At 62.6% G+C, this 114,003-nt stretch carries 103 protein-coding genes and 2 tRNA genes (1 of these 105 running past the window's edge); 45 read left to right on the top strand and 60 right to left on the bottom strand.

From position 1 onward, the window contains the following. The 4 genes in view from Q8R81_RS14240 to recN are tightly spaced (at most 38 nt apart) and all read right to left on the bottom strand, a layout consistent with a single transcriptional unit that may run on beyond the window. Positions 1-444 carry the 5' portion of a LysE family translocator gene (locus tag Q8R81_RS14240; protein ID WP_305618903.1) on the bottom strand. Its footprint begins 183 nt before the window's first position, so only the first 444 of its 627 coding nucleotides appear in the window; its start codon is at positions 442-444; its stop codon lies off the left edge, out of view. A 4-nt stretch (positions 445-448) separates the two neighbouring features. Continuing rightward, positions 449-2,578 carry an NAD-dependent DNA ligase LigA gene (ligA, locus tag Q8R81_RS14245; protein WP_371135387.1) on the bottom strand — a complete coding sequence of 710 codons (2,130 nt, stop codon included), beginning with the start codon at positions 2,576-2,578 and terminating at the stop codon, positions 449-451. 38 nt (positions 2,579-2,616) lie between these two features. After that, the gene (locus Q8R81_RS14250) at positions 2,617-2,997 is read right to left on the bottom strand and encodes a putative quinol monooxygenase (RefSeq protein WP_305618907.1); all 381 of its coding nucleotides are present in this window, start codon (positions 2,995-2,997) and stop codon (positions 2,617-2,619) included. Then, positions 2,997-4,661, bottom strand: a complete 1,665-nt coding sequence (gene recN, locus Q8R81_RS14255; protein WP_305618909.1) for a DNA repair protein RecN — start codon at positions 4,659-4,661, stop codon at positions 2,997-2,999. Before recN ends, Q8R81_RS14250 begins: the two co-directional genes overlap by 1 nt. A gap of 145 nt (positions 4,662-4,806) precedes the next feature. On the opposite strand from recN, the gene Q8R81_RS14260 reads away from it, so the two are divergent. After that, positions 4,807-5,718: a UDP-2,3-diacylglucosamine diphosphatase gene (locus tag Q8R81_RS14260; protein WP_305618911.1), complete on the top strand. Its 912-nt coding sequence runs from the start codon at positions 4,807-4,809 to the stop codon at positions 5,716-5,718. Next, positions 5,715-6,779, top strand: a complete 1,065-nt coding sequence (locus Q8R81_RS14265; protein ID WP_305618912.1) for a glycosyltransferase family 1 protein — start codon at positions 5,715-5,717, stop codon at positions 6,777-6,779. Before Q8R81_RS14260 ends, Q8R81_RS14265 begins: the two co-directional genes overlap by 4 nt. Before the next feature lie 125 nt (positions 6,780-6,904). On the opposite strand, the gene trxA is transcribed toward Q8R81_RS14265, so the two are convergent. The 8 genes from trxA to ahcY form a co-directional block, all read right to left on the bottom strand. Beyond that, positions 6,905-7,225, bottom strand: coding sequence for a thioredoxin (gene trxA, locus Q8R81_RS14270; RefSeq protein WP_305618914.1), 321 nt, complete (start codon positions 7,223-7,225; stop codon positions 6,905-6,907). Between the two features lie 60 nt (positions 7,226-7,285). Then, positions 7,286-10,765, bottom strand: a complete 3,480-nt coding sequence (gene addA, locus Q8R81_RS14275; RefSeq protein ID WP_305618916.1) for a double-strand break repair helicase AddA — start codon at positions 10,763-10,765, stop codon at positions 7,286-7,288. After that, complete coding sequence (locus Q8R81_RS14280; RefSeq protein ID WP_305618919.1) at positions 10,762-13,740, bottom strand: PD-(D/E)XK nuclease family protein; 2,979 nt, start codon at positions 13,738-13,740, stop codon at positions 10,762-10,764. Before Q8R81_RS14280 ends, addA begins: the two co-directional genes overlap by 4 nt. Next, positions 13,740-14,462, bottom strand: coding sequence for a nucleotidyltransferase family protein (locus tag Q8R81_RS14285; protein WP_305618921.1), 723 nt, complete (start codon positions 14,460-14,462; stop codon positions 13,740-13,742). The genes Q8R81_RS14280 and Q8R81_RS14285 overlap by 1 nt, the downstream gene beginning before the upstream one ends. Continuing rightward, complete coding sequence (locus Q8R81_RS14290; RefSeq protein WP_305618923.1) at positions 14,459-15,442, bottom strand: aminoglycoside phosphotransferase family protein; 984 nt, start codon at positions 15,440-15,442, stop codon at positions 14,459-14,461. The genes Q8R81_RS14285 and Q8R81_RS14290 overlap by 4 nt, the downstream gene beginning before the upstream one ends. Continuing rightward, on the bottom strand, positions 15,433-15,882 hold the full coding sequence (gene tsaE, locus Q8R81_RS14295) for a tRNA (adenosine(37)-N6)-threonylcarbamoyltransferase complex ATPase subunit type 1 TsaE (protein ID WP_305618925.1): 450 nt from the start codon (positions 15,880-15,882) through the stop codon (positions 15,433-15,435). The genes Q8R81_RS14290 and tsaE overlap by 10 nt, the downstream gene beginning before the upstream one ends. Next, positions 15,879-18,227: a PAS domain-containing sensor histidine kinase gene (locus Q8R81_RS14300; protein WP_305618926.1), complete on the bottom strand. Its 2,349-nt coding sequence runs from the start codon at positions 18,225-18,227 to the stop codon at positions 15,879-15,881. The genes tsaE and Q8R81_RS14300 overlap by 4 nt, the downstream gene beginning before the upstream one ends. Positions 18,228-18,474: 247 nt before the next feature. Continuing rightward, the gene (gene ahcY / locus Q8R81_RS14305; protein WP_371135376.1) at positions 18,475-19,920 is read right to left on the bottom strand and encodes an adenosylhomocysteinase; all 1,446 of its coding nucleotides are present in this window, start codon (positions 19,918-19,920) and stop codon (positions 18,475-18,477) included. A 187-nt stretch (positions 19,921-20,107) separates the two neighbouring features. Here ahcY and Q8R81_RS14310 point away from each other — a divergent pair, with 187 nt between their 5' ends. Then, entirely contained in the window at positions 20,108-20,587 is a 480-nt protein-coding gene (locus tag Q8R81_RS14310; protein WP_305618930.1) for a peroxiredoxin, read from the top strand. Between the two features lie 81 nt (positions 20,588-20,668). On the opposite strand, the gene Q8R81_RS14315 is transcribed toward Q8R81_RS14310, so the two are convergent. The 5 genes from Q8R81_RS14315 to Q8R81_RS14335 form a co-directional block, all read right to left on the bottom strand. Continuing rightward, positions 20,669-21,418 (bottom strand): TorF family putative porin, encoded by a 750-nt coding sequence (locus Q8R81_RS14315; RefSeq protein ID WP_305618932.1) that lies wholly within the window; start codon positions 21,416-21,418, stop codon positions 20,669-20,671. Between the two features lie 14 nt (positions 21,419-21,432). After that, entirely contained in the window at positions 21,433-21,882 is a 450-nt protein-coding gene (locus Q8R81_RS14320) for a hypothetical protein (RefSeq protein ID WP_305618934.1), read from the bottom strand. Between the two features lie 112 nt (positions 21,883-21,994). Further along, positions 21,995-22,609 (bottom strand): GTP cyclohydrolase I FolE, encoded by a 615-nt coding sequence (folE, locus tag Q8R81_RS14325; RefSeq protein ID WP_305618936.1) that lies wholly within the window; start codon positions 22,607-22,609, stop codon positions 21,995-21,997. Beyond that, positions 22,606-24,186, bottom strand: a complete 1,581-nt coding sequence (locus Q8R81_RS14330) for a phospholipase D-like domain-containing protein (RefSeq protein ID WP_305618938.1) — start codon at positions 24,184-24,186, stop codon at positions 22,606-22,608. Before Q8R81_RS14330 ends, folE begins: the two co-directional genes overlap by 4 nt. Before the next feature lie 127 nt (positions 24,187-24,313). Then, the gene (locus Q8R81_RS14335; RefSeq protein WP_305618940.1) at positions 24,314-24,625 is read right to left on the bottom strand and encodes a septum formation initiator family protein; all 312 of its coding nucleotides are present in this window, start codon (positions 24,623-24,625) and stop codon (positions 24,314-24,316) included. Between the two features lie 140 nt (positions 24,626-24,765). Between Q8R81_RS14335 and Q8R81_RS14340 the strand changes: the two genes are divergently transcribed. Next, complete coding sequence (locus Q8R81_RS14340) at positions 24,766-26,634, top strand: acyltransferase family protein (protein ID WP_305618942.1); 1,869 nt, start codon at positions 24,766-24,768, stop codon at positions 26,632-26,634. Positions 26,635-26,646: 12 nt separating this feature from the next. On the opposite strand, the gene Q8R81_RS14345 is transcribed toward Q8R81_RS14340, so the two are convergent. The 4 genes from Q8R81_RS14345 to grxC form a co-directional block, all read right to left on the bottom strand. Continuing rightward, positions 26,647-26,723, bottom strand: a tRNA-Arg gene (locus Q8R81_RS14345). A 53-nt stretch (positions 26,724-26,776) separates the two neighbouring features. Beyond that, on the bottom strand, positions 26,777-27,253 hold the full coding sequence (locus Q8R81_RS14350) for a DUF1178 family protein (protein ID WP_305618944.1): 477 nt from the start codon (positions 27,251-27,253) through the stop codon (positions 26,777-26,779). Continuing rightward, positions 27,250-28,047: a carbon-nitrogen hydrolase family protein gene (locus tag Q8R81_RS14355; protein ID WP_305619408.1), complete on the bottom strand. Its 798-nt coding sequence runs from the start codon at positions 28,045-28,047 to the stop codon at positions 27,250-27,252. The genes Q8R81_RS14350 and Q8R81_RS14355 overlap by 4 nt, the downstream gene beginning before the upstream one ends. 44 nt (positions 28,048-28,091) lie before the next feature. Beyond that, entirely contained in the window at positions 28,092-28,349 is a 258-nt protein-coding gene (gene grxC, locus Q8R81_RS14360) for a glutaredoxin 3 (RefSeq protein WP_305618945.1), read from the bottom strand. A 170-nt stretch (positions 28,350-28,519) separates the two neighbouring features. On the opposite strand from grxC, the gene Q8R81_RS14365 reads away from it, so the two are divergent. Beyond that, positions 28,520-28,981 (top strand): Hsp20 family protein, encoded by a 462-nt coding sequence (locus Q8R81_RS14365; RefSeq protein ID WP_305618947.1) that lies wholly within the window; start codon positions 28,520-28,522, stop codon positions 28,979-28,981. Between the two features lie 51 nt (positions 28,982-29,032). Here the strand turns inward: Q8R81_RS14365 and Q8R81_RS14370 are convergent, their stop codons facing one another. The 4 genes from Q8R81_RS14370 to tpiA form a co-directional block, all read right to left on the bottom strand. Beyond that, positions 29,033-29,722: a Crp/Fnr family transcriptional regulator gene (locus tag Q8R81_RS14370; protein WP_305618949.1), complete on the bottom strand. Its 690-nt coding sequence runs from the start codon at positions 29,720-29,722 to the stop codon at positions 29,033-29,035. Positions 29,723-29,809: 87 nt separating this feature from the next. Continuing rightward, complete coding sequence (locus Q8R81_RS14375; RefSeq protein WP_305618950.1) at positions 29,810-31,438, bottom strand: CTP synthase; 1,629 nt, start codon at positions 31,436-31,438, stop codon at positions 29,810-29,812. A gap of 166 nt (positions 31,439-31,604) precedes the next feature. After that, positions 31,605-32,006 carry a preprotein translocase subunit SecG gene (gene secG / locus Q8R81_RS14380; protein WP_305619410.1) on the bottom strand — a complete coding sequence of 134 codons (402 nt, stop codon included), beginning with the start codon at positions 32,004-32,006 and terminating at the stop codon, positions 31,605-31,607. Between the two features lie 100 nt (positions 32,007-32,106). After that, on the bottom strand, positions 32,107-32,877 hold the full coding sequence (gene tpiA / locus Q8R81_RS14385) for a triose-phosphate isomerase (RefSeq protein WP_305618952.1): 771 nt from the start codon (positions 32,875-32,877) through the stop codon (positions 32,107-32,109). Between the two features lie 278 nt (positions 32,878-33,155). Here tpiA and Q8R81_RS14390 point away from each other — a divergent pair, with 278 nt between their 5' ends. The 6 genes from Q8R81_RS14390 to trpC all read left to right on the top strand — a co-directional run bounded on the left by Q8R81_RS14390 (position 33,156) and on the right by trpC (position 40,038). Next, positions 33,156-35,096 (top strand): peptidylprolyl isomerase, encoded by a 1,941-nt coding sequence (locus Q8R81_RS14390; protein ID WP_305618954.1) that lies wholly within the window; start codon positions 33,156-33,158, stop codon positions 35,094-35,096. A 4-nt stretch (positions 35,097-35,100) separates the two neighbouring features. Further along, positions 35,101-36,639, top strand: coding sequence for an anthranilate synthase component I family protein (locus Q8R81_RS14395; RefSeq protein WP_305618956.1), 1,539 nt, complete (start codon positions 35,101-35,103; stop codon positions 36,637-36,639). Between the two features lie 59 nt (positions 36,640-36,698). Then, positions 36,699-37,493, top strand: a complete 795-nt coding sequence (locus Q8R81_RS14400; RefSeq protein ID WP_305618958.1) for a GIY-YIG nuclease family protein — start codon at positions 36,699-36,701, stop codon at positions 37,491-37,493. Beyond that, positions 37,493-38,080 (top strand): aminodeoxychorismate/anthranilate synthase component II, encoded by a 588-nt coding sequence (locus Q8R81_RS14405; RefSeq protein WP_305618960.1) that lies wholly within the window; start codon positions 37,493-37,495, stop codon positions 38,078-38,080. The genes Q8R81_RS14400 and Q8R81_RS14405 overlap by 1 nt, the downstream gene beginning before the upstream one ends. Then, positions 38,077-39,066, top strand: coding sequence for an anthranilate phosphoribosyltransferase (gene trpD / locus Q8R81_RS14410; protein ID WP_305618962.1), 990 nt, complete (start codon positions 38,077-38,079; stop codon positions 39,064-39,066). The genes Q8R81_RS14405 and trpD overlap by 4 nt, the downstream gene beginning before the upstream one ends. A 183-nt stretch (positions 39,067-39,249) precedes the next feature. Next, the gene (gene trpC / locus Q8R81_RS14415) at positions 39,250-40,038 is read left to right on the top strand and encodes an indole-3-glycerol phosphate synthase TrpC (RefSeq protein WP_305618964.1); all 789 of its coding nucleotides are present in this window, start codon (positions 39,250-39,252) and stop codon (positions 40,036-40,038) included. Here trpC and Q8R81_RS14420 read toward each other — a convergent pair. Continuing rightward, positions 40,035-42,572, bottom strand: coding sequence for an ABC transporter permease (locus Q8R81_RS14420; RefSeq protein ID WP_305618965.1), 2,538 nt, complete (start codon positions 42,570-42,572; stop codon positions 40,035-40,037). The genes trpC and Q8R81_RS14420 overlap by 4 nt on opposite strands. Further along, the gene (locus Q8R81_RS14425) at positions 42,569-43,273 is read right to left on the bottom strand and encodes an ABC transporter ATP-binding protein (RefSeq protein ID WP_305618966.1); all 705 of its coding nucleotides are present in this window, start codon (positions 43,271-43,273) and stop codon (positions 42,569-42,571) included. The genes Q8R81_RS14420 and Q8R81_RS14425 overlap by 4 nt, the downstream gene beginning before the upstream one ends. A gap of 181 nt (positions 43,274-43,454) precedes the next feature. Here Q8R81_RS14425 and Q8R81_RS14430 point away from each other — a divergent pair, with 181 nt between their 5' ends. From Q8R81_RS14430 to lexA, 4 genes are all read left to right on the top strand, one after another. Then, the gene (locus Q8R81_RS14430) at positions 43,455-44,153 is read left to right on the top strand and encodes an arylesterase (protein WP_305618967.1); all 699 of its coding nucleotides are present in this window, start codon (positions 43,455-43,457) and stop codon (positions 44,151-44,153) included. A gap of 170 nt (positions 44,154-44,323) precedes the next feature. Then, on the top strand, positions 44,324-44,800 hold the full coding sequence (gene moaC, locus Q8R81_RS14435; RefSeq protein ID WP_305618968.1) for a cyclic pyranopterin monophosphate synthase MoaC: 477 nt from the start codon (positions 44,324-44,326) through the stop codon (positions 44,798-44,800). After that, entirely contained in the window at positions 44,797-46,002 is a 1,206-nt protein-coding gene (locus tag Q8R81_RS14440; RefSeq protein WP_305618970.1) for a molybdopterin molybdotransferase MoeA, read from the top strand. Before moaC ends, Q8R81_RS14440 begins: the two co-directional genes overlap by 4 nt. A gap of 58 nt (positions 46,003-46,060) precedes the next feature. Continuing rightward, entirely contained in the window at positions 46,061-46,762 is a 702-nt protein-coding gene (gene lexA, locus Q8R81_RS14445) for a transcriptional repressor LexA (RefSeq protein ID WP_305618971.1), read from the top strand. A gap of 9 nt (positions 46,763-46,771) precedes the next feature. Here lexA and Q8R81_RS14450 read toward each other — a convergent pair whose 3' ends face one another. Further along, positions 46,772-49,051 (bottom strand): ComEC/Rec2 family competence protein, encoded by a 2,280-nt coding sequence (locus Q8R81_RS14450; RefSeq protein WP_305618972.1) that lies wholly within the window; start codon positions 49,049-49,051, stop codon positions 46,772-46,774. A gap of 29 nt (positions 49,052-49,080) precedes the next feature. Here Q8R81_RS14450 and gltX point away from each other — a divergent pair, with 29 nt between their 5' ends. The 3 genes from gltX to Q8R81_RS14465 are packed head-to-tail and all read left to right on the top strand — an operon-like array spanning position 49,081 to position 52,102. Then, positions 49,081-50,544, top strand: a complete 1,464-nt coding sequence (gltX, locus tag Q8R81_RS14455; RefSeq protein WP_305618974.1) for a glutamate--tRNA ligase — start codon at positions 49,081-49,083, stop codon at positions 50,542-50,544. 46 nt (positions 50,545-50,590) lie between these two features. After that, complete coding sequence (locus Q8R81_RS14460) at positions 50,591-51,877, top strand: citrate synthase (protein WP_305618976.1); 1,287 nt, start codon at positions 50,591-50,593, stop codon at positions 51,875-51,877. Between the two features lie 33 nt (positions 51,878-51,910). Beyond that, a complete protein-coding gene (locus tag Q8R81_RS14465) occupies positions 51,911-52,102 on the top strand; it encodes a hypothetical protein (protein WP_305618977.1) in 192 nt (63 codons plus the stop codon). On the opposite strand, the gene Q8R81_RS14470 is transcribed toward Q8R81_RS14465, so the two are convergent. The 4 genes from Q8R81_RS14470 to Q8R81_RS14485 all read right to left on the bottom strand — a co-directional run bounded on the left by Q8R81_RS14470 (position 52,099) and on the right by Q8R81_RS14485 (position 56,133). Continuing rightward, positions 52,099-53,478 carry a HAMP domain-containing sensor histidine kinase gene (locus Q8R81_RS14470; protein ID WP_305618978.1) on the bottom strand — a complete coding sequence of 460 codons (1,380 nt, stop codon included), beginning with the start codon at positions 53,476-53,478 and terminating at the stop codon, positions 52,099-52,101. The genes Q8R81_RS14465 and Q8R81_RS14470 overlap by 4 nt on opposite strands. 1 nt (position 53,479) lies before the next feature. Next, the gene (locus Q8R81_RS14475) at positions 53,480-54,469 is read right to left on the bottom strand and encodes a hypothetical protein (RefSeq protein WP_305618980.1); all 990 of its coding nucleotides are present in this window, start codon (positions 54,467-54,469) and stop codon (positions 53,480-53,482) included. Positions 54,470-54,485: 16 nt separating this feature from the next. Next, positions 54,486-55,760: a hypothetical protein gene (locus tag Q8R81_RS14480; protein WP_305618981.1), complete on the bottom strand. Its 1,275-nt coding sequence runs from the start codon at positions 55,758-55,760 to the stop codon at positions 54,486-54,488. A gap of 67 nt (positions 55,761-55,827) precedes the next feature. Further along, on the bottom strand, positions 55,828-56,133 hold the full coding sequence (locus tag Q8R81_RS14485; RefSeq protein WP_305618983.1) for an Hpt domain-containing protein: 306 nt from the start codon (positions 56,131-56,133) through the stop codon (positions 55,828-55,830). 72 nt (positions 56,134-56,205) lie between these two features. Between Q8R81_RS14485 and Q8R81_RS14490 the strand changes: the two genes are divergently transcribed. Next, positions 56,206-58,800, top strand: a complete 2,595-nt coding sequence (locus tag Q8R81_RS14490) for a hypothetical protein (protein WP_305618985.1) — start codon at positions 56,206-56,208, stop codon at positions 58,798-58,800. A 50-nt stretch (positions 58,801-58,850) separates the two neighbouring features. Here Q8R81_RS14490 and Q8R81_RS14495 read toward each other — a convergent pair whose 3' ends face one another. Both Q8R81_RS14495 and Q8R81_RS14500 read right to left on the bottom strand, forming a co-directional pair. Continuing rightward, positions 58,851-60,278, bottom strand: a complete 1,428-nt coding sequence (locus Q8R81_RS14495) for a UdgX family uracil-DNA binding protein (RefSeq protein ID WP_305618986.1) — start codon at positions 60,276-60,278, stop codon at positions 58,851-58,853. Beyond that, positions 60,275-61,522 (bottom strand): putative DNA modification/repair radical SAM protein, encoded by a 1,248-nt coding sequence (locus Q8R81_RS14500; protein WP_305618987.1) that lies wholly within the window; start codon positions 61,520-61,522, stop codon positions 60,275-60,277. The genes Q8R81_RS14495 and Q8R81_RS14500 overlap by 4 nt, the downstream gene beginning before the upstream one ends. A gap of 125 nt (positions 61,523-61,647) precedes the next feature. On the opposite strand from Q8R81_RS14500, the gene Q8R81_RS14505 reads away from it, so the two are divergent. Both Q8R81_RS14505 and Q8R81_RS14510 read left to right on the top strand, forming a co-directional pair. Beyond that, positions 61,648-62,544: an alpha/beta fold hydrolase gene (locus Q8R81_RS14505; protein ID WP_305618988.1), complete on the top strand. Its 897-nt coding sequence runs from the start codon at positions 61,648-61,650 to the stop codon at positions 62,542-62,544. Between the two features lie 232 nt (positions 62,545-62,776). Beyond that, entirely contained in the window at positions 62,777-63,259 is a 483-nt protein-coding gene (locus Q8R81_RS14510; protein ID WP_305618990.1) for a pyridoxamine 5'-phosphate oxidase family protein, read from the top strand. 110 nt (positions 63,260-63,369) lie between these two features. Here the strand turns inward: Q8R81_RS14510 and Q8R81_RS14515 are convergent, their stop codons facing one another. Beyond that, a complete protein-coding gene (locus Q8R81_RS14515; RefSeq protein ID WP_305618992.1) occupies positions 63,370-64,890 on the bottom strand; it encodes an amino acid permease in 1,521 nt (506 codons plus the stop codon). 204 nt (positions 64,891-65,094) lie between these two features. Here Q8R81_RS14515 and panB point away from each other — a divergent pair, with 204 nt between their 5' ends. Both panB and Q8R81_RS14525 read left to right on the top strand, forming a co-directional pair. Beyond that, complete coding sequence (panB, locus tag Q8R81_RS14520) at positions 65,095-65,964, top strand: 3-methyl-2-oxobutanoate hydroxymethyltransferase (RefSeq protein ID WP_305618994.1); 870 nt, start codon at positions 65,095-65,097, stop codon at positions 65,962-65,964. Positions 65,965-65,994: 30 nt separating this feature from the next. Then, a complete protein-coding gene (locus Q8R81_RS14525; protein ID WP_305619413.1) occupies positions 65,995-67,062 on the top strand; it encodes a DUF475 domain-containing protein in 1,068 nt (355 codons plus the stop codon). Positions 67,063-67,065: 3 nt separating this feature from the next. Here Q8R81_RS14525 and Q8R81_RS14530 read toward each other — a convergent pair whose 3' ends face one another. From Q8R81_RS14530 to Q8R81_RS14550, 5 genes are all read right to left on the bottom strand, one after another. Further along, positions 67,066-68,133: a CaiB/BaiF CoA-transferase family protein gene (locus Q8R81_RS14530; protein WP_305618996.1), complete on the bottom strand. Its 1,068-nt coding sequence runs from the start codon at positions 68,131-68,133 to the stop codon at positions 67,066-67,068. Positions 68,134-68,222: 89 nt separating this feature from the next. Further along, positions 68,223-69,818, bottom strand: a complete 1,596-nt coding sequence (locus Q8R81_RS14535; RefSeq protein ID WP_305618998.1) for a tetratricopeptide repeat protein — start codon at positions 69,816-69,818, stop codon at positions 68,223-68,225. Then, positions 69,784-71,160: a PEP-CTERM-box response regulator transcription factor gene (gene prsR / locus Q8R81_RS14540; protein WP_305619000.1), complete on the bottom strand. Its 1,377-nt coding sequence runs from the start codon at positions 71,158-71,160 to the stop codon at positions 69,784-69,786. The genes Q8R81_RS14535 and prsR overlap by 35 nt, the downstream gene beginning before the upstream one ends. After that, the gene (gene prsK / locus Q8R81_RS14545; RefSeq protein WP_305619002.1) at positions 71,160-73,307 is read right to left on the bottom strand and encodes an XrtA/PEP-CTERM system histidine kinase PrsK; all 2,148 of its coding nucleotides are present in this window, start codon (positions 73,305-73,307) and stop codon (positions 71,160-71,162) included. The genes prsR and prsK overlap by 1 nt, the downstream gene beginning before the upstream one ends. 7 nt (positions 73,308-73,314) lie before the next feature. Next, complete coding sequence (locus Q8R81_RS14550; protein WP_305619415.1) at positions 73,315-74,700, bottom strand: TIGR03013 family XrtA/PEP-CTERM system glycosyltransferase; 1,386 nt, start codon at positions 74,698-74,700, stop codon at positions 73,315-73,317. Between the two features lie 239 nt (positions 74,701-74,939). Here Q8R81_RS14550 and Q8R81_RS14555 point away from each other — a divergent pair, with 239 nt between their 5' ends. Next, positions 74,940-77,249, top strand: coding sequence for a patatin-like protein (locus tag Q8R81_RS14555; protein ID WP_305619004.1), 2,310 nt, complete (start codon positions 74,940-74,942; stop codon positions 77,247-77,249). Between the two features lie 120 nt (positions 77,250-77,369). Here Q8R81_RS14555 and dnaJ read toward each other — a convergent pair whose 3' ends face one another. Then, positions 77,370-78,506, bottom strand: a complete 1,137-nt coding sequence (gene dnaJ / locus Q8R81_RS14560; protein ID WP_305619006.1) for a molecular chaperone DnaJ — start codon at positions 78,504-78,506, stop codon at positions 77,370-77,372. A 70-nt stretch (positions 78,507-78,576) separates the two neighbouring features. Continuing rightward, the gene (gene dnaK, locus Q8R81_RS14565) at positions 78,577-80,484 is read right to left on the bottom strand and encodes a molecular chaperone DnaK (protein WP_305619007.1); all 1,908 of its coding nucleotides are present in this window, start codon (positions 80,482-80,484) and stop codon (positions 78,577-78,579) included. Between the two features lie 167 nt (positions 80,485-80,651). Here dnaK and Q8R81_RS14570 point away from each other — a divergent pair, with 167 nt between their 5' ends. After that, positions 80,652-81,191: a copper chaperone PCu(A)C gene (locus tag Q8R81_RS14570; RefSeq protein WP_305619009.1), complete on the top strand. Its 540-nt coding sequence runs from the start codon at positions 80,652-80,654 to the stop codon at positions 81,189-81,191. Then, positions 81,188-81,682: a vgr related protein gene (locus Q8R81_RS14575; protein ID WP_305619011.1), complete on the top strand. Its 495-nt coding sequence runs from the start codon at positions 81,188-81,190 to the stop codon at positions 81,680-81,682. Before Q8R81_RS14570 ends, Q8R81_RS14575 begins: the two co-directional genes overlap by 4 nt. On the opposite strand, the gene Q8R81_RS14580 is transcribed toward Q8R81_RS14575, so the two are convergent. From Q8R81_RS14580 to hrcA, 3 genes are all read right to left on the bottom strand, one after another. Continuing rightward, positions 81,683-81,943, bottom strand: a complete 261-nt coding sequence (locus Q8R81_RS14580) for a YMGG-like glycine zipper-containing protein (RefSeq protein ID WP_292626974.1) — start codon at positions 81,941-81,943, stop codon at positions 81,683-81,685. It lies immediately after the preceding gene. Positions 81,944-82,150: 207 nt separating this feature from the next. Continuing rightward, positions 82,151-82,711, bottom strand: coding sequence for a nucleotide exchange factor GrpE (locus Q8R81_RS14585; RefSeq protein ID WP_305619044.1), 561 nt, complete (start codon positions 82,709-82,711; stop codon positions 82,151-82,153). Next, complete coding sequence (gene hrcA, locus Q8R81_RS14590) at positions 82,708-83,772, bottom strand: heat-inducible transcriptional repressor HrcA (RefSeq protein WP_305619046.1); 1,065 nt, start codon at positions 83,770-83,772, stop codon at positions 82,708-82,710. Before hrcA ends, Q8R81_RS14585 begins: the two co-directional genes overlap by 4 nt. Before the next feature lie 78 nt (positions 83,773-83,850). Here hrcA and rph point away from each other — a divergent pair, with 78 nt between their 5' ends. The 4 genes from rph (at position 83,851) to Q8R81_RS14610 (ending at position 87,531) form a co-directional block, all read left to right on the top strand. After that, positions 83,851-84,567, top strand: a complete 717-nt coding sequence (rph, locus tag Q8R81_RS14595) for a ribonuclease PH (RefSeq protein WP_292626618.1) — start codon at positions 83,851-83,853, stop codon at positions 84,565-84,567. A gap of 169 nt (positions 84,568-84,736) precedes the next feature. Next, positions 84,737-85,360 carry an RdgB/HAM1 family non-canonical purine NTP pyrophosphatase gene (rdgB, locus tag Q8R81_RS14600; RefSeq protein WP_305619059.1) on the top strand — a complete coding sequence of 208 codons (624 nt, stop codon included), beginning with the start codon at positions 84,737-84,739 and terminating at the stop codon, positions 85,358-85,360. Positions 85,361-85,486: 126 nt separating this feature from the next. Further along, positions 85,487-86,641, top strand: a complete 1,155-nt coding sequence (gene hemW, locus Q8R81_RS14605; RefSeq protein WP_305619061.1) for a radical SAM family heme chaperone HemW — start codon at positions 85,487-85,489, stop codon at positions 86,639-86,641. Beyond that, the gene (locus Q8R81_RS14610; RefSeq protein ID WP_305619063.1) at positions 86,638-87,531 is read left to right on the top strand and encodes a tyrosine recombinase XerC; all 894 of its coding nucleotides are present in this window, start codon (positions 86,638-86,640) and stop codon (positions 87,529-87,531) included. Before hemW ends, Q8R81_RS14610 begins: the two co-directional genes overlap by 4 nt. Before the next feature lie 2 nt (positions 87,532-87,533). Here the strand turns inward: Q8R81_RS14610 and Q8R81_RS14615 are convergent, their stop codons facing one another. Beyond that, positions 87,534-88,862 carry a sensor histidine kinase KdpD gene (locus Q8R81_RS14615; RefSeq protein ID WP_305619416.1) on the bottom strand — a complete coding sequence of 443 codons (1,329 nt, stop codon included), beginning with the start codon at positions 88,860-88,862 and terminating at the stop codon, positions 87,534-87,536. Positions 88,863-89,113: 251 nt separating this feature from the next. Beyond that, complete coding sequence (locus tag Q8R81_RS14620; protein ID WP_305619065.1) at positions 89,114-89,791, bottom strand: response regulator transcription factor; 678 nt, start codon at positions 89,789-89,791, stop codon at positions 89,114-89,116. Between the two features lie 246 nt (positions 89,792-90,037). Between Q8R81_RS14620 and Q8R81_RS14625 the strand changes: the two genes are divergently transcribed. The 3 genes from Q8R81_RS14625 to Q8R81_RS14635 all read left to right on the top strand — a co-directional run bounded on the left by Q8R81_RS14625 (position 90,038) and on the right by Q8R81_RS14635 (position 92,100). Continuing rightward, positions 90,038-90,583 (top strand): hypothetical protein, encoded by a 546-nt coding sequence (locus Q8R81_RS14625; protein WP_305619066.1) that lies wholly within the window; start codon positions 90,038-90,040, stop codon positions 90,581-90,583. A gap of 187 nt (positions 90,584-90,770) precedes the next feature. Further along, a complete protein-coding gene (locus tag Q8R81_RS14630; RefSeq protein WP_305619068.1) occupies positions 90,771-91,088 on the top strand; it encodes a hypothetical protein in 318 nt (105 codons plus the stop codon). Positions 91,089-91,272: 184 nt separating this feature from the next. Then, entirely contained in the window at positions 91,273-92,100 is an 828-nt protein-coding gene (locus tag Q8R81_RS14635) for a 23S rRNA (adenine(2030)-N(6))-methyltransferase RlmJ (RefSeq protein WP_305619070.1), read from the top strand. Between the two features lie 160 nt (positions 92,101-92,260). Here the strand turns inward: Q8R81_RS14635 and Q8R81_RS14640 are convergent, their stop codons facing one another. Continuing rightward, the gene (locus Q8R81_RS14640) at positions 92,261-92,560 is read right to left on the bottom strand and encodes a PepSY domain-containing protein (protein ID WP_305619072.1); all 300 of its coding nucleotides are present in this window, start codon (positions 92,558-92,560) and stop codon (positions 92,261-92,263) included. Between the two features lie 121 nt (positions 92,561-92,681). Here Q8R81_RS14640 and Q8R81_RS14645 point away from each other — a divergent pair, with 121 nt between their 5' ends. Further along, on the top strand, positions 92,682-94,475 hold the full coding sequence (locus Q8R81_RS14645; RefSeq protein WP_305619074.1) for an ABC-F family ATP-binding cassette domain-containing protein: 1,794 nt from the start codon (positions 92,682-92,684) through the stop codon (positions 94,473-94,475). Positions 94,476-94,609: 134 nt separating this feature from the next. Here the strand turns inward: Q8R81_RS14645 and Q8R81_RS14650 are convergent, their stop codons facing one another. Together Q8R81_RS14650 and Q8R81_RS14655 are read right to left on the bottom strand one after the other, a co-directional pair. Next, a complete protein-coding gene (locus tag Q8R81_RS14650; RefSeq protein ID WP_305619076.1) occupies positions 94,610-96,433 on the bottom strand; it encodes a DUF885 family protein in 1,824 nt (607 codons plus the stop codon). Between the two features lie 84 nt (positions 96,434-96,517). Further along, entirely contained in the window at positions 96,518-96,991 is a 474-nt protein-coding gene (locus Q8R81_RS14655; RefSeq protein ID WP_371135377.1) for a DUF6456 domain-containing protein, read from the bottom strand. A gap of 118 nt (positions 96,992-97,109) precedes the next feature. On the opposite strand from Q8R81_RS14655, the gene Q8R81_RS14660 reads away from it, so the two are divergent. Beyond that, positions 97,110-97,682 carry a helix-turn-helix domain-containing protein gene (locus tag Q8R81_RS14660; protein ID WP_305619078.1) on the top strand — a complete coding sequence of 191 codons (573 nt, stop codon included), beginning with the start codon at positions 97,110-97,112 and terminating at the stop codon, positions 97,680-97,682. 2 nt (positions 97,683-97,684) lie between these two features. Then, positions 97,685-98,872, top strand: coding sequence for a glycosyltransferase (locus Q8R81_RS14665; RefSeq protein WP_305619080.1), 1,188 nt, complete (start codon positions 97,685-97,687; stop codon positions 98,870-98,872). 36 nt (positions 98,873-98,908) lie between these two features. Here Q8R81_RS14665 and secF read toward each other — a convergent pair whose 3' ends face one another. The 3 genes from secF to yajC are packed head-to-tail and all read right to left on the bottom strand — an operon-like array spanning position 98,909 to position 101,866. Beyond that, entirely contained in the window at positions 98,909-99,886 is a 978-nt protein-coding gene (gene secF, locus Q8R81_RS14670) for a protein translocase subunit SecF (protein WP_305619082.1), read from the bottom strand. 15 nt (positions 99,887-99,901) lie between these two features. Beyond that, entirely contained in the window at positions 99,902-101,509 is a 1,608-nt protein-coding gene (secD, locus tag Q8R81_RS14675) for a protein translocase subunit SecD (RefSeq protein WP_305619084.1), read from the bottom strand. A gap of 27 nt (positions 101,510-101,536) precedes the next feature. Then, positions 101,537-101,866, bottom strand: a complete 330-nt coding sequence (gene yajC / locus Q8R81_RS14680) for a preprotein translocase subunit YajC (protein ID WP_305619086.1) — start codon at positions 101,864-101,866, stop codon at positions 101,537-101,539. Between the two features lie 216 nt (positions 101,867-102,082). Between yajC and Q8R81_RS14685 the strand changes: the two genes are divergently transcribed. From Q8R81_RS14685 to accC, 6 genes are all read left to right on the top strand, one after another. Continuing rightward, positions 102,083-102,159: transfer RNA gene (locus Q8R81_RS14685), tRNA-Pro, on the top strand. A gap of 136 nt (positions 102,160-102,295) precedes the next feature. Continuing rightward, complete coding sequence (locus Q8R81_RS14690) at positions 102,296-102,709, top strand: holin family protein (protein ID WP_305619088.1); 414 nt, start codon at positions 102,296-102,298, stop codon at positions 102,707-102,709. A 113-nt stretch (positions 102,710-102,822) separates the two neighbouring features. Continuing rightward, positions 102,823-103,125: a hypothetical protein gene (locus Q8R81_RS14695; protein WP_305619090.1), complete on the top strand. Its 303-nt coding sequence runs from the start codon at positions 102,823-102,825 to the stop codon at positions 103,123-103,125. A 75-nt stretch (positions 103,126-103,200) separates the two neighbouring features. Then, a complete protein-coding gene (gene aroQ, locus Q8R81_RS14700; protein ID WP_305619091.1) occupies positions 103,201-103,653 on the top strand; it encodes a type II 3-dehydroquinate dehydratase in 453 nt (150 codons plus the stop codon). Between the two features lie 100 nt (positions 103,654-103,753). Continuing rightward, positions 103,754-104,233 carry an acetyl-CoA carboxylase biotin carboxyl carrier protein gene (gene accB / locus Q8R81_RS14705; protein ID WP_305619092.1) on the top strand — a complete coding sequence of 160 codons (480 nt, stop codon included), beginning with the start codon at positions 103,754-103,756 and terminating at the stop codon, positions 104,231-104,233. Positions 104,234-104,243: 10 nt separating this feature from the next. Beyond that, entirely contained in the window at positions 104,244-105,590 is a 1,347-nt protein-coding gene (gene accC / locus Q8R81_RS14710; protein WP_305619094.1) for an acetyl-CoA carboxylase biotin carboxylase subunit, read from the top strand. A gap of 60 nt (positions 105,591-105,650) precedes the next feature. Here accC and Q8R81_RS14715 read toward each other — a convergent pair whose 3' ends face one another. The 3 genes from Q8R81_RS14715 to gshB form a co-directional block, all read right to left on the bottom strand. Beyond that, complete coding sequence (locus Q8R81_RS14715) at positions 105,651-105,884, bottom strand: hypothetical protein (RefSeq protein WP_292625637.1); 234 nt, start codon at positions 105,882-105,884, stop codon at positions 105,651-105,653. Positions 105,885-105,975: 91 nt separating this feature from the next. Beyond that, complete coding sequence (locus tag Q8R81_RS14720) at positions 105,976-106,578, bottom strand: DedA family protein (protein ID WP_305619097.1); 603 nt, start codon at positions 106,576-106,578, stop codon at positions 105,976-105,978. Between the two features lie 132 nt (positions 106,579-106,710). Beyond that, positions 106,711-107,658, bottom strand: coding sequence for a glutathione synthase (gshB, locus tag Q8R81_RS14725; protein ID WP_305619098.1), 948 nt, complete (start codon positions 107,656-107,658; stop codon positions 106,711-106,713). A 116-nt stretch (positions 107,659-107,774) separates the two neighbouring features. On the opposite strand from gshB, the gene Q8R81_RS14730 reads away from it, so the two are divergent. Further along, entirely contained in the window at positions 107,775-107,963 is a 189-nt protein-coding gene (locus tag Q8R81_RS14730) for a hypothetical protein (RefSeq protein WP_305619099.1), read from the top strand. Positions 107,964-107,983: 20 nt separating this feature from the next. On the opposite strand, the gene Q8R81_RS14735 is transcribed toward Q8R81_RS14730, so the two are convergent. Both Q8R81_RS14735 and rsmI read right to left on the bottom strand, forming a co-directional pair. Next, positions 107,984-108,340 carry a YraN family protein gene (locus Q8R81_RS14735; protein WP_305619100.1) on the bottom strand — a complete coding sequence of 119 codons (357 nt, stop codon included), beginning with the start codon at positions 108,338-108,340 and terminating at the stop codon, positions 107,984-107,986. Then, positions 108,337-109,173: a 16S rRNA (cytidine(1402)-2'-O)-methyltransferase gene (gene rsmI / locus Q8R81_RS14740; RefSeq protein WP_305619102.1), complete on the bottom strand. Its 837-nt coding sequence runs from the start codon at positions 109,171-109,173 to the stop codon at positions 108,337-108,339. Before rsmI ends, Q8R81_RS14735 begins: the two co-directional genes overlap by 4 nt. 51 nt (positions 109,174-109,224) lie before the next feature. On the opposite strand from rsmI, the gene Q8R81_RS14745 reads away from it, so the two are divergent. Together Q8R81_RS14745 and parE are read left to right on the top strand one after the other, a co-directional pair. Further along, the gene (locus Q8R81_RS14745) at positions 109,225-110,391 is read left to right on the top strand and encodes a penicillin-binding protein activator (protein ID WP_305619104.1); all 1,167 of its coding nucleotides are present in this window, start codon (positions 109,225-109,227) and stop codon (positions 110,389-110,391) included. Positions 110,392-110,474: 83 nt separating this feature from the next. Then, positions 110,475-112,487 carry a DNA topoisomerase IV subunit B gene (gene parE / locus Q8R81_RS14750; protein ID WP_305619106.1) on the top strand — a complete coding sequence of 671 codons (2,013 nt, stop codon included), beginning with the start codon at positions 110,475-110,477 and terminating at the stop codon, positions 112,485-112,487. Between the two features lie 27 nt (positions 112,488-112,514). Here the strand turns inward: parE and Q8R81_RS14755 are convergent, their stop codons facing one another. Together Q8R81_RS14755 and Q8R81_RS14760 are read right to left on the bottom strand one after the other, a co-directional pair. After that, positions 112,515-113,000, bottom strand: a complete 486-nt coding sequence (locus Q8R81_RS14755; protein ID WP_305619108.1) for a cupin domain-containing protein — start codon at positions 112,998-113,000, stop codon at positions 112,515-112,517. Between the two features lie 79 nt (positions 113,001-113,079). Further along, complete coding sequence (locus Q8R81_RS14760) at positions 113,080-113,862, bottom strand: hypothetical protein (RefSeq protein WP_305619110.1); 783 nt, start codon at positions 113,860-113,862, stop codon at positions 113,080-113,082. Positions 113,863-114,003: the final 141 nt, after the last annotated feature.

Consider the following 114,003-nt stretch of genomic DNA (forward strand, 5'->3'; position numbering starts at 1 on the left):
CGGCAGTTCCGGGCGGCTCGCGTCAATGAACTGGGGAAGAAACGCAGCGGCGAACAGCAGCGCCTTGGGGTTGGAGATACCAACGCCAAAAGCGGTGCGGAATATCTGCACGTTGGAAATTGCCGGAGCAGCCCGCCCAACGCCGGGTTCGACCACTTCAGGGCGGGCGGTCCACGCCTTGTACCCCAACCACAGCAGATAGCCCGCGCCTAGCACACGCAACACCGTGAAAGCCCCCGGCAAAGCACTGAGCAAAGCCGTAAGGCCGAGCGCCGATGCTGTCAGCAGGCTGACGACGGCCAGGAAGCAGCCCGCCATTGCATAAAGTGTCCGCCGCAGGCCAAGCTGCACGCTGCGGCTCATCACATGGAGCATGTTGGGACCGGGCGAGCCGGAAATGAAGAATACGGTGACGACGAAGAGCCACCATGTGTGAAAGGCCACGCCCCTACCCCGCTTGCCGGACGATTTCGGCCCATGCCGCTTCGTCGATTACATCTATGCCCAACGCTGCAGCCTGCTTCAGCTTCGATCCTGCACCGGGGCCTGCAACCACCAGGTCTGTCTTGGCCGATACCGAACCGGCAGCGCGCGCGCCCAGTGCTTCGGCTTGGGCCTTGGCCTCGTCGCGGCTCATGGTTTCGAGCTTGCCGGTGAAGACGATGGTCTTTCCGGCCACGGCGCTGTCCTTCGTCTCCACCACATAGGGCGGCGGGGCAACTTCGGAGAGCAGGTCTTCCCAGACGGCGATGTTGTGGGGTTCATGGAAGAAGTCGCCAAGCGCCTCGACGACGACGGGGCCGACGCCGTCGATGGAGAGCAATTCCTCCCCGGCACGGGGAGGGGGACCATCCGCAGGATGGTGGAGGGGCACGTGCGGTGAGGGGGTTTCGTCCTTTGGGTGCCCCTCCACCAGCTTCGCTGGTCCCCCTCCCCCGTGGGGGGAGGAATGCGTTGCTTCAGCCGCTTCACGCAGCGCTGGCAGCGTTACGAAGCGCTTCAGCAGATCGCGCGCCGTCACTGCGCCGACGTGGCGGATGCCGAGGCCGAAGAGCAGCCGAGCGGCGTCGGGTTCGCGTTTGGTTTCGATGGCTGCCAACAGGTTGTCCACAGACTTGTCCTTCCAGCCTTCGCGCCCGACGATATCGCTGCGCCGCTGACGCAGCCGGAAGATGTCGGCGGGGCTTTCCAGCCAGCCAAGCTGGAAGAATTCGACGATAGTTTTCTCGCCCAGCCCCTCGATATCGAGCGCGGCGCGGCTGACGAAGTGCTTGAGCCGTTCGACGCGCTGGGCCGGGCAGATCAACCCGCCGGTGCAGCGCACATCGACTTCGCCCTCTTCGGCCACGGCTTCGGAGCCGCATTCGGGACAATGGTCGGGGAAATGGTAAGGCTCGCGGGGCTCGTCGCGCGTCAGGTTCTCGACCACTTGCGGGATCACGTCGCCCGCGCGCTGGAGCACGATGCGGTCCCCCACGCGCACCCCAAGGCGGCCGATCTCGTCACGGTTGTGCAAGGTGACGTTGGTGACGGTGACTCCGCCGACCAGTACCGGCTTGAGGCGTCCCACCGGCGTCAACTTGCCGGTGCGTCCCACCTGAATGTCGATGGCTTCAAGCGTGGTTTCGGCGCGTTCGGCGGGAAACTTGTGCGCGATGCCCCATCGTGGCGCCTTGGCGACGAAACCGAGGCGATCCTGCCAATCGAGCCGGTCGACCTTGTAGACCACGCCATCGATGTCATAGGGCAGATCCGCGCGCTGCGCGCCGATGCTGCGGTAGTGCGCGACCATCTCTGCGGCTGACGAGCAGCGGACCAGCAGCGGCGAGACGGGCACGCCCCAGTCCGCGATCTTGCGCATCATCTCATACTGGGCGCTGGCAGGAACCTCGCTCGCCGCGCCCCATCCGTGGGCGAGGAACCGCAAGGGGCGGCTGGCGGTGACACTGGCGTCCTTCTGGCGCAGCGATCCGGCGGCGGCATTGCGCGGGTTGGCGAAGATCTTGTCTCCGCTCTCGGCCTGGCGGGCGTTGAGCGCGAGGAAGTCGGCCTTGGCCATATAGACCTCGCCGCGGATTTCGAAGATGGCGGGGATATCGAACAGGCCAGCGCCTTTCAATTCCTGCGGAATGTCGGCGATGTGCGCGACATTGGCTGTCACATCCTCGCCCACCTGCCCGTCACCGCGCGTGGCAGCACGAACCAACCTTCCGTTTTCATAGCGCAGCGAGCAGGAAAGACCGTCGATCTTGTCTTCAGCCGTCATCACCACTTCAGCATCGTCGGGCAGCGCAAGGAAGCGCCGGACGCGCGCGACGAATTCCTCGACTTCCTCGTCGGTAAAGGCGTTGTCGAGGCTCATCATCCGAACCTCGTGCGCCACCTTGCCCAAGGGCGAGGCAGCGACCTCATGGCCGACTTGGGCGCTGGGGCTGTCGGGCCGGATCAGGTGCGGATAGGCGGCTTCAAGCTCTGCATTGCGCCGGACGAGCGCATCATACTCCGCGTCCGAAATCTCGGGCGAATCCTCGGCATGGTAGAGCCGGTTGTGCTTGGCGATCTGCCGGGCCAGCCGCATGAGTTCGTTGGCGGCATCGGCTTCGGTAATCTCAACGCTCAACGCTGGTCCCCAACCCGCTCCACCTCAGCCCTCGCCCCGAAGCCCGCGATGATCGGGCGGGCCTTGCGGATGGCCTCCTGCACTTGCGGCAAACCGAGGCTCGCTTTGTGCGAGGCTTCGTCGCGCCAGACTTCGGTGATCCAGATGCTGTTCTCGTCGCCCTTGTCGCGCCAGATTTGGTAGGCGAGGTTGCCCGGCATGCCCTGTGAACCTTCGCCCAGATAGCCGATCAGTTCCTCGCGGTTGCCGGGGGCAGCCATCATCTGGCCGATGATGGCATAAACGTTTTCGGGCTCGATCTCTTCCATCGCCAGACCTTTCCTTGCAACCAGAAGTGCTGCGGCAGCGCCCGCCAGCACCGTTCGCCGCGCGAACATCACGCCTTTTCCAGCAGGCGATCGGCCTGTGCGCGGGCCTCTGCGGTGACTTCCGCGCCGGAGAGCATCCGCGCGATTTCCTCCTTGCGTGCCGCTGCATCAAGCAGGCCGACCGAGGTGCGCGTGACGGTGCCTTCGGAGGATTTGGCGATCATGTAGTGCCGGTCGCCGCGCGCGGCGACTTGCGGGCTGTGCGTAACAGCAAGCAGTTGCCCACCGCTGGCAAGGCGGGCCAACCGGTCACCGATAGCGCTGGCCACCGCACCGCCTACGCCCCGGTCGATTTCGTCGAAGACGATCGTGGCCGCCCCGCCCTCTTCCGCCAGCGCAACCTTGAGCGCGAGGATGAAGCGCGAGAGTTCGCCGCCCGAGGCGATCTTGCCCAAGGGCGCGAAATCGGCGCCGGGGTTGGTGGAGATCAGGAATTCAACCGCATCAATTCCGCCCGCGCCCCAGCGATCTTCGGGCAGGCGCAGGACGGCGGTGTGGAACTTGGCGGCATCAAGCTTGAGCGGCGCAAGTTCGGCAGCGACGGCCTTGTCGAGCCTGCGCGCAGCCTCGGCGCGCAAGACGGAGAGCGTTTCGGCCTTGGCCTGATAGTCCAGCGCAGCCTCGCGCGCGGTGCGTTCAAGGCCCGCAATCTGCGCCTCACCGCCTTCGATGGCATCGAGCGCGGCGCGCATTTCGTGCATCTTGTGCGGCAGTTCATCGACCGTGCAGTTGTGCTTGCGGGCTGCGGCGCGAAGATCGAACAGGCGCGTTTCGATCCGGTCGAGCATGGCCGGATCGTGCGAGAGCAGTTCGGCAGCGCGGGCGAGCTTGTCTTCGGCCTCCCCCGCTTCGATCACGGCACGGTCCAGCGCTTCCAACGCTTCGGCCAGCATCGGATGTTCGGCGGCAATCCGGTCAAGCCGCCGCGCTGCGCTGCGCAGGGTGGCGAGCGCGGAGTCCGAGCCTTCCCAGAGGCGTTGCAGTTCGACGAGATCGCCCGAAAGCCGCTCACCCTTTTGCATATCGGCGCGCTGGCCTGCCAGTTCCTCTTCCTCGCCAGGCTCTGGGGCGAGTGTTGTGAGTTCGGCGAGGTGAGCAAGCAGCAGGTCTTGTTCTTCTGCAGCCTTCGTTACGCGGGCCTGCGCTGCGTGGAGTGCGTCTTCAGCCTTGCGCCACTTGATCCATGCAGTTTCGACGCCCGCCGAATCCGCGCCGGCATAGCGATCGAGCAGCGCGCGATGCCCGCGCGCGTTGACGAGGCCGCGATCATCGTGCTGGCCGTGGAGTTCGACAAGACTGCGCGCGATCTCGCGCAACAGGGCCACACCCACGGGCTGATCGTTGATGAAGGCCTTTGATCCGCCGTCGGCCTTGAGCCTGCGTTTGACGATCAGGGGCTCGCCCGGCTCAAGGTCCACTTCCGCTTCGCCCAGTGCGTGGCGGATCGTTTCGGGCAGGCGATCGAACTCGAACGTGGCGGTAACGCTGGCCTGAGCTTCACCCCCGCGCACAAGGCCACTGTCCGCGCGGTCACCCAGCACGAGGCCCAGCGCATCGAGCAGGATCGACTTGCCCGCGCCGGTTTCACCCGTCAGCACGCCCAGCCCGCCGGAGAACGACAGGTCTAACGCTTCGATGAGCACGACATTGCGGATCGAAAGGCTGGTGAGCATCGCGCGATTCTCTAGCGCGTCAATGCGCCCGCGTCACGCTCCCATGTCATGTTTCGTTCTCCATGTGTTTCATCGAGGTTACACAGTGCCACACGCGCGCAATGCGAATCCGCCAAAGCGGCCTGACATCGAAAGAGGTGCGCTTATGGCTACCCGTGCCAAGCATGACGGCAAGACCCTGTTCAAGACCGCCGCTGAACTCAGCTCCTCCATCCCCGCGTGGCTTGATCTGCCCGAACCCCGCGGTTTCCGACCCAAGCGGAAGTACCGCACCGTGTGGATTTCTGACGTCCACCTTGGCACGCGGGGCTGCAATGCGGCGCTGCTGCTGGATTTTCTGGCGGCGATTGAGTGCGAAACGCTCTATCTGGTGGGCGACATCGTCGATGGCTGGCGGCTGAGCAAGGGCTGGTACTGGCCCGATGCGCACAACGAAGTGATCCGCCGCATCCTCAAGATGGCGCATCGCGGGACGCGGGTGATCCTGATTGCGGGCAACCATGACGAGATGCTGCGCCCTTATGCCGGGATGAGCTTTGGCGGCGTGGAACTGGCGCTCGACATGATTCACGAGACTGCCGACGGCCGCCGCTTGCTGGTCACGCATGGCGACGGGTTCGACGGTGTGGTGCTCTATGCCCGCTGGCTCGCGTTTCTGGGCGACAAGGCTTATTCGGTGCTGCTGCGGGCGAACGTGTGGGTCAACATGATCCGTCGCCAGTTCAAGATGCCATACTGGTCGCTGTCGTCTTATCTGAAGATGCGCGTGAAGAACGCGGTCCAGTTCGTGTGCGATTTCGAGGAAGCGGTGGCGCACGCTGCACGCGACATGGGCGTGGATGGCGTGGTCTGCGGCCACATCCACTGCGCCGAGATCCGCCAGATCGGCGACATCACCTATTATAACGACGGTGATTGGGTCGAAAGCTGCACCGCGCTGGCCGAAGACCAGTTCGGCGAAATCACCATCATTGATTGGGCCGAGGAAACGCGCAGGGCGGCAGCGGTAAAGGCCGTGCTGAAGCCCATTCCGGCGCTTGAGGAGGAACCAGCATGAGAATCGCGATCTGCACTGATGCCTGGCACCCGCAAGTCAACGGCGTGGTCCGCACGCTTTCAGCAACGGTCGACCGGCTCGCTGCGCGCGGGCACGAGATCGAGCTGATCACGCCCGGCCAGTTCCTCACCATGCCCCTGCCCGGTTACAGCGAGATCCGTCTTGCTATGGCACCGCGTTTTGGCACGCGCCGCACGCTGGCCGATTTCGCGCCCGATGTGGTGCATATTGCCACCGAAGGCCCCATTGGCTGGAGCGCGCGGAGCTGGTGCAAGGCTAATCGAGTGCCGTTTACCAGCGCTTTCCACACGCGCTTTCCGGAATATGCAGCGGTGCGCACGGGGCTTTCCGCCGATCACTTCTGGCCCCTGATGCGCCGGTTTCACGGATCGAGCCGGGCCGTGCTGGTTTCCACGCCTACACTGGGCGCTGAACTTGCCGTGCAGGGTATTCACCACACGCGCCTGTGGACGCGCGGGATTGACCGGCAGCTGTTTCGCCCGGGACACGAGCCGCTGGCAGCGCTGGCTGACCTGCCGCGCCCGATCATGCTGAACGTTGGCCGGGTCGCGATTGAAAAGAACCTCACGGCGTTTTTAGATGCCGATGTGGCGGGAACCAAGGTGGTCGTCGGCAACGGGCCGGATATGGCGCGCCTGAAAGTGGCCTATCCCGATGCCGTGTTTCTTGGCGCATTGCATGGCGAAGACCTTGCCAGCGCCTATGCCTCCGCCGATGTCTTCGTATTCCCAAGCAAGACAGACACATTTGGATTGGTGATGATCGAGGCGCTGGCCTGCGGGTTGCCGGTGGCGGGCTTCCCCGTTCCCGGCCCGCTGGATGTCATTGGAACGCGCGGATACGGCCCGGCTGACGATCTGCCAATGCAGATTGGCGCGTTGGACAATGATCTGGCGCTGGCGATCAACAAAGCGCTGCGCTGCGACCGCATCGGAGCCGCAGTACAGGGCGCGCGCTACAATTGGGATCGCGCGACCGATGAGTTTCTGGCAGCGGTCAGCGAAGCGCTGGAGCCGGTGCGCGAACGCGAAGTCGCCTGATATAAAACACCCCGCGCTGCCGGTTGGCGAGAGCGGGGTGTTGATTCGTCGTAAGGCAAAGTTTCGTTACACGCCTGAGGCCCCCGCCTTCGCGGGGGCGCACGACGTGTGTTGCGGTGTTGGGCTTAGAGGACGCTTTCCAGCCAACCCTTGAGCTGGCTCTTCGGTGCAGCGCCAAGCTTCTGGGCAACCGGCTTGCCATCCTTGAACAGGATCATCAGCGGGATCGACTGCACGCCAAACTGGCTGGCGGTGTCGGTGTTTTCCATGATGTCGACCTTTACGATCTCGACCTGGTCAGAAAGCTCTTCCGAGATTTCTTCAAGCGCGGGTGCGATCATCTTGCACGGGCCGCACCAGTCCGCCCAGAAATCGACAAGCACCGGCTTGCTGCTGCCCAGCACTTCGGTGGCAAAAGTGGCGTCGGTTACGGCCTTGGTCGACATTGTGATGAACTCCTGAATGGTTAAAGGCAATCTAGGCACTGCGTGGCGCGGTGCAAGCGATCAGCCCGCAAAGGATTCCTGAACCCCGGCAAGGCGCAGCTTTTGCGCCGCGATCAGATCATCGGGCAGAACGAACAGTTCAGGCGTGTGGGTATAGAGCAACGCCGCCTCAACCTGCAGGCCGGGATGGATCACCTCTAACGCCGCAACATAGGCCGCCATCTGGCGGATATAGGCCATCGGAACCGCCGCGATTGACGCCGGGGGACGCCGCGCAGTCTTGAAATCCACGATGCGGATGCGGTCTTTGCCGATCACCAGCCGGTCCACCGTGCCACTGACCACACGCCCGCCGACAACGGCAGCAAGTGGCACTTCGGCCAGCGAATCCGGGCCGAACACATCAGTCCAGCCGGGATGCGAAAGCACGGCAAGCGCGGAATCGACCATCGCGGCCTGCTCGGACGCATCGAACGCATCATCGGTTCGCGCCAACCATGTCACACCAGCAGCGCGGCGGTCTTCAACGGCAAGCTCCGGCAAGCGCTCGATCAGGCGGTGCATCAACGTGCCACGCCGCGCCGCCAGCATCGCGTGCGGTCCCGGCGATGCTGGAGGATCGGACGCATCGTCCTCACCCAGCGAAGACGGCGCAAGCGGACGTGGCGGGCGCGGTTCAGGGCCGATGGGGGTCAGCAGAACGTCTGGAAGGATCGAGCGTGACGCTGCGGCAACATCAGCCTTGGTCGCGGCAAGCGGCGGCGGGCCACCGATCTGGCGGATGCCGCCCCACAGCGCGTCTTCACGCCAATCATCGGCGAACAGTTGTTCCAACTGCGCGTACCAACTGTCCTCGGGCAGTTCACCGCCGCTCTTCTTGCGCTTCTTGCCCTTGGCTCCGGCGATGAACAGCGCTTCTTCGGCACGAGTCATCGCCACATAGAGCAAGCGCCAGTGCTCCTCACGCTCTGCCCGCGCTGCTTCAGCCTCGGCTTCAAGGACAGCCGGAGCTTTCTCCTCCTTGCGCAGCGAAGGCAGCGGAACCTTGCGGCAATGGCCAAGAACATCTTCGATCAATTCAAGCTCGCGCGGACGCGAGGCATCGGGATCATCCGCCGCATCGGCCAGAATCACGATAGGTGCCTGCAGGCCCTTCGATCCGTGCACAGTCATTACGCGGACCAGACCTTCCGCCCTGCCCGCCTCACGCTTCAATTCACCTTCGCCCGCGTCAAACCATTGCAGGAACCCGACGAGACTGGGGACATTGGCGCTGGCATACGCCATCGCTGCGTTTAGCAATTCGTCGATGGGATCGTTTGCCTCACGCCCCAACCGCGCGACCAGCTTTGACCGGCCGCCCCACGGGCCGACCAGCAACCAGTGCAGCAAGACTTGTGGCGGATCGTAGTCTGCACGGTTCAGCAGACCGAGCAGTTTTTCGGTGGTTTGCGCGGCGAAGGGCTGGTGATCGTGGCGCAGCTTGTCCCACAGGCGCACGCCGCGCTTGCGATAGCCATGTTCAAGCAAGTCTTCCTGCGACCAGCCGATCAGCGGGGAAACCAGCAATGACGCAAGGTTCAGGTCATCTAGCGGCTGCGCGGCAAAGCGCAGCGCGGCCACCAGATCCTTGACGGCCAGAGGCGCACCTAAACGTAACCTGTCAACACCTGCGACGGGCACACCGCGCGCATGGAGCCGCGCGACGATCAGTCCGGCCAGTTCCTTGCGCTTGCGCACAAGGATCATCACGTCACCGGGACCAGCAACTTTGGGTCCGCCCTTGCTGAGCGGGAAGCCACTTGTGATCCAGCCTTTGACTTGCAGCGCGATCTGATCCGCCAGCTTGCGGTCTGGCCGCGAAAGCCAACTTTCCGCACCCTCGTCGCCCGCACCCTCGCCCGTCTCTTCCTCTTCGGGCGCATCATCGCCCACCACGCGCCACATGCCGACCGTGCCGGGGATGTCGAGGCCGACGTGGCGTTCGGGCTTGTTTTCCAGACCGAGCCGGTCCCAGCCGATGTGATCGATGGCGGCATCGACGAAATCGAGGATCGGGCGCGCGGTGCGGAAGGATTGGCCGAGGCCGAGTTCGAGCAGCTTGCGGTCAGGATCGCGCAGGATTTCAGCCACATCGGCCAGTTGGGCGCGGACCTTGTGGCTGGCGCGGGCGAAGTTTTCGGGGCTGGTGCCCTGAAAACCGAAGATCGCCTGCTTGTAATCGCCCACTACGAACAGCGTGCGAATGGCCGGGCCGCGCTGGCCTTCGCCGGTGAAGAAGTCCGACACCAACCCTTCGAGCACGATGTCCCACTGCGAGGCGTTGGTATCCTGCGCCTCGTCCACAAGGATATGGTCGAAGCGACGGTCGAGCTTGAACCGAATCCATTCGGCACTGGTGCGTTTGGTCAGCAATTCCGCGGCGGTGCGTATCTGGTCATCGAAATCGATGAAGCCCTCGCGCGCCTTGGCGGCATCCCATGCGAGGGCGAAACGCCGGCCAACGGTGAGCGCGATGTCGAGCAGGTCTGCCAGATCTAGCTGAGATTTGCGTGCTTTGACCGCTTCAATGCAGGCAATCACCCGTGCCGCATAGCCCGGGTAGTCGGGCTGCTTCTTCTCAATGTTGGCGGTCGAGCGCGGCTCGTCCTTCGCGGTTAGAAACGCAGATTTCAGGCTGGCGAAATCGGCAAGGCGTTGGTCAGAGGTTGCGGCGATCCAGTCACCCAGCAGATTTGCGGTTTCGATACCGCCCTTGGTGCCCCACGCAGCATTCATTTCCATGCAGCGACGCACTGATTGCACGTCGAACGCATCGTCAGAACACATCGCAGCGAGGCTTTCAGGGCCGTCGCCTTCGTCCAGCCCGATCACGCGGTTGATGCGTGGGCGCAGTGGCGGTTGCCATGCGCCAGTGCCCTGCCACAGTTCAAGTGCGCCAGCGCAGCGGAGCAGGAATGTTTCCACCTGATCCTCGCCCATCCGGCGTGAGAGGGTGGCGAGGTTGTCTATCAGAGATTCGTCGCCATGCTGCTCGGCGCTGACCAGCAGTTCGGCCAGCACCTGACGGACCAGCAACGCGCGGTCGCGGTCTTCCATTGCGCGGGTGCCGGGGCGCAGGCCCGCTTCGACCGGGAAAGAGGCAAGCAACCACTGGCAGAAGGCGTGGATCGTCTCGATGCGAAGGCCTCCACCGGGGCAATCAAGCACGGCGGCAAAGCGGCTGCGCGCGCGGGCGACAGTTTCGGGGCCGAACGGCGCGCCGATGGCAATGAGATCCTTGGCGAGGCGCGTGTCGTCCATCCGCACCCATCCCGCCAGCACTTCGTTGACGCGCGTGGCCATTTCCGCCGCACCCGCCTTGGTGAAGGTAAGGCAAAGAATCTGTTCCGGTTCCACACCATCCTGCAACAGCAGGCGCAGCACGCGGGCGGACAACACCTGAGTCTTGCCCGTGCCTGCCGAAGCCGAAAGCCAGACCGTGCGCTGCGGGTGGACGGCGTGTGCCTGATTGTCCTTGAGCGGGTAGACCTTGCTCATGGCTCGCCTTCCCCTTCGCGGCCTTGCCATTCGTCGAGGCGCATCAACTGGTCGTAATCGGCGTAGCCCGGCAAATCAGGATTGAGGCGCGCTGTGAAGGGTTCGCTACCGAGCAGCCAGCGGGCAATAGCCTCGCGCAGGAAGCGTTCGGTTTCGGGCAGGAACTGGTCGAGCGGGAGGCCAGACTTCTTGCGGCCTTCGAGGACCGGGCTATCCATGTAGCCGAAGCCGCGCTGTTTGTTGCGGCCCAGTGACCAGTATTCGAACCGCGCAGGTTCACCCTTCACACCATCGATGCCGCCTCGCGCCGCAATCATGCCAATCAGGCCGAGTTGCAAGGCGTACCCTTCCTGCACCATGCGGCCCGATGGGGGCATTCCCGTCTTGTAATCCACAATAGCGATTGTGCCGTCCGCCAGCTTGTCGATGCGGTCCGCCTGACCGTGGATACGGATGCCATCGATGCGCATTCCGCCCTTCCTTTCGATGGCCAGCACTTCGCGGTTCTCGCCTGCAAGGCGGTCCGTCTCTTCCTCGATCCAGTGCAGCGCATCGATCAGACGGGGTTTCCACATGGCGCGCATGAACGGGTGCGCGCTCATTTCATCGAACTTGCGTTCAGCCAGCGGGATCAGCTCTCCGGGAACGCCGCCCGCCTCGTGCCAATCCTGCAGGATTTTGTGAACGGCGGTGCCTTTCCATGCGGGCGTGGGATCAGCGTCGACTGGATCGAGGCTGCGTAAGGACAGGATGGCCGAAGCATAGAACTGGTAGGGATCGCCGCGCAGACGATCCAGCGCGGTGACGGCGATGTCGACCTTGCGCTGTTCGGCGGTGGGCATGGGATGCGGGCGCGGGTGTGCAGGCGCTGGGGCCGGGTTGGCTAGTGCCTGTGCGAGTTCCACCGCGCGAGTTTCATAGCGCAGTTGCTCGCCCAACATGGCGTGGATGCGCAGCAGAAAGCGTGAGGGGATGACCGGGCCGGTAGCATCGCGCTGCGCATGGCTCAGCACCACTTCGGGCGCGCCCAATGCAGCGGCAAGATCGTGCGCAGACAGGCCGATGCGGAAATCGGCGCCGGGAATGCCGAGCGCGCGCAGCACCGGCGGCGCAAGCAGCGGATCGGGCGCTGGACGGCCCGGCCATGTGCCTTCGGTCAAGCCACCGCAGATCACCAGATCGGCGCGACTCATCCGCGCTTCGAGCAGGCCGTAGATGGCAAGGCGCGGGTGGCCGCCGTAGGGCGGACGGACAGAGACGTCCTCCATCGCATCGCGCAGCAGCGCAGGCAGTTCCTCAGCCGCCAGCAGCGTGGGGGCGGCTGTTGTCGCCTCACGCCAGCGCTCAATGAACTGCGCGAGGCAGCGGCCATCGGCCTGCGCCCACAGGCCCGTGCCGCACAGTGCCTCGCCAGCTTCGGACAGCGCGATGAGCGCAGCGTCGAGCGTGATCTCGCCTTCGAGCGCGACGAGCGGGAACAGCAGATCCTCGACGCCAGACCACCATTCGGTGAGGCCGGGATGGCGGCGTTCATATTCCTCAACACGCTGCCGGATGGCGGGAAGCCCCGGCCCCGGCCTTGGCCCGCGCAAGATCAGATCAAGCTGGCGGACGCGTTCAAGCCAGATTACACGCCCCTCACCTGGCTGGACCAGCGGATGGCTGAGCAGGGCGAGCAGCGGCACCGGCGCGGCGCGTTCGGCCACAAGTTCGGCAAGTTGCAGCAGCACGCGCCCAGCGGCGGTCTGCGGCAGGGGGCGACCAGCGGTGTCATCGGCCACCACGTTCCAGCGCGCAAGATGCGCGACGACGCGGGCGGCGAGGCTTCGGTCAGGCGTTATGACCGCAACGCGGCGTTCCGGTTCTGCCAGCGCCTCACGCACCAGAATGGCGATGGCTTGCGCTTCCTCCTCAGGGTTTGCGCTGTCCATCACGCGCACGCCCGCAAGGCGGCGATCCTTGGCTTCGAGCGAAACCCACGCGGCGCTCGCTTCGGGCGGGAGGAACAAGTTGGAAATCGCGCGGCTGCGCTCTGGCGGTGCGGGCGAAAGGCCGGAGCGATGCCACGGCTCTACCTCGTCGCGCGCGATGCCCATGCGGTTGAGCAGCAGCTTCAGGTGATACTGCGGATGGGTCACCACATCGCCGCGTTCAAACACTGCGCCATCGGGGCCACCTGCCGAGCCGAGCGCGTCCCACACCTCAGCGTCCAGCGCGAGGTCGAGATCGGGAAGTATCACACCTCCATCCGGCATATCGGCCACCACGCGCAGCAGCTTTGCCACGGCGGGAGAGGCCGAGGTCACGCCTGCGGCAATGACGGGATGTTTGGGCGGGCAGCCCTTCCAGCTTTGCGCAGCATGATCGAGCAGGCGGTTGCGGCGTTCGGGCGCATCGACCCGCCCCAGTTCCTGAAGTTCGAACTGCCACTTGGCAAAGACCGTGGCGAAGAGGCGCGTGGCATCCTGCCAGTGTTCTGACAGTTCTGTTGCGATGCCGACGACGGTTTCGTCCAGCATGTCTTCAACGCGAACGCCTTCGACAAGCAGGCGGTCTATGCCTTGCGCGATACCTTTGGCCTGCCGGATCAGCGCGGCCTCGCCCGGTGCCTCATCGCCCAGTTCTGCGCTCAACAGCGCGGCGAGACGCAGAAGCCGGAAGGTGGGATCGACGGCGGCGGGAATGTCCGCCCCTGCCCCGATGGGATCAAGCAGCGGGCCTAACGTCTCATCCAGATCAAGGTCGCCGACCACGGCCATACGGGGCAGAAGCAGCCCTGCGCCGCTGGCGCGGACGAATGCTTCGGTAATCGTGCGCACCGCACGCTGGCTGGGCAGCAGCAGCGTGAGCCTTGCCAAACCGAAGCGATCTTCGCGGTAGCGTGGGATCAGGCCCGCCACCAGCGCATCGGCAAAGCCACGGTGCGCAGCAATTGACCATACACGCGGACGCTTGGGAAGGGGCTCGTCGCCCATCAATCGGACCTGAGTGCCGCCTCGGTGGGCGCGATCATCTGCGGTTCGCCCACTTCATACCACAGGCCCTGATGCGACACGCCATAGAGCCGCCCCTCCTCAATCGCGCGCTGCCACAGGGTCATCGTGCCGAACGCCCCTTCGGGCGCATCGCGCAGCAGGCGGTGCGAGACGATCTGGATGCCGCTGTAGATGAACGGTGCGACGCGCCCCGTGCGCCGACGCGAGATGCGGCCAACCGCGTCCATGTGGAAATCACCCTTGCCGCGATAGTTGAATGCGCGGGCGTGCGGCACCAGCAGTAGCAGCGCGTCCATCGTCTCGGCGTCCCAGTGGTCTGAAAGGTGCGCGAAAACATCACGTGGGCCATCAAGCCAGATATTGTCCGAGTTTAGGCAGAAAAACGGATCAGTGCCGATCAGCGGCAACGCGTTGACCATGCCACCGCCGGTTTCCAGCAGTGTGACACGCTCGTCAGAAATACTGATGGCCGGAACCTGTCGCTGGGCAAGATAGGCCTCCATCGCATCGGCGAGATAGTGGACGTTGACCACCGCGCGGGCGACGCCAGCTTCCTCCAGCTTGTCCAGCGCATGATCGATCAGCGGCTTTCCAGCCACTTGCACCAGGGGCTTGGGGCGTGAAGCGGTGAGCGGGCGCATCCGCTTGCCAAGCCCGGCTGAAAGCACCATTGCCACATCGCTTGCCAGCGGCTTGGTCATGGCTCGAACCGGCCACCGCCAGCGGCGCGAAGCTCTGCCGGGACATGCGTTGCGAACCATTCTGCCACCGGTGCAAGCGCCGGGTGGGCCAGATCACGCTCCAGCAGCGCCCATACGCGCGGGATGTAATCAAGATAGCGCGGCTTGCCGTCGCGCTTCCACAGCCGCACGAAAATGCCGACGATCTTGGCATTACGCTGCGCACCAAGGCGCGCGTAATCAGCAAGAAACTCCTCACCCTCACCCGATTTCTGCATGTAATAGTCCAGCATGCGCGCTTCGAGTTCGGGCGAAACATCGCGCCGGGCATCTTGCAGCAACGACACGAGATCGTACGCCGGATGGCCCACCAGGGCGTCCTGAAAATCGAGCAGGCCCTGCTTTTCCAACCCACCGAGCAGCATCACGTTTTCCGCGTGATAATCACGCAGCACGGTCACGCCGGGACGCTGGCGTGGCAGGAGTTGCGAGATCACCGCTCCCCATGCGTTCGCCCAGCTGCGGCTGTCGACATAAAGCCCCCGCGCAGGCACATACCAATCGACAAACAGGCTCGCCTCGCGCTGATACTCGGCAAGGCTGTAGGCAGTGAAAGGCCCCGGCGGCAGCTTTCGCAGTTGCAGCAGGGCATCGACGGCGTTGCGATAGACTTCCTCTTCGTCCTGCGGCCAGGCATCGAGGTACTCGCGCATCCGAACGTCGCCGAAATCTTCAAGCAGAACAAAGCCCTGCTCGGCATCTTCGGCAAGGATAAGCGGCGCACGCAGGGCATTGGCATCGAGCCATTTGGCCGCGCGCAGGAACGGCTCGGGATCTTCGTTGGGTGGTGGCGCATGCATCAGCATGGCGTTGCCGGTTGAACGGCGGATGCGGAAATAGCGGCGGAACGAAGCGTCCCCCGGCAAAGGCTCAATCACGGCACCGCCCCAGCCTGCCTGCGTGAGGAAGGCTTCAGCGCCCGGGGGAATGGTCAGGTCCATGTGCCTCGCTCTAGCCAATTGGGACCGGCAGTTACAATGGCCCGTCTGCCGTTTTCCGTGGATTCCAGCAGGATCGAAAGACAAGCAGGTTCATGCGCGAAGCCACCGGCATGTTCTGGCCACTCCGCCAGCATCGCCGCACCTTGGCGATAGTCGTCGAGACCGATCTCCTCGGCCTCGGCAGGGTCTTTCAGTCGGTAAAAGTCGGCATGGACCAGTGGCAGGCGAACGGCGGGGGGATCGTAAAGTTCGATGATCGCAAAACTGGGGCTTGGCACTTCGCCCTGATACCCCAGCGCTGCGATGATGCCGCGTGCGAGCGTGGTCTTGCCAGCGCCAAGACCGCCTGAAAGCGCCACCACGTCGCCGGTTTTCAGTTCCGCCGCGATGCGCTGGGCAAGCGCCTCGGACGCTGCGAGATCGGGAAGTTCGATGATCATGGCAGGACAACGATGGCGCTTGTGCCAAGGCCGGGTTCGGACATGAGTTCAAGCGTGCCGCCGTGCGCTTCGACCAACTGGCGCACCAGGGGCAGGCCAAGGCCTTGCCTGCGTTCGACAGTCTTGCCATCGGCGCTGACTTTCAACCCTTCCAGCGCGCGGGCCAGCACGGCAGCTTCCATGCCGCTGCCATTGTCTGAAACGACCACCTGCACCGCCCCGCCCTTCTTGCGCCCCGCTTCGACAAGAATGCGCCCGCCCTTGGGCGTTGCGGCGATAGCATTGTCGACCAACTGGCCAAAAGCGCGGCGCAGTCGGCGGGCATCCCCGGTGATGGTGCCAGCGGATTTGTCGCCGCGCAGATCGAGCGTTAGCCCGGCGGCGGACAGACGCTCGCCCCGTTCGGTAACGACTTCAGTCAAGAGCGGAAACACTTCAACCGACTCTTGCGCCAGCGGCAGGGTGCCCGCTTCGCTTTGCGACAGGTCTAAGACGTTCTCTATCTGCTCGCCCAGCCTTTCAACCGAGGACAGAATTGCATCGACGTATTCATCCTGCTGCTCGGTCAATTCACCCGCGATGCCGCTTTGCAGCAGTTCGGCAAAGCCACCGATTGAGGTAAGCGGCGTGCGGAATTCGTAACTCATGTTGGCGATAAAACGGGTCTTCACCGCGTCAGCTTCCACCAGCGCAGCATTGCGTTCGCGCAGCGCAGCTTCAGCCTTCTGGCTGTCGGTGATGTCCAGAACGGTGAGCATACCGTTTCCGTCAGGCAGCGGCACTCCTGCCAGCGCAAGGTGCCGCCCATCGGCTAGCGTAAGCCGCCCGGTGCGCTGCTTGCGCTCCAACGTAGCGGCCTGAATAACTTGGGCGATGGTGCCGATCTGTGCGGGACGCTTGAGCAGTGGAGCCAGCTTGTTGAGCAGGACGTCGGCGCGCGGGTGGGTGGTAAGGAAGTCCTCCTCCAGCGCCCAATCGGCAGCAAAGCGCCGGTTCCACAGCTGCAGCTTGCCATCGGGCGCAAACACGGCGAGCGATTCAAACAAGTTGTCGAACGTGGCGGTGCGGGTGCGCAGCAGTGTGTCGCGGGTGGCGGAAAGCTGGAGCTGTTCGGTGCGATCCTCGAAGATCATCAGCAACCCGCCATCGGGCATCGGCTGGCCCACCACGCGCAAATGCGTGCCGCCCGAAAGGTGCCACGATTCCTCCACCGGAACGCGCGAAAGGAACCATGCCTGCCGTTCACGCCGCCATTCGGGAAAATCGCGCACTTCCGGCAGGCGTCCTGCATCGCGCATCCGGTCAAGCACGCGGTCGAACGGCGGTGTATCCACCACCCACGCCTGCGGCACGCCAAAAATGCGCAGGAACGGCTGGTTGGCGAAAACGAGGTTCCGCTTTTCGTCAAACTGCGCGATGCCAGCTGAGAGCGTATCGAGCATCTCACGTTGCGCTTCGCGGAAGCGGCGGAACTGCCGGATGAGTTCCTCCATTTCCTCAATGTCCACCGCGTACCCGGCAACACCTTCCTCGCCCAGCGGCAGGTCGATCACGCGCACAGCGCGGCGCTGACCTTTTACCGTCGCAAGGAGCGAACGCTCCACCGGCACGCGGCGTGATTGCGCCTGCCGTGCCACTTGTGCTGCGCTGAGGCCATCGATCGGCTCGATCAGTTCCACCGCTTGCGCAATCACCGCTTCGGCGCTGGCGGCGCCCACGGCTTTTACATAAGCGCTGTTGACCAGACGCAGCTTTAGATCTGGCCCCCGGAACCACATCGGCAAGGGTGCGGCTTCGATAAGGCCGGAAAGCCCCGCAAAGTCAGACTTGGCGCTTTGCGTTTCCTCGCGCAGGCGGACGAGTTCCTCCTGACTTTCAGAAAAATCGAAAAACCAGACGAGCGCCGAACCACCGGGCGATACTTGTGGATCGGCAAGGTGGCCATGCGCGGCAAGGCTGCGGGTGCCGCCTTTGGGCGTGAGCGCCATGCGGAACGGTGCACCCGTCTTCTGTGCCTTGCGCACGGCATCGCTGAGCCGCGAGAGTTGCACTTCATCGAAGCCCCGGCCATCGGCGTCGAGTTCGGACAGGTAACCCGGCATCGCATCGAAGCCGAGCCATCCGGCCAGCCGCGCAGGCCCTTCGATCCGGCCATCGGCGCGCACCAGCAGCGGCAGCGCTGGCGATTCATCAACCATCCGCCCCAGCTTGCGCGCCTGACGCAGCACCGCTTCGCCCTTGCGCGCACGGCGGCGGGCATCAAGCACGAACCATCCCGCCCCCGCCGTCCACGCGGCAAGCAGCACTCCGATCAGCACCAGTGCAGTCTGGGTAAGCAACGGCATCGCGTATTCGCTACGGCGTGCGCCGCACAATTACAATGCGGCGTGTTGAAGTTGACGCTGCAACTTGCATCAATTGCCACACAACTTGTTAAGCGCGCCCCCGCGAAGGCGGGGGCCTCAGGCGTTTGAAAGTGCCTTCAAATGCACAAAAGCCCCCGCACGGTAGCGGGGGCTTCTGCGTGTTCCGGCTCCATCAGCTCAGAGCGATGGAGGCCCCCGCCTTCGCGGGGGAGCGGATCAATCCCGCTTAGTAGCGGTAGTGATCCGGCTTGAACGGGCCAACTTCAGGCACGCCGATGTAATCAGCCTGCTTCTTGCTCAGCTTGGTCAGCTGCACGCCCAGCTTTTCGAGGTGAAGCGCTGCAACCTTTTCGTCGAGGTGCTTGGGCAGCACATAGACGTCGTTCTTGTAGTTCTCGCTCTTGGTCCACAGTTCGATCTGCGCGAGCGTCTGGTTGGTGAAGCTGGCGCTCATCACGAAGCTGGGGTGGCCGGTGGCGCAGCCCAGGTTCACCAGACGGCCCTTGGCGAGAATGATGATCTGCTTGCCATCCGGGAATTCGACGAGGTCGGTGCCCGGCTTCACTTCGGTCCAGTTGTAGTTGTCGAGAGCGGCGATCTGGATTTCGCTGTCGAAGTGGCCGATGTTGCACACGATGGTCATGGGCTTCATCGCCATCATGTGCTCGGCGGTGATGACGTCTTCGTTGCCGGTGGCGGTCACGAAGATGTCGCAGCGCTTGATGGCTTCTTCCATCGTGACGACTTCATAGCCTTCCATCGCGGCCTGCAGCGCGCAGATCGGATCGATTTCGGTGACCATCACGCGTGCGCCGCCCTGACGCAGCGAAGCGGCCGAACCCTTGCCAACGTCGCCGAAGCCGGCAACGCAGGCAACCTTGCCGGCCAGCATCACGTCAGTGGCGCGACGGATCGCGTCAACCAGCGATTCCTTGCAGCCATAGAGGTTGTCGAACTTCGACTTGGTGACCGAATCGTTCACGTTGATCGCGGGGAAAGGCAGCTTGCCGTCCTTGGCGATCTGGTAAAGGCGGTGAACGCCCGTGGTGGTTTCTTCCGAAACGCCCTTGATCGCCTTGACCGAGGCGGTCAGGTAGCCGGGCTTCTTCTTCAGGAAGGCATTGAGCGCACGGACGAATTCGATTTCTTCGGCGTTCGAAGGTTCGAACAGCTTTTCGCCTGCTTCAACGCGTGCGCCCCAGAGCGCGAACATGGTGGCATCGCCGCCATCGTCGAGGATCATGTTAGCGGTGATATCATCACCCCAATCGAAGATCGAACCGACATAGTCCCAATATTCGGCAAGGCTTTCACCCTTGATCGCGAAGACCGGGATACCGGCTGCGGCGATGGCAGCAGCGGCGTGGTCCTGCGTCGAATAGATATTGCAGGTGGCCCAGCGCACGTCGGCGCCCAGCGCGGTCAGCGTCTCGATCAGCACGGCGGTCTGGATCGTCATGTGCAGCGAACCGGTGATGCGCGCGCCCTTGAGCGGCTGCGATGCACCGAATTCTTCGCGCAGGGCCATGAGGCCTGGCATTTCGGTTTCGGCGATCTTGATTTCGGCGCGGCCAAAGTCGGCAAGGCCGATGTCGGCGATCACGTAATCGTTCTTGGCGTCAAGCACGCTGGCCACGAAGCAGTCTCCTGATAGAAAATATGTGCGCGGCATGCGCGCCTCTGGAGTGCCCATAGCGCGCGACAGACGCTTGCGCAAACTTAATATAAAGTTTTCTTTATATCGCTCTCTTTTGACCGAAGCCCTTCCCCCGGTTGCAGACCGCAATGCCGCCCCTATATCCATGCAGCCATACCGGAAAGGGGCACCGCCGCCCCGCCCAAACGAAAGGAAATTGGGGATGACTATCGCTGTTGGAGACAAGCTGCCCGACGTGAAGATCGTCAAGGCAACCGCAGACGGCCCTGAAGCCGTTCAGTCCGCCGACTATTTCAAGGGCAAGAAGGTTGCCCTCTTCTCCGTCCCCGGCGCGTTCACCCCGACCTGCTCGGCCAAGCACCTGCCGGGCTATGTGGAAAAGGCCGCCGAACTGAAGGCCAAGGGTATCGACGAGATCGCCTGCACCGCCGTCAACGATCCCTTCGTGATGAAGGCTTGGGGCGCTGCTTCCGGATCGGCTGATGTGACCATGCTGGCTGACGGCAACGGCGACCTTGCCGAAGCACTTGGCCTGACGATGGACGGCTCGGGCTTTGGCCTTGGCAAGCGTGGCCAGCGCTTCTCGATGGTTGTGAATGACGGCGTGGTCGAACAGCTCTTCGTCGAAGCACCGGGCGACTTCAAGGTCAGCGCCGCTGAGTACATGATCGACAACATCTGACTCGATGCAGGCTCGCCACGGCGAGAATGTTATTCAGATACGGAAAGCCCCCGCACCTGCGGGGGCTTTCTTGTATCCGGGTCAGAAGGACATACGCACCCGCGCCAGCACGCGGTCACCTGCGTGCTTCAGGTCTGCAAAGGGCGAGATTGAGACGGTTTGTGCAACATCGATGTCAGTGCCAACGTAGTCCACGCCGAAAGTGAACGGAAACTGGTTGAACTCTGCGCCAACCTTCCAGTCAGTATAGTCCCCGGCAGGGCGCAACCGTGCAGAGCGTGAATCCTGCGTGTCGCCAGTGGTATAGCCAAGCGCGGCAAACACCGAGACCGGAAAGCCCGGCAACCCGGCATCCGCGGTTGCGCGCAAATGCAGATTATCACCGCCGATGTTATCCTGCTTGGGCGCATACCACGCCATGCCGCCCACTTGCAGCGGCCCGATTGAATAGCGCGCGCCCAGGCCCAATTCGCCGTAGTTCATGTTGCTGTCGGCATTTGTGAAAACGTGGCCGATGGCTTCGGTCCGCAGGGTAAAGGCCCCCGCCTCCCAGTCCTTGCCCAAAGCCAGATCCGCCACCGCATCTGCGTTTGCATGACGGTCCGATTTGCGCAGCATGGCCAAGCGAAGCGAAGCGTCAAGTCCGCCGAAACCCACGCGGGCATCGGCAGAGCCAGACACTTCACCATCGCTCCAGCTAAGGCCGCGCCGCACTTCGTCGGTCGTCGCCTCCACGCCAGCATCCACCGACTGCGCTTGAACTTGTGGCGCAAGGCTGACAGCAATTGCGCCAATAAGAGCCGCGCCAAGGCTGCGGTGGATGCCGGTCATGTGTTCAATGCTCCTTATCCCACGCGCTGTTTTGCGTGGGCGCTATCTGCTTCAACGAGGATCACGTCACGATCCTGCGCCACCATCGCCATCATCGCGTTGCGCAATTCATCGCGGCGCGCTTCAACGATCTGGTCGATGCCACTGCCCCGTTCAGAGCACCATCCCGGTGACGTTCCCTTGATCACGTCATCGCGCGTCATTGAACGCTTTGCCTGCAAACTTGCGCCGACTTGTGCATGGCGCTCGACCGAAAGGGAAACGGACCACTGACAGCGCAATGACGAAGGGCGACCGCCGACCCCGGCAGTGCCGATCTGCTGCATTTCCACGCGGGTCGCTCCGGTATAGTCAGCTGCGATCGGGCCAACGGGATGTTCGATCACCGCCTTATGCTCCATCGCCTGTGCGGGTGCGCTCAACACCAGTCCCGCCGCAATTCCTGCGAATGCGAAAGTCTTCATGTTCCTGTCTCCTGCTGCGTCCCGGTTTTTTCCCGGTGACGCTTCGAAGATAGGCTTTCGGTGTCGAGCCGCCAAGCAATCGGCCTGTAATGTTTCTTTGCTGTGCAGCAGATCAATAGCCCATCAGGCTTAGCACTTCCTTGCGGCTGCGTTCGTCGTCCAGGAAAGTGCCCATGAGCCTGCTGGTGACCATGCCAACGCCGGGTGTGCGCACGCCGCGGGCGGTCATGCAGGCATGGCTCGCCTCGATCACCACAGCAACGCCATGAGGCTTGAGGTTCTGCCAGATGCAATCTGCAACCTCGGCGGTGAGGCGTTCCTGAATCTGCAAGCGGCGCGCAAATCCATGCAGCACGCGGGCCAGCTTGGAAATGCCCACCACCTTGTCACGCGGCAGATAGGCAATAGCTGCCTTGCCGATGATCGGGGCCATGTGATGTTCGCAATGGCTTTGGAACGGGATGTCTTTCAGCAGAACGATCTCGTCGTATCCGCCCACTTCCTCAAACTGACGCGCAAGGTGGATCGCCGGGTCTTCGCCATAGCCCTGACAATACTCCTTCCACGCCCGCGCAACGCGCTTGGGCGTATCCAGCAAGCCTTCACGCGCCGGATCATCGCCTGCCCAGCGCAGCAACGTGCGGATAGCGTCCTGCACGTCGGCAGGCACCGGAGCCTTGCCACGTGCCAGATCGTCGTCTTCGTCCGTCCCCACCAAACTGCTCATCGCGCGTCCTTATGCTTTCCCGGCCGCCGCAAGAAGCGGCTTCTGAACAACCCCTTGCGGTAGAAGGAGAGCATCTCCTCCGGCCGTTCAGGATCGAGCACCTCGTTGTCAGCAAGCGCCTGCTCCGCCTCGCTCAACTCGTGCGGAACGAAGGCCCCAAGCCTTTTCCCGTCCTGCGGCGCAGCTACGATCATTGCGGCCATTGTGTCATGCTGTTCGAGCAGTTCCGCTACCTGTTTGGGCGAAATACCGCAATGCTCTGCCAGCAGCGAAATGCGCAAGCGCCGGATGGCATCGCCGCAGTGATCGTTGCCGGGCCGCGCACAATCGATGAACACGTCGCACTCGCTGTCCAGCCCCATCGAGCGGTTGTTGAGATTGGCTGAACCGATGCGCAGGATTTCGTCATCGACGATGGTAAGTTTTGAATGGACGTAGATTGGCTGCCCACCCACCGTAAACGGATGCCACACCGAAAAGCGCTGCTTGTGATCAGCTTGCTGGATCGCACGCACCAACTGGACACGCGCACCGTCCATCGCAGCCTGCTCAAGCCATCCGTCCGAGCTTTGCGGATTGATCAGCACAACCTCGGGCGGGTCCGGCTCCATCATGCGTTGCGCAATCGCCTCGGCCACAGAGCGTGAGGAGAAATACTGGTTTTCAAAGTAGATGAAACGCTTTGCGCGCGCGATGTGTTCGATGAACAAAGCTTCGATTTCACGCACTTCGCGCGCTTCGGCATAGTGTGAGCGCGTGCGTGCAATCCCGATCTCGACATCTCGGAATTCTGCCTCGATATGCCCGGGCCACGGCGAGGACTTCTGCGGCTTGCATGGCCCAAACGGCTTTCCGCCCGCCTGCTCCCACCGCTTGCGTCCGAAATCGCCCAACACGCGCGCGGCCTCGCCTTCCAGCAGCATCGTGCAATCATGCCACGGCCCATATGTGCCGCCTCCCGGCCGTTTCCGGCGCGGGTCATTATCCAGATGATCGCGGGTGTCCCAACGATCACCAGCCATGTCGATGCCCCCGCAAACAGCAAAACGATCATCGATAACGGCAATTTTCTGGTGGTGGCTGCAGCCTAGCGGATGCGCACTATCAAGCTTGAATACGATGCGCGGATGACGCCACCAGCGCAGCAGATCAAGCATCATTGAGCCGCGAAAGAACGCCTTGAGCGCGCCGAAATTCCACTTCAAAACCCGCACATCGATGTTTTTTCGGCGATTGGCCAGCCACAGGATGAACGGGCCAAGCCGTGCCGGCGAAACGCTGCGGCGCGGAAGGTTCCACCAACGGCGCCCTCCGCCAATCATGATGCGCGTGTCAAAGTCCCAACCGATCAGGAAAATTCGCTGCTGCGCCCGCATCATCGCATCACGGATCAACGCAAAGTAATCCGCTGCATCAATTACCGCGTGCGCACGGCTGGCATGGACATAGCGCCAGACTGAAGAGGAGTGAGGCTGCATCTGATCAGCGCCTGCATCGCTGCCAACCACGGATTCCTGCAACGCATCGGCCTGCAATATGCCGGCCGGGTCTTCGCCACCACGGCGCTTCTGCGTCAAACCAGATCCCCTTTAACCACAGCCGTCATGCGCCCTTCACCAAACACCATCAAGCCGCAAATGGCCAAAGCGTTCCCCGCCGGGCCTTCGCAAATTCCGGATGCACTGGCTGGACAAGAATGCCAGCTCAATTTTTTACGGGAATGACCAGCTCGTCAGGATGGGCAACATTAAGATTGCTGCGAAGCAATTCGCCGACAAGATCAGGGTCGGCGTGACGCGGGTCGAGCAGCGCGACGCGGTTCTTCACACGATCACGCTCAGCCGTGAGCCGGGCGATTTCCTGCTGGCGCTGCTCAAGCAGGCGCGCATTTTCGCCCCAGGCGAGCAAACCGCTTGGTCCTGCAACGCCTGCAGCGCCGAGCAGCAGCAGCGCGATAAGCGCCAGCGACTGTGTCAGACTGTCTTTCGGGAGCAACGGAGACCTGCGGGTGTTCATGATTTTTGTTGAATCACAAAAGCATCTGCGGATCAAGCACCAAAGTCCCCTACCGCAAAACTCTGTAGGCGTCAGCAGAACGCCCGAAGACGCCGCACCGATACGCAGGATTAACCTTGTGCGGATAGAATGTATGCCGAATGAGTTCTGCTACCGCCTATCGCCGTGACATCGACGGACTTCGCGCTTTTGCGATCCTGCCGGTGCTTGCCTTCCACGCAAAGCTGCCGGGCTTTTCCGGCGGCTTTGTCGGCGTGGACGTGTTCTTCGTCATTTCCGGCTTTCTGATCACGGCCATCATCGCACGCGAGATTGATGCTGGGCAGTTTTCGTTGCTGAGGTTCTACGAACGCCGCGCACGCCGCATCCTGCCGGCCCTGCTGGTGATGATCGCTGCCGTGCTGGTGCTGGCTGCATGGCTGTACTTGCCCGCCGATTTTGCTGCCGTGCCACGCTCGGCGCTGATGACGCTGGGGTTTCTCGCCAACGTCTGGTTCTTCACCCAAACAGGATATTTCGGCGGCCCGGCCGATGCAATGCCGTTGCTCCACTGCTGGTCATTGGCGGTGGAAGAGCAGTTTTACGTGGCTTTTCCCGCTGTGCTCTGGCTTTGCGCAAAATTCGCGCCGCGCCAGCGATTAACCATCATTGCAGTGCTTGCGCTCGCCAGTTTTGCGCTCGCTGTGTCGAAGCAAGCCGATACCGATGGCTTTGCGTTCTACCTGCTTCCTGCCCGCGCATGGGAACTTCTGGCAGGATCGATGCTGGCGCTCTTGGCCCAACCACAGCCTGACAGCCGCCCCCTGCCGCAATCGCTTGCACTGGTTGGGCTGGCCCTGATCGTGTGGCCGGTGTTTGCCTACGGCCGCACTACGGTGTTTCCCGGCGTCACTGCACTGGCCCCGGTACTGGGCACGGTTATGCTGATCCGCTTCGCCCCGGGCACTGTGGTGGGGCGCATGCTGTCGCTGCCGTTGCTGGTTGGCGTCGGACTCATCTCCTACTCGCTGTACTTGTGGCACTGGCCACTGATCGTATTTGCCGAATATGTTTCCAACGCTCCCCTTGTCGGCGCAAGGCAGGCCGTCGTTATTGCCGCCAGCTTCGTTTTGGCATGGGCGAGCTGGCGCTATATCGAGCGCCCCTTCCGCAATGCGCAGCGTTTCAGCCGTCGCCGTATTTTTACACTCAGCGCTGTCGGCATGGGCGTGATTGCGGCCACCGCTGTGGCGGTCTTGCCGCTGGGCGGTTGGCCCGCGCGCTTCCCGGCACAAGTCACGCGCATGGCCGAGGCCGTCAACGACATCAGCCCAAAGCGCGGTGCCTGCATCCTTGACAGCGCCGGAGGCGACCGCCCCGACTGCGTTCTCGGCGCTGCCACCTCGCCAACCGCCGCGCTATGGGGCGATAGCCACGGCGTCGAACTGGCATTTGCGCTGGGCGAAAAGCTGGAGCGCAGCGGTGGCGCTATTGTCCAGCGGACCCGTGCGAGCTGTCCGCCCGTCGTTGGCTACACTGTGGCGTCAGATCCCGGCTGCGGGCAAAGCAATGCCAACACACTCCAGCACTTGCTGGCGTCTCACAACATCAAGCGGGTCTATCTTGTCGCGTTCTGGGCTAGCCCAGCCTATCGCCAACCCGGCATGATCCGCATGATCGACGATACAATCAGCCGATTGCAGGCGGCGGGCAAGCAGGTGGTCCTCATCGGCCCGGTGCCACGCCAGCCCTTCGACGTCCCCCGCCATCTGGCCCACGCCACCGCACGCGGCACACTTGCATCAGCGCGTGGAACAACCCTTGCGAAGTATCGCGACGAAACATCGTGGCTAACGTCACAATATCCCCGCTGGACAAGCAGAAACGTGGCCATCATCGACCCGCTGGCCGCACTGGGCAACGGTGATCATTCGCGCCTCAGCATTGGCGGAAAGCCTGCCTATTTCGATTCCCACCACCTCAGCCTGACAGGCGCGCGAGCAGTAATAGCGAGCGCACGCATCGATTGAAACTGCGGAAAATGGTGCGCCCGACGGGATTCGAACCCATGGCCCCCAGATTAGGAATCTGGTGCTCTATCCTGCTGAGCTACGGGCGCCCGCGTTGTCTTTAGGCAGGCAGGCGAGTGCTGGCAACGCTGTTTGGGCGAATTCAGTTGGCTTCCTCAGGCGGGATCACCGGCACGAGCAGTGGCGCCACTTGAATGCCCTCCTCGATCAGTTCACGCGCTTCATCCAGCGTCGCCTTACCGTGGATGGCCGCCGCATCCTTTTCGCCATAATGCATGGCGCGGGCATCATCGGCGAACTTTTCGCCCACCCATGTGGACGACTTGATGGCTTCGGCCTGCATTGCTGCCACAGCCTTGAACATGGCAACAGCTTCGGGCGGCAGCGGAAGGTTGGTGGCGGCTTGCGGCGGGACTGCCGGCCGTGCCGTGGCGACCGGCAACTGATTGCCCTTGCGGCCAAGATTCGGCGCCATCACGGCCTTGGTCACATCGGCCGATCCGCATGTGGGACAGGACACCAAGCCCCGCGCGCACTGGTCCTCATAGTCCGTCGACGAGCCGAACCACCCCTCGAAGCGATGACCCATCGGCTCGCATTGCAGATCGAAGACAATCATTCTCTCGATCTAGGGATTTCGCGCTTGTTGGCAAGGCTTGGCAACTGGGCGCGGACCTCAACCGTTCGGGCAGGGTCGATCGTCGCAAAGCCGAGCGACGTGCCCTCACCCCCATCGTAGAGCACTTCGCCCCAAGGATCGACGACCAGCGAATGGCCATAGGTCTCACGCCCATCCTCATGCAGTCCGCCTTGCGCCGCCGAAATGACCCACGCACTTGCCTCCACCGCGCGGGCGCGCTGCATCAGGTGCCAGTGCGCCTTGCCGGTAGGCACCGTAAACGCGGCCGGAATACGGATCACATCGCATCGCTGCTGCCCAAGTTCTTCAAACAAAGCCGGAAATCGCACATCATAACAGATCGCAAGGCCAAGCTTGCCGACCGGCGTATCGACCGTCACCACTTGCTCTCCCGGCGTGTAGGCCGCAGATTCCCGCCAGGTTTCGCCGGTTGCCAGATCGACGTCAAACATATGGATCTTGTCGTACCGGGCAGCAATCGCGCCGTCAGCATCAACCACGAAGCCCCGATTCGCCCACTTGCCATCATCGCGTAGTACGGCGAGCGATCCCAAGTCGATCCATAGACCCAGCTCCCGCGCCACATCGCAAGCCGCAGCCAGCACCGGGCTGTCGCGCTCGGGCACGATATTGGGCGTGGCCCGCGCACGGTTGCGATCAAGCAATCCGCACATCTCGGGCGTGAACAGCATCGCCGCCCCCGCGTCCGCAGCGTTGCGCGCGGCATTCACGATGGCAGTTGCATTGGCCTGCGGATCGATGCCGCTGGTCATCTGGAACAGCGCGACCTTGACCGGGCCGCGCGCCACCGCCCCCGTCACAGGCCGAGCATCATATCCAGCTTGCCCTGCGCATTCAGTGCCGAGAGTTGGTCAGACCCGCCCACGTGAATGCCATCAATGAAGATTGAAGGCACTGTCAGGTGGCCGGGCGCACGATCCAGCATCTCCGCCTTCTTCGGCCCGCCCATCGTGACGTCAAATTCTTCATAAGCCACGCCCTTGCCGTCGAGCAGCTGCTTGGCGCGCGAGCAATAGGGGCAGCCCCACTTGGTATAGATTTCGACCTTTGGCATATTCGACATGAGCACCTCGAAAAGGGGTCTTGAAATGCGAAATTGGCTAACACACATGGGTTCACGTGTCATGCGCCGCAAGTCGGGCATGGCCACCAAACCGCCAAGGCGGGCGCCGGGTTCCGGGCACGCCAAGGCAAGTGCAGATTGCTCATGTTGAGGATATTGCCATGAACCGTTTTGATTTTACGCCCTATCGCCGCACCACCGTGGGTTTTGATCGCCTGTTCGACCTGCTCGAACGCCAGGCCCGCGCCAATGCTGGTGACAACTATCCCCCCTTCAATATCGAGCGCAGCGGCGATGAATCCTATCGGATCACGCTGGCAGTTGCCGGATTCAAGGCCGAGGATATTGACATCACCGCGCAGCAGAACCTGCTGGTGGTCAAGGGCCAGCGGCCCGAACCGAGCGAACGCGAGTACCTGCATGTCGGCATTGCCAACCGTGGGTTCGAACGCCGCTTTGAACTGGCCGATTTCGTCCGCGTCGAAGCCGCCGACCTTGCCGACGGCCTGCTGGCGATTGATCTTGTCCGTGAAGTGCCCGAGGCGATGAAGCCGAAAAAGGTGATCATCGGGGGGCACACCCAGCTCAAGGTGATCGAGGGCGACAACTCTGCCGCCGCCTGATCTGGTGTAATATAAACCAAAGGGCGGGCCTCAGCGTCCGCCCTTTGTACGTCACCAGGCCTCGGCCACATCGATCAGCGCGTCGCGGTCAAGGATCGTCACTCGCCCGCCCTTCAACCCGACCATGCCGTTTTCCGCCCATGCGGAGAGCTGACGATTGATCTGTTCGCGGGACATACCCGCAAAGTTTCCAAGTTCGCCTTGGCTCAATGCGATCTTCAATTGGTTCTCGTTGCCTGCACCCTCGGCCATCATCAGCCGCAGCAGGAACCGCGCCAGCCTTGGCCCTGACGTGTAGGCGCGGTCCGCCTCGATCACCGCATTGTTCTGACGCAACCTTCGCGCCATCGCTTTGAGCAGGCGCAGCGCCAGCCCCTTGTGCTTTTCGATGATGTCGGAAAAAGCGCCGCGCGTCAGCACCAGTGCCTCGACAGGGTCGATCACCTCGACCGTTGCCGTGCGCTCACCCCCGTCAAGAAAGGCAATCTCGCCCAGAACGTGCCCCGGTTCGGCATAATCCAGAATGATCTCACGGCCGTTGGCCGCAACCATGCTTACGCGGGCCAGCCCTTTGAGGACGATGAACAGGGTCGATCCTTGCTCACCCTGCCCCATCAGGACTTGTCCGGGTTTGAACGCCCGCACTTGCCCGCGCGCGATGATGTCGGAAAGTTCAGCCTCCTCGCAATCAGCAAAGAGACTCTGCGCCGTCAGCGCCTCGGCCAACCGTGCCGCATCCATTACGCCATCCCCTGAATACTTGCCCCAAGTGCGTTCAGGGGCAACTAATCAGGGAATACCGCTAAATACCAGTGATTTTGCGCACCATCAAACCAGACGCGCCTGCTTCACCGCCGCAGCAATGAATCCCGCAAAAAGCGGGTGCGGTTCAAAAGGCCTGCTTTTCAGTTCCGGGTGGAACTGCACGCCGATAAACCAAGGATGGTCGGGCCGCTCAACGATTTCCGGCAGTAGTCCGTCGGGCGACATGCCAGAGAACACAAGGCCGCCCTTTTCAAGGCGCTCCTTGTAAGCGACGTTCACTTCGTAACGATGGCGGTGCCGTTCGCTGATGTCGGTCGCGCCATAGACGTTGGCGATATGGCTATTGCCTGCCAACTTCGCCGGGTATGCGCCCAGCCGCATAGTGCCGCCCAGATCGCCGCCTTCAGAACGCTTTTCCAGCCCTTCAGACGTCATCCATTCGGTGATGATTCCCACAACCGGTTCATCGGTCGGACCGAACTCGGTTGACGACGCGTTGGCTATGCCCGCTGTGTTGCGTGCACCTTCGATGCAGGCCATTTGCATGCCAAGGCAGATGCCAAAGAACGGCACCTTGCGTTCCCGTGCAAAGCGCACCGATGCAATCTTGCCTTCGGTCCCGCGCTCGCCAAAGCCGCCGGGCACCAGAATGCCGTGCATCGGCTCCAGCGCTGCAGCGATCTCGTCGTCGTCCTGTTCGAACAGCTCGGCGTCGAGCCACTTGATCCGCACTTTCACCCGGTTGGCCATGCCACCGTGCACCAGCGCTTCGTTCAACGACTTGTAGGCGTCTTGCAGGCCGACATACTTGCCGACCACACCGATGGTCACTTCGCCTTCAGGGTTCGAATGCCGATCGACAATGTCATCCCAGCGCGCCAGATCCGGTTCAGGCGCAGTCATGCCGAAGTGGCGCAGCACTTCGCCGTCAAGGCCCTCGGCGTGATACTGCAGCGGGACCGAATAGATGCTTGATGCGTCAAGCGCTGGGATCACCGCCGATTTGCGTACATTGCAGAACTGCGCGATCTTCGCGCGTTCACCTTCGGGCAGCGGCTTTTCGCAGCGGCACAGCAGGATGTCAGGCTGGATGCCAAGCCCGGTCAATTCGCGCACCGAATGCTGCGTCGGCTTGGTCTTCAACTCACCGGCCGCCGCGATATAGGGCACCAGCGTAACGTGGACGAAACAGGTCTCGTCCCTCATTTCATTGTGCAGTTGGCGCAACGCTTCAATGAAGGGCAGCCCCTCGATGTCGCCCACCGTGCCGCCAATCTCGCACAACACAAAATCCAGATCTTCGGTTTCCGCCTGAGCAAATTCCTTGATCGCATCAGTCACATGCGGGATCACCTGCACCGTCGCCCCAAGGTAATCCCCGCGCCGTTCCTTGGCGATGATGTCGCGATAGATGCGGCCCGACGTAATGTTGTCAGCCTGCCGCGCCGAGACGCCGGTAAAGCGCTCGTAGTGGCCAAGATCAAGGTCGGTCTCGGCACCGTCGTCAGTCACATAGACTTCGCCGTGCTGATACGGACTCATCGTGCCCGGATCGACGTTCAAATAAGGGTCAAACTTGCGGATCCGGACGCGAAATCCGCGCGCCTGCAGCAGCGCTGCAAGGCTTGCCGCCATAAGACCTTTGCCGAGCGAGGAAACCACGCCGCCGGTGATAAAAATGTACCGCGTCATGGGAGTCGGGCCTTAGCGTCAGAGGTTGCAGTTGCGCAAGCGGTTGCGGCTGTAATCTCTGCCGCAATCCACAGGCGTGGTCGAATTCGCATTGATCGAACGCAACAAGAGAGCCGCCCCGCGACCGTTGGGAAGCGGGTCGGCGGTCTGTCTTGCTCAAAAAACCTTATTGAGGGGCAGCGCCACCCAGTGGATCAGCAGCCGGAGCTTGCGCTGCTGCCGGAGCCGCACCCGAAGGAGCAGCGACAGGCTGGCCACCTTGTGCCGGTGCCAGCGGATCGGCGGCGGGCGCATTTTGCACCGGCGCAACACGCTCAAGCGACGTGTCGATCTCGCGGCTTGATGTCGTGCCCACGGCCAGCGCTGCCAGCGTGATGCTCAACACCACGAACGCCGTTGCCAGAATCGTCGTCATGCGCGTCATGAAATCGGCCGCGCCACGTGCCGACATGAACCCGGCCGGGCTTCCACCCACGCCAAGGCCACCGCCTTCAGACTTTTGCATCAGGATCACGACGACAAGCAGCGCCGCAACGATTGCCTGAACCACGGTGAGGAAAATGAACAGCGACATGAATCTCTACCCTTCGCGCCGATGAGCGCAGGAATTTCCGGCCATGTAGGCGCGAGAACGCCTCGGCGCAACCCGCGCGATGTGCTTAAGGCTATCAGGCCTCGCCAATACCCGCCGCTGCCACGATCGGAAGAAACGCCTCAGCCGTCAGGCTCGCGCCGCCAACCAGCGCGCCGCTCACCCCGTCAGCCGCCAGCAGTTCCGCCGCATTCCCTGCGTTAACCGACCCGCCATAGAGGATGCGCACTTTCGCGCCGCTCTCTCCATAAAGCGCCAGCAAACGCTCACGAATGGCGGCATGCATCGCAACCACATCGGATACAGCGGCAACACGCCCCGTCCCGATGGCCCAGACCGGTTCATAAGCTACGGCAACCTTGCTTGCGGCAACGGCCTCACCAAATGCATCTGCATCGGGCAACGAGCCATCAACCTGACCGGAAACGACCGCCTCAGCCTTGCCCGCGTCCCGCTCTTCCAGCGTTTCACCGACACAAACGATGATACCAAGGCCTGCGGAAAGCGCCGCTTCCGCCTTGGCTTTCACCACAGCGTCGCTCTCACCATGATCCTTGCGCCGTTCGCTGTGCCCCACGATCACCACGTCCGCGCCGGTATCGACCAGCATCGCAGCAGAAACATCGCCGGTATGCGCGCCCTTGGCCTGTGCGTGGCAGTCCTGCCCGCCCACGCCCATTGCCGTCACAGCCTCACGCAACGCGCCGATCAGCGTGAACGGAGGAGCCAGCGCCACTTGCACATCGGGATAGCGGGCTGCCGCACGGTCGATAGCGCGAGCTTCGGCCAGCATGGCGCGGCTCCCGTTCATCTTCCAGTTGCCAACAATATATGGACGATGCGACATGATCAGCCCGTTCCCCTGTTATACCCTGCCGAGACACAAAGTCTCGAAACATTCAAATTGGGCCGATTTGGCCCTGAGTCGCCGGGCGGCTATCAAACCCTGAGTGATTCTGCAAAACCCCTGATCGCATAAGTGCTTAATCAGCACGGTGCGCAGACGCACATTGCCGCACTCAAGGCGCTGCGCACCATTGCGGGAATTGCGTTTGGCTCCTAAGGCATCGGCAAATTGTCATTCGGTGCCCTTGGGTGCCCTGAAAAAGAGACGAACACCCGCAAATGCTCGGCTTCTTCCGCTCGTTCCTGAAATCCCGCATCGGCGTCGTCGTTGCGCTTCTCTTCCTCGGCCTCATCGCGCTTGCCTTTGCCAGCGCGGATGTCACCGGCAGCGGCTTTGGCGGCATCGCCGGGGGTGATCGCGCGGCAAAGGTCGGCTCCAGCCGTGTCGGCACTGCCGAACTGGCCAAGGCGCTGACCAACGCCTTCGAACAGGAACGCCAGCGCCAACCCGGCCTGACGATGAAGCAGTTCCTCGATGCAGGCGGCATGGAAACCGTGCTCACCGGGCTGACCGACCGCCTCGCTATGGCCGAATGGGGCAAGCGCCACGGCATGGTGGCGAGTGATCGTCTGGTCGACAGTGAGATCGTGAAAATTCAGGCGTTTCAGGGTGTTGACGGCAAGTTCAGCCAAACAACCTATGAACAACTGCTCGCCCAGCGCGGCTTGACCGACAAGGAAGTGCGCAAGGATCTGGGGCAAGGCCTGCTCGCTCGCCAACTCCTGTTGCCTGCCGCATTTGGCGCGCAGATGGCCGATGAATCCGTGCAGCGCTACGCCGCGCTCCTCACCGAAAAGCGCATCGGCACCATCGCCACGATCCCGTCGCTGGCCTTCGCCCCCGCCTCACCGCCGGACGCGAACACGCTGAGCGCGTTCTACAACGCCAACAAGGGCCGCTACATGCAGCCCGAACGGCGCACGATCCGCTACCTCGTGGTCGATGAAGCCACCCTCAAGACGGTGCCAGCCCCTACCGAGGCCGAAGTGGCCAACCGCTACAAGCTCAACACCGCCGTCTATTCCCCGTCGGAACAGCGCTCGGTCACGCAGGTGATCGTCCCCACCGAAGCCGCCGCCAAAGCGCTCGCCGCCGAAGTGGGCAGCGATGGCTCGCTGGAAAACGCCGCCCGTGCAAAGGGCCTCGTCCCCAGCAAGCTGGAAAGCCAGACGCGCGATACGCTGGCCAGCCAGACCGCCAAGCCTGTCGCCGACGCAGCATTCTCCGCCGCGCAAGGCACGCTTGCCGCACCCGCCAAGTCCGGTCTCGGGTGGCATGTGGTCAAAGTTGACGCGGTGAAGCGCAACGAGGGCAAAACGCTCGATCAGGCCCGCCCTGAGCTTGTCGCCGCACTAACACTCGAAAAGCGCCGCGCCGCCCTGTCCGATCTTGCCGCTCAGGCAGAGCAGGAAATCGACGGCGGCACCGGCCTTGCCGATATCGCCAAGACGTTGAATCTCACCGTCGCCACCACGCCGCCGCTCACCGCCAATGGCAGCGTTTATGGCAAGCAGGGCGAAAAGGTCGCCGAAGACCTCGCCCCGCTGGTGCAGGCTGCGTTCGCAATGGAGCGTGAAGGCGAAGCACAACTGGCTGAACTGAAGCCGGGCGAAAAATTTGCAATCTTCGATGTCGGCCAACTCACTGCCGCCACCCCTGCCCCGCTCGATCTGATCAAGGGCAATGTCGCTCGCGATTGGGCCGTCGATCAAGGCTCGGCCAAGGCCAAGGCAGCGGCTGACAAGATCCTCGCCGCGCTGAACAAGGGCACGCCGATGGCCGAAGCGCTCAAGCTGGCAGGCGTTGCCCTGCCCGCGCCGCAGCCGATCGATCTGCCGCGCGCCGCGCTGACCCAGATGCAGGGCCAAGTCCCCGCCCCGCTTGCACTGCTCTTCGCGATGGCAAAGGGCAGCAACAAGCGGCTCGAAGGCGCGGACAAGGCTGGCTGGTATCTCGTCGCCCTCAAAGACATCGTGATCGGCGATGTAAAGCGCGGCGATCAGGTCTTCGCACAGGCCGCACGCTCGTTCGCAGCCGACAGCGGCGATGAATTCGCCCAGCAACTGCGCAGCGCCATCCGCAAGGACATTGGCGTCGAGCGCAACGAAGCCGGTATCAAGGCCGTCCGCGATCAGCTGACCGGCGCAAACACGCAGTAAATCAATGATCACAGCCATCGCAGACCCTATCACCGCACTGCCTGAAAACCACGGCCCAGCGCTCACCCAGCTCACCGCCGGAAAGCCCGCGCTGGTTTGGCGCAAGCTGATCGTGGATACCGAAACCCCGGTCGGCGCAGCGCTGAAACTGATGGAATCAGGGCGCGGCGATTTCCTGCTCGAATCCGTGCAGGGCGGCGAAGTGCGCGGGCGCTACAGCCTGCTCGGGATTGACCCGGATCTGGTCTTCCGCGCCACCGGCACCAGCGCCGAAATCAACCGCGTCTGGCGGCACGACAAGGCCGCTTTCACCTCGCTGCCCGATAACGCGCTGACAGAACTGCGCGCGCTCGTCTCCGCCTGCCGGATCGATGTGCCCGCCGCCCTGCCCCCGGCACTCGCCTGCCTCGTCGGCTATTTCGGCTACGAGACAATCGGCCTCGTCGAGAAACTTCCGCGGCCTGCGCAAAGCGACCTCGTCCTGCCCGACATGCTGTTCACCCGCCCCACCGTGGTGCTGGTGTTCGATCGCCTGTCCGACGAACTCTTCGCCATCGCGCCGGTCTGGGCCGAAGGCGGCGCACCTGCCCAACTGCTCGAAACCGCCGCCGAGCGCATCGACAGCGCTCTGCGCAAACTGGCCGACCCGGTCCCCGCCGACACGCGCCTCGCCGAAAGCGTCGACGTGACCCCGCAACCGGTCATGCCGTCGGCAAACTATGCGCAGATGGTCATGCGCGCAAAAGACTACATCGAGGCGGGCGACATCTTCCAGGTGGTCCTCGCCCAGCGCTTCACCGCGCCCTTCCCGCTGCCGCCCATCGCGCTTTACCGCGCCTTGCGCCGCATCAACCCCTCGCCCTTCCTCTACTTCCTCGACATGCCAGGCTTCGCGCTCACCGGCTCAAGCCCGGAAATCCTCGTCCGCATTCGTGACGGGCAAGTCACCATCCGCCCCATCGCCGGAACCCGCCCCCGCGGAAAGACGCCCGAAGAAGACCGCGCCAACGAACTCAGCCTGCTCGACGATCCCAAGGAACGCGCCGAACACCTGATGCTGCTCGACCTCGGCCGTAACGATGTGGGCCGCGTGGCCAAGGCCGGCACGGTCAAAGTCACCGAAAGCTACACGGTCGAACGCTACAGCCACGTCATGCACATCGTCTCGAACGTGGTCGGCCAACTCGACACCAACCGCGCCGACAGCGTGGACGCCCTCTTCGCCGGTTTCCCCGCAGGCACCGTGAGCGGCGCGCCCAAGGTCCGCGCCTGCGAAATCATCGCCGAACTCGAACCCGAAACCCGCGGTGCCTACGCCGGCGGCGTCGGCTACTTCGCCCCCGACGGCTCAGTCGACAGCTGCATCGTCCTGCGCACCGGCGTGGTCAAAGACGGCGTCCTCCACGCCCAGGCAGGCGCAGGCATCGTGGCGGACAGCAACCCCGAATACGAACAGCGCGAGTGCGAGTTGAAGAGCGGCGCGCTGTTTGCGGCGGCGCGCGAGGCTGTGCGGGTGGCGAGTGAACCTCGTTTCGGACAGTGAGCTGTTTTCGTTTTAACTCTTTGCTCCAATTGGCTGGAATAAGCCCAGCTGAGACGGTCTTGCTGCGGCATCAGAAGGTAATTTCTGGCCGCCCTACTCCGTATGGACTCTGGCGCACTAACCTTGCGGAGTTCGATCGTTTTCAAAGCTATCAAAGCCCGAAAGACAGAAGTTTCTTCTCACGCCCCAATTGGGCCAGCTTCGTAGTGACACCAAGTGGCGAAACGCTTTTCGTCGGCTTGTACGAGGTTAAGTTGATAGGATCAGCGCCTTCGGATGTTATAGATCCAGTCACAGGCGTCGCCCCCGGAGCCGACAAGACCAAAGAACCAATTACCCCCCCTTACGATCTATATTCACTCATCCGTTCCAACGCATTGGCGGATTACGCCGGACGCATTGTTATAGATTGGGGTAAAGGCCATCGTAGTTGGAGGCAGGTTGCTAGCAAGCAGGATAAGCAAGTCATCGAACTCCGAAGGGGGGTTATCGAACCGCCCTTCCCCGGCTTTCTTCGCTTCATTGGCTCATTGAGTGAAATTGCTTCTCTCCCAGTCGCTTGGCAGGAGGCGCTATCTTCGGTTCGTGGCATCTATCTTTTGACGTGCCCGAAAACCCGTGAACAGTATGTCGGGATGGCCAGTTCAAGTGGTGGCTTCCTACAGCGATGGATGGAATATGTGGTCACGGGTCACGGAGGCAATCTTGGTCTCAAACTTCGTGATCCCAGCGATTACCAAGTGAGCATCCTGGAGGTATGTGGATCGTCAGCGACTCTCGACGACATCGCTGGTTGTGAGGGACTTTGGAAACGGAAACTTCAAAGCCGCGAAATGGGATTGAACAAAAACTAATGATCCTCGTCATCGACAACTACGACAGCTTCACCTGGAACCTCGTCCACTACCTGATGGAGATGGGCGCCGAGGTTGAAGTCGTGCGCAATGATGCACTTACCGCTGAACAGGCGATCAAGACTGGCGCGCAAGGGTTTCTGCTCTCGCCCGGTCCCTGCACACCGAACGAGGCGGGCGTCAGCCTCGACCTTGTCGGCGCGGCGGCGGATGCGAATTTGCCGCTGCTTGGCGTGTGCCTCGGCCACCAGTCTATCGGGCAGTATTTCGGCGGGAAGGTCGTGCGCGGCGGGCTGATGCATGGCAAGACCAGCCCCGTCACCCACGATGGAACCGGCGTATTCGCAGGCCTGCCCTCGCCCTTCATCGCCACGCGCTATCACTCGCTGATCGTGACCGACATTCCCGATTGCCTCGAAGTCAACGCGCAGTCCGATGACACGCACGTCATGGGCTTCCGCCACACCTCGCTGCCCATCCACGGCGTGCAGTTCCACCCGGAAAGCATCGCCACCGAGCACGGCCATGCGATGATCGGAAACTTCCTCAAGCTCTGCGGCATCAACACGCGTCCCGTCCCGGCATGAGCCTTCCAGACGTCACTCACCCGCTGGACGAGGCCGAAGCGGAACACGCCTTCGCCGCTGTGCTGGACGGCACCGTGTCGGACGAAGCAATAGCGCAGTTCCTCACCGCCCTGTCGGACCGGGGCGAGACCGCGTCTGAAATCGCCGGAGCCGCCCGTGCGATGCGCGCACGCATGATCCCCGTCAAAGCGCCTGCCAACGCCATAGACGTCTGCGGCACCGGCGGAGACGGGCACCACACGCTCAACGTTTCCACCGCCGTCAGCCTCGTCGTCGCGGCCTGCGGCGTGCCCGTGGCCAAGCACGGAAACCGCGCCGCAAGTTCAAAGGCAGGCGCGGCAGACACTCTCGAAGCCCTCGGCCTCAACCTTGATCGCGCCGCCGAAACCGCCGAGGAAACGCTGAACGACCTCGGCATCTGCTTCCTGTTCGCTGGAAAGCATCATCCGGCGATGGGCCGCATCATGCCCATCCGCAAGGCGCTGGGCCGCCGCACCATCTTCAACCTGATGGGGCCGCTCGCCAATCCCGCAGGCGTCCGCCGCCAACTCGTCGGCATCGCGCGCCCAGCCTATGTGCCGATCTACGCCGACGCCATGAGCCGCCTCGGCACCGACCACAGCATGGTCATCTCGGGCGACGAAGGCCTCGATGAATTGAGCCTAGCAGGGGGCAACGAACTGGCCGAAGTGCGTGGGCACGAAGTCCTGATGCGCCGCCTCACGCCACAAGACGCAGGCCTGCCCACCGCGCCCGTCGAAGCCCTGCGCGGTGGCGACGCACAATTCAACGCTGCCGCCCTGCGCGCCCTTCTTCAGGGCGAGGAAGGCCCCTACCGCAACGCCGTCCTGTTCAACGCCGCCGCTGCGCTTATCGTCGCAGGCGAAGCGCATGATTGGCACGAGGGTGTTGAAGAAGCCGCCGAAGCCATCGACAAAGGCCTCGCCAACGCGCTGCTCAACTGCTGGATCGCGGCGCTGAAATAGCGCCTGCCCACCCCCAACCCCTCCCGCCTGCGGGAGGGGAGCAAGTCAGCGCTACGACCATGCCCTCCCGCAGGCGGGAGGGCCGCGAGACTTACTGAACGCAGTGAAGTTAGTCGCAGCGGGGTGGGCTTGTCGAAAGACACACTTGCCCCCAACCGCGCAACCTCGCTAAAGCACCCGCAAATGACCGACATGCTCACCGAAATCTGCGACGCCAAGCGCAGCGAAGTCGCCGCCCGCAAGGCTGCAGTCTCCCTCGCAGACCTAGCCGCCCGCGCCAGCGAACAAAGCGCCCCGCGCGGTTTCGAAGCAGCACTGCGCGCCAAAGCGGCAACCGGCTACGCCCTGATTGCTGAAATCAAAAAGGCCAGCCCCTCCAAAGGCCTGATCCGCGCCGATTTCAGCCCCGCAGATCACGCGCGCGCCTATCAGGCTGGCGGAGCCGCCTGCCTCTCGATCCTCACCGACGCCCCCTATTTTCAGGGGCATGAGGACTACCTGATCGAAGCCCGTGCCGCCTGTACCCTGCCAGTGATCCGCAAGGACTTCATGGTCGATCCGTGGCAGTGCGCCGAAGCGCGCGCCATCGGTGCCGACGCCATCCTGATCATCGCCGCCTGCCTGTCAGACGCGCAAATGGCCGAAATCGAAGCCGCCGCCCACGAACACGGCATGGACGCGCTGGTCGAAGTTCACAACGAAGCGGAAATGGAGCGCGCCGCGCGCCTCAAATCCCGCCTGATCGGCGTTAACAACCGCGATCTGAAGCGCTTCGTCACCGACCTCGGCACCACCGAACGCCTCGCCACGCTGGCTCCCGAAGGCACACTGATGGTCAGCGAAAGCGGCATCAACACCCACGCCGACCTGCTCCGCCTCGAAAAGTGCGGCGCGCGCACGTTCCTTGTCGGTGAAGCGCTGATGCGTCAAGCCGATGTCGCGGCGGCGACGCGCGAACTGTTGCAAGGCTAGAGTTCGCGCAGCACCTGCGCCGGTCGCGTCCGCAGCAGACCAAGCGAGCCACCCACCGCCAGCACCATCACAAGCCCTACGCCAGCGCCCAGAACGCCCAGAATCCGGGGCCAATCGGGCAGCCAGTCGAACTCGAACAGCCACACCACCACGGCCCAGGCCACACCGCTGCCCAGCGCCAATGCCAAAGCGCACAGAAGTGCACCTAGCAGCACATACTCGGCCATCAGCAGCACCAAAAGCTGCTTGCGGCTCGCGCCAAGCACTCTCAAGATCACGTTGTCATAAGTCTTGCGTTCCCGCGCTGCCGCGATGGCTCCTGCCAGCACCGCCATGCCCGAAAGCACCGCAACACTCGCCGCCGCAAGGATCGCCGTGCCCATCTGCGACAGGATTTCCCGCGCTTGCCCCAACACCGGCCCGATCTCGACGACCGAGCTTGATGGCAGCGCTTTTACCAGCCCGCCAAGGATTACGCGGCGCACTTCTGGCGTTTTTTCCTTTTCCGGCAAGCTGATGGTCGCCGCCAGATTGTGCGGTGCATCGGCAATCGCGTTCGGGCTGAACACCAGCACGTAGTTGAAGCCCATGTTTTCCCAATCGATCCGCCGGAACGATGCGATCTTCGCGGTGCGCTCAACCCCCAGAATTGAAACGGAAATCCGGTCACCCAGCTTGAGGTTCAGTGCCTTGGCCAGATCGTCGTCGACCGAAACCAGCGGCTCCCCGGCGTAGTCAGTCGCCCACCATTCGCCCGCCGTCAGCGCGTTGCCCTCCGGCACCTCGGCAGAATATGTCAGCCCCCGGTCGCCGCGCAAAGGCCAAGCGTTTTCAGGTATTTCCTTGAGATCGGCGACCCGCGTCATCGCGCTTTCCGGCCCATAGGCAACGATGCTGCCACGTAGCGCCGGCACCTTGCGCACCTCGGCCCCCGGCGCGGCGGCCTTCACGATGCTATCGAACGCCGCGACTTTGCCCAGCGGCAGGTCCAGCACGAAGTAATCCGGCGCCTTGTTCGGCACCCGCTGCGCGATGTTGCCATCAAGGCTGGTCTGCACGCCCGCCAGCAGCACGAAGGCGGAAAGACCGAACCCCAGCGCGACCACCAGCGCGGACGTTTGCGCGCCCGGTCGGTGCAGGTTCGCCAGCGCCATCCGCGCGATTGCTCCCTTGGGCTTGGGCACCCGCGCCGCCAGCCTCTGCACACCCCAGCCCAGCGCAGAAAGCAGGACGAACAGCGCCGCTGCACCTGCAAGAAACCCCGCCGCCAGCAGCTTTTGCGGCGCAGTCAGCACCGCCAGCGCAACAATTCCGCCGAGGCCAAGCGCAACGGGCAGCACCGCCCCGCGCCAGCCGCCTTCCAGCGGACTGACCCGCGCGCGCATCAGCGCCATCGCCGGAAAACTCCGCGCCCGCACCAGCGGTGGCGCGGCAAAGGTCAGCGCGATCAATGCGCCATATGCTGCTGCAATCGCCAGTGCGCGCCAATCGAACACGAACCCCGGCTCGATCGGCAACAGGCCTTGCAGCGCCCGGCCCAGCAGCGGCGTAACGCTCACCCCTATCATCAGCCCGGCGATGATTGCCAACGAGGACGCTGCCGCCAATTGCAGCAAGTAAATCCGCGCGATGTCTCCGCTCGACGCGCCAAGGATCTTGAGCGTTGCGATCGAACTGCGCCGCGCCTCAAGATAGGAATTGACCCCGTTGCCAATGCCGATCCCGGCAATCGCCAAGGCAGCCAGCGCCACCAGCACCAGAAACTGCCCCATGCGCGAAACGAAGCGGTCCAGACCTGGCGAAGCTTTCTGGCGTGTGCGCACTTCATATCCGGCGAGCGGGAAACGCTCCTTGATGCTTTCACCCACCGTCACCGGATTGGCCCCGGAAGGCAGCTTTACGCGCAGCTTCGAACGCACCATCGACCCCGGCTGCACCAGCTTTGACGCATCGAGCGCCGCCTTGCCGATAATCACCGTTGGCCCGAGTGAAAAACCTTCGGCCAGCCGGTCAGGCTCTGATCCGATGACGCCGCCAACGGTCAGCACGGCTTCACCCACTTGCAGGCGATCACCAACTTTGACGTCAAGACGGTCTGCCACACCCGGCGCAATCCACGCCGTCATGCCCTGAGGCGCCCCGGCCTGCTTGCCGCCAACCAGCGTAAACCGTCCATAAAGCGGCCATTTCGCGTCGACGGCCTTCAATTCGATAGGCGTCGTGCGGGTATCAGCACCCGGCACGCGGGCCATCGCCTGCATGCGCGCGCCTTCGGAAAGCTCGCCCAAAGCCGCAATCGCCGCGCGCTCATCGGCTGCAGGCGTCCGCGCGGCCAGAGTGAATTCCAGATCCGCGCCCAGCATCTCGCGCCCGCGCGCTGCCAGTTCACTCTCAATCGCGCCGGTCAGCGTACCGATGGCCGAAAGCGCCGCCGTGCCCAGCACAAGACACACCAGCAGCAGTCGCAAGCCTTTGAACCGCCAGTCCAGCCCTCGCCGCGCCAATCCCCAGGCAGCGCTCCACGAAAGGTTCATGCGCTCATGTCCGCCACGGCATCAGACACGATCTGCCCATCGGCCAGCCGCACGATCCGCCCACAACGCGCGGCCAGCGCTTCATCGTGCGTCACCATGATAAACGTCGCGCCCGCTTCGCTTGCGCGGGCAAACAGCAAATCGGCCACGGCATCGCCATTGGCATGGTCAAGATTGCCAGTCGGCTCATCGGCAAACAGAATCGCGGGCTTGGGCGCCAGCGCGCGCGCAATCGCCACCCGCTGCTGCTCTCCGCCCGAAAGCTGCGCCGGATAGTGGTGCAGGCGGTGACCAAGGCCAACCGCCACCAGTTCCGCTTCGGCTCGCGCCATCGCATCGGCCATGCCTGCCAGTTCCAGCGGGGTCGCCACGTTTTCAAGTGCCGTCATCGTGGGCAGCAGGTGGAAGGCCTGCAGCACTATGCCGATGCGCCCCCGTCGTGCCGCCGCCAGCCCATCTTCATCCAGCGACGTAAAATCCGCGCCGGCTACGTTCAGCGTGCCGCCGCTCGCCCGCTCAAGCCCGGAAAGGATCGCCAGCAGCGAGGATTTGCCCGATCCTGATGGCCCAAGCAGCGCGAGCTTTTCGCCCTGCATGACTGTCAGGTCGATGCCGCGCAGTATCTCTACCCGCGCCTCCCCTGAACCGAGCGACAGGGTAAGGGCGGAAGCGGCGATGACCGGGGATGTGGTGTTTGTCACGGGCCTCAAGTGGCATGGATTGGTTGCAACGTGCAACCGGCACTTGGGTGCGCGACTGGCGAGTTTCAATGTGCGTGGTCCACCCTTTCCATAATCCTGAGCGGCGCAGCGGGATCGCGCTCGCCCAACCCTTGTCGCAACACCCTTCGACAAGCCCGGAATGAACGCGTATTGCATGGGCATGAGAAAGATCGCGCTGTTCGCCGCCCTGCTTCTGGCCGCATGTTCTGCAGAAGATGCTCCTGAATCAAAGGCTTCCGCCTCGCCTCAGGCATCCGCCCCTGCCGCTGCCATTCCCGCTGACGCACCCGTCATTCTTGCCTTTGGTGACAGCCTCTACGCCGGATACAACCTGCAGCCCGGTGAAGGCTATCCGCCGCGTCTGGAGGCAGCGCTGAACGCTGGCGGCACCCCGGCGCGGGTCGTCAACGCGGGCGTTTCGGGTGATACCACGTCCGCCGCGCTGCAGCGGCTCGGCTTCACGCTGAACAACCAACCGGTCAAGCCCACGCTGGCGCTGGTTGGCCTTGGCGGGAATGACATGCTGCGTGGCCTGCCGCCTGAAGAAACGCGCGCCAACCTCGATTCGATCCTCACCGAATTTGACCGGCGCGGCATTCCCGTGGTGCTGACCGGAATGCTCGCCGCCCCCAACCTTGGTGCGGATTATACCGAGCGATTCAACCCGATCTGGCCGGATATGGCCAAAAAGCACAAGGCCGGGCTGGTGCCTTTCTTCCTGCAACCTGTCCTTGGCAACAGCGCGCTGATGCTGGGCGACAATGTCCACCCCAATGCAGAGGGCGTCGAGAAGATCGTGGCGGCAACGCAGGCGCAAGTGGCCGATGCGCTGAAGAAGGCGGTTGAGAGCGAGAAATAGCGCTGTCCTACACAATGCGGCACTGTCAGAATCGCCCTATGTCCGCAAGCCGCCTCCCCACCTTGAAAACCGCCACCTATCCGGCCATTGCGATGTCCCGCCGGGGCCTGAGAGTTCTCTCTCTGGACTGTGTAAACTGTGTAAACCTGTTCAGGGAAAGGGCGCACTGAATGAACGGATTGACCCATATCGATTCGGCCGGAACCGCCCGCATGGTCGACGTGGGCGGCAAAGCCGAAACGCAGCGCGTCGCCATCGCGCGTGGTGCCATCCGCATGAGCGCGCCGACCTTGCAAGCGGTGCGGGAAGGCAATGGTCCCAAGGGTGACGTGCTGGGCACCGCGCGGATTGCCGGCATCATGGCCGCAAAGAAAACCGGCGATCTGATCCCGCTGTGCCATCCGCTGGCGCTGGATGCAGTGAACATTGACCTTGCCTTCACCGACAGCGGCGTGGACTGCACTGCCACCGCTTCTCTCACCGGGCGCACCGGTGTTGAAATGGAAGCATTGACCGCCGTGTCGGTCGCCCTGCTGACGGTCTACGACATGGCCAAGGCGCTCGACAAAGGCATGGTGATCGAAAACATCCGCCTGATCGAGAAGCGCGGCGGCAAGTCCGGCACATGGCGGGCGGAAGACGCGTGAGGACACCGCCGCTCCCCCTTGCCGAAGCGCAGGCGCGGTTGCTGGCGCTTGCTCCAAAGCTGCCGGTGGAACATCGCGTGGTGGGAGAATGTCTTGGCTTCTACCTTGCCGAACCGCTGCACGCGCGCCGCACCCAGCCGGCAGCGCCGCTATCGGCGATGGATGGCTATGCGTTGCGCTCCGCCGATTTGCGCGGCCCGTGGCGCGTTACCGGCGAAAGCGCGGCGGGCCATCCCTTCGGTGGCACTGTCGGTGCAGGTGAAGCGGTAAGGATCAGCACGGGCGCGATTGTTCCGGCCGGCGCCGACATGGTGCTCTTGCAGGAAGACGCAGCACGTGATGGCTGCGACATGCGGCTTACCGGCGAACCTCCGATGCCTCGGGCGCGTCATATCCGCCCAGCAGGCATGGATTTCACTGCCGAGGCCGCGTTATTGGCAGCGGGTGCCCGCATCGGTGCAGCGCAGATCGCCCTGGCCATCGCGGCCGGGTATAGCCATCTGCCAGTGCGGCGGCGGCTGAAGCTGACCGTGATCGACAGCGGCGATGAACTGGTGCTGCCGGGGCTTTTGCCAGACCAGCACCAATTGCCCGCCAGCAACGGCCCGATGCTCTGCGCGATGGCAGCGGCGTTGCCGGTGGAATTGCGGCACCTTGGCCCGATCCCGGACAAGCTGGAGGCTCTGGCTGCTGCACTGGAAAGCGCTGGCGATGCTGACGTGATCGTCACGAGTGGCGGCGCTTCGGTGGGCGACCATGATCTGGTGCGCCCTGCGTTGGCGGCGGTGGGCGCATCAATCGATTTCTGGCGGGTCGGGATCAAGCCGGGCAAGCCTTTGCTTGTTGCGCGGCGCGGGGATCAGGTGATCCTTGGCCTGCCGGGCAACCCTGCTTCGGCTTTCGTCACGGCTTTCCTGTTTCTGCTGCCGTTGCTACGCACCGCGCTTGGCGCAAGCATGCCGTTGCCGCGCGCCATTCCGGCGCGGCTGGCAGGGCCGCTGGGGAAAGGCGGCAGCCGCATGGAGTTTCTGCGCGGCGTCTGGGATGGGGTGAGCGTCAGCCTCGATCCGCTGCAGGATTCGGGCGCACTCTCGCCACTGGCGCGCGCCAACGCCCTGATCGTGCGGGAGGCCGGGGCGCAGGAGAAGGCAACGGGAACGGATGTTCCGGTCTACCTGCTCGAAAATGGCGGTATTGCTTGACGGGTTAATCGAAGTTGCTTATCCGTTCCTCATTCGTTCACCTGCGGAGGAACCGCCAATGTTGACGCGCAAGCAGCATGAACTGCTCACCTTCATTCAGATCCGTCTGGAGGAATCCGGTATTTCTCCTTCATTTGAGGAAATGAAGGAAGCGCTCGATCTCAAATCAAAATCTGGCGTTCATCGCCTGATTTCGGCTTTGGAAGAACGGGGCTTCATCCGTCGCTTGCCTAACCGAGCGCGCGCATTGGAAGTGCTGCGCCAGCCTGACAGTTCCGTCAGCAAACCCGCCGCGCCCGTGCGAGAAGCGGCAAACGCCAACACGGCGCTTACCCCGCTGCGCAGTATGGCGAAGGCAACGCCAGCCCCGGCGAATGACGTGATCGAATTGCCACTGCATGGCAAGATTGCAGCAGGCATGCCCATCGAAGCGTTTGAAACCACCGCCACGTTGCCGGTGCCTGCCGCCCTGCTTGGCGCGGGTGAACATTACGCGCTGGAAGTGTCCGGGGATTCGATGGTCGAAGCCGGTATTTTTGATGGAGACTACGCGCTGGTCCGCAAGACCGACATCGCACGCGACGGTGAAATCGTTGTGGCGCTGGTGCGCGGCGAGGAAGCGACGCTCAAGTACCTCCACCGGGAAAAGGGCATGATCCGGCTCGATCCGGCAAATGCTGCCTATGATCCGCAGTTTTATAGGCCCGATGAGGTAGCCGTGCAGGGTAAGCTGGCAGGGTTGCTGCGCCGGTATCATTGAGCGAAGGGGTTATCTGCTCGCCGCACCTGTTAGCGCGGGTAAGCTTGAAGGTTCAGGTTGGGGCTGGGGCTGATCGTTCCGGCGGTCAGCCAGAGGCTCTGGCCAGCGATACCAGCCGTGCTGCCCTTGCGTTTGCGCCACTGTCCTGATCGCGCCGGTTTCAAGGTCGACAGCCAATCCGCCGGTGGTGGCCAGAAAGCGACGGTCAGCCTTCAACATGCGGGGGCGGCAGGAGAACGGCAGGCGGCGGTCTGATACGATGATGTCGGTGCGTTCGCAGGCTGCAGCGAGGGACATTTCGTCGATGTAGGCACGACTGCGGGAGAGCAGGAGCGTGAACCGCTTGCCATTGCTGTTAATCGTGGCTGTGCAGAAGTCATCGTTACAGCGAGCGGCGGGCCATTCATCTATCGGCCGGAGGGTGCCTTCCATACCGGCAAGTTCCAGCAAGTTGTCACGCATGTAATCACCCCGGCCCATGCGCAGAACGATCAGATCGTCGCCCTCGCCCGTCAGGCCGACGTGGTGGCCGTCTCCGGTGACAAGTATATCCGGCGTCGGTGTGACGATCATGGCGATGACCGCAAAGCCAGCCGGGATCGCACCCCACAGACGAACCTTGCCGGTCCACAGCGCGAGCCACAGCATTCCACTGACAAACAGTGCAAAGGTCCACGGCGCAATGGCCGGAAGCATGGTCACTGCGCCGGGCCGCGCTGCCACGAAGTGGGCGAGCGCGAGGAGCAGTTCGAGGCTCTTTCCAGCAAGCCACCATGCAGGCGCGCCGATGCCAACACTATCGAGCAACAGGGCGAGGCCGATAAGTGGCATGGTGACGAATGTGGTCAGCGGGATGGCGATGACGTTGGCCAGCGAACCGTACACGCCAGCGCGGTGGAAATGGAACAGGCCGATGGGCATGAGCGCGAGTTCGATGACGAGACCCGTGGCAAGCAGCAAAATCAGGTTGCGCGCCATGCGGACGAGCGGGCCGTGATGCTCTGCGGTGAGAAAGCCGCGCACCGGGGCGGCGGAGTGGAACGCAATGATGGCAATGACGGCGGCGAAACTCATCTGGAAGCTGGGTCCGACGACCGCCTCCGGCCAGAACAGCATCACCACCAGCGCGCCAACCGCAACCATCCGCAGGGAAAGCGGATCACGACCCAGCGCCAGCGCGATCAGAACCAGCAGCGCGCCAATGCACGACCGGATGGTCGGCACCTCTGCCCCTGTGAGCAGCGTGTAAGCGATCCCCGCCAGCACCCCCATCAGCGCAGCGGCAATCGGCACGCGGATACGCAGTGCGACCCAAGGGATGGCGGCAAGCAGGCGCGCGACGAGGAAATAGACCGCGCCAACCAGCGCGCTGACGTGAAGACCGCTGATTGACAGCAGGTGCGTGAGGCCCGCGTCGCGCATAGCGTCCTCGTCCGCCGTAGCAATTGCGCCCCTGTCTCCGCTGGCCAATGCAGCGGCGATTGTGCCGGGGGATCCGCTGAGTTGTGATCGGACATGATCGGCCAGCGCGCGCTGCGCGCCACGCAGCGTTGCGCCTTGCATCGACGGAGAGATGATCGTCACTTCGCCCAGCGCGCTGCCGGTAGCGGCAAGGCCGTTGAACCATGCGGTACGCGCGAAGTCATAAGCGCCGGGCAGCATTGGTGCAGCAGGCGGCATCAGGCGGGTCCGAACGCGTATCTGTGCGCCCTCGGTGATGGCGGGTGAGTCCTTGCCGAGCGGCAGGTTAACGCGGACGCGGACGGCCTCGGCAAATTCCGGCAGCCGGGCGATGAGGAGCAGGCGCGCGCGCGCCTTGGCCGGCTCCTCGCGCCGTTCAAGCACCCTGCCCTCCAGCGTGACCACAATGGGGCGCGCTATTCCCGGTTGGCCGAGCAGTGCGGACTTTGTCCAGACGGTAGCAGTGCCTGCCGCAAGCATCACAGCGAAGCCGAACAAGGCAAGCCGCAGGTGAGGAAGGCGCGCTTCATCAAGGAACAGCAGCGAGATCAGCGCGGTGGCGAGCGCGGTGAGCACGAGTGCGGTCCAGTCCGCCTGCGTGGGCAGAGCAACCCACGCCACGATCCCCGCTGCGAAGGCCACCACCAGCCACAGCCCGCGTTCGAACGGGTGGGAATCAAGGAAGCCGTCTGCAAGCTCAAACATCTTGGCAAGCACGCTGGACAATCGCACGCGGATGTCCCAATGCCGCGCTCGTCCGGCCGGGGCAGTGCCCGGATCGGCGGCGGGAATATCTGCCGCAGGTCCATCTGCCGCCGGGGACGCCATGACATTCAAAGCAAAGGAAAGCGCGGCCAATGGCAAGCGCCACTGACACCATTTCCGCAGGATCACCCGCAAAGGGCAAAGTGGTCACGCGGTTTGCGCCCTCGCCCACGGGATTCCTGCACATTGGCGGCGCGCGCACTGCGCTGTTCAACTGGCTTTATGCGCGCCATCATGGCGGCACATACCTGCTGCGGATCGAAGATACGGACCGCGCGCGGTCTACCGACGCGGCGATTGAGGCGATCTTCGACGGGCTGAACTGGCTTGGCCTTGGCGGAGACGCGGAACCTGTGTTCCAGTTCGCCCGGTCTGACCGCCACGCCACAGTCGCGCATCAGATGCTGGACGCGGGCTATGCCTATCGCTGCTATCTGACGCAGGAAGAACTGGCCGCACGGCGTGAACTGGCACAGGCTGAGCGTCGGCCCTTCCGCATCGACAGCGAATGGCGCGATGCAGGCGCAGACCAGTGGCCGGACGGCCAGCCTTATGTCGTCCGCATGAAATCTCCGCGTGATGGCGAGACGACCATAGACGACAAGGTGCAGGGTTCGATTACCGTCCAGAACAGTGAACTGGACGATTTCGTGATCCTGCGCTCCGACGGTACGCCGACGTACATGCTGGCGGTCGTCGTGGACGATCATGACATGGGCGTCACCCATGTGATCCGGGGCGACGACCATATCAACAACGCGTTTCGCCAGTTGGTGGTGATCCGCGCGATGCAGGCGATCGAGGGCGGATGGCCCGATCCGGTCTATGGCCATATCCCACTGATCCACGGCTCCGATGGTGCCAAGCTCTCCAAGCGTCACGGCGCGCTGGGAGTTGACGCCTATCGCGACGAAATGGGCCTGCTGCCCGAAGCGGTGTTCAATTACCTGCTGCGGCTTGGCTGGGGCCACGGTGACGAGGAAATCATCAGCCGCGATCAGGCGGTGGAATGGTTCGACATCGGCGATGTGAACAAGGGCGCGTCGCGGTTCGACCTCAAGAAACTGCTCAATCTTAACGGCCATTACATCCGCGAGGCTGAAGATCGGCGGCTGGCGGATCTGGTAGCACCCAAGCTGGCGACGCTGGAGCCGGGCTTCGATGTTGCCAGCGGCACAGACCTGTTGGCAAAGGCCATGCCGGTTTTGAAAGTGCGCGCAGCGGACCTCAATGAGCTGGCAACCGGGGCAGTATTCCTCTTTGCCCAACGGCCTTTGCCGATGGTGGAGAAAGCCGCTGCCCTGCTCACCGACGATGCGCGCGCCATTCTTGGCAAGGTGTTAAGCCGCCTTGAGGGCGAAAACGTCTGGACAACGGAAAGCCTCGAGGCCACGGTAAAGCAAATGGCCGAGGAGCTTGGGATAGGCTTGGGCAAGATTGCCCAACCGTTGCGCGCAAGCCTGACGGGACAGACTACCTCGCCGGGGATTTTCGACGTATTGGCGCTTCTCGGTAGGGATGAGTCGCTGGCCCGCATTGGCGATTCAGCGGCTTGAGCCGGGTAAGTGATTGCAAATCAGAGATAAACAGGAGGGTTAAGGCGTGAGCGATAACCAGGCTTCTTTGACAGCCGGTGGCAGCACCATTGAAATGCCGGTCAGGAGCGGCACGATCGGTCCGGATGTGATCGATATTCGCAAGCTCTATGGCCAGACGGGCATGTTCACCTACGACCCTGGCTTCACTTCGACGGCCAGTTGCGATTCCGCGATCACCTATATTGATGGCGACGAAGGTGTCCTGCTGCATCGCGGCTATCCCATCGGCCAGTTGGCCGAGCATTCCAGCTTCATGGAAGTCAGCTACCTGCTGCTGAACGGCGAATTGCCGAGCGCGCAGGAACTCAGCGATTTCAGCCGCACGATTACGCGCCACACCATGCTGCACGAACAGCTTGCCACGTTCTATCGCGGGTTCCGCCGCGACGCACACCCTATGGCGATCATGTGCGGCGTGGTTGGCGCGCTTTCCGCGTTTTACCATGACAGCACCGACATTGCGGACCCCACCCACCGCAAGATCAGTTCGCATCGCCTGATCGCCAAGATGCCGACGATCGCGGCGATGGCGTACAAGTATTCGGTCGGCCAGCCTTTCGTCTATCCGGACAACAAGCTGTCCTACACCGGCAACTTCCTGAAGATGACCTTCGGCGTTCCGGCAGAAGAGTATGAAGTGATCCCCGCCGTGGAAAAGGCGATGGACCGCATCTTCACGCTTCACGCTGACCACGAACAGAACGCATCGACATCGACCGTGCGACTTGCCGGGTCTTCGGGCGCAAACCCGTTTGCCTGTATCGCTGCGGGCATTGCCTGTCTGTGGGGTCCGGCGCATGGCGGCGCAAACGAAGCCGCGCTGAACATGCTGAAGGAAATCGGCACGCCCGACCGCATCCAGCACTATATCGATCGGGCCAAGGACAAGAACGATCCGTTCCGCCTGATGGGCTTCGGCCACCGCGTGTACAAGAACTACGATCCGCGCGCGACGGTGATGCAATCGACCGTGCGCGAAGTGTTTGCGGCGCTGAACGTGCAGGATCCGCTGTTTGAAACCGCGCTGCGGCTTGAGGAAATCGCGCTGAGCGATCCTTACTTTGCAGAAAAGAAGCTGTTCCCGAACGTGGACTTCTATTCGGGCATCATCCTTTCGGCCATCGGTTTCCCGACCACGATGTTCACTGTGCTCTTCGCCCTTGCCCGCACCGTGGGCTGGGTGGCGCAATGGAACGAAATGATCAGCGATCCAGGCCAGAAGATCGGGCGTCCGCGCCAGCTCTACACCGGCCCGACTGCGCGCGATTACGTGCCGGTGAGCGAACGCTAAGAAATTGACGTAACGAATTAGGAGCAAGCGGCGATGACGACAATTCTCAGGATTTTCGGCATCGCCGCTCTTCTTATGGGCGGCCTTTGGACCGGCCAAGGACTGGGCCTGATCATGTGGCCATCTTCAAGCTTCATGCTGGCGCAGACACAGTGGGCCTATATCGGCGCTGGCCTGATGCTGATTGGTGTGATTGCGCTGTGGCGTGCAGGAAAGCGCCGTTAGCCTAGCGCTGAGGCCTGGACCGAAGCGTCTGCAGGCAGGCTCAACACGAACCGGGCGCCGCCGCCCGCCGCGCTTTCTACTGAAAGATCGCCGCCCATTGCGCGCGCGAGCTTGCGCGAAATGTATAGGCCAAGGCCGCTGCCGCCATCACCGCTACGACCAAGCCGTTCGAATTTGTTGAACACCCGGTCAGCCTGTTCGGGATTGATCCCGTCACCCTGATCTTCGACCGTGAGCCATGCCATTCCCAAATCGAAACCGGTTTCGATCCGCACCGTGGTATGCCCGGGTGTATAGCGGACTGCATTGCCGATCAGATTGAGCAGAATCTGCAACACGCGGCGAAATTCGCCGATGGCAGGGGCAGCCGCATCTTCCGACGGCAGGGCGAGTGCGATGTGCCGCTCCTGCGCGCGGACGCCAAGGATACCTGCCGCCCGGCGCGCGCAATCAGCAAGGTCGATGTGGTCTGGCGCAGGCGCGAAGTTCTCGTCTTCAACCGTTTCCAGAACGGCAAGATCCTCGACCAGCGAAAGCAGATGACGCCCGGATTCTGCAATATCTCCGGCATAACCGACGTACGGCTCGGCAATCGGCCCCGCCAGGCGGGTGCGGATCGTTTCAGCATTGGCGACGATCCGGTTGACCGGCAGGCGCAGCGCCGGGGCAAGATTTTGACCAAGCAGGCCTTTCCAGTCAGCCTTGGATGCCAACGGTTGAACCGTGCCAGACAAAGCCCCCGGCGATTCGGCCAGCACCGTTTCGGCGACCAGCAACAGTTCGAACCCGCCGTTGCGCAGTGGCAACAGCCGGGCATTCCACCGCCGGACAGAGCCTGCGACCTGCACCGCCGCATCATCAAGCAATCGCCAGTGCAACGGCTGATGATGACTGCTGCTCTCAACCGTGACCAGATCGGTCCAATAACGCCCGAAACCTTGCTGCACTGCCGCCGCGAAAGGATGAAGGTCTGCTCCATCGACGAAGCCGGAAATCACGCGCTGTTCCGCGTCGAGAACAATGTGGGCCTCAGCCAGTTGGCGCAGTAGCGCAACGTCATCAGCGCCGCTTCGGTCAGTCGTCCAGGCGCTGGCGGAAAGCCGCCATTCAGTGATGGCGATGCGGGTGCCGCCATCTTCGGGCACAACGTTGGCACGGAAAGAAAGCGGCTGCCCCTCGTCCTCAACCGCGACCATTGCGGTGAGCGCAAGGCTTTCGGCGCGCACCTTGCGCACCAGTGCAAGCAACGCGGGCATGGCGATTACGCCGGGATAGCTGCCTCCGATGCGAACTTGCAACGCCGCCAGTGCCTCGTCGGCTTCGACAAGACGATCAGCCGCGTCGGCGCGGGCGCGGATTGGCCCTGCGGCAGTCATCTCAATCCTGCGCGTCCATTGGCGTGCTGGCCAGCAGCACCGCCGCGCGTGCCGGATCAAGCCGTTCGATGCCAGCAGGCACTGCGATGTCGGGATGGAGCGCGGAGAAAGTGGCGACCACGCCTTCGCGCTGGACGTGGGCGGCCACAAGCGAGAGTGCGAGGCGCGGCATCTGGCTTTCGGTTGTGCACATGATCGCGGTTTCACGGGCGATCCCGGCATTGGCAGCAAGGCCGCTTAGGAACAACGCCACACCGGCATGATCAAATTGCAGCGTGGCAGACCGTTCCGACCCGAGCGCCGAGACAATGTGATCGAGCAGATCGACCCGTGAAGCCGCGACGGAACGGCGCTGCCGCAGGGTAATTTCGGACATTTCCGCCGCAGCTTTTCCGGCAGCGTCTTCGCCGACATAGTCTTGCATCGCGGCCAGCGCGATTTCGTGCAAACGCGTTGGAAGTTCGGCAAGGGGTATCTGCATACGCCGGACTTGCTGGCCAAAGCGGGCCTGCGCCGCCAGCAGGTTCATGCCACGCGCGGCGAGATCGGGGTCGGGCGAGGCAATCACGTCTTGCAAAAGCGGCGTGAGCACTGGATCTATGGCAAGCCTGCCCTGCAATTTTTCGGTCAATTGCCATTCAACCGCCAGCATGTGCAAATGGTGCAGTAGCGGCTGCCTGGCGGCCAACATCTCGGCAAGGCCCGGCCCCGCCTCGCGCGCCCATGCGGCGGCATCGGCGTGGCCTGCAGCCTCGCCCATAGCCTGCACCAGTTGGCGCGCTACATCGGCGAGCATGCCGCGCACCCGCGCGATGATTTCGTCGCTGAAAATCGAACGGTCATCATTCTGCAGGAGGTGCCGCAGAATCGGCCCCATGTGCAGCATCGCCTGATCGGCGTGGAACAGATCCTGACCGAGCAACGCCTCTATCGCTCCGGGGCGTGCTTCGGGATCGGTGCCCGCAGATGAAGTCCCAGCAGATGCAGTCATGGCCATATGAAAGTTCTTACTGGCGAGTGGTTAACTGCAGGTTAGGCGCAGAGGCTGCCGTTGGTCCCGTTTCGGGCGGAATTGTGCCAAACTGGAGCGTCAACAAGCATGCGCCGAACAAGGCGATGACGGCAAGGCCGATAGCTGCGTCAAATGGCAGAAACAAGCTGGCGGCGACCAGAAAAAGAGCGATGACCATGCGATCTGAAAGCCAGTGCGCCCACACCTGACCGGGCAATGCCAAAGCCACCAATCTTGCCCCGCCGACCAGCAAAAGCGGCGCAAAAATGCTTGCCCCCGGCGGTATCAATGACCCATCCGGCAGGCCACTGCGCCAGCCGGCCAAAGTCACCAGCCCAGCGTCGATCAGCAGGTGAAACGCCGCTGCACTTCGCCGGGCGATACCCGAGGCGAGCAACGAATCGCTCTCTACCTGTCCAAGCAGGCTGGCCATCCGCTCAACCAACCAGGCCAGGCCGAGCAGCGCAAACCCGAGGGCAAAACTGCCGAGCCACCCTGCCCCGCCGCCCAGCAGCCCCAGCGCACCGGCAGCAAGCCCGACCAGCGCCGGGCGGGTGCCCGCATGCAACATGGCCGGACCAAAGCGGTTGACGACGGCTATCGCAAGTCGCTCACCGGGCGTGGCCGGTTCTTGCCCGGCAAAGCGGGTGTGGAGGCGCAACCACCGCCGTTCGGCAAAATGTGCCTCGTCCTCATCGCGCAGGATGCTCCAGCGCCCGTCGTCCAGCACGGCAGAAGGAATGCTGCGAAGGGCAACCCGACCCTGAATGGCAAGGCGCAGCAGCGCGGATTGCGCGTTCCATTCGGGCGGAAGATCGGCCAGCCCCGCCGCTATGCGCCCCGGAAAGCGCATGGCTGCAGCAAAGGCATGGTTGATGTCGATTCGCTCAAACCCCAGTGGCAACGCGGTTTCGACGGGCAAAGTCAGGATCACCGCCCCCACCTCGATCTGTTCGCGCAGGGTGTCGGGCATTGCCAACAATCCGTCGCCCAGCACGATCACGTCGTCTTCGGGCGCGAGCAAGGGCACCAGTGCGCGCGCGGTGGCAACGACGTGGAACTGCGCACCTCCCGCTTCGGCAAAGTGCTGGAGCGCCACCAGTTCGCCGCTAATGGCCTCGGCAACGACGACGATCCGCCGCGCACCAAGCGACAGCGCGAGGCCGATCTGATGGCGCAGCAGCGACCGCCCGCCAATAGGCAGGTATCCTCGCAAGCTGCCCGGATCTGCCCTGGCGGCTTCGATCAGCGATAGAACTGCGACCCGCACCCGCCTGCCTCCTGACGGGGTATCGTAGAGGTTGCGAGCCGCGCTGCCAAGGCGGCGGCAAAACTTGTCAGGGTTCTACTGCAAGATCGCCAAGCATCTGCCGCAGGCGTCGCAACACCGAGGGATCGCCGGGGACCGTATCAACGGCCTCCTCAGCCAATGACAGCAAGCCATCGGCATGGAAACTTGCAGCCAGCCCTTTGAGCCGCATCGCCGCTACCTGCCAGTTTCCGTCGCATCGTGCGCGCGATAGAAGATCGATCTGATGCTCGGCGCTTTCGATGAACGCTGCGCGCAATTCGCGCACCAAATCGGGATCGTGCCCTGCGGCAACGGCGAGATTGGCGTCGAGTGAAGCACCTTCGTAGGCCATATGACCGGCCTACGTGGCGAAGTGTTAAGGCAGGGTTTATGACCTTTGCAAAAACGTGATATGCACAACCGTATGAACGGGGGAACACGGATCAATCCGATTGAGGGTGCCGACACAGGCACCGGTGCAACTGATTCTTTCGAGGCAGCCGCCCCGGAAGGATCACTCCTGCTGGGGCAAGCTGTGGAGTTCGATCCCTCCCCCGGCATGCCCGCTCCAGGAAACCTTGATCGGCCTGATCAGGTATGGGACGACGAAGCCGAACTCTATACCAAACCCCGCGATTTCAGCTGGATACCCCCTCTACTGGCTGGCCTTGTCGTAGCGGCCTGGACCGCGTTTTTCGCTTGGTCAGTGATCCTGAAGCAGCGCGAAGCGATTTCTCCAGACCAATGGGTGTGGTGGATCGCGCAATGGTCGGCCCCGACGCTGCTTGTCATGGTGGCGCTGCTTCTGGTCATGCGCACGAGCCGCCGCGAAGCGAACCGCTTTGCCGATGTGGCGCTTTCGCTCTCGCGCGAGTCCAGCGAGCTTGAGAAGCGTCTGGTTTCGATCAACACCGAATTGTCACTGGCCCGTGACTTCATCGCCGCACAGGGCCGCGATCTCGAATCGCTCGGGCGCGTTGCCGTCGACCGCCTTTCATCAAGCGCCGTCCGGCTTGACGAACTGGTAGGCCGCAACGGCGCGCAGGTTGACCGCATCGCAGAAGTGTCGTCGGCGGCGCTCGACAACATGGAGAAGTTGCGCGGGCAGTTGCCGGTGATTGCCAACGCCGCCAAGGATGTGACGAACAACATCGGCAACGCCGGTCGTACAGCACACCTTCAGCTGGAAGAGCTGGTTTCCGGCTTTCAGCGGCTCAACGAATTCGGCCTTGCCAGCGAACGCCAGGTCGCGTCGGTGCGCGAACGGGTTGAAGGGTCAATTGCAGCATTTACCAAGGCGTCAGACGATCTGGCAACGCTGGCCGAGACCCGGTTCCATGAACTTGCGCGGAGCAGTGCCGAACAGGCTGGCTTGACGCAGGAATCTGAACAGGCCGCACTGGCAGCATGGCGTGAACGCAGCGATGCGCATGTTACCGCGCTGCGCGACGCGCTAAATCGGCTTGCTGCGGATCATGAAGCGGTGCTGGCACAGTCTACCAGCCAGCTTGGCCATTTTGAGGACGCGGCACGCGCGCTTCATACGCAGATGGGTGATGACGTTCGCAATCTGGACGATCAACTGTCCCGTCGGCGCGCCTCTGCTGAGGCGAACGCGAAGGACCAGCGAGCCAGCCTCGAACGGCGGCTTGCCGAAATCGACGAAGCCATTGCGCATCGCCGCGTAGCGATGGAACAGGCGGCCGGATTGGCTGCCGAGGGGCTGGCGACAAAGCTTGCGGAGCTTGACCTGGCGGTTGAAGCCCAGCGCAAGCTGCAACTGGCTGAGGCCGAGGATCTGGCAACACGGTTTGACCAAATTGGCCGGAAAGTCAGTGACTTTACCGCACTTCTTGGCAGTTCAGGTGCGGAAGGCGTTCAGGCAGCAGCATCCATCGACACATCGATTGTTGCACTCAATGGCCGACTTGCCGAAATGCGTCATGCGCTATCGGGGACGGATCTTGAGATCGGTGAGCTGACGGATTCGGCAGTGCGGCTGCTTGAACTGATTCAGGCTGGCAGCGATCATACACGGACACAGATGCCCGAAGCGCTGCGCAGCACTGAAGCCGGGCTGCGGGGGCTGGAAGACCGGGTGTTCACTCTGCGCGACACCCTGCGCGAGGCAGGCGACGGCGGGCAGACCCTGTCGGAGACGGTCGGAACCGCTCGCGGCGAGGTGTCGGCAACGATCAAGGAATTGCAGCAGGCACAGAAAACTCTTGCCGAACAGGCGAGCGAGCGCGAAGCGCGGATCGCGGCACTGCGTGACATGCTGGCAGCAGCCAAGGCCGACAGTGCAGCATTGGCTGACGAAATCGAACAGCGCGTGTCGGGTGCCATTGCCCAGCTTGTTGATGCCGCAGGGAAAGCTGGCGAAAGCATCCGCGCCAGTACGGCTGGCGAAGTGGAAGCGATCGCCGACCGGCTGGGCGAACAGAGCAGCGCCGCAATTGCCCGCGTCTTGCAGGGCCGTGCCGCAGAGCTGATCGGCAGGCTGGAGGAAGCCATTGACGCGGCTGCATCGGCAAGCCGCGAGACAGCAATACAGATGCGCGACCAGTTGACGAAAGTCGATGAACTGGCCGGAAACCTTGAATCGCGGGTGAGCCGCGCACGCGAAAAGGCCGAAGAGCAAGTCGACAACGACTTCGCGCGCCGCGCCGCGCTGATTACTGAATCGCTCAATTCCTCGGCAATCGACATTGCCAAGGCACTGTCGGTCGACGTATCGGAAACCGCATGGGCGTCGTATCTGCGTGGCGATCGTGGCATCTTTACGCGCCGCGCCGTGTCATTGCTGGAGAATGCCGAGGCCAGAGCGGTGCAATCGCACTACGAGGCCGAGAGCGAATTTCGCGAGCATGTGAACCGCTACATCCACGACTTTGAATCGATGCTGCGGCAGTTGCTCTCCACCCGTGACGGTAATGCACTGGGTGTGACGTTGCTGTCATCGGACATGGGCAAGCTCTATGTCGCACTGGCGCAGGGGATCGAACGGCTCAGGAGTTGAGTTTCGGGTTACGTGAAATCGCCTGTTCTGGAGATGATCCGCGCCTTGGGCTAAAGCTCCGAAAGCCTTGTGGCTACCGTGCGCAAGTCATTCGCAAACTTGACCTCTTCGGCAGCGCGGCTCTGCTCCGGTAACCGCAGCAAATAGCTGGGATGCGTGGTGATCCACAGCTCACTACCGTCATCCAGCACGTGCGGCTGCCCCCGCACTTTCTGCACACTCACAGTCTTGCCCAGCAAACTGCGTGCCGCGCTGGCTCCCAATGCAAGGACGAGCCGGGGCTGGACCAGCATCCGTTCGCTTTCAAGCCACCATCGGCACATATCAATCTCTCTGGCGGTCGGCGTTTGATGCAAGCGTCGCTTGCCCTGCGCCACGAACTTGAAGTGCTTTACCGCGTTGGTGACGTAAGCCTGATTATCAGCGATGCCCGCCGTTTCCAGATGGGTGCGCAGCAACTGACCAGCAGGGCCGACAAAAGGACGGCCTTGCGCTTCCTCGGTATCGCCCGGCTGCTCTCCGACGATCATCAGCGGACCAGCGACAGGCCCCTCACCCATCACGGCGCGGGTGCCGTTGCAGCCGATCTCGCAGCGACGGCACGCCTGGATCGCTGCGCCAATGGCATCGAGGTTCGGCGGGCGCTCGCCAAAACTCTGTTCCCCCGCTTTGACCATCTGCGCCTCGCGTGCCTGCGCTCCAGCGATCAAATCGGGGATGAGCGCTGCCTCGGGCATGTTCTTCCAATATTTGCGGGGCATTTCCTTGAGCATTGCCCCCACCTTCAGGCGCGCCGGATTGAAGATCGATGCAAAGTAGCCACGCCACAGCGCCTCAACCGGATCGCCCGATGGCGCATCAGCGCGAGTCGCTGGCGGGCCTTCCTGCAACGCCTCCCCATCCCAGTGAAGCGTCCCGCGCGGTGTGAGGATGGACCAGCGCATCGCGGTGAAGCGGCGCGTGAAAAACCCTGCATTGGCGCGAAGGATGTGATGCTCCGGTTCGAACCAGGCAACGTAGTGCTCCCCCGTTCCACTCTCCAAAATGCGAAAGCGGACGAAAGCCCGCATCTTGTGAATGTCGCGGCGCACTTGCCGGGCAAAGTCCTCCATCCTGCGCACGTCCGAATCGGCCTTGTCCTCCATCAGGCGTGGGAGGGATTGGAGCCGCCACAGTGTGCGGTAGAGCAAAGAAAAGCGTTCTGTATCAGAGTGAAGGATCACGCTTTGGGCAAGTTGCAGGAAGTCTCGGGAAGCGCGAGGCTGCGGCGCATCAACGAGGGGCGATGGAAGGCGGCCGTTGCCTCGGGAGAAAAGATCGGCGCTTTGATCAGCAGGAGACTCCCATGTTACCCGGTCTGGCGACACATCTGCGCAGATCATTCGGCGCGCCGCATCGCGCCAACCATCAAAATCATCGGGCGCGGCGAGCGATATGCGGAACGCCTCAGCCAAGGGCAGGTCGCGGGACGGCGTCATGCAAAGAGTTCCAACTGCTCGCCTCGCGCTGCGGGCGCAACGAGACTGCGCAGATCGGCACGGTCAGCCAGCAGCACCGGCCGCCAATCCTCCGTGACGATGAACGGGCGCATCTTGGCGATCGAAACGGTGAGTTTGCCCACGTCTGCCAGGTGCAACCGGCGCTGGCGGCGTGCGGCGATCAGCGCATTGACCGCGTTTACACCCAGCCCCGGCACACGGAGCAGTTTTTCACGCGGCGCACGGTTCACATCGACCGGGAAATCACCACGAAAGCGCAGCGCCCACGCCAGCTTGGGGTCGATATCAAGCGGCAGCATGCCATCGGAACCCGCCGCTTGTTGCACCTCGTGCGGCGCGTACCCATAAAATCGCATCAGCCAATCGGACTGATAGAGCCGATGTTCGCGCATCAAAGGCGGGCGCTTTAGCGGCAGGACCGCGCTGGCATCAGGGATTGGGCTGAACGCGGAATAATAAACCCGGCGCAGGGAGAAACGGTCATAAAGCGTGCTGGCACGGCCAACGATGTCGGCGTCAGTCGCCGCGTCCGCTCCGACGATCATCTGCGTGGATTGGCCACCAGGTGCGAACTTCGGCGCATGGCGGAAGCGTTTGCGAGCATCCTTGGCCTCAACGATGGCATCTTTCAACGATCCCATCGCCCCTTCGATCTGCGGCGCAGACTTGTCGGGCGCCAAACGCGTGAGGCCCGCTACCGTGGGCAGTTCGACGTTGATCGAGACGCGATCGGCATGAAGCCCGGCCTGTGCGACCAGCCCGGGATCGGCCTCCGGGATAGTCTTAAGGTGAATGTAGCCGCGAAAATCGTGTTCTTCCCGCAGGATACGGGCGACTTCTATCATTTGCTCCATCGTGTGGCTGGAACTTTTGACGATCCCGGACGAGAGGAAAAGCCCCTCGATATAATTGCGGCGGTAGAAGGACAGCGTCAGGTCCACCACTTCCTGCGGACTGAACCGCGCACGGCGGGTGTTCGAGCTTTTTCGGTTCACACAGTAGTGGCAATCGAACACGCAGTGATTGGTCAGCAGAATTTTCAGCAGCGAGATGCAGCGTCCATCTGGGGCGTAGGCGTGGCAAATGCCCATGCCTTCGGTCGACCCGATACCTTTTCCGCCCGTGCTGTTGCGCTTGGTTGTGCCCGACGATGCGCAGGAAGCATCGTACTTGGCAGCATCGGCGAGAATCTCAAGGCGTTCCAGAACGGAAAGTTGCTGCATACGTTCTATATATGTTCTTAAACTGGAATGCGCCAGCCTGAACATGTGGGCAGACAGTAAGCGGAACGCGAAACGGGACGAACGGTTTAGTCATCACCAAACCAGAACCCAAGGAACGTAGCGCCATGCCGATGATTGAAACTCGCGACGGGACAAGCCTTTACGTCAAGACATGGGGCGATGGTCCACCCGTGGTGCTGATCCACGGATGGCCGCTTTCCTGCGACAGTTGGGATCCGGTCAGCCACGCATTGGCTGAGGCGGGATTCCGCGCCATTGCCTATGACCGACGCGGCTTCGGTCGGTCGCACCAGCCCTCAAGCGGTTATGACTACGATACTTTTTCCGACGATCTGGCAGACGTCATGGCGGCCATGAGCGTTAAGGAGGGCGCTGCGTTGGTGGGCTTTTCGATGGGTGGCGGCGAGATCGCCCGCTACATGTCGCGCCACGGTGGTCGAGGCGTGTCGCGGGTGGCGCTGATTTCTTCGGTCGTGCCTTATATGCTGAAAGCCGACGACAACCCCGACGGTGTGCCCCAAACGACTTTTGACGAAATGACCGACGGCATGCTGGAAGATCGTGCCAAGTTCTTCACGGCATTTTTCAAGGACTTCTATGGTGTCGGGTTGCTGTCTCATCCGGTGAGTGACGAGGTTTTGCAAGCTTCGCGGATCACCGCGATGCAAGCGGGTCTGCGCCCCACACTGTTGGCCGCAAAAGCCTTTGCAACGACAGACTTCCGAGGAGATCTGGCATCGCTGCGTGTGCCGACACTTGTGATTCATGGCACGTCAGACAAGACAGTGCCGATTGACGCGACAGGGCGCGCGGTTGCCAAGGCCGTGCCTCATGCCACGTTGGTGGAATACGATGGTGCGCCACATGGCGTTTTTGCCACGCACGCCGAGAGATTGAAGAAGGATCTGCTCGACTTCGTTGCAGGGAACCCAGTGGAGACAATGCCGCAAGAGGTTCTCGATACGCTCACCGCGCAAACGCTGGTCGCTCCAACTATTTGAACAACCTGGATTTTGTGGCGAAACGTTCATCCAGCGAATTCGTCCGCACCGCAGCAACACATATCGCCACTGGTTGGGTCAGCGGTTGTGCCCATGCGCCGTCGTTTCGGCGAGGTTGCAATCCGAATCATCGCGCCATCCTGCGCAACATTTGCAGGCAGTTCCGGCAGGGAACCAGGCTCGTCCCACCCCGTTCAATCAGCAAGGTCACCATACGAAAGGCAATTTTCCGATGAAGTACGACCAAGGGAATCCCGAGGAACTGCGCGAAAAATTCTGGAAGGCTATGTCGTCATCGCCCTACGTCATGCTGCAGCTTGACGATGATCCGGATTCAGCCGCGCCTATGACGGCGCAACTCGACAAGGGCGCCAACAGCGCGATCTGGTTTTTCACCAACCGCGACAACCGTTTTGCAAAAATGGGTGGGGCGACGGCCACATATGCGTCGAAGGGGCACGATGTTTTTGCCCGCTTCCACGGCATGCTGGTGGAGGAGACTGATCGCGCCACGCTGGAGCGGCACTGGAACAACTTTGTCGAGGCGTGGTTTCCCGGTGGTCCGGACTCACCTGATCTTTTGTTCATGCGGATGAACCTTGGCGATGCCTCGATCTGGTCGGGCGAACTGGGCGTGATCGGTGTGGCCAAGATGGCGTTGGGCATGGATGTGACCAACGATGTGAAGGGCGGGTTCACCGAGACCACGCTTTAACCATCCACGGCGAAGATACATTCTCTCTCAACGTAACGCACGGGAGAGAAGGCGATAAGAAAAGGGCCGCTCCTTTCGGGGCGGCCCTTTTCACGTCTCCAAAAGCCGGATCAGTTGATCGGCGGCACCGGCTGCGGCGGTGCATCAGCATCGTTTTCATGCACTTCGACCAGCCCCAAACCCACATGGCTGCGGCTACGGCTGTATGCATAGTAGACTACCAGCCCGATCACGGCCCAGACCACGAACAGCATCTGGCTCTTCTCATCCAGCTTGTAGAACAAGTAGCAGCAGCCGAGAAACGCGAGTGGCGACGTGAGGTAGATCGCCGGGGTGCGGAACGGACGATGGCGGTTCGGCTCACGACGACGGATCACGAGCACCGCAACCGACACAGCGGCAAAGGCAAACAGCGTGCCCGAATTCGAGATGTTGGCCAGCAGGCCGACCGGGAAGAACGCTGCAAACAGCGCAACAAAGATGCCGGTGATGATCGTGATGACGTGCGGCGTGTTGTAGCGCGGGTGGATTTTCGAGAACGAGGCAGGAAGCAGGCCGTCGCGGCTCATCACAAAGAAGATGCGCGTTTGGCCAAACATCATCATCAGGATGACTGACGGCAGCGCAAGCCCGGCAGCAAGGCCGATCAGGTTGCCAATCTGCGGCCAACCGATTTCACGCAGCGTCCACGCCAGCGCTTCCTTGGAACAGACGACCGCTTGATCGCCCATTGCGGCGCACTGTGCAGCCAGTTCGCGGCTGCCCGGTTCCATGCTCAAGCCATTGGCGTCAAGTACCGGCTGTGCGCCGACCGAACCGATCACACCGGCTGCAACGAGCAGATAGAACACGGTACAAATCGCAAGGCTGCCGATCAGGCCGATCGGCATGTTGCGTTGGGGATTCTTGGTTTCTTCCGCCGCAGTCGAAACCGCGTCAAACCCGACGTAGGCGAAGAAGATCGAAGCTGCTGCCGCACCGATCCCGCCGAAGCCGAGCGGAGCGAATGGCTCAAAGTTCTCCATTTTCATCACTGGCAGGGCCAGAATGACGAACAGCGTCAGCGCTGCGACCTTGATTGCCACCAGCACCGCGTTGACCGAAGCGCTTTCTTTGGTGCCAATCACCAGCAGCCAGGTAACCAGCCCTGCGATCAGCATGGCGGGAAGATTGACCAGGCCGCCATCATAAGGCCCGCGCACCAGCAGATCTGGGATGTCGATAGCAAACGCATTCTCGATCAGCCCGACGACGTAGCCGGACCAGCCGACGCTGACCGCCCCTGCCGCGACGGCATATTCGAGGATCAGCGCCCAGCCGACCATCCAAGCGATCAGTTCGCCCATCACGGCATAGCTGTAGGTGTAGGCAGAGCCGGACACCGGCACCATCGATGCCATTTCAGCGTAACACAATGCAGCCACGGCGCAGACGAATCCGGCGATGATGAAGCTGATCATCATGCCCGGCCCGGCTTTTTGCGCGGCTTCGGCGGTAAGCACGAAGATGCCGGTGCCGATCACGGCACCCACCCCGAGCATGGTCAACTGAAACGCACCGAGCGACCGGTGCAGAGATTTCTTTTCTGCAGTAGCAAGAATGGCGTCGAGCGGCTTGACGCGACCGAACATGAATTTCTCCCGCCTAGGTCCAGCGCAAAACCCGAAACGGTTGCGCCGGAAACCAGCTAATGGCGGCGAAGCTAGCGGGAACAGCCTTGCGCGCAAGCCATTTTTCCCCAGACTTGCATCAAAGGCGGACCAGCCTTGCGGGTTTGCGCCAAGCTACTAGAAGCAACTGCCCGCCACGGGCCTTGACTGAAAGGATGCGCGTTCATGTCCACCACCTTCCAGCTCGACACGGGCACCAGCCGCGCCAACCCCACGCCCGCGCCGATGAAGCGGCTGACAGTTCCGGCGATCCGTCAGCGCAAAAAGGACGGCGTAACCGCGCAGCCGGTGGTTATGTTGACCGCGTATACCGCGCGGCAGGCGCAGTTGCTTGATGCGCATTGCGATCTGTTGCTGGTTGGAGATTCGCTAGGACAGGTGATCTATGGCCTGCCCTCATCGGTTCCGGTCACGCTTGACATGATGGTAGCGCACGGCGCGGCCGTCGTGCGCGGATCGTATCATGCGGCGGTCGTTGTCGACATGCCATTCGGATCGTATGAGGCATCTCCCCTCCAGGCCTTTGAAAGCGCCGCGCGCCTGCTCAAGGAAACTGGCTGTGCGGCGGTAAAGCTGGAAGGCGGCGAAGCGATGGCCGCGACGGTCGCGTTCCTTACCGCACGCGGTATTCCCGTGATGGGCCACGTCGGGCTGACCCCGCAAGCGGTCAACGTCCTCGGCGGCTATAATGCACGCGGACGCAGCGAGGCCGAGGCTGCCAAGATCGTGGGCGATGCCAAGGCCCTGTCAGACGCAGGCGCCTTTGCCATCGTGATCGAAGGTGTGGTCGAACCCATCGCCGTGGCGATCACGCAGGCTGTCCCCTGCCCCACCATCGGCATCGGCGCTTCGGCGCAATGCGATGGGCAGGTGCTGGTAACCGAAGACATGCTGGGCATGTTCGAGCGCGTACCGCGTTTCGTGAAGGTTTATGAGAACATCGCCGGAACTATTTCTGGCGCAGCGGCGCTTTATGCAGAGGAAGTGCGAGCGCGCAGCTTTCCCGGCATTGAACAGACCTATCAGCCGAAGTAAGTGCTGCACCACACCACAGGGGAATTGAGTTTGCTGCGCTTCTACAAGGGATCGATCCTTTTCACGCTGGTCTGCCTCGCGCTTGCGGTGGCTTATGGCTGGATGCAGACCGGGACGACCGGCGGCACGCTGTCCTTGCTTTGGATTGTGTTCGTCCTGTCGATACTGGAAATCTCGCTGTCGTTCGACAACGCAGTGGTCAACGCCGCCGTGCTGGAGGAGATGGACGAGGTCTGGCAGAAGCGCTTCCTCACATGGGGTATGCTCATCGCCGTGTTTGGCATGCGCATCGTCTTTCCGCTGGCCATTGTGGCGATTGCGGCGGGGCTTGGACCGGTAGAGGCGCTGAACCTCTCGCTCAACGATCCCAAACGCTACGAAGAAATCGTCAGCAGTGCGCATGTCGGCATTGCCGGCTTTGGTGGCGCATTCCTTGCGATGGTCGGCCTTTCCTTCTTTTTCGATGGTGAAAAGGAAGTGCACTGGATCAAGTGGGTGGAAGAAAAGCTGGCGCTGGTTTCCAATGTGAAGGCGGCAGAAATCGCGCTGCTGCTGGTTTCGATCTATGGCATTTCGCTGCTGCTTTCAGACGCGGACGCACTGACATTCATGGTTTCGGGCGTGTTGGGGCTGGTTACCTTCATCGCGGTTGAAGCGCTCGGCACGATCCTTGAAATGCGCGATCAGGCGCAGAAGGCTGCGGGGCTTGTGGTTCGCTCCGGGCTTGGCGGGTTTCTCTACCTCAACGTGCTGGACGCGTCATTCAGCTTTGACGGCGTGATCGGGGCCTTTGCACTTTCGAACAACATGGTGATCATTGCCATCGGCCTGTCGATCGGTGCCATGTTTGTGCGATCCATGACCATCATGCTGGTCAAGAAGGGCACGCTATCGGAATACCGCTTCCTTGAACACGGCGCGTTCTGGGCGATCATTGCGCTCGGCGTCATCATGCTGCTTTCGGCCAAGTTCCATATCCCTGAAACCATCACCGGCCTGATCGGCGCCGCGCTGATCGGCATTTCGCTGTGGTGGTCGGTCCGCCACAAGCGGCTTCATCCCGACGCCGAGATCGAAGCCGCTGTGCGGGCAGACTAAGCTTCAGCCCTTGCTGCGCCCCGCCAGCGAGGGTCTGGGTGCGGGCGTGCCGAGGAAACGCGGGGCGGGCGCGGGCATCACCATCCCCTGATCTTCGATGAACGACCCACGTTGCGCATTGTGCGGATGCTTCGGTGCCTCGCGCAGGCTGAGCACCGGGGCAAAGCAGATGTCGGTGCCATCCATGATCGCGCACCAGTCATCGCGCGTCTTGGTCAGGAACAGTGCCGTCAAGCGTTCCTTCAGCTTGGGCCAGACGCGCGGGTCCATTTGCGGCGCAAATTCAGGATCGTTCGCCAGCCCGGTTTTTTCCAGCAACAGCGCATAAAACTGAGGTTCGATTGATCCGATGGAGACATATTTGCCGTCGCTGGTCTCGTAGGTGTCATAGAAGTGCGCCCCGCCATCAAGCAGGTTGACGCCGCGCTCATCCTTCCAGCGGCCATTGCCGAGGAACGTGTAGGTCATCGCCGAAAGGATCGCTGCGCCATCCACCATCGCGCAATCGATGACCTGTCCCTGTCCGGTCTGCTGGGCCGAAAACACCGCCGCCATGACGCCAAACGCCATCAGCATGCCCCCGCCACCGAAATCGCCGACCAGGTTGATCGGAAACTGCGGCTTGCCGCCCGCTTGGCCAAACCCATGTAACGCACCTGCCAGTGCGATATAGTTGATGTCGTGGCCTGCCAGCGGTGCCATCGGCCCGTCCTGCCCCCAGCCGGTCATGCGGCCGAACACCAGTTTCGGATTGTCGGCCAGCAACACGTCCGGCCCAAGGCCCAACCGCTCCATCACGCCGGGGCGAAACCCTTCGACAATCGCATCGGCCTGCTTCACCAAGTCGCGGATTTGCGCGATGGCTAACGGGTCTTTCAGATCAAGTTCAATGCGCTCACGATTGCGGTTGAGAATATCGCGCTGACCTTCATCTCCCACCCTTGCACCCTTTGAGGGGCGATCAATTCGGATGACCCGCGCGCCGTGGTCGGCCAGCATCATGCAGGCGAAAGGACCGGGGCCGATCCCTGCAAATTCGAGTACGGTCAGCCCTTCGAGCGCGCCTGCCATCATCCACTCCCAATTTAATCGTTCGATTGAATTGGGAGTAATCACACGATCAAACGCTGTCGAGCGCAAAACCATGACGAATTGCGCAACTATGGATTGCGTAGACCTCGCGCCACCAGCACTGCCTCGATCCGCTCGGCTCCAACCATATCGTCCAGGGCGGCGCGCCCATAGGACAGCAGCTTGAGCGCCTGTGGGTTGCCTGGATTTTGCCGCAAGTAGCGCGCCGCCACGGCATTGGCTTCGGCATCGCGGCCGGCCAGCCGCAGGGCATGGTCAATCCGCTGCAAGGTCGGCAGGTTAAAACGGATCAGCGCACCGCGGCCATATTGGTCCAACGCACCCAGCGCATCGTTGCCAATCAGGCGCGCATCGCCCGCCAACAGCCAAGCCTCGGCAGCGCCGGGATTGGCGAGTTTAAGCCGGTCAGCCACTGCAATTGCCTGCCGATCTTCGCCTGCCTCGATCAGCCCGCGAATGTAAGGGACGGCATTGCTCGCCAGATTGGGACCATCGCCATAGCTAATGGCCAGCACTCCCAGCGGCTGGCCTGCCGGGAGGTACTCGGATGGCCTCTGCCCCTCCTCGCCGGCGCGGTCGAACAGCGTCGCCGATTCGGTTTTGCGGCCTTGCGCGCGATAGGCTTCCCCGGTCAATTGCAGCAAATAGGGCGGTGCCGATTGCAGATTGGCCCACACGCCCGCTGCCTGCGCCGCTTGCGCATCCAGCCCACGGCTGCGCAGCGCACGCACCAGCATCATGCGCGCCTGCAGGTTGTCCGGCTGCATTCTTACCAGCCTGTCAAAATGCTCGACCGCAAGATTGGTGTTGCCTGACCGGTATTCGAGAATGCCGTTGAGCATGATCGCAGCTGGAAGATCGCGCAGGGTTTTGCCGGTTTGCAGCAGGATTTTGCGCGAAAGTGCGGTTTGCCCTGCGCGCGCGGCCAAAACGGCTTGCAGATAAAGCGCCCGGACGTTGCCAGGATCGACTTTCGCCAACTTCCTGCAGACAATCAGCATCGCGCGATACTGGCCAAGATCGCCCAGTGTTGCGGCATATTCGCTTAACAGGCCGACGTCGTCTGGAGCAATCCGCAAGCCGGCCTCAAACCACTGCAGCGCCGATTGAAGGCCAAACTGCTCGCGGATCAGCAGCCCGCGCAGTTCCAGCCCGCGAGGGTCTTTCGGATTGAGCTTTATCGCGCGTTCGGCGGCGTCAATAGCCTGCGCGTGTTCGCCACCGATGAAGCGCAAACGGCCAATATCGATCCACAGCGAGGCATTGTCCGCACTGATCCTGTGTGATTGGTCAAAGGCCTGCCCAGCCTCGACCAACCTGCCCTCTTCCAGTTCCAACCGGCCACGCATCTGCCAGCCGCGAGCAGCGCTTGCCGGTGCAAAATCACCGCCCATGAGCACTTCACGAGCCTTGCGACGGTCCCCTTGCAGCAACAAAGCCTCGCCAAGTTCCGCACGCACGGCGTCACCCGGCACACCGTTGCGCAGCGCCTGTTGCAATGGCACTTCCGCTGCGATCCCGTCGCCTTTGGCCAACGCCGCACGCGCCGAGGCAAGCGCATCGGCAGGCGCATCGCTCCTTGCCGGTGCAGCGGCAAGAAGCGTCAGCGCCAGTGCGGCGGCAAAGGCCCTAGCTCTGGAGATCGTACTGCTTGAGCAGGTCATAAAGCGTGGGGCGGCTGATACCGAGCAGGCGGGCCGTGCTGGAAATGTTGCCTTCGCTGCGGGCAAGCGCATGGCGGATGACTTTGCGGTCGGTCACCTCGCGCGCCGTCTTGAGATTAAGCGGCGCACTGTCCTCGCTTTCGCCGCCCGGCAGATCAAGGTCGGCGGCGGTCACAAGCTTGCCATCGGCCATGATCACGGCGCGCTTCACCCGGTTTTCCAGTTCGCGCACGTTGCCCGGCCAGTTCCAGCCATCGATGGCCGCCAGCGCGTCGGGCGCAAGGCCCTTCACTTGCGGGTTCATTTCCTTGGCAAAACGCATAAGGAATGTCTTGGCGAGCAGCGTCGCATCGCCCGGACGTTCAGCCAGACTGGGAATGCGCACCACGATTTCAGCGAGGCGATAGAACAGATCCTCTCGGAACCGTCCGTCGGCGATCATCGCTTCAAGGTTCTGGTGCGTGGCGCACACGATACGCGTGTCAACCTCGATGGACTTGCGTCCACCAATGCGTTCGATGGTGCGTTCCTGCAAAAAGCGCAGCAATTTCACCTGCAGTTGCAGCGGAATATCGCCGACTTCGTCGAGGAACAGCGTGCCGCCGCTGGCCAGTTCGATCTTGCCCTCGGTGGTCTTGACCGCTCCGGTAAATGCACCCTTCTCGTGGCCGAATAGCTCGCTTTCCAGAAGGTTTTCCGGAATCGCCGCGCAGTTGATCGCAATGAACGAGCCGGTCGACCGGCTGGAAGAATCGTGCAGACCCTTCGCCAGCAGTTCCTTGCCCGTGCCGCTTGCGCCCAAGAGCATGACTGAGACATTGGTGTTGGCCACACGCTCAATCGTGCGCGCCACCTTGATCATCTCGGGCGCGGCGGTGATCATCCGGCCGAGCACTTTGTTGTCGCTCGTCGCGCGCGTCGCAAGGTTGCGGTTCTCACTCTCGATCCGCGAAAGATGCAGCGCGCGGCGCACAATCAAGCCCAGCGCATCGATGTCCACCGGCTTCTGGTAGAAATCGTAAGCGCCTTTCTCGATGGCCTTCAGCGCGGATTCTCGCGCGCCGTGGCCACTGGCGACGATCACCTTGGTCTGCGGGCGCAGCTTCATGATTTCGTCGAGCACGGCAAAGCCCTCAGTCGTACCGTCGGGATCTGGCGGCAGGCCAAGGTCCAGCGTGACGACAGATGGCTCCTCGGACCGCAACAGCGTCAGCGCGCTCGCGCGGTCACCGGCGATGAACACGTCGAAGTCCTCATAGGACCATTTCAACTGCGCCTGAAGGCCGGGATCGTCCTCGACGATCAGCAGCGCCGGGCGTTGGCCGGGCTTGCTCTCACTCATCATGCCACCTTCTTGCCTTGGGTGCCGCCCGCAGGCTTTGGTTCACCCTGAATGGAATCCATCAACGGTTGCGCAGCCGCAAGTGGCAGGCGCACAGAAAAGCGGCTGCCAAGGCCTTCGCGGCTTTCCACGTCCAGCTTGCCGCGCATCGCGCGCACCATCTCGCGCGCCTCGAACGCCCCGATGCCAAAGCCACCCGGCTTGGTGGAGACGAACGGCTTGAACAGGCGATTGCGCATGAACTCGGCGCTCATGCCGCAGCCGGTATCGATGACTTCGATGCAGCCATTCATGCCATCAACATTGCATTGCAGGAACACCGCCATGCCGTCCGGGCTAGCGTCGATCCCGTTCTGCACCAGATGAAGCAGCACTTGTTCCAGCGCCTCGCGATTGGCGAGGACATGGCATGCGCCTTCATACACCACATGCACGCGTATCAGGCCCGGCGCGTTATAGCGTGCTGCAACGGCGCGCATCACATCGCCCGCGTCAACATCGTCAACCCGCTCGCCACCGCTCCCGCCATAGCGTGAGAGCCGCGCCAGCAGAGCGTTCAGCTTGTCTGCCGAATTGCGCAGCGTGATCAGCATATCCGCCCGAAACGCCGGGTTCTCCGCGTGCTTTTCGGCATTGCGCGAAAGCAGGCTGAGCTGGCTGGCAAGGTTCTTGATGTCGTGCATGACAAACGCCATGCGCCGGTTGAACTCATCAAAGCGGCTGGCCTCAAGCAGCGCTGACTGCCCGGCATGCTCAGCCAGATAGCTGGCAAGCTGCATTCCCACTACGCGCAGCAGGTCGAAATCTTCCCAGTCCAGCTTGCGCGCCACCGGCGGTCGGGCAAGCACGACAAGTCCAACCAGCCGGTCAAAGTGCAGCAGGGGCACCAGCGCCCACGCTGAATGTTCCTCGATCAGCCACTCGGGCACCACCGCGCGCTCGCCCTGATAATCAATGCCGCTGCGCACTTCATCAAGATCGACGATGAAGCTGTGCTTTTCAAAGAACGGCACATGATCCGCCGCCAGCGCCTCGCCCGGAACGTCCGCCGTCGGCCACTGCCAGCGCGATGCCAGAACCAGTTCGCCACTCTCCGCCGGAACCAGCAGCAACCCCGCCGAACTATCGGTAATATCAGCCAAGGCCTGTACCACCCGCTCGTGCAGTGGCGGCGTCTGCCCGCCTGCACGCCCGATGGTGCGCGTAAACCGCAGCCATTCGGCGCGATAGTCATAGCGGTGCTGGAAGAAGTGCTTGGCCAGCATGACCTTCAGCCAGCCGCGCACCCGGCCTGATGGCATGATCGCAACGACCAGTACGCTGCTGACAAACACGAAGCCCAGTTGCGCCAACTGGCTTGAATTGCCGCCCAGCCAGGCCAGCGATTGTGCTGCGCCGACCATGACCAGCATGTAGGCGCCGATCACCAGCAACGAGAGCGACTGGAACGCTACCGCGCGTGACGGCGAAAAGCGCAGCGCCGAACGCCCACGCACCGCGCCGATCACCAGCAGCCCTATCGCGGCAAGCTGCGCCAGCCCACGCAGCGCTGCCAGTTCGGGCGGCATGGCACGTGCAAGGTAGGCAATCGTGTAAAGGTTGAGGTCATAGCCCCACACCATCGCCATCGCCGCGCAGGTCCAGCGCAGCGCGGCGCGTTGCTGCGCCATCGCTCCTGCATAAAGGTTGTGGACCAGCACCAGCGCGCCAGTCGCCACCAGCAGGCGGAACAGGACCGAGATGTGGAAGATCATGCCCAGCGCAACGGCATTGGTCCCATCACGCAAAGTCATCAGGAACAGGATCGGCTGCAGCAGTTCGACAAAGACCAAAGCGGCCATCATCGGCCGGATCGGCGCGACGCTCGAATGCCTGCCATCGCGCGTGAACAGCGCAAATGAAAGCGCCAGCCAGCCAAGGCTGCGGAACGATTCAAACAGCTGCGAAAGCGGCGTATCAGCACCCGTGCCTGCCACCACCAGCGCCCACACCGCCGTCAGCGCAAACGCTGCGATCTCGGCAAGGCCGGTGGCTTCCCTGTCACGCCTGCGCCGATCCCAGCGCCAGCCGACCAGCAGCAGGAACGCAAACGCCGATGCGGCAAATGCCCACTGCCCAAAGCCAGCCCAGGTAAAAGGGTTCAGCATCGCAGGCTCACCTCGCCCCTTCAGACCACAGCACGACGCGCAGCGTCTGCAGCAGGATCAGCAGGTCAAGAAACGGCGTGTAATTCTTGGCGTAATAGAGGTCGTATTCGAGCTTCTGCCGCGAATCGTCGAGTGACGCGCCGTAGGGGTAGTTGATCTGCGCCCAGCCGGTAATGCCCGGCTTCACCATGTGGCGCTCGGCATAATAGGGCAGCTGCTCTTCCAGTTCAGCGACGAATTCCGGCCGCTCCGGGCGCGGGCCGACAAAGCTCATCTGGCCCTTGAGCACGCTCCACGTCTGCGGCAGTTCGTCAATCCGCACTTTTCGGATGAACCGGCCGATGCGTGTCACACGCGGGTCGTTCTCCTGCGCAAACTGTGCCCCGCCCACTTCGGCATCGGTGCGCATCGAACGCAGCTTGATCACACTGAACGGTTGACCATAAAGCCCGACACGGCGCTGGCGATAGAAAGCCGGTCCCTTGCTGTCCAACTTCACCAGCAGTGCAAACAGCACGATAACCGGCAGCGTCAGCGAGAGCAGCAGCAGGCTCGCGGCAATGTCGAAGATCCGCTTGGCCGCACTTGAAAGTGCCCTGCCGGAGGAGAATCCGTCCGAGAAGATCAGCCAGCTTGGGTTGACGGTATCGAGATCGACCCGGCCCGTCTCGCGCTCAAGGAACGTGGAGAAATCGTTCACGTGAACGCCCGTCGTCTTGATCCGCAGCAGGTCTTTCAGCGGCAGGGCATTGCGCCGTTCCTCCAGCGCCAGCACCACTTCGCTGACGCCAAGGTTCTCGACATAACGCGTCATGTTATTGATCGCATCGCGGTGGATCGCCTCGATCACCACCGGTGCTGCGCTGCTCATGCCGATGTAGCCAACAATGGCAAAGCCCGCCTCAGGCCGTTCGCCAAGCTGGCGCAAACGCTCTGCCCGGGCACCAGCACCAAGCACCAGCACGCGTCGCCTGAATGCAGACGTTCCCAGCAACCCGCCCAGCAACACCCGGATGGCGACAAGGAACCCCATCCCGAAGAACATCGCGTACAGCAGGTTGGATCGCCACAGTGTGCGGCCCGGGAGCAGGAAGTAAACAACCGACAGCGCAATGATGCCAAGGCTCACCGCTACCAGCAGCCGCGCAGTGGCATAGCGCATGGATCGTAGCGCATCCGAACCATAAACGCCGACCGCGATCATCGCCGTCTGCACCATCACCGCAAAAAGCAGCAGTGGCGTGGTGCGCAACGCTACCGCACCCGGGTCCATGCCAATCTGATGCGCACGCACTTGCCAGCTGATCTCGCCCGCACAGATCAGCAGGACAAAATCCAGCAGGCCCAGAAGCAGGACCGAATGCGGAATATAATGTTTGAACAGGCGGATCATCAGATCGGCGCTCGTCACCCAAGTGGGGCGCGGAACGGCCCCTTCACGGGTGGCCTTACACTGCAAAGGGTAAAGCGTCGGTTACCCTGACAGTCTGCCACGAGCAGCGTCGACAAAAAATATCTATATTTTTCAGATATTTTGCGCCTCGACGCAAATTTTGCTGTCGGCAAGTTTTACACCAGACCTCGTGCAAGTTCGCACTGGCTAGCCGCTCGCAAGCCTGCCATTGTGCATGCATGCGGCAGAAAGAACTGCGGATTGCCCTTGTCTGCTACGGCGGCATCAGCCTTGCCGTCTACATGCATGGCGTCACCAAGGAACTGTGGCGCGCCACCCGCGCCAGCCGCGCGTTCCATTGTCCCGAAGGCCCCGATCCGCAGGGTGTGGAAGCAGTCTATCTGCGTCTGCTTGAAGAAATCGCGCTCACACGCGAGCTGCGACTGCGCCTTTTGCCTGACATCATTTCGGGCGCGAGCGCGGGCGGCATCAACGGCGTATTTCTTGCCCAAGCCATCACCACCGGGCAAAGCCTCGAACCTCTGACCGCCATGTGGCTCGAACGTGCAGACATAGACGCGCTGCTCGATCCAGACGCCAAACCTTGGAGCGCGCTTGCCAAATTCTGGGCGCAACCGCTCGTCTGGTTCGTGCTGAAACGCCCCGGAAACGTCGTCAGCAGCACCGTCGCGCCCGAAACCCGTTCTGAAGTGCGGCGCAAGGTCTCGCGCCTGATCCGCGCGCGCTGGTTCGCCCCGCCGTTCAGCGGGATCGGCTTTTCGCGCATGATCGCAGACGCTCTGGATGCGATGGCGAAAACCCCGATGGGCGATCCGCTCCTTCCCGAAGGCCATCCTATCGACCTGCTGGTTACCGCCACCGATTTCAATGGCCACCTTGAAGAACTGCGCCTCAACAGCCCCGAAGTGGTGGTGGAAAGCGAACACCGCCTATCCATCGGCTTTCGCCGCACCATGACGCGCGGGCCGGACCGCGATCTTGCCCCCTGCCCCGAGCTGGTTCTCGCCGCCCGTTCCACCGCCAGTTTCCCCGGCGCGTTCCCGCCGCTTGTACTCGATGAAATCGACAAGCTTGTCGCCGAGCGTGGCAATACATGGCCTACCCGGCAAAGCTTCATCGAACGTATCATGCCCACCCATGCCCGGCGCGGCACGGCAGATAGCGTTGCGCTGGTCGATGGCGCGGTGCTGGTCAACCGCCCCTTCGCGCAGGCAATCGACGTGCTTCGTGATCGCCCCGCCCGGCGTGAGGTGGACCGCCGCTTCGTCTACATCGACCCCAGCCCCGATCACATGCGCATCGCGCCAAAAGGCGGGCGCACGGTCGGCTTCTTCTCCGCCATCTTCGGCTCGCTTTCCTCAATCCCGCGCGAACAGCCGATCCGTGACAACCTCGAAGCGCTCGAACGCCAGTCCCGCCAGCGCGCGCGCCTGCGGGTGATTGTTGACGCTCTGCGGCCCGAAATCGAAGATACCGTCGAATCCCTGTTCGGTCGCACACTGTTTTTCGATTGGCCCAACCAGCGCCGCCTGACGTCATGGCGCAACAAGGCGCAGCAGGCCTCGGCCGAACGCGCAGGGTTCGCCTTCCACGGCTACGCCCAGACCAAACTCTCGGGCATCGTCGCCGATCTCGCCTGCCTGATTCATCAGGCCGCACCACAAGCCGCTACCGAGGCGGACGTAGAAACCGCGCTGTGGAAACACCTTGCCGCCAACGGACTGGACCGCCTGTCCGCCCTGCGCGGCGGGGCGACGCCCGAAGCCATCGTGTTTTTCCGTACGCACGACCTCGCGTTCCGCATCCGCCGCCTGAAGCTGCTGGCCCGCCGCCTGACGCGTGATTGGGATGCAGGCGAAGTTGTCGAACCAGCCGCACGCGAAGTGGCACGCGATGCTGTTTACCGGGCACAAGCGCTCTATCAAGGGCGCGAAACTGCCGAAGGTCTTGGCCCCGGCTTTGCCGAAACCGCCGCGCTCGCCACGGTTGACCCCGGCGCGGTGCTTAGTGCCATCGCAGCGCGGCGCGATCTGATAACGCTGGATCTGCAAGTGGACGGGCTGCTTGTCTCGGCCCTTGAGGCGATGGACAGGCCGCTACGTCGCCGCTTCCTCCACGCCTATCTCGGCTTCCCGTTCTACGATATCGCCACCTTGCCGCTGCTGCAGGGTGAAGGTATGGGCGAATTCGACCCGGTAAAGGTTGATCGCATCTCGCCCGACGATGCCACCTCAATCCGCAAAGGCGGCACGTTCGCCTGTCTGCGCGGGGTGGAATTCTTCAACTTCGGCGCATTCTTCAGCCGCGCCTACCGCGAAAACGACTACCTCTGGGGACGGCTCCACGGCGCGGAACGCACGATAGACCTGATCGCTTCGACAGTGGAGGAACCTTTGCCTGCCGATGTCATCGCAGGGTTCAAGCGCGATGCGTTTTTGGCGATTCTGGAGGAGGAACAGGGCCGCTTGGTTGCCGAACCGGGCCTGATTGACCGCATAAGAGCCGAGGTTATTGCAGCGTTCGAATAGCAAGCAACCAACCGACTAAAAGCGCTCCCCCGCGAAGGTGGGGGCCTCAGGCCGTTTAAGCTGCCGTTCCGTAACACCCCTGAGGCCCCCGCCTTCGCGGGGGCGCAGAGCTGCCGTCAGCTACTCCGTCAGATCCGTCCAGGCATCCTTGATCCGGTCAAAGAAGCCCTTCGACTGCGGCGACTCATCGCCCGTCTCGGTCGCCTGAAACTCACGCAGCAGTTCCTTCTGCCGCGCTGAAAGCTTGGTCGGCGTCTCCACGTGGATTTCCACCACCAGATCGCCAATCCCACGCCCTTGCAGCACCGGCATGCCCGCACCACGCTTGCGCAACTGCTTGCCCGACTGGATGCCTGCGGGAATCTCGATCACGTGGACGTTGCCGTCCATCCCCGGAATTTCGATCTCTCCACCCAGCGATGCTGTCGTAAAGCTGATCGGGCAGCGCGTCAGCAATGTCGTGCCTTCGCGTTCAAACACCGAATGCCGCTGGATATGCAGGAACAGGTAAAGGTCGCCTGCCGGCGCGCCAAACGGCCCTGCCTCACCCTTGCCCGCCAGCCGGATGCGTGTGCCGTTATCGACACCCGCCGGAATGTTCACCTGCAACCGTTGCTCAGCATCAACCCGGCCTTCGCCCCGGCAGTGCTTGCACGGAGATTCAATCACTTCGCCCCGGCCATGACAGGTCGGGCAGGCCCGCTCCACCATGAAGAAGCCCTGCTGCGCGCGGACTTTTCCGTGGCCCTTGCACAAGTTGCAGCGCCGCGCCGAAGTGCCCGGCGTTGCACCAGAACCACCGCAAGGATCGCACTTCTGCGAAACCTCAACGGCAATCTCGGTCTCTTTGCCGTGGAACGCATCTTCCAGCGTGATTTCCATGTCATAGCGCAGGTCCGCCCCGCGCCGCGCCTGCTGACGGCCACCGCCGCCACCAAATGCGCCGCCGAAAATCGTCTCGAAGATATCGCCGATATCGCCAAAATCCCCGCCGCCGCCAAAGCCGCCCGGGTTGCCACCGCCGCCCTGCTGGAAGGCGGCATGGCCATAGCGGTCATAGGCCGCCCGCTTCTGCGGGTCTGACAGGCACGCATAGGCCTCGTTGATCTGCTTGAACTTCGCTTCGCTGTCCGCACAGCCCGGATTCTTGTCCGGATGGAACTTCATGGCGAGTTTGCGGTATGCAGACTTAAGGACTTTCTCGTCCGCGGTCCGCTCAACTTCGAGCAATTCGTAGAAATCGATTTCGGCCGACATTGCGCTTCCCTAACGCGAAGACCCGCCGCCAGCGCATTCACGCAAGCGGCGGGCCGGTTTCATCGCAACATCACTTGTTGTCGTCGACTTCCGAAAACTCGGCGTCGACCACATCGTCGTCAGCTTTCGGAGCTTCGGCGTCAGGCGAAGCAGCAGCGGCCTGCTCCTTCTCGTAGATCGCCTGGCCCATCTTCATGGCCTTGTCGGTCAGCGCCTGAGTCTTCGCAGTCATGTCTTCGACATTACCGCTTTCAACCGCCGTCTTGGCTTCGGCAATGGCAGCCTCGATTTCAGCCTTCAGTGCAGCGTCAACCTTGTCGCCATTCTCTTCAAGCTGGCGCTCGGTCGCGTGGATCAGGCTTTCGGCGTTGTTCTTCGCCTCGGCCTCTGCACGGCGCTTCTTGTCCTCATCGGCAAACTTCTCGGCATCGCGGACCATCTGGTCGATGTCTGCGTCCGAAAGACCACCAGACGCCTGAATGCGGATCTGCTGCTCCTTGCCGGTGCCCTTGTCCTTGGCCGAAACGTTCACGATGCCGTTGGCGTCGATGTCGAACGTCACCTCGATCTGCGGAACACCACGGCGTGCGGACGGGATGCCCACCAGATCGAACTGGCCGAGCATCTTGTTGTCCTGCGCCATTTCGCGCTCGCCCTGGAACACCCGGATCGTCACCGCCTGCTGATTGTCCTCGGCAGTCGAATAGACCTGGCTCTTCTTGGTGGGGATCGTGGTGTTGCGGTCGATCATCTTGGTCATGATGCCGCCCAGCGTCTCGATACCCAGCGAAAGCGGGGTAACGTCGAGCAGCAGAACGTCCTTCACGTCGCCCTGAAGAACGCCAGCCTGAATGGCAGCGCCCATCGCAACAACTTCGTCAGGGTTCACACCGGTGTGCGGTTCCTTGCCGAAGAAGTCCTTCACCACGTCGCGCACCTTGGGCATGCGGGTCATGCCGCCCACCAGCACCACTTCGTCGATGTCCTTGGCAGACACGCCCGCGTCCGCCAGTGCCTTCTTGCAAGGCTCCAGCGTGCGCTGGATCAGGCCTGCAACCAGCTTTTCCAGATCGGAACGCGTAATCGTTTCAACCAGATGCAGCGGAGTGGTGCTGCCACCTTCCATGCGCGCCGTGATGAACGGCAGGTTGATTTCGGTGGTCTGCGCCGAAGACAGCTCGATCTTCGCCTTTTCCGCCGCTTCCTTCAGACGCTGCAGGGCAAGCTTGTCGCCGCGCAGGTCCATGTTTTCCTTGGCTTTGAACTTGTCGGCCAGGTACTCAACCACGACCGTATCAAAGTCTTCACCGCCCAGGAACGTGTCGCCGTTGGTGGACTTCACTTCGAACACGCCGTCGCCGATTTCCAGCACGGAGATGTCGAAGGTGCCGCCGCCAAGGTCGTAGACCGCAATCGTCTTGCCGTCGTTCTTGTCGAGACCATAGGCCAGCGCCGCAGCCGTAGGCTCGTTGATGATGCGCAGCACTTCAAGGCCAGCAATCTGCCCGGCGTCCTTGGTCGCCTGGCGCTGCGCGTCGTTGAAATATGCCGGAACGGTGATGACGGCCTGCGTCACAGTCTCGCCAAGATAAGCCTCGGCGGTTTCCTTCATCTTCTGAAGCGTGAATGCGCTGATCTGCGAAGGGCTATATTCCTGCCCACCTGCGGCAACCCATGCGTCTCCGTTCTTGCCCTTCACGATGGTGTAGGGGACCAGTTCGGTGTCCTTCTTGGTCACCGGGTCATCGAAACGGCGCCCGATCAGGCGCTTGACAGCAAAGATAGTGTTGTCACCGTTGGTGACAGCCTGGCGCTTGGCCGGCTGGCCGATCAGACGCTCGCCATCCTTGGTAAAAGCGACGATCGACGGCGTGGTGCGCGCACCTTCCGCGTTTTCAATAACCTTGGGCGTGCCCCCGTCCATCACAGCAACGCAGCTGTTGGTCGTGCCAAGGTCGATACCGATAACTTTAGCCATGAGTTCCCCAGTTCCTTCTATTCAAGACACCGCGCGAGAAGAGATCCCCCTGCCGGGCAGACCGCCATGTGCGGCTCGATTGAGGGCGATATAGGTAGGGTTCCGCTTGGCACAAGCCCTGCACATGCTTACCCGGTGCAGCATTGTCACGTCAGGAGTCGCAGGTAATGCGCAAGCTCGTTCTCGCAGGTCTATCCGTTCTTGCCCTTCCGCTCGCCTCGTGCGGTCAATCCGCCGATGAAGCCGCGCCCACACTTGCGGCCACAATCGATTCCGCGCCCCAGAACGCACCGGGCATAAACGTCACCGACGCCATGATCCGCCTCCCCGCCGCGCCCGGCCGCCCCGGCGTTGCCTACTTCACCGTCACGCAGGGCGGCGGGGAACCGCACGCTATCGCCGCAGCCTATGTAGAGGGTGTTGGCCGTGCAGAAATGCACGAGACTGTGACCGAAAACGGCGTGTCGAGAATGCAGCCGGTCAAGGCCGTGCCGATCGAATCCGGCAAAACCGTCCAGTTCAAGGCAGGCGGTCTCCATGTCATGCTGTTCGAAGTGGCCGACACCTTGAAGGCCGGTGCCACCACCGAAATCACCCTCACGCTCGACAATGGCGACAAGATCAGCGCACCCGCCAAGATCGAATCCATCGGCGGCGGCATGAGTGAGGAAATGGACCACTCCGGCCACGATATGAGCGAAATGTGAGCGAACCCGGCGCTTCCTGCCCCATCGGTGGGGAGCGCCCGCTGACCGGCGGAGAACGTGCGCTGGTCGCAGAAGTTTTCGGCAGCGCGATCAACCCTGATCCCGTGCGCATCCGCCGCCGCCGCTGGTTCCCGTTCCAGCCAACCGGCACGGTCATGGCCCCGATGGGCCACCTCCACTTCGCCCCTGCCAGCCCGCATTGGTGCGACGATTTCGCCTGCGCCTCCTTCGGCGCACAAGGCCTGTTCATCCACGAAATGGTCCATGTGTGGCAGGCCCAAAAGCGCGGCAAATGGTGGCTCCCGCTGATGCGACACCCGTTCTGCCGCTATACTTACACCTATGAAGAAGGCCGCCGGTTTGACCGCTACGGCATTGAACAGCAGGCCGAATTGGTCCGCCACTTGTTTATGGCAACACGGGGCAATCCGTCACCGAACGCCCCGCCATTGCCTACACTCGAAGCGCTGGTGCCTTTCGGCAAAAGCTGATCAGCAGCGCACTTCGTATTCGCGCCCACGATTGTCCACGCGATAGCAGCGGTTGTCACGCTTGCGGATCTGCGAACCGCCAGCTGCGCCCACTGCGCCGCCAATGGCCGCGCCGGTAGCAATATCGCCACCTGTCGCAGCGCCGATGCCTGCGCCTACTGCGGCACCCAATGCACCGCCTTCTGCCGTGTAATTGCGAGCGCAGCCGCCCAGCGTCACCGCCGAACCCATGATAAGCGATGCAATGATAATCTTGCGCATGTGGTATCTCCGTTGTTCACGGATGTGACGCCCTAAACGCCCGCAAGTTCCTGAATTCACGACGAACCGCTTGTCGCAGCAGGCAAGCGACAATCCTAAAACAACTGCGCCCCCGCGAAGGCGGGGGCCTCAGGAGTTTTACGGAAGGTTTGTGTAAACGGCCCGAGGTCCCCGCTTTCGCGGGGACGCACCAAAATCCGCCCGCAGTCAGTCCGGCTTCTTCGCCACCACCACCATCGCAGGCCGCAGCAGGCGGTCCTTGATCATGTACCCAGCCTGCATTTCCGAAAGCACCGTGCCCGGCTCTGCATCGGCGGACGGCATTTCGATCATCGCCTGATGCTGGTGCGGGTCGAGCGGCAGGCCAACGGCGGCGATGCGCGAAATACCGTGGCTGCCGAAAATCTTCTCGATCTCGCGGCCCGTGGCCTCAAGCCCGGCGACAAGGTTCTTGAACTTGTCGTCCTCGCGCAACTCTGCCGGGATCGTCTCCAGCGCGCGCGCCAGATTGTCCGCTACCGACAGGATGTCGCGGGCAAAACCGGTCGCGGCATAGGCGCGGGCATCGGCAATGTCTTTTTCCATGCGGCGGCGCACGTTCTGCGTCTCGGCCTTGGCGTAAAGCACATCCTGCTTCGCCGTTTCCAACTGCTCGCGCAGCAAAGCCGCTTCATCATTGGCCGAGGGCTGATCAATCATGTCTTCGGGCACACCCTTCAGTTCCGCTTCGATTTCTGCATCCGTGGGGCGCGTGTCGTTATCGCTCATTTTCTCGAAAACCCGTCTTGTCCGATGAATCTGCCCAGAGTCTGGGCGGTGAAATCAACGATGGGGACAACGCGCGCATAATTCAACCGCGTTGGCCCGATTACCCCCACCACGCCGACCACGTTTCCTTCGTTGTCGCGCCACGGTGAAGCGATGACCGATGACCCGGAAAGCGAGAACAGCCGGTTCTCGCTACCGATGAAAATGCGTGTCGCCTGCGCCTCACGCGCGGCATCCAGCACGCGCGCAATCGCCTCGGCCCCTTCCAGTTCGTCCAATAGTTGACGCACGCGTTCAATATCGCCCAGCGCCGCTTCATCCAGCAGATTGGCTTGCCCGCGCACCACCAGCACCGGCCGCGCCGCCGCATCCTGCGTCCACACCACCAGCCCGCGCTGCACCAGATCGGCGCTGGCAGCATCCAATGCCGAACGCCCACCGGCAATCTCTGCGCGCACCACGCTCGCCGCTTCGGCCAAAGTCCGGCCATAAAGCCTGCTCGTCAGGTAATTCCCGGCCTGCTCCAAGGCGCTCGCCCCCACCGGCTCGGGCAGATCGATGACGCGATTCTCAATTCCGCCATCCTCGCTCACCAGCACCGCCAGCGCACGCACCGGCGATAATGGCACAAAGTTGATCTGCACCAGCCGAGGCTCCCGCTTGGGCACCATCACCACCGCCGCACCCGCCGAAAGTTCGGACAAGGCCGAACTCGCCGCCGCCAAAGCGTTCTCGATGGTTCCGCCCTGCGCCAACCCACGCTCAATCTGCGCACGGTCTGCCGCAGAAGGTTCGGCCACCTGCATGATCCCGTCAACAAACAGCCGCAGGCCCACATCGGTCGGCATCCGCCCCGCGCTGGTATGTGGTGCGGCCAACAGCCCGGCGTCCTGCAATTCCTGCAAGACCGACCGTATCGATGCAGGCGAAAGATTCACGCCCCCCGGCCCTGCCAGCGCTTTCGACCCCATCGGCTGCCCGCTGGCAATATAACCCTCCACCACAAGACGGAAAATCTCCCGCGCGCGGTCGGTCAGGTCGGTCAGGGTTGGGCCACTCATCATCACCATTCTATTTACTGCTCTTGCAGGCTCAAGGGCAATGCGCCAGAGGCCAATCAAACTTGCGAGGGAAATTCCATGAGACCTTCCGGCCGTGCGCCCGATGAAATGCGCCCCATCACCATTGAAACCGGCTTCACCAAACATGCCGAAGGCTCCGTCCTGATCGGCTTTGGCGATACCAAGGTGCTCGTCACCGCCTCCATAGAAGAGCGCGTGCCGCCATTCCTGCGCGGCAAGGGCGAAGGCTGGGTCACCGCCGAATACTCGATGCTCCCCCGCGCCACCCACACGCGCGGCAGCCGTGAAGCGGCCAAGGGCAAGCAATCGGGCCGCACGCAGGAAATCCAGCGCCTGATCGGCCGCTCGTTGCGCTCGGTCACCGACATGAAGAAGCTGGGCGAACGCCAGATCACTTTGGATTGCGACGTGATCCAGGCCGACGGTGGCACCCGCACCGCCTCGATCTCGGGCGCATGGGTCGCCCTGCGGCTTGCCGTGCAAGGCTTGCTGGCCAGCGGCGCGATCAAGGAAGACCCGCTGACCGAAAAGGTCGCGGCCATCTCCTGCGGCATCGTCAACGGCCAGCCGGTGCTTGACCTTGATTACATCGAGGACTCCTCGGCTGACGCCGACGCCAACTTCGTGCTGATCGAAGGCGGCAAGATCGCCGAAGCGCAGGCCACCGCCGAAGGCGCGACCTACGACGAAGAAGGCCTCCTGCGCCTCCTGCGCCTCGCCCGCATCGGCTGCAACGAAATCTTCGCCGCGCAGGAAAAGGCCGTTCGCGGATAAGATGGAGGTTGTGCGCCCCCGCGAAAGCGGGGGCCTCCCTCAACCCAGCGAAACTTCGGTTACCCCCTTCCTCGTCATTCCCGCGCAGGCGGGAATCCAGCATACGCCACGCCCGACTGGATTCCCGCCTGCGCGGGAATGACGAAAATGGGTGGGCAAAGGACCAACCATGCCCCGCCTCAGCACCGGCAAACTCGTGATCGCCACGCACAACGCCGGAAAGCTCAAGGAAATCCAGGCCCTCCTCGCCCCCTATGGCATCGAATGCCTGTCAGCGGGCGCACTCGGCCTGCCTGAGCCTGCCGAAACGGGCACGACCTTCATCGAAAACGCGCTGATCAAAGCCCAAGCCGCCGCCCAAGCCGCGCAAATCCCGGCCTTGGCGGACGATTCCGGTCTCTGCGTCGAAGCGTTGGGCGGAGCGCCCGGCGTCTACACCGCCGACTGGGCCGAGGCCGACGTGTTCGAAGGTGGCCCCCGCCGCGACTGGTACATGGCAATGGGCAAAGTCGAAGGCAAACTCGCCGAACTCGGCCCCGATACCCCACGCAACTGCCACTTCGCCTGCGTTCTAGCCATCGCATGGCCCAATGGGGAACACGCCGTCTACGAAGGCCGCGCACCCGGCACGCTGACGTGGCCCCCACGCGGCAAGTTGGGCTTCGGTTACGATCCGGTGTTCGTCCCGGTCGGCGATACGCGCACATTTGCGGAACTCGACCCTGCCGAAAAACACGCCATCAGCCACCGCGCCGACGCCTTTGCCAAGCTGGTAGCGGACCAGTTCGCCTAACCCCAAAATCCCAAGCCGCCGCTCCCCCGCGAAGGCGGGGGCCTCAGGCCCTTTACCGAACCTCAGCGTAAACCGCCTGAGGCCCCCGCCTTCGCGGGGGAGCAGATCGGTGCTAGAGGACAACCGATGCAACCCCTAGCCCTCTACATCCACTGGCCGTTCTGCCTCGCAAAGTGCCCCTATTGCGACTTCAACAGCCACGTGCGCGAGCGGACCGATGTCGCAGCGTGGACCGCCGCGCTCCTCGCCGACATGCGCCATGAAGCACGATTGACACCGGGCCGCCCCCTCACTTCAATCTTCTTCGGCGGCGGCACGCCCTCGCTCATGCCCCCCGCGCTCGTCGAAGCGCTGCTGCGCGAGGCCGAGGCGCTGTGGGGCTTTGCGCCGGGTATCGAGATAACGCTTGAGGCCAATCCCAGCTCCGTCGAAGCCGCGAATTTCACCGCGCTGGCCTCTGCCGGGATCAACCGCGTCTCGCTCGGGCTGCAGGCGCTTGACGACAAGACATTGAAATTCCTCGGCCGCCTCCATGACGTCAGCGAAAGCCTTGCCGCGCTGGAACTTGCGCAGAAAACTTACGCGCGTGTCAGCTTCGACCTGATCTATGCCCGCCCGGAGCAGTCGGCGGAGCAGTGGGAAGCTGAACTGAAGCGCGCTTTAGGTTTCGGAACCGGGCACCTTTCGCTCTACCAATTGACCATCGAACCCGGCACCCGCTTCGCCACGCTCGTTCGCGAAGGCAAGTTGACCCCGCTTGACGACGATGCCGGCGCAGACCTCTTCGCGCTCACCCGCGAACTGACCGCCGCCGCCGGTTTGCCCGCCTACGAAACAAGCAATCACGCCCGCCCCGGCGAGGAAAGCCGCCACAATCTGATCTACTGGCGCTATCAGGATTACATCGGCATCGGCCCCGGCGCGCATGGGCGCAGGCTGGGTGCAGCAACGGTGCGGCACAAGAAGCCCGAGAACTTCCTGCGCGCGGTGGCCGAGCAAGGACATGGCATTTCGGAGGAACGCTTGCTTCCCGTAAAGGAGCAGGCGACCGAGGCTTTGCTGATGGGTTTGCGGCTGACCGAGGGCATCTCCCCCCCTGCCCTTGCCGCGCGCTTCGGCCTTTCCCAAGACGCGATGATCGACCGCAAGGCCTGCGAACGGCTCGGAACAATGGGGTTTCTGAAGTGCACCAAGATGCACCTAACCGTCACTGAAAAGGGTGCACCGCTGCTTGAAGCGCTGCTGGGTGACATCGTTTCGCACCAACTGGTGAGTGCATGACGGCGGCCGAAATCCTCGAGGTCTACAACGCCCACCTCGCCCTCTCCCGCCGCCGCTCCCCCCACACCGTCCGCGCCTACGCCGCCACCGCTGCCCGAATCCTTCACGCGCTGGACGGCGAGTTGGATTGGGCAAGAGTGGCGCAGATCGACGCTGCCACCTTGCGCACCCATCTGGCTGAGCGGCGCGCTGATGGGCTTGGGAATGTTTCGGCGGCGCGGGAATTGTCGGCGCTGAAGACGTTCATTGCCTTTGCCAAGGAGCAGGCGGGCGATCTGGATGCCAGCCGCCCGCGCCTGCGCGGCCCACGTGTGAAAAAGGGCCTTCCCCGCCCGATCACGCCGGATGAGGCTGTAAACCTTGCAGAAACCGTGGCCGACGATGCCAGCGTGCCGTGGATTGCGGCGCGTGACCGGGCGGTATTGTTGCTCCTGTATGGTGCGGGAATGCGCATTGCCGAGGCGCTGGCCTTGCCAGCTTCGGTCCTGCCGCTGGGCGAAAGCGTGGTGATCATCGGCAAGGGCGGGCGGCAGCGCGTAGTGCCGCTTCTGCCCATCGTGCGTGAAGGCGTGGAGGATTACGTGCGCCAGTGTCCGTGGCCGCTGGAGAAGACCAAGCCCTTGTTTCGCGGCGCAAAAGGTGGCCCTTTGGCGCAAGGCATGGTCCAACGCGCCGTAGCGCGGGCGCGCGTCGTGCTGGGCCTGCCCGCCACCGCCACGCCCCACGCGCTGCGGCATTCCTTCGCCACGCACCTGCTGGGCGCGGGCGCGGATTTGCGCAGTCTGCAGGAACTGCTGGGGCACGCCAGCCTGTCATCGACGCAGATTTATACGCAAGTCGATGCGGCTACGCTGCTCGACGTTTACCGCAACGCCCACCCGCGCGCCTGACGTTACTTCCCCGTTGTCGCCGACCTTGGCAGCCTGAGGACTGAGAGCAAGCCTCCCAAGTCCTCGCTTTCCTTCAGGTCGACGCTACCGCCGTAGATCTCGGCCACATCGCGCACGATGGCGAGGCCGAGGCCGGTGCCGGGTTTGCCGGTGTCGAGCCGTGCGCCGCGATCGAAGATGCGGGTTCGGGCTTCTTCGGGGATGCCCATGCCATCGTCTTCCACCCAGATTTCGCAGAACTTGGGGTCGGTGGGCGCAGCATCGATCGTGATAAAGACCGAACCGCCGCCGTATTTGGCCGCGTTTTCAATGAGGTTGCCGAGGATTTCGTCCAAGTCCTGCCGCTCTATCGAGACTTCGGCGGTGCGGCTTCCGTCCATGTCCAAGCGGACATTGGGATAGAGCCGCACGACCGCGCGCTCCACCGCCTGCGCGCTTTCCCACACTTGCGCGCGCGACAGGCCGACGGCGCGGCGGCCCACGGCGCGGGCGCGGGCGAGGTGGTGATCGACCTGGCGGCGCATGACGGCGGCTTCGCGGATCACCGTGTCGGCCAGATCATCGGCCTTGGCGGTGGCGGCGTTCATCACCACTGTCAGCGGTGTTTTCAGCGCGTGAGCAAGGTTGCCCGCGTGGGTGCGCGCCTCTTCGGCCTGCCGTTCCGAATGTTCGAGCAGGGCGTTGAGTTCGGTCACCAGCGGCTGCACTTCCAGCGGCAGTGGGTCGGTGACGCGGCTTGCCTCGCCCTCCCGCATGCGCGCGATGGCGCGGCGCACGCGGCGCAAGGGGCCGAGGCCGTAGTAGGTCTGCAGGCCCGCCATGCCGACCAGCCCTGCCCCCAGTGCGAGGAACGACCAGATCAGGATCGAGCGGATGCGGCGAATCTGCGCGTCGATTTCGCCGCGACTGGCGCCGATCTGGAATTCCCACAACGTATTGCTGCCGGGCAGGATGACCGAGCGTTTGATCAGGCGCAGGCGCTCGCCATCGAACTGGTCACTGTCTTCGATGAACGGCTCGACGTGGTTTTGATCGAGCGTGGTCTGCAGCGTGCGGTCCCACAGCGAGCGCGAGGGGAAATCATCGTGCCCCTGCCCCGAAATCTGCCAGTACAGGCCGCTGTTGGGTTCAAGGAAGCGCTGGTCGCCCAAGGGGCGGTTGAAATAGATCTCACCGTCAGGATCGACCTCGGCCGAGGCGACCATCGCGGTGAGCATGTATTCCAGTTGCTCGTCAAAATTGCGGGTAATCAACCCGGTCAGCGTCTGATCGAGCGCGAGGCCTCCGCCGAGCAGCAGCACGGTGATCCAGCCCGCCGCGATGAGCAGCATGCGCCGCGCCAGCGAACCGGTGTGCGGCGCTGGCTGCGGTTGCTGGGCGGGTTCAGGCCGTGGCGTGGGCACAGGTTGTCCGTTGCCGGAGAGGTGGGGAAGCCCACCCCGCTGCGACTAACTTCGCTTGGCGCTCAGCAAGTCTCGCTCCCCTCCCGCAAGCGGGAGGGGTTGCCAGCTTATCTCCCCTCCCGCAAGCGGGAGGGGTTGGGGGTGGGTGTGCGACGCTGGCGTGCAAAGGCGGCAGCCGATCAGCCGCGACCGGGGCCAGCCGGATCGTCGAGGCTGTAGCCAAGACCACGGATCGTGGTGATCACATCGGGGCCGAGCTTCTTGCGGATGCGTGTGACGAAGACTTCGATCGTGTTCGAATCGCGGTCAAAATCCTGATCGTAGATGTGTTCGATCAGTTCGGTGCGGCTGACGACCTTGCCCTTGTGGTGGAGCAGATAGGACAGGAGCTTGTATTCCTGAGCGGTCAGCTTCACCGGCTCGCCATTCAGCGTAACGCGGCCCGAACGGGTATCCAGCCGCACGTCGCCTGCGGTCAGTTCGGACGAGGAATTGCCCGAAGCACGGCGGATCAGCGCGCGCAGGCGGGCGATCAGTTCTTCGGTCTGGAACGGCTTGGCAAGGTAATCATCGGCCCCGGCATCAAGGCCCGCCACCTTGTCCGACCATGAATCGCGCGCGGTGAGCACGAGAACGGGGAACTTGCGCCCCTCCTTGCGCCACATGCCCAGCACGGTCAGGCCGTCAATCTCGGGCAGGCCGAGATCGAGCACGACCGCGTCATATTCCTCGGTGGAGCCCATGAAGTGCCCGTCTTCACCATCGACCGACAGATCGACGGCATAGCCGTTCTGTTCGAGCGTGTTCTTGAGCTGCTTGCCGAGAGTGGGTTCGTCCTCGACGATCAGAATGCGCATCACTTGCCCCTTGTTGCGCGCGTATGCGGCGCGGTCAGTTGGAGGTGTAGATGGGGCGGGAAACCTGAACGGTCAAGGAACGGGGGTGATGGGGTTGGTTCAGGGGCGCGGGTGAGCGACAGCCATCTCATTGTGTACACTAGGTGAACCACCCCAATCTCGTGTATGATACGCCATGCCTGGGCAAGATCAGCGCAACCTTGGTATTTGGTTGCGAATTTCTCCAGATACCTCCACACTTCGGCCATGACACAAGACCAGAGAGGCAACTGGATTAAGGTCCGTAATGAAGACCTCCTCAAAACACATCCGCACCTTGCAGAGTTTATTCCATTCCTCGACGTATTGAATAGCGAAAGTCCGCGGGGCGCTGTTCTCGTCGCGGCAAGCTTTATTGAAACGCGCCTTCTTAAAATCATTCAAGCCTTCTTGATTGAAGGTAAGCCGAAAGAGCAAATATTGAATGGTTTTAATGCGCCAATTGGCTCACTTTCTGCCAAGATCGCTTTAGCGGCTGCGCTGGGGCTGATAAGTGAACGTGAACGTCGTGAGTGCGATCTCCTTAGGCGCATCAGAAACAAGTTTGCTCACAATGTGCATCCCAGCTTTAACGATAGCGATATCAAAAGCTTGAGCTTAGAATTGTCGTTTAGAGCAATGCCTTACGAAAATGTTGAAGTTGATGCCAAGGGATCTTTTTCAAGCGCTTCGGTTGCTTTGATCCTAAGCCTGACTAACCGACCTACCTACGTTTCAAGAGTTAGACTAAAAGCTGTAGATTGGCCCACATGAGGAAAGGCAATGTAAAATGTCTCGTGAGCTAATTATTTTTGAATTAGTCAAGTTAGGGCTGCAGGCAGTCGGTGCAATACTTGTAGCCCGTCTCGCAGTTAAGTAGGCACTATCTCGTTATAAAGAAGAAAAAATTTGGGAGCGTCAACTTACGGCATATGCTGAGGTTTTAGCTTCTCTTGGAGAGATGCGCTTAATTGTCGGAAAATGGGCCGATGAGGCCGAACAGTACACAAATTACACCGACGAATATAAGAAAATGCACAAGGAACGCTACAAAGCCGCCAAACGTAAATTTGAAGAAGCATTGTCGGTTGCAAGCTTAATCCTGCCCAAGCAGACACATACCTTGTTACACAAACTTGACCGAGACATTGAAGCCATAACATTCGACGACATATGGGAAGCCTTTAATCAAGAATATAGACTAATTGACCATGCCCTCGCAGAATTGCTGGGCCAAGGCAGAGAAGCCTTAGGCTTCGCAAGGTTTGCGGTTCGATGACATGCCGTGAACCCATACAGCATGGTTGCTTGCCTACGCGACGTTGAGGCCGCCTGCAGAAGTGCTTTGAAGGTGCCTGCCTGACACGATACGGGCACCGGATTGGCTACCTCTAACGACTCGCGCTCTGCTTCCGCGCCCGGCAAATCCTGCAACGGCAGAGCGTCATCAAATCTGGATCACAATGAATTATCGCCATTCCTTCCATGCGGGCAACAGCGCCGATGTGGTGAAGCACAGTCTGCTGATCGCGCTCGTGCGGGCCTTGCAGCTTAAAGACAGCGCGCTGACGCTGATTGATACGCATGCCGGGTGCGGACTCTATGATCTTCATGGCGAGGAGGCCGGGCGCACGGGTGAGGCGGCGCAGGGGGTGGTGCGGGCTTTTGCCGATGCCAACCCCTTGCTCGACGACTATCGCGCCGCCGTGCGGGCGGTGAATGCGGGGGAGGAACTGCGGCTCTATCCCGGATCGCCGCGCTTTCTGGCGCAGCTTTTGCGGGCGCAGGATGTGCTGGTCCTGAACGAGAAGCATCCCGAGGACGCCTATGCCTTGCGCGGTGCGATGCGCGGGACGGCTGCTGCGGTGCATGAGCGGGACGCCTATGAACTGTGGCTGGCGCTGCTGCCGACCCGGACTCCGCGCGGTGTGGTGGTGGTTGACCCGCCCTATGAGCAGACCGACGAACGCGCCCGGATCGTGGCCACGCTTGCCGCCGCGCACCGCAAATGGGCGCATGGCGTGACGGTGATCTGGTATCCGCTGAAAGACCGCCACACGCATGTGCGTTGGAAGGAGCAGCTATGCCGGCTGGGCATTGCGAAGATACTGAACGTGGAGCACTGGCTCTATGACAGCTATCAGCCCGGCATCTATAACGGCGCGGGGCTGTTTTTCGTGAATCCGCCCTATGCCTTTACGCAAGACCTGCCGCCTATGCTCGAAGCGCTGCGAGCGGCGCTGGCGCCGGAGGGGCATCGGGGCGAGATCACCGGCGAATGGTTGGGGTGAGGCTGGCCGTTGCCTCAAACTGACAGGTCCTCCACGTTCGTCATCCCGGACTTGATCCGGGATCCCGCTTTCTGTTTTCCTTCAGGTTTTGCGCGGTGCCCAAAAAATAGCGGGACCCCGGGTCAAGCCCGGGGTGACGGGTAATGTGGTGGACTTTGCGTTAGCGGCTTTCGCCCATCACCTGCCCCGTGCGCGCATCCACATCGACGAACACCACGCGGCCATCGCGGATGAATTTCAGGCGGTAGACCATCGCCGAGGGATCGTATTCCGGGCCGAGGTATTGCATTCCGGGCTTGGTCGGCAGCACGCGGCGTTCGATATCGCGCAGCGAGCGCACGTTGCCTGCGCGCAAATCGCGGCGGGCCTCGTTCTGTTCACTGGGGCGCTGTTGCTGTGCAGGTGATGCAGCAGGCAGAACGGCGAGCGTGGCAGCAATGAGGGCAGTCAGTCGGTTCATGATGGGGGAATGCCTACCGCGCAGCCTTTGAACAAGCGGTGAATGCGCAAAGGGTGGCCGCAACCGGTGTCAATTGCGCAGAGGCGTTGCGAAAGCGCAACGGTGCGGGTAAGCGCGCGGCATGGCGGCACCGATACTCAGCTGGGAAGGCCTTGGCCTGATCCAGGGCAATGGTTGGCTCTTTCAGGACCTCGACATCCATATCCAGCAGCGCGACAGGCTCGCGCTGATCGGGCGCAATGGTGCTGGGAAAACGACGCTGCTCAAACTGCTGGGCGGGCAAGTGGATGCCGACAAGGGCACGCGTTCGATCCAGCCGGGCACGAAGATCGTGACGCTGGAGCAAGACCCGTTCTTCACCGGTTACGACACGCTTATGGACTTTGCGCTTTCGGGCAAGGATGCGCCGCCGCAGCATGAGGTTGAGGCGATCGCGGGCCAGCTTGGCATCGATCTTTCGCGCAAGGCGGACAGCGCCAGCGGGGGTGAGCGGCGGCGGGCGGCGCTGGCGCGGGCGCTGGCGAGCGAGCCGGACCTGCTGCTGCTGGACGAGCCGACCAACCATCTTGATCTGGCGGCCATCGATTGGCTGGAAGACTGGCTGACCCGCTATCGCGGGGCGTTTGTGGTGATCAGCCATGACCGCACGTTCCTGGAACGGCTGACCAAGGCAACGCTGTGGCTGGATCGCGGATCGCTGCGCCGCAAGGAGATCGGCTTTGGCGGATACGAAGCGTGGATGGAACAGGCCTATGCCGAGGAAGCGCGCGCGGCGGACAAGCTGGATGCAAAGCTGAAGATCGAGGCGCACTGGCTGGAACGCGGCGTCACCGCGCGGCGCAAGCGCAACATGGGGCGGCTGGAAAAGCTCTATGAAATGCGCGAACAGCGCGCCGCGATGCTCACGCCGCAGGGCACGGCCAAGCTGGCGCTGTCCAGCGACGATGCCAAGAGCAAGGCGGTGATCGTTGCCGATCATGTGAACAAGGCTTTTGGTGAGCGGGCGATCGTGAAGGACTTCACCCTGCGCATCACGCGCAAGGACCGCATCGGTGTGGTGGGATCAAACGGTGCGGGCAAGACCACACTGCTGAAGCTGCTGACCGGCGAACTGGAGCCGGACAGCGGCAAAATTACGCTGGCCAATACGCTGGAAGCCGTGTTCATTGACCAGCAGCGCAGCCTGATGTCGCCCGAAAAGCGCGTGCGTGATGTGCTGGCCGATGGCAGCGACTGGATCGACGTGCGGGGGGTGCGCAAGCATATCCACGGCTATCTCAAGGACTTCCTGTTCGACCCGAACCTCGTTGAAGCGCGCGTGGGCACGCTTTCGGGCGGGGAGCGATCACGCCTGCTGCTGGCGCGCGAGTTTGCGCGGTTTTCCAATCTGCTGGTGTTGGACGAGCCGACCAACGACCTTGATCTCGAAACGCTCGACCTGCTGCAGGAAGTGATTTCGGACTATGATGGCACCGTGCTGATCGTCAGCCACGACCGTGACTTTCTGGACAAGACGGTGACGATCACGCTGGGCATGGATGGATCAGGCCGCGTGGACATCGTGGCGGGCGGCTATGCCGACTGGGAGAAGATGCGCAAAGCCCGCGCGGCGGGCAAGCCGGTGGCGAAGGCGGGCGGCGACAAGGCTGCGGCGGCTGCGCCCCCTCCCCCGCTGCCAGCGAAGAAGGGCAAGCTATCGTATAAAGACCAGCGTGATTATGAGCTGTTGCCCAAGCGCATCGAGGAACTGGACGCGCAGATTGCGCGGGGTGAGGCGCAGTTGGCCGACCCGGATTTGTATGCCAAGGATCCGAAGAAGTTCGATGCCCTGATGGCGGCGCTTGAAAAGGTGCGGGCCGAGAAGGACGCAGCGGAAGAGCGCTGGCTGGAACTGGCGGAGATGGTTGAGGGGTAGGTTCTCAACAAAACGCTTCGCACCCCCGCGCAGGCGGGGGCCTCAGGCCGTTTACGCTGATGTTGCGTTAGAACCCTGAGGCCCCCGCCTTCGCGGGGGCGCGCGGTTTTTAGCGCAAGTTTCAGGTGGCGAGGTTACGCCTTCAGCGCAGCAGCCGTCCGCTCCTCGATCCGCTTTTCCAAAATCGACAGCGGCATCGCGCCTTCCAGCAGCACCTCATGGAACTGCTTGATGTCGAACTTGTCACCCAATGCCTTCTGCGCCTTTTCACGCGCGCGCAGCCAGGCGATGTGGCCGATCTTGTAGCTGCAGGCCTGCCCGATGCTGGTGCAATACCGCTCCACTTCGCGCAGCGTGCGGGGGCGGGTGAAGCCGGTGGTGGCGACCATGTAGTCGGTCGCCTTTTCGCGGCTCCAGCGCTTGGTGTGCAGGCCCGTGTCGACCACGAGGCGGGTGGCGCGGAACAGGAAGGACTGCAGGTAGCCCGCCTTTTCGATGCCGTCATAGGCGCCAAGTTCGTCGGCCACCTGTTCGGAATAGAGCGCCCAGCCTTCGGAATAGGCCGAAAAGCCGCCCGTCTTGCGGATCAGCGGGATGCTTTCAGACTTCTGCGCAAGGCTGATCTGCAGGTGATGGCCGGGTGTGCCTTCGTGGTAGGTCAGCGACGGCAGCGTGTATTTCGGCCAGTCGGACACTTCCTTGAGGTTGATCCAGTAGATCGCCGGGCGGCTGCCATCGAGCGACGCCGAATAGTAATAGCCGTTGGCGGCACCGTCCTGAATTTCCACCGGCACGGCGCGAATGTCTAGCGGCTGGTCGGGCAGCGTGGCGAAGGCCTTGGGCAGCAAGGCGTTCATCTTCTGCACGCCCGCATTCAGGCTTGCGATCAGTTCGGCTTTGCCCTCGGGCGTGGCGGCATAGAGCTGTTCGGGCAGGGTGTTGAGCGCGGCCAGCCGTTCGCCCACGGTGCCCTTGGTATAGCCTGCGGCCTTGAGCACGACATCAAGTTGGGCGGTGAGGTCGGCCACCTGTTCAAGGCCGATCTTGTGGACTTCATCGGGGGTGTAGTTGGTGGTGGTCGCCTGCATCAGCGCAGCAGCATAGATCTCGTCACCGCGCGGGATGCGCCATGCGCCGTCACCGGCAGCACTGGTGGGCTTGAGCTGTTCGAGCAGCGCGATCTGGCGGTCGATGGCGGGGTAGATCGCATCGCGCACGATGGCTTCGGCGCGGGGCTGCCAGTTGCCGGCAATGCCCTTCTTCGCGGTGCGGCGAACGATGGATTGGACCATCGACGATTCGCCCGGCGCAGGTGCGCGCAGCTTGCGCAATTGCATCAATGCAAGATCGAGTGACCATGCCGGAGCGATCAGGCCGCGCGCAGCCTGTTCGCGCTGTTCGGTGATGTCGTTGTCGATCTGGGTGCGCAGGCCCGCAAGACGAGCGAGATAGGCCTCAGCGTCCTCGGCACTCTCCATCGGATGCGTGGAATCGAGAAAGTCGGGCACACTGAAAGCGGCGCAGGAGCGCTGTGTGATACGATAGGGCGATTGCGGGCTGTCTACGCCGACGCGCGGACCATCAAGGCGGCGCTCAAGCTGATAGCGCACGACGTCGAGATTGACCTTCATCGGGGCCGACAGCGCCTCGCCGTCAATCTTGGCGAGGTCTGACAGAGCGCCACGGGTCTGCGCGATGGCGGCCGTGCGGCCCGCTGCGCTGTTGTCACCCAGCTTCGAACGCAGGCCAGCCATCGCCCCCTTGTCCAGCCCGAGCGACGTTGCGTATGTCGGAGCCAGCATCATCTGATCGTTGAATATGCGGGTAAACAGCGCGTCCAGCCGCGCGTCCTCTCCGGTGGCGGCGGCAAAGGCGAAGCGCGGGCTGAAGGCCAGCGCGGAAGCGGCGCTGGCCGAGGCAACAAAGGAACGGCGGCTGAAGCGGACAGTCATGAACATCTTCTCCGGGAATCAGAAAGTTGCGGAGCGGTGCCACAGCCGGAGACGCGTTCAAAGCCCTTTTGTTGCAAAAGATACCTTCGGTCAGGGCATGCGATAATGATCGGCCACCCGGTCCAGCGCGATGCGCAGCACCAGCTTGCCACTGCGTGCAGGCCAATCTAGCACCTTTTCCGCGGCCGGAAGCCCCTCGCCCGCACAGACAACGCGCCACAGGATGTCGGACAGACCTTTGCCCGCATCGGCAACGGCGGCATCGAAGCGCTGGCGCGCGGCAATCTGGCGCTCGCTTGCATTCAGGCCGCGATCACCGGTGCTGCTGATCCGCACGGCGTCCCAGCGCATAGTGACGGAAGGCGCGAGTTGCCCGCGTTCGTAGTCGGCGCGAAGGCGCTCTCCGGCATCGAACTGACGGTCGGTCAGGTGGCCGCGTGCGTGGAGCCAGGTGAGTGGCGATTCGGAGAGGTTGACGGTGACGGAGCGGGCGCTTGGGCCACAATCGGCGCTGCGCCGCGGGCCTTCCGGGGTCAATTCACGGGTTGCGAGCATGCGGGCCAAGGACTGTCTCCTGCTGGGAACATGGGTGGAACAAGCAAAGCACTTGCCTTGCCCCCGGCTTTGTAGGAAAGCGAAAAAACACCGTAGCGGTTAAACAGGCTCGAGAGATGACTGACGCATGATCAATCGAATTCGCGATATCCGTCGGCAAAAAGGCATGACGCTGGCCGATGTGGCGGCGCGCTGCGATCCGCCGACCACGGCGCAGACCATCGGGCGGCTTGAAACCGGCATGCGCAGCCTGTCGCTGACGTGGATGAACCGCATCGGGGCGGCGCTGGGTGTCGATCCGCAATTGCTGGTCAAGGCTGACGAGGAAAGCCCGGCGCGACTGGTAGCCCGGTTTGGCGCACAAGGCGCAGAGGCTTTGGCCAAGCCGATGGATGCGATCCTGCCGGTGACGCTTGATGGATCGGCCCGGCTGATGGCGATGGCAGTGGACGATAGCGCGGGCGAATACCGCGCTGGCGATCAGGTGTGGCTGCGGCAGATCGAGCCAGAGGACTTTGCGCGCGCGTTCAACCGCGATGTGCTGGCCCCCCGCCCCGGCGGACGCTTTGCCTTTGGTCGGTTGATCGACCAGCGCGATGGGCGCGTGGCCATTTTGCCACCCGGCCCCGGCCAGCGGCAGGTGGTGATTGATCGTCCGGTCTGGCTCGGCCTTGCCGAAATGCTTGTGCGCAAGCTCTGAACTTGAAGCGCCTGCTTTCAATCTCGACGCTGTACCCGGCGCCGGGCCGCGCCGGTTTCGGCCGCTTTGTTTCGCGCCAGATGGAGGCTCTGGCGGCGCGCGGCGATTGGGAGGTGACGGTGGTCAATCCCATCGGCAAGCCGCCTGTGCCGATGCAGCGCTACGCCGCGCTGGAGCAGATTCCGGAGGTAGCGCAGCAAGGCGAGGTGACCGTCCATCACCCGCGCTTTATGTTGGTGCCCGGAGTCTCGGGGCCGATCAATCCGTTCCTGATTGCCAGCGCCGTGTTGCCGCTGGCGCGCAAGCTCCATGCGGAAACACCGTTCGACATGGTCGATGCACAGTTCTTCTATCCAGATGGGCCAGCCGCTGCGAAAGTGGCGCGAGCACTGGGCCTGCCGCTGGCGATAAAGGCGCGCGGATCAGACATTCATTTGTGGGGCGAAAAGGCGCTGGCGCGGCGGCAGATGCTGGCGGCGGCAGAACAGGCCTCGGCTCTGCTTTCGGTCTCGTGCGCTCTCGCCCGCGATATGGTGGCGATGGGCATGCCCGAGACGCGGATTTCCGTTCATTACACCGGGCTGGACCGCGCACGCTTTCAGCCGCTGGAGCGCGAAGCGGCAAGGCAACTGATCTCGGCCATTCCGGCCATGCAGGTCTGGTCCGAAGGGCGGCTGCTGCTTTGCGTTGGCGCGCTGCTGGCAATCAAGGGACAGGCGTTGGCGATCCGCGCACTGGCGCTGCTGCCCGACGACGTGCAGTTGGCAATTGCCGGGACCGGAGCGGATGAACCCGTGCTGCGAAAGCTGGTGAGCCAGCTTGGCCTTGACGCGCGGGTGCAGTTTCTTGGGAGCGTGGAACATGACATGCTGCCGCATCTGTTGTGTGCAGCCGATGCGATGGTGCTGCCATCGGAGCGTGAAGGGCTGGCCAACGCATGGATCGAGGCTTTGGCCTGCGGAACGCCGGTAGTTATCCCCGATGTGGGCGGCGCGCGTGAGGTGGTGCAGGATGACAGCGCGGGCCGCATCGTGGCGCGCACGCCCGAAGCCATTGCGCAGGGGGTGGCAGAGTTGCTCGCCAATCCACCCGGTCAAGCTGATGTTGCCGCAAATGCAGAACGGTTCAGCTGGGACGCCAATGCAGCAGCGCTGGCGGAAATCTACACGAAAGCGGCGGAGAAGCACTGAGCTTCCCCGCCGCATTTCAAGCAACAGTTTGGGAGATCACGCCCCTTCGCGCGTCAGCCGTTCCTGCTTTTCCATTGCCGTTTCGGTGGGCACGAAGCTGTTCGGATTGACCTTCAGCCAGATCAGGATGGGCGCGGCCATATAGACAGAACTGTAAGTGCCGACGAAGATGCCCAGCGTGATGGCAGCGGTGAAGCCGAAGATCACATCAGGGCCGAGCAGCAGCAATGCCAGCAGCGTAATCAGCATCGACAGGGACGTAACGATGGTGCGCGCCAGCGTCTCGTTCACCGAAAGATCGAGCAGTTCGGGCATCGGCATCTTGCGGAACTTCTTCATGTTCTCGCGGATGCGGTCGTAGACCACGATGGTGTCGTTCAGCGAATAGCCGATCAGCGTTAGCAGCGCAGCGACGATGTTGAGATCGAACTCCATGCCCGTCAGCGCGAACAGCCCCAGCGTCAGCGTCACGTCGTGGACGAGTGCGAACAGCGCGCCGACGCCGAACTGCCATTCAAAGCGCAGCCAGATATAGGCCGCCACCGCCAGCGATGCGAAGCCGAGCGCCTTGAACGCATCCCAGCCGAGTTCCTTCGACACCTTGCCTGAAACCGAATCGACCCCATCGATCCGCGCGTCTGTGTGGTTCTTCTTGATGTCGGTGGTGATCGTGCGCGCCATCTTGTCAGACAGGGCGGCATCGCCTTCAGCGCCTTCTGGCAGCTTCATGCGGATCGAAATTTCGTTCGGCTTGCCGAAGCGCTGGATCACCGGTTCGCCATAGCCCAGCTTGGCAACCTGTTCGCGCAGTTCGACCACGGGCGCTTCGGCGCTGCGTTCAAAGGTCACGCGGATCATCTGGCCGCCGATGAAATCGACGCCAAGATTGAGACCCTTGGTCGCCACCAACCCCAGCGATGCCGCCATCAGGATGATGCTGACCACATAGAACGGCACGCGCCACTTGAGGAAGTGGATGTTGGTGTTGTCCGGGACGAGCTTGAGGAGTTTCATGTCTGTTGCCTCCTCTTACAGGGCGATTTCGGTGGGACGGGCGCGGCGGAGCCATTGCGCTACCCACAGGCGGGTCAGCGTGACGGCGGTGAACACCGAGGTGGCAATGCCGATCATCAGCACGACCGCAAAGCCCTTTACCGGGCCGGAGCCGAACGCGAACATCAGCACTGCGGCAATCACGTTGGTGATGTTGGCATCGAAAATCGCGCGACTGGCTTCCTTGTAGCCCAGTTCCACCGCCTGCACGACCTTGCGCCCGCGATGGCGTTCTTCGCGGATACGTTCGTTGATCAGCACGTTGGCATCCACCGCCGCGCCAATGGTCAGCACGAAACCGGCAATGCCCGGCAGGGTCAGCGTGGTGCCGATAATGCCCATGATGCCCAGGATCATGATAACGTTGATGAATACCGCAAGGTTGGCATAGACGCCAAAGCGGCCATACGTGATCAGGATGAACACCGCGAGCGCCAGCGTGCCGACCCCCATCGCGATCATGCCCTTGCGGATCGAATCCGCGCCAAGGTCTGGCCCAACGGTGCGCTCTTCCACGACCTTCAGATCAACCGGCAACGCGCCCGAACGCAGCGAGATTGCCAGCGCATTGGCGCTTTCGGTGGTGAAACTGCCCGAGATAATCGCGCTGCCACCAAGGATCGGCTCATTGATGGTCGGCGCGGACAGCACCTTGCCATCAAGGATGATCGCAAACTGCTTGCCGGTGTTCTGCGTAGTCAGCTTGGCGAATTTCGCCCCGCCTTCGGTGTTGAAGGTGATGTTGACGACCGGTTCGTTGTTCTGCTGGTTGTTGCTCTGCTGTGCATTGGTCAACTGATCGCCGCGAATGCCGCCAAGGCGCTTTACCGCGATGGTCGGCACGCCGCCGCCTGCCGCTGGGCTGGCGAAAGGCACGATCTCACTACCTGGAGGCGCAATGCCCTGCGCCACGTCAGACGGAAGTGCGGTGGTATCGACCAGCTTGAATTCGAGCTTGGCGGTCTGGCCCAGCAGGTTCTTGAGCGCCTGCGGGTCTTGCAGGCCCGGCACCTGGACGACGATACGCGTAGGGCCGGAGCGGATGATCGTCGGTTCCTTGGTGCCCAGCGCGTCAATACGCTTGCGCACGACCTCAACCGCCGTGTCCATTGCCTGCGTTACCGCTTGATTGACCCCCGCCTCGGTCGGTTTGAGCACGAAGCGGTTGCCATCGACAACATTGATGTCCCAATCGCGCTGGCCGGTGAGGCCCGCTCCATTGGTCAGCGGCAGCACCGCTTCCCGCACGGCATCGACCTGCGAAGGCTCGGCAACAACGAAAGTCAGCGCGCCATCACGGTTCGAAATGTCGCTGATGCGGATGCCCTTGCCATCCTGCTTCAGCTTGTTCCGGACCGATTCCTCCATCCCTTCGATGCGCTGTTGGCGCACCTGGCTCGGATCTGCTTCAAGCAGAATGTGGCTGCCACCTGCAAGATCAAGCCCAAGGTTGATCTTCGGTTCGGGCAGCGAGGAAGGCCAGGCAAGGCCCATCGTGGAAGTGAGCGAGGGGATCGCGGCCGCGACGCAGACCAGCGTCACGAACCAGAGCCAGATCACCTTCCAGCGCGGAAAATCGAGCATGGGCGGGCAGCTTTCAGGTAAATTGAATCAGTCGTTGGCAGGTGCGGAACCAGTCGGCGGCACGATATCACCAATGGTGGCGCGCACGGCCTTGACCTTTACGTTCGGGCCAAGCTCCAGTTCGGCGTAGTGATCGTCCAGCTTGATCACCTTTCCGATCAACCCACCTGCGGTGACGACCATATCGCCCTTCTTCATCGCGGCGATCTTGGCCTTGTGCTCTTTCTGCTGCCGCATCTGCGGACGCAGGATCAGGAACCAGAAAATGAAACCCATCGCAACGAGCGGCAGGAAGCTCATCCAGGCGGGAGGCTGGCCGGAACTGGTAGCGGCGGCGGAGAGAGTGCTAAACATCATGGGTCCGTTTCTGGGATCGCATCGGCAGGATTACAACCGCGCAGGCTGCGGTTTCCCCGCAAAATCCTGCGCCAGTTGGATTGATGGGGGCGGTTAGCAGGTTGACAGATGCAAGGCAATGAATGCCCGGATTGAGCATCAGCCGCAATTCAAGACCCGTTCGGCAATCGGGCGCTTGCCTTCCTGAAAATGGCTGCCTATAGGCGCGCTTCCGGTCGGGACGTAGCGCAGCCTGGTAGCGCATCACACTGGGGGTGTGGGGGTCGGAGGTTCGAATCCTCTCGTCCCGACCAATTTCAAGCCAATCTCAAGATTGCTCAAAAGGCCCGGCGCATCGGCGTTCCGGGCCTTTTTGCTGGAAAGCATTTTCCTACACGAACCGATATGGTTACATGCCTTCGCGTCCCACATCTTGAAAGGACGCATCTCATGGGCATTCTTGAAGCACTGATTTCCCCCATCTCGACGATCATCGACAAGGTCATTCCTGACAAGGAAGCACGCGACCGGGCCAAGCTGGAACTGCTGAAGCTGGAGGGCTCGCAGGAACTGGAGCAGATCCGCACGCGCATGTCTGCGATTGTTGCCGAGGCCAATTCCACCGACCCGTGGACCAGCCGTGCACGACCCGGCTTTCTATATGTCATGTACATCATGATCCTGTGGGCGCTGCCGATGGGGCTGATCGCGGCATTTCGTCCCGAAGCCGCCAAGGGCATCGCGGCGGGCATCAACGCCTATCTGGGTGGGCTGCCAGAGCCGCTCTACGCGCTCTTCGGCACGGGATACCTTGGTTACACGGCCGCGCGGCAATGGGGCAAGACCAAGGGCAGTGATCGCTAAGCGCGCTGCGGTTTGGTTAGTTTTCGGTAACCTCCCTTTGGTACACCCTCGCAATGATCAACCGATCCGCACATAGAGAATCGCCTTCGGGCAAAAGCAGCGGCGGGCGGCGCATGCGCACCGTCCCCGCTCTCCTCATGCTTTCGCTTGCGCTCGCCGGCTGCGGCAAGGCGTCGGAAGAGGAGAAACTCGACGCGCGCCTTTCCGAGATGGAAAAGAAGGTCGAGGCCGCCGACAAGCGCTCGCGTCAGGCGATTAGCCTGGCCGCGCAGCCCGGTTCAGCGCCGCTCCCGGATGCAGGTGGTGAGCCGACATTCGATGATGGCGGCGAAGGCTTTGACACCGGCGGCGACAGCGACATGGGCGAAAGCCAGGACGGCGTGCCCCCACCGCCGCCAATCGGGCCGGAAGGCTGATCCCGCACCGCGCAGACTTGCACAAGCTTTGGCAATGACTATCACGGCCCCCGATCATGCTATCGGGGAAATGCCATGACTGAGCCTGCCACGTCCATCGCGACGGTCTATGTGCTGAACGGGCCTAATCTCAACCTTCTGGGGCTGCGCGAGCCGGAGATCTATGGCTCGCAGACGCTCGACGATATTGCCGGGATGCTGGAAGACCGGGGCCGCGAATTGGGCCTTGAGATCGACATGCGCCAGTCCAACCACGAGGGCCACCTTGTGGACTGGCTGCATGAAGCACAGGCCGAAGGTGCAAAAGCGGTGCTGATCAACGCCGGTGCCTACACCCACACGTCGGTCGCAATCCATGATGCGATCAAGTCGATAAAAGTGCCTGTGATTGAAGTCCACCTGTCCAACCCTCACAAGCGCGAGGAGTTTCGGCACAAATCCTATGTCGGGATGGCCGCACTCGGCACAGTGTGCGGTTTCGGTGCGAACAGCTATCTGGTCGCTTTGGACGCAGTTTCGCGGCTCTGAAGCCAGCGTTTTCCACGTTCCACGCCCCATAGCACTTGCCAGCCCGCCACCTTGCGGGCATGGCGCGAGGCTAGAATCCATACCCCGCGAGGAAATACCAATGGGTCACGAACGCGGCGACAAAGCCGACAACATGGCAATCGACAGCAAGCTGGTGCGCGAACTGGCTGAACTTCTTGCAGAAACCGGACTGTCCGAAATCGAAGTAGAAGACGGCGAACGCAAGATCCGCGTCGCCCGCCAATTGACCGCAGCGCCGGTTGCCCAAGTGGCGGTTGCTGCGCCTGCACCCGTTGCGGCGGCTGCGCCCGTCGCAGCTGCTGCCCCTGCACCGGCAGAGGTCAACGCCAATGCCGTCAAATCGCCGATGGTCGGCACTTGCTACCTTGCCGCCGAACCAAGCGCGCCCAACTTTGTTTCGGTGGGCCAGACGGTGAAGGCAGGCGAAACCCTGCTCATTATCGAGGCGATGAAAGTGATGAACCCGATCACCGCGCCTGCCGCCGGTGTGGTTCAGGCCATCCTCGTCGAAAACGCGCAGCCGGTCGAATTTGACCAGCCGCTGGTCGTGATCGCGTAAGGGCGCGCAAATGGCCATTAAGCGCCTGCTTATCGCCAATCGCGGCGAAATCGCGTTGCGCATTCATCGCGCTGCGCACGAAATGGGGATCGAGACGGTCGCGGTGCATTCCACCGCCGACGCCGATGCCATGCACGTGCGGCTGGCAGACCATGCGGTCTGCATCGGCCCGCCAGCAGCCAAGGATAGCTACCTCAACGTAGCGGCGATCATTTCGGCGGCGGAAATCACGCATGCCGATGCGATCCACCCCGGCTACGGCTTCCTTTCGGAAAACGCCAAGTTCGCCGAGATCGTCGAAGCGCACGACATCACGTGGATCGGCCCGAAGCCTGAACATATCCGCACGATGGGTGACAAGATTGAGGCCAAGCGCACTGCCGGTGCGCTCGGCTTGCCGCTGGTCCCCGGATCGGACGGCGCAGTCTCGGATATTACCGAAGCCAAGGCGATTGCCGAAGCCGCAGGCTATCCGGTGATCATCAAGGCTGCATCGGGCGGCGGCGGACGCGGCATGAAGGTCTGCAACGGCCCTGACGAACTGGAAACACTGATCCAGCAGGCCGGGACCGAAGCCAAGGCCGCGTTCGGCGATGCCACTGTCTATATCGAGAAGTACCTCGGCAACCCGCGGCACATCGAATTCCAGATCTTTGGCGATGGCAACGGCAACGCAATCCATTTGGGCGAGCGTGACTGTTCGCTGCAACGCCGCCATCAAAAGGTGCTTGAAGAAGCGCCCTCGCCCGTCATTTCCGCCGAAGAGCGGGATCGCATGGGCGGCATTGTGGCCAAGGCAATGGCCGACATGGGCTATCGCGGTGCTGGCACCATCGAGTTCCTTTGGGAAAACGGCGAGTTCTACTTCATCGAGATGAACACCCGCCTGCAGGTGGAACATCCGGTCACCGAAGCGATCACTGGCGTTGACCTTGTGCGCGAACAGATCCGCATTGCCGATGGCAAGCCGCTCTCGGTCAAACAGGAAGAGATCGAGTTCAAGGGCCACGCGATCGAGTGCCGCATCAACGCGGAAGACCCGTTCACTTTCGCGCCCTCGCCCGGTCTGGTGAAGAGCTATCACGCAGCGGGCGGCATGCATGTGCGCGTCGATTCGGGGCTATACGCCGGGTACAAGATCCCGCCGTACTATGACTCGATGATCGCCAAGCTGATTGTCTATGGCCGCACGCGCGAAGGCTGCATCATGCGGCTGAAGCGTGCGCTGTCGGAAATGGTGATCGAAGGCCCCAAAACCTCGATCCCGCTGCACCAGCGCCTGCTGAATCAGCCCGATTTCTTGAGCGGCGATTATTCGATCAAGTGGCTGGAAGAATGGATGGCGAAGGACGCCTGATTTTCCTGCTCTATCAAATGAAAAAGCCCCCGAATTTCGGGGGCTTTTTTGTGCCGTCGATCAGTCTTGGCTCTCGCCATCTTCCAATGGCAGCCGCGCCCTGATCGCGCGCCAAGCCGGTTCGGGTCGATCATTCTTGACCAAAATGGCCTCAACTTCGTCAAACTCTTCCAGTTCGAGCGCTTCAGTAACGCTCAGCGGAAAATAGACGTTTTCGTCATTATCCGTCCGCACGGCATAGGCCCCGCGTCCTTCTTCACTGCGTGTAACGATGCACATGGCCTTCACTGCCATAGATAATACCTTTGATTTGATAGATCTGAAAAACCCGCACGTGTCGGGTAAAAACCCAATGACCAGTCGCCCGGCATAGTCAAGTGCAGAGCTACCCGCCGCGCGGCTTCCACGTAATCACGCGCCAGACATAAGCCACCGCCACAACGGCCAGCGTGCCCGTTGCCACCGGCCCGGTGTACTTCTCGATCTCTCCAAAATTGCGCCCGAGGTAGTATCCCGCACCAGCAAGGATGGCATTCCAGATTGCCGCCCCCGCAAAAGTGAACAGCAGGAACCGGCCGTGGTCCATGCGGGTAAGCCCCGCAGGCAGCGAGATCATGGTGCGCATGAAGGGAGCAAAGCGGACCGCGAACACGACCCATTGCCCGTGCCGCCGAAAGAAGCCGACGATCGCCTCCACGTCTTCCCACTCCATCGTCAGCCAGCGGCCAAAGCGGTTCACGAAGGGCTGCAGCCTTTCATACCCCAACGTGCGGCCAACCAGATACCAGCAATAGTTGCCCAAGGTGGAACCGACCGTGCCGGCCAGCATCAGCGGCCAGAATTCCATGCGCCCGCGCGCCACGGCTATGCCGCCAAGGCCCATGATGACCTCGGAAGGGATTGGCGGAAACACGTTCTCTATGACCATCAGGAAAGCGATGCCCCAATAGCCACCGCCTTCGATGAGGTGGGTGATCCAATCGTTCATGTGGAGGGTAACGCTTCCAATGGATCAAAGGCTCCCGCGCTCCCGCGCAGGCGGGGGCCTCTGGGTTGTTACGGAACGTCAGTTTAGGCCGCCTGAGACCCCGCCTGCGCGGGGACACGCTGCATTAAGCGGTCACACCCGCCCCTCAATCGCGTCCCAGATCATCCCTGCCGTATCCGTGCCATTGAACTTGTCGATAGCCACAATCCCGGTGGGTGAGGTCACGTTGATCTCGGTCAGCCACTGTCCGCCGATCACGTCGATCCCCACGAAGATCAGGCCCAGCCGCTTCAACTCAGGCCCCAAAGCGGCGCAGATTTCCTGCTCCTGCGCCGTCAGCTCGGTCTTCTCGGCATAGCCACCAACGGCAAGGTTCGAGCGGAACTCTCCCTCGCCCGGCTTGCGGTTGATCGCGCCTGCCACTTGCCCATCGACCAGCACGATACGCTTGTCGCCCTTGGCCACTTCGGGAAGGAAGGCCTGCACCATGTGCGGTTCGGGCCAAGTCTGGTTGAACACCTCGAACAGCGCGCCAAGGTTCTCACCCTCTTCCGAAACGCGGAAGATCGCCTTGCCGCCGTTGCCGTGGATCGGCTTGATCACGATGGCGCCATGCTTCTTCTGGAACGTGCGCACTTCATCGACCGAGCGGGTCACGATGGTCGGCGGCATGAAGCGCCGATAGTCCAGCACCATCACCTTTTCCGGCGCATTGCGCACGCTGCGGGGGTTGTTCACCACCAGCGTCTCGCTCTCGATCCGCTCCAGCAGGTGCGTGGCGGTGATATAGCCCATGTCGAACGGCGGATCCTGCCGCATCAGCACGACGTCGATATCGCGGCCCAGATCGATCCGCCGTCTCTCGCCCGCCGTGTAGTGATCGCCCAACACGCGCTGCACCGTCACTGGCACGGCATGGGCAATCAGCCGGTCATCCTCGTCCAGCGTCAGCGAACCGACGTCGTAATGAAAAACCTCGTGCCCCCGCGCCTGCGCCGAAAGCATCAGCGCAAAGCTCGAATCCCCGGCAATGTTGATCGAATGGAGCGGGTCCATCTGGACTGCGACGCGAAGTGCCATAAGTGAACTGAGCCTCAGGGGTTTATCTCACCCGCGCCTTAAAGCCGATTTATCGCCTGTGCGACCATTTTCGGCCTGCGCCAAACACGGCGCCACGCTTTTGACTGGAGCCTTTGATGCGCAAACTGTTCACCGTCGCCGCCGCTGGTATCGCTGTTCTCGGCTGGTCGGCCCAAGGCATCGCCAATCCCGATCCGCACCCCACCTCGGCCCCGCACGACGAACACAAGGGTGAAAAGAAGGACGAACACCACGACGAGCACAAGGACGGCGAGCACAAGGAAGACCACAAGCCCGCTCACTGATCGCAGTAGTTATTCAGGCCTCAAGCGCCGGGTTGCCACGCATTGGCAATCCGGCGCGGCCATGTTCGGGGGGCCATCAGGATCACATCGATCCGCACATCGTCCCCCGCCCTGGCATAGCGCGGTGCCAGCATTTCCGCCGCCCGTGCCACCCGGCGCAACCGGTGCGCATCAATCGCCTCACCCAGCAGCGCGGCATCGCGCCGCCATTTGACCTCGACGAAGGCCACCGTCCGCCCCTTGCGCGCCACGATGTCGACTTCGCCCACCTTAACTTTCACCCGCTGCGCCAGAATGCGCCACCCGCGCAGCCGCAGCCACCACAGCGCCAGCACCTCTCCGCGCCGCCCCTGCCGCTCGGCTTCAGCCCTGCTCAAGCCTTGAATTCCATAGCTCGCGCATAAAGCGCCTTGCGATCCAGCCCATGCGCCTTGGCCACTTTGCCTGCCGCCTGTGATGGCGACATCTCCGCCAGAGCCGCACGCAAATCTGCCTCAACCGTATCCTCGTCAGGGGCCTCCGCCGCCCCCGGAGGCGCAATCAGCAGCACGATCTCACCCCTCGCCGGATTCGCGGTGTAATGCGCCGCCAGTTCCTCGGCCGAGCCGCTGCGGCATTCCTCGTGCAGCTTGGTCAACTCCCGCGCCACCGCCACCTCACGCCCCGGCAGACGCTGCGCAATCGCTTCAAGCGAAGCCACCAGCCGCGGCCCCGTTTCATAGAACACCAGCGTCGCCGGAACGCCCGCCAGTTCGGCCAGAACATCCCCCCGCGCCTTGTCCTTGTTCGGCAGAAACCCGGCAAACATGAAGCGGTCTGTCGGCAGCCCAGCCATCGAAAGTGCCGTCACCAGTGCGCTCGGCCCCGGGATCGACGTCACCGGAATCCCCCGCGCCCGCGCCTCGCGCACCAGCCGGTAACCGGGGTCGGAAATCAGCGGCGTGCCTGCATCCGATACCAGCGCTACCGGAGATTGGACCATTTCGGCCAGCAATGCTTTCCGCGCGGCATCGCTGGCATGGTCGTCATAGCGCCGCATGGGCCTGTGCAACCCCAACAGATTCAAAAGCTTGCCCGTCACCCGCGTATCCTCGCACGCCACCACCGCGCAGCGCTCAAGCGTGTCCACCGCGCGACGAGTTATGTCACCAAGATTGCCAATCGGGGTGGCAACAATATAGAGACCGGGTGCAAGGGGTGACGTGTCCATAGGTGTTCCAATGGACCGCGCGACCAAGAGCGACAAGAGGGTGCGCAGGGAATGATCGATATGCAGACGGGCGAACACGCGCTTTCGGGCTTTCGCCAATCGCGCCGGTGGGCTGTCATCGGCGCGCTGTCGCTGCTCGCAGGCTGCGCCGTGATCCCGAAAGGCTCCGCCCCTGTCGCCGAGCCGACCGAAAAAGCGCCTGACGCCAATGTTTTGCCCACCGACGCCGGCCGCCATCGCGTCGCCCTGCTCGTGCCGATGACCGGGGCCAACGCCGCCGTGGGCCAGTCGGTTGCCAATGCTGCCACGATGGCGCTGCTTGATACCAACGCCGCCAACCTGCGCATCACCACGTATGACACCGCCACCGGCGCTGGCACCGCCGCTGCGCGCGCCATCAGCGATGGCAACAAACTGATCCTCGGCCCCTTGCTGGCTGATGACGTGACGCAGGTTGCGAACGTCGCGCGCACCTCCAAAGTGCCGATGATCTCTTATTCCAACGATAGCGCCGTAGCCTCACGCGATGTTTTCGTGATGGGTCAGGCCCCCGGCCAGTCCATCGCCCGCGTGCTGGGTTTCGCCAAATCACGCGGGATCAAATCGGTCGCGGCGATCATCCCCACCGGTGACTACGGCCAACGCTCCACCGCCGGCCTTACCGAAGCCGCGCGCGCGCAGGGCATCGCTGTCACCAGCATCGAAACCTACGATCGCGGCAACACCTCGGTCGCCAGCGCCGTCCGGCGCGCGAAGGACAAGGGCAAGTTCGACGCCCTGCTGATCGCCGATGGAAGCCGCATCGCGCTGCAAGCCGCGCCGCTGGCGGGCAAAGGCGTGCGCGTGATCGGCACCGAACTGTGGAGCGGCGACGGCACCATTGCCAAGGCTCCGGCCATGCGCGGCGCATGGTTCGCGACCGTATCGGACCAGCGCTTCGGCCAGTTCGAAAAGAGCTACACCAGCCGTTTCGGTGCCACGCCCTCGCGGCTGGCCACGCTCGGCTATGACAGCGTGCTGCTCACGCTCAACGTCGCACGCGGGTGGAAGCCGGGAACGACCTTCCCCACCGCCAAGCTGTTCGATCCGCAAGGCTTCATCGGCCTCGACGGTGTGTTCCGCTTCACCGCCACCGGCATGGCCGAACGGGCGATGGAAGTGCGCGAGGTTGGCGCTGGGACGTTCGCCACGGTCAGCCCGGCACCAGCGAAGTTCTGATCGTCCATATTTGCGCGGATTTCACCGGATAAGGCGGCATCCGCGCTTGCGCGCTGAATCCAGCGTGTTCTATACCCGTTCCCATGTCCGATGACCTTTTCGACAAGCTCCCCGCTACAAACGCAGACGAAGCCTATGACGGCTCCGCAATCGAGGTGCTCGAAGGCCTCGAGCCGGTCCGTCGCCGCCCCGGCATGTACATCGGCGGCACGGACGAGCGCGCGCTCCACCACCTCGCCGCCGAAGTGCTCGACAATGCGATGGACGAAGCGGTGGCAGGCCACGCCAACCGCATCGAATTCACGCTCGAGGAAGAGCCCGGCGCGGCTGGCCGCCTGACGATTGCAGACAACGGTCGCGGCATCCCGGTTGATGAACACCCGAAGTATCCCGGTAAATCCGCGCTCGAAGTGATCCTCACCACGCTGCATTCGGGCGGCAAGTTCTCTGGCAAGGCCTATGCCACCAGCGGCGGCCTCCACGGTGTCGGCGTCTCGGTGGTCAACGCGCTGTCCTCGCTCACCCGCATCGAAGTGGCCCGCAACAAGGAGCTTTACGCGCAGGAATTTTCGCGCGGGCTTCCCACTACCAAGCTGCTGAAAGTCGGCAACGCGCCCAACCGGCGCGGCACGCAGGTCACCTTCGTTCCCGACACCGAGATTTTCGGAGCCGACGCGAAGTTCAAACCCGCCCGCCTGTTCCGGTTGGTCCGTTCCAAGGCCTACCTGTTCGCAGGTGTCGAAATCCGCTGGAAGTGCGCTCCTTCGCTCACGAGCGATGAAGTGCCCGCTGAAGCCGTGTTCCAGTTCCCCGGTGGCCTCGCCGATCATCTGGCAGAGCAGGTCTCGGGGCGCGAATGTGTCACCTCGGTGCCGTTTGCGGGCCGTCAGGACTTCCCGCTGGGGCCTAATGGTGAGGAAAATGGCCGCGTCGAATGGGCCATCGCCTGGCCGCTGTGGTCCGATGGCTCGTATTCGTGGTATTGCAACACCATCCCCACGCCCGATGGCGGCACCCACGAACAGGGCCTGCGCGCCGCGCTGACCAAGGGAATCCGCGCCTTTGCCGATCTGATCGGCCAGAAGAAGGCCAAGGACATCGCGCCCGAGGACATGATCACCGGCAGTGAAATCATGCTCTCGGTCTTCATCCGCGATCCCCAGTTCCAGAGTCAGACCAAAGACCGCCTGACCAGCCCCGAGGCCGCGCGCATGGTCGAAGCCGCCGTGCGCGACCATTTCGACCATTTCCTCACCGACAATATGGAGCGCGGCAAGGCCCTGCTCGGCGCGGTGATGGAACGCATGGACGATCGCCTGCGCCGCAAGGCGGAGCGTGAAGTCAAACGCAAGACCGCCACAAATTCGCGCAAGCTGCGCCTGCCCGGCAAGCTCACAGATTGCACCGGCGAAGGCAGCGGCGAGACCGAACTGTTCATCGTCGAAGGCGATTCCGCAGGCGGCAGCGCCAAGCAGGCGCGCGACCGCAAGACTCAGGCGATCCTCCCCATCCGTGGCAAAATTCTCAATGTCGCCAGCGCTACGGCGGACAAGATCCGCGCCAATCAGGAAATCGCCGATCTCGCGCTCGCGCTCGGCTGCGGCATGCGCAAGGACTGCAATGCCGACGCGCTGCGCTATGACCGCGTGATCATCATGACCGACGCCGACGTTGACGGCGCACACATCGCCACGCTGCTGATGACGTTCTTCTTCCAGGAAATGCCCGACCTCGTCCGGCGCGGCCACCTCTACCTAGCCCAGCCCCCACTCTACCGCCTGACCCACGGCAGCACCTCGGCCTACGCCAAGGACGACGCCCACCGCGCCGAACTGGAAGCCACCAAGTTCAAGGGCAAGAAAGTCGAAGTCGGCCGCTTCAAGGGCCTTGGCGAAATGAACCCCGGCCAATTGCGCGAAACCACAATGGCCCCCGCCACCCGCAGCCTCATCCGCATCACCCTACCCCCGGAATACGAAGGTAGGGCTGCGGTGAAGGATCTCGTCGACCGCCTGATGGGCCGAGACCCGGCGCAACGGTTCATGTTCATCCAGAACCGGGCGAGCGAGATCGATCCTGAGTTGATTGACGCGTAACACCGGGCCGACGCGCGCCGCTGCCGGTCAGCCGTGCTTGTCGTCGACCCGCTTTTCAGGCTGTACCGACCATTCCGGCGGCGTGTCGTTCGGCTCATCGGCTTCGGCGTCTTCGCTCGTTTCGTGCACACGGCCCACCGCATGATGGACGGGCGCATAAATCGCGTAAAGCTGCATCGGCTCGTCACCAATATTCGTCACGTTGTGCCACGTGCCTGCAGGCACCAGAATGCACCACCCGTCTGAGACTTCCTGCTCGAAGGTCAGTTCGTCTTTCTTCGGACCCATTTGCATGCGGCCCTTGCCCGCGTCGATGCGCAAAAACTGGTCGGTTTCGGGATGCGCTTCAAGGCCGATGTCACCGCCCACCGGGATCGACATAAGCGTGACCTGCAAATAGCGCCCGGTCCATGCGACCGAGCGGTAGTCCGCGTTGGACTTGGTCGCGGATTCGATATCAAATGCCTGCGGATCAGGTCCGATGTCTTTGATGCGGTCTGCGCTGCTTGCCATCTAACGATCCCTCGTTGCTTGATTGCACCCGCATAACCCGCGATTCAGGTTCCTGTTCCGTGAGCGGCCTTTTGGGCATTCAACCGCTGGGGGCTTCGCTGCCCTCACCCTTCTTGGGCCGGAAATCGAACCGTATCCGCACCCATTCTCCCACCTGCGGCTTCCCGTTCACGCGCGGGGGCCGCACCAGAAACTGCCACGAGGCCTGCCGGATTGCCCGCGCGAGGCCCGATCCCGGCGGGCTTTCACCCAGTTCCTGGCAGTCCTCGACGTGGTATTTCTCCACCGTCTTGCACGCGATCATCGCCCAATCGCCCTGCGTCCGCCGCGCTGGCAGGTAAGGCCCGATTTCCGCATCGGTCGGCTCGCGATACCATTGCGCTGCATAGAGCCGGACTCCGCCCGGCCCCTGCCCCAGACTGGCCGAATCCCCCGGACTGCCGCCCGATGGCGCACCGCCGCCCGAGTCCTGCCGCTTCATCTTGCTGATATCGCCTGCGCGATAGTCATTGCGCGATAGCTCGATGAAGCCTTCGGGCCACTGCACTTTGCCCGGGATCGGCACGGTTGGCGGCGCTGCAGCTGGCTGAACCGGCGTGGCTTCAGCGTTTTGCGCCTGCTTGGCCTGCTTCTGCTCCGGCTGCTTTTCCGCCGCCTTTGACTCGTCCTGCCCCGCGTCAGTCAGGTCGATCGCGGTCAGCCGGGAACTCTCGCCCCCGCCGAAGCCCGTCACCGCGCCCATCTTCCACATGATGAGGAACAACAGCGCACTGGTGGTGAGCGCAAAGACGAACGCCCCCGCCCGCTCGCGTGGCGACGCCTGATAGCCTTGCCTCAAAGGATCGATGCGCCACGCAAACATTGCCAAGCCGCCTACACGCCGCCAATGCTTCCGGCAATTCCGCACCGCAGGACGACCGCCGCCAGCGACACTTTGATACCAAACTTTCCTGACGGATCAGTCAGCAACGACAGCCATAAATGACGCATGCGTCAACAAAGC

The organism is Novosphingobium sp., from assembly GCF_030696665.1.
Classification (GTDB): Bacteria; Pseudomonadota; Alphaproteobacteria; order Sphingomonadales; family Sphingomonadaceae; genus Novosphingobium.

Bases quoted from the DNA above. Each gene is read 5' to 3' on its own strand.
- gltX (WP_305618974.1), top strand. From the start codon at position 49,081: ATGGCAAGCGCCACTGACACCATTTCCGCAGGATCACCCGCAAAGGGC.
- Q8R81_RS14390 (WP_305618954.1), top strand. From the start codon at position 33,156: ATGCTCGGCTTCTTCCGCTCGTTCCTGAAATCCCGCATCGGCGTCGTC.
- Q8R81_RS14420 (WP_305618965.1), bottom strand. From the start codon at position 42,572: ATGAACCTTTCGTGGAGCGCTGCCTGGGGATTGGCGCGGCGAGGGCTG.
- Q8R81_RS14515 (WP_305618992.1), bottom strand. From the start codon at position 64,890: ATGTTCGGTCGCGTCAAGCCGCTCGACGCCATTCTTGCTACTGCAGAA.
- Q8R81_RS14335 (WP_305618940.1), bottom strand. From the start codon at position 24,625: ATGAACACCCGCAGGTCTCCGTTGCTCCCGAAAGACAGTCTGACACAG.
- dnaJ (WP_305619006.1), bottom strand. From the start codon at position 78,506: ATGTCGGCCGAAATCGATTTCTACGAATTGCTCGAAGTTGAGCGGACC.
- Q8R81_RS14355 (WP_305619408.1), bottom strand. From the start codon at position 28,047: ATGACCAGCGGCATCGATCCGCAGGCCAATGCAACTGCCATCGTGAAT.
- Q8R81_RS14300 (WP_305618926.1), bottom strand. From the start codon at position 18,227: ATGCCGTTGCTTACCCAGACTGCACTGGTGCTGATCGGAGTGCTGCTT.
- accB (WP_305619092.1), top strand. From the start codon at position 103,754: ATGGGTCACGAACGCGGCGACAAAGCCGACAACATGGCAATCGACAGC.
- grxC (WP_305618945.1), bottom strand. From the start codon at position 28,349: ATGCCAAAGGTCGAAATCTATACCAAGTGGGGCTGCCCCTATTGCTCG.
- Q8R81_RS14690 (WP_305619088.1), top strand. From the start codon at position 102,296: ATGGGCATTCTTGAAGCACTGATTTCCCCCATCTCGACGATCATCGAC.
- Q8R81_RS14290 (WP_305618923.1), bottom strand. From the start codon at position 15,442: ATGGACCTGACCATTCCCCCGGGCGCTGAAGCCTTCCTCACGCAGGCA.
- secD (WP_305619084.1), bottom strand. From the start codon at position 101,509: ATGCTCGATTTTCCGCGCTGGAAGGTGATCTGGCTCTGGTTCGTGACG.
- trpC (WP_305618964.1), top strand. From the start codon at position 39,250: ATGACCGACATGCTCACCGAAATCTGCGACGCCAAGCGCAGCGAAGTC.
- Q8R81_RS14350 (WP_305618944.1), bottom strand. From the start codon at position 27,253: ATGATTGTCTTCGATCTGCAATGCGAGCCGATGGGTCATCGCTTCGAG.
- yajC (WP_305619086.1), bottom strand. From the start codon at position 101,866: ATGATGTTTAGCACTCTCTCCGCCGCCGCTACCAGTTCCGGCCAGCCT.
- Q8R81_RS14375 (WP_305618950.1), bottom strand. From the start codon at position 31,438: ATGACGCGGTACATTTTTATCACCGGCGGCGTGGTTTCCTCGCTCGGC.
- Q8R81_RS14510 (WP_305618990.1), top strand. From the start codon at position 62,777: ATGAAGTACGACCAAGGGAATCCCGAGGAACTGCGCGAAAAATTCTGG.
- prsK (WP_305619002.1), bottom strand. From the start codon at position 73,307: ATGCTGAACCCTTTTACCTGGGCTGGCTTTGGGCAGTGGGCATTTGCC.
- ahcY (WP_371135376.1), bottom strand. From the start codon at position 19,920: ATGCCGCGCACATATTTTCTATCAGGAGACTGCTTCGTGGCCAGCGTG.
- ligA (WP_371135387.1), bottom strand. From the start codon at position 2,578: ATGCGGCTGGCCCGGCAGATCGCCAAGCACAACCGGCTCTACCATGCC.
- recN (WP_305618909.1), bottom strand. From the start codon at position 4,661: ATGCTCACCAGCCTTTCGATCCGCAATGTCGTGCTCATCGAAGCGTTA.
- gshB (WP_305619098.1), bottom strand. From the start codon at position 107,658: ATGGCACTTCGCGTCGCAGTCCAGATGGACCCGCTCCATTCGATCAAC.
- Q8R81_RS14365 (WP_305618947.1), top strand. From the start codon at position 28,520: ATGAACCGTTTTGATTTTACGCCCTATCGCCGCACCACCGTGGGTTTT.
- Q8R81_RS14310 (WP_305618930.1), top strand. From the start codon at position 20,108: ATGACTATCGCTGTTGGAGACAAGCTGCCCGACGTGAAGATCGTCAAG.
- Q8R81_RS14500 (WP_305618987.1), bottom strand. From the start codon at position 61,522: ATGCAGCAACTTTCCGTTCTGGAACGCCTTGAGATTCTCGCCGATGCT.
- Q8R81_RS14465 (WP_305618977.1), top strand. From the start codon at position 51,911: ATGACGACAATTCTCAGGATTTTCGGCATCGCCGCTCTTCTTATGGGC.
- trpD (WP_305618962.1), top strand. From the start codon at position 38,077: ATGAGCCTTCCAGACGTCACTCACCCGCTGGACGAGGCCGAAGCGGAA.
- accC (WP_305619094.1), top strand. From the start codon at position 104,244: ATGGCCATTAAGCGCCTGCTTATCGCCAATCGCGGCGAAATCGCGTTG.
- Q8R81_RS14695 (WP_305619090.1), top strand. From the start codon at position 102,823: ATGCGCACCGTCCCCGCTCTCCTCATGCTTTCGCTTGCGCTCGCCGGC.
- Q8R81_RS14450 (WP_305618972.1), bottom strand. From the start codon at position 49,051: ATGGCGTCCCCGGCGGCAGATGGACCTGCGGCAGATATTCCCGCCGCC.
- Q8R81_RS14475 (WP_305618980.1), bottom strand. From the start codon at position 54,469: ATGACTGCATCTGCTGGGACTTCATCTGCGGGCACCGATCCCGAAGCA.
- Q8R81_RS14645 (WP_305619074.1), top strand. From the start codon at position 92,682: ATGGCGGCACCGATACTCAGCTGGGAAGGCCTTGGCCTGATCCAGGGC.
- Q8R81_RS14265 (WP_305618912.1), top strand. From the start codon at position 5,715: ATGAGAATCGCGATCTGCACTGATGCCTGGCACCCGCAAGTCAACGGC.
- tpiA (WP_305618952.1), bottom strand. From the start codon at position 32,877: ATGTCGCATCGTCCATATATTGTTGGCAACTGGAAGATGAACGGGAGC.
- Q8R81_RS14550 (WP_305619415.1), bottom strand. From the start codon at position 74,700: ATGATCCGCCTGTTCAAACATTATATTCCGCATTCGGTCCTGCTTCTG.
- rsmI (WP_305619102.1), bottom strand. From the start codon at position 109,173: ATGGACACGTCACCCCTTGCACCCGGTCTCTATATTGTTGCCACCCCG.
- Q8R81_RS14630 (WP_305619068.1), top strand. From the start codon at position 90,771: ATGCGCTTAATTGTCGGAAAATGGGCCGATGAGGCCGAACAGTACACA.
- Q8R81_RS14570 (WP_305619009.1), top strand. From the start codon at position 80,652: ATGCGCAAGCTCGTTCTCGCAGGTCTATCCGTTCTTGCCCTTCCGCTC.
- Q8R81_RS14395 (WP_305618956.1), top strand. From the start codon at position 35,101: ATGATCACAGCCATCGCAGACCCTATCACCGCACTGCCTGAAAACCAC.
- Q8R81_RS14620 (WP_305619065.1), bottom strand. From the start codon at position 89,791: ATGCGCATTCTGATCGTCGAGGACGAACCCACTCTCGGCAAGCAGCTC.
- Q8R81_RS14340 (WP_305618942.1), top strand. From the start codon at position 24,766: ATGAGTTCTGCTACCGCCTATCGCCGTGACATCGACGGACTTCGCGCT.
- Q8R81_RS14755 (WP_305619108.1), bottom strand. From the start codon at position 113,000: ATGGCAAGCAGCGCAGACCGCATCAAAGACATCGGACCTGATCCGCAG.
- Q8R81_RS14730 (WP_305619099.1), top strand. From the start codon at position 107,775: ATGCGCAAACTGTTCACCGTCGCCGCCGCTGGTATCGCTGTTCTCGGC.
- Q8R81_RS14660 (WP_305619078.1), top strand. From the start codon at position 97,110: ATGATCAATCGAATTCGCGATATCCGTCGGCAAAAAGGCATGACGCTG.
- Q8R81_RS14490 (WP_305618985.1), top strand. From the start codon at position 56,206: ATGAACGGGGGAACACGGATCAATCCGATTGAGGGTGCCGACACAGGC.
- panB (WP_305618994.1), top strand. From the start codon at position 65,095: ATGTCCACCACCTTCCAGCTCGACACGGGCACCAGCCGCGCCAACCCC.
- parE (WP_305619106.1), top strand. From the start codon at position 110,475: ATGTCCGATGACCTTTTCGACAAGCTCCCCGCTACAAACGCAGACGAA.
- Q8R81_RS14370 (WP_305618949.1), bottom strand. From the start codon at position 29,722: ATGGATGCGGCACGGTTGGCCGAGGCGCTGACGGCGCAGAGTCTCTTT.
- Q8R81_RS14285 (WP_305618921.1), bottom strand. From the start codon at position 14,462: ATGACCAAGCCGCTGGCAAGCGATGTGGCAATGGTGCTTTCAGCCGGG.
- Q8R81_RS14580 (WP_292626974.1), bottom strand. From the start codon at position 81,943: ATGCGCAAGATTATCATTGCATCGCTTATCATGGGTTCGGCGGTGACG.
- Q8R81_RS14715 (WP_292625637.1), bottom strand. From the start codon at position 105,884: ATGGCAGTGAAGGCCATGTGCATCGTTACACGCAGTGAAGAAGGACGC.
- prsR (WP_305619000.1), bottom strand. From the start codon at position 71,160: ATGAGTGAGAGCAAGCCCGGCCAACGCCCGGCGCTGCTGATCGTCGAG.
- Q8R81_RS14470 (WP_305618978.1), bottom strand. From the start codon at position 53,478: ATGACTGCCGCAGGGCCAATCCGCGCCCGCGCCGACGCGGCTGATCGT.
- addA (WP_305618916.1), bottom strand. From the start codon at position 10,765: ATGAGCAAGGTCTACCCGCTCAAGGACAATCAGGCACACGCCGTCCAC.
- Q8R81_RS14315 (WP_305618932.1), bottom strand. From the start codon at position 21,418: ATGACCGGCATCCACCGCAGCCTTGGCGCGGCTCTTATTGGCGCAATT.
- Q8R81_RS14495 (WP_305618986.1), bottom strand. From the start codon at position 60,278: ATGACGCCGTCCCGCGACCTGCCCTTGGCTGAGGCGTTCCGCATATCG.
- Q8R81_RS14535 (WP_305618998.1), bottom strand. From the start codon at position 69,818: ATGACCTGCTCAAGCAGTACGATCTCCAGAGCTAGGGCCTTTGCCGCC.
- Q8R81_RS14625 (WP_305619066.1), top strand. From the start codon at position 90,038: ATGACACAAGACCAGAGAGGCAACTGGATTAAGGTCCGTAATGAAGAC.
- Q8R81_RS14505 (WP_305618988.1), top strand. From the start codon at position 61,648: ATGCCGATGATTGAAACTCGCGACGGGACAAGCCTTTACGTCAAGACA.
- hemW (WP_305619061.1), top strand. From the start codon at position 85,487: ATGCAACCCCTAGCCCTCTACATCCACTGGCCGTTCTGCCTCGCAAAG.
- Q8R81_RS14280 (WP_305618919.1), bottom strand. From the start codon at position 13,740: ATGGGCGACGAGCCCCTTCCCAAGCGTCCGCGTGTATGGTCAATTGCT.
- secF (WP_305619082.1), bottom strand. From the start codon at position 99,886: ATGAAACTCCTCAAGCTCGTCCCGGACAACACCAACATCCACTTCCTC.
- moaC (WP_305618968.1), top strand. From the start codon at position 44,324: ATGAACGGATTGACCCATATCGATTCGGCCGGAACCGCCCGCATGGTC.
- Q8R81_RS14745 (WP_305619104.1), top strand. From the start codon at position 109,225: ATGATCGATATGCAGACGGGCGAACACGCGCTTTCGGGCTTTCGCCAA.
- Q8R81_RS14720 (WP_305619097.1), bottom strand. From the start codon at position 106,578: ATGAACGATTGGATCACCCACCTCATCGAAGGCGGTGGCTATTGGGGC.
- dnaK (WP_305619007.1), bottom strand. From the start codon at position 80,484: ATGGCTAAAGTTATCGGTATCGACCTTGGCACGACCAACAGCTGCGTT.
- tsaE (WP_305618925.1), bottom strand. From the start codon at position 15,882: ATGATCATCGAACTTCCCGATCTCGCAGCGTCCGAGGCGCTTGCCCAG.
- Q8R81_RS14430 (WP_305618967.1), top strand. From the start codon at position 43,455: ATGAGAAAGATCGCGCTGTTCGCCGCCCTGCTTCTGGCCGCATGTTCT.
- Q8R81_RS14760 (WP_305619110.1), bottom strand. From the start codon at position 113,862: ATGTTTGCGTGGCGCATCGATCCTTTGAGGCAAGGCTATCAGGCGTCG.
- Q8R81_RS14610 (WP_305619063.1), top strand. From the start codon at position 86,638: ATGACGGCGGCCGAAATCCTCGAGGTCTACAACGCCCACCTCGCCCTC.
- Q8R81_RS14485 (WP_305618983.1), bottom strand. From the start codon at position 56,133: ATGGCCTACGAAGGTGCTTCACTCGACGCCAATCTCGCCGTTGCCGCA.
- Q8R81_RS14555 (WP_305619004.1), top strand. From the start codon at position 74,940: ATGCGGCAGAAAGAACTGCGGATTGCCCTTGTCTGCTACGGCGGCATC.
- rdgB (WP_305619059.1), top strand. From the start codon at position 84,737: ATGCCCCGCCTCAGCACCGGCAAACTCGTGATCGCCACGCACAACGCC.
- Q8R81_RS14585 (WP_305619044.1), bottom strand. From the start codon at position 82,711: ATGAGCGATAACGACACGCGCCCCACGGATGCAGAAATCGAAGCGGAA.
- Q8R81_RS14650 (WP_305619076.1), bottom strand. From the start codon at position 96,433: ATGTTCATGACTGTCCGCTTCAGCCGCCGTTCCTTTGTTGCCTCGGCC.
- rph (WP_292626618.1), top strand. From the start codon at position 83,851: ATGAGACCTTCCGGCCGTGCGCCCGATGAAATGCGCCCCATCACCATT.
- aroQ (WP_305619091.1), top strand. From the start codon at position 103,201: ATGACTGAGCCTGCCACGTCCATCGCGACGGTCTATGTGCTGAACGGG.
- Q8R81_RS14615 (WP_305619416.1), bottom strand. From the start codon at position 88,862: ATGCTGCTCATCGCGGCGGGCTGGATCACCGTGCTGCTGCTCGGCGGA.
- Q8R81_RS14405 (WP_305618960.1), top strand. From the start codon at position 37,493: ATGATCCTCGTCATCGACAACTACGACAGCTTCACCTGGAACCTCGTC.
- Q8R81_RS14640 (WP_305619072.1), bottom strand. From the start codon at position 92,560: ATGAACCGACTGACTGCCCTCATTGCTGCCACGCTCGCCGTTCTGCCT.
- Q8R81_RS14260 (WP_305618911.1), top strand. From the start codon at position 4,807: ATGGCTACCCGTGCCAAGCATGACGGCAAGACCCTGTTCAAGACCGCC.
- Q8R81_RS14530 (WP_305618996.1), bottom strand. From the start codon at position 68,133: ATGGCAGGCGCGCTCGAAGGGCTGACCGTACTCGAATTTGCAGGGATC.
- Q8R81_RS14320 (WP_305618934.1), bottom strand. From the start codon at position 21,882: ATGAAGACTTTCGCATTCGCAGGAATTGCGGCGGGACTGGTGTTGAGC.
- trxA (WP_305618914.1), bottom strand. From the start codon at position 7,225: ATGTCGACCAAGGCCGTAACCGACGCCACTTTTGCCACCGAAGTGCTG.
- Q8R81_RS14635 (WP_305619070.1), top strand. From the start codon at position 91,273: ATGAATTATCGCCATTCCTTCCATGCGGGCAACAGCGCCGATGTGGTG.
- lexA (WP_305618971.1), top strand. From the start codon at position 46,061: ATGTTGACGCGCAAGCAGCATGAACTGCTCACCTTCATTCAGATCCGT.
- hrcA (WP_305619046.1), bottom strand. From the start codon at position 83,772: ATGAGTGGCCCAACCCTGACCGACCTGACCGACCGCGCGCGGGAGATT.
- folE (WP_305618936.1), bottom strand. From the start codon at position 22,609: ATGAGCAGTTTGGTGGGGACGGACGAAGACGACGATCTGGCACGTGGC.
- Q8R81_RS14250 (WP_305618907.1), bottom strand. From the start codon at position 2,997: ATGTTCGCGCGGCGAACGGTGCTGGCGGGCGCTGCCGCAGCACTTCTG.